122 protein-coding genes and 1 pseudogene (1 of these 123 running past the window's edge) are annotated in these 107117 nt (G+C 73.9%); 60 read left to right on the top strand and 63 right to left on the bottom strand.

The window, feature by feature from the left end; translation table 11 throughout:
* From ACZ51D_RS26405 to ACZ51D_RS26390, 4 genes are all read right to left on the bottom strand, one after another.
* Positions 1-570, bottom strand: the 5' portion of a protein-coding gene (locus ACZ51D_RS26405) for a hypothetical protein (protein ID WP_465663699.1). 300 nt of this gene lie to the left of the window's left edge; the window shows 570 of its 870 coding nt (coding positions 1-570); it begins with the start codon at positions 568-570; the stop codon falls past the left edge of the window.
* A gap of 71 nt (positions 571-641) precedes the next feature.
* Positions 642-1556, bottom strand: a complete 915-nt coding sequence (locus ACZ51D_RS26400) for a hypothetical protein (protein WP_465663698.1) — start codon at positions 1554-1556, stop codon at positions 642-644.
* Positions 1557-1750: 194 nt separating this feature from the next.
* Positions 1751-2242 (bottom strand): RNA-guided endonuclease InsQ/TnpB family protein, encoded by a 492-nt coding sequence (locus tag ACZ51D_RS26395; RefSeq protein WP_465663697.1) that lies wholly within the window; start codon positions 2240-2242, stop codon positions 1751-1753.
* A gap of 440 nt (positions 2243-2682) precedes the next feature.
* Positions 2683-3675 carry a helix-turn-helix domain-containing protein gene (locus ACZ51D_RS26390; RefSeq protein WP_465615077.1) on the bottom strand — a complete coding sequence of 331 codons (993 nt, stop codon included), beginning with the start codon at positions 3673-3675 and terminating at the stop codon, positions 2683-2685.
* Between the two features lie 71 nt (positions 3676-3746).
* Between ACZ51D_RS26390 and ACZ51D_RS26385 the strand changes: the two genes are divergently transcribed.
* The 3 genes from ACZ51D_RS26385 to ACZ51D_RS26375 all read left to right on the top strand — a co-directional run bounded on the left by ACZ51D_RS26385 (position 3747) and on the right by ACZ51D_RS26375 (position 7746).
* On the top strand, positions 3747-4073 hold the full coding sequence (locus ACZ51D_RS26385) for a cupin domain-containing protein (protein ID WP_465615076.1): 327 nt from the start codon (positions 3747-3749) through the stop codon (positions 4071-4073).
* A 166-nt stretch (positions 4074-4239) separates the two neighbouring features.
* A complete protein-coding gene (locus ACZ51D_RS26380; RefSeq protein ID WP_465663696.1) occupies positions 4240-4893 on the top strand; it encodes a hypothetical protein in 654 nt (217 codons plus the stop codon).
* Between the two features lie 81 nt (positions 4894-4974).
* Entirely contained in the window at positions 4975-7746 is a 2772-nt protein-coding gene (locus ACZ51D_RS26375; protein WP_465663695.1) for a M4 family metallopeptidase, read from the top strand.
* A gap of 140 nt (positions 7747-7886) precedes the next feature.
* Here the strand turns inward: ACZ51D_RS26375 and ACZ51D_RS26370 are convergent, their stop codons facing one another.
* Complete coding sequence (locus ACZ51D_RS26370) at positions 7887-8870, bottom strand: hypothetical protein (RefSeq protein WP_465663694.1); 984 nt, start codon at positions 8868-8870, stop codon at positions 7887-7889.
* A gap of 254 nt (positions 8871-9124) precedes the next feature.
* On the opposite strand from ACZ51D_RS26370, the gene ACZ51D_RS26365 reads away from it, so the two are divergent.
* Both ACZ51D_RS26365 and ACZ51D_RS26360 read left to right on the top strand, forming a co-directional pair.
* Positions 9125-10291 carry an alpha/beta hydrolase gene (locus tag ACZ51D_RS26365; protein WP_465663693.1) on the top strand — a complete coding sequence of 389 codons (1167 nt, stop codon included), beginning with the start codon at positions 9125-9127 and terminating at the stop codon, positions 10289-10291.
* A gap of 54 nt (positions 10292-10345) precedes the next feature.
* The gene (locus ACZ51D_RS26360) at positions 10346-11452 is read left to right on the top strand and encodes an RICIN domain-containing protein (RefSeq protein WP_465663692.1); all 1107 of its coding nucleotides are present in this window, start codon (positions 10346-10348) and stop codon (positions 11450-11452) included.
* 10 nt (positions 11453-11462) lie between these two features.
* Here ACZ51D_RS26360 and ACZ51D_RS26355 read toward each other — a convergent pair whose 3' ends face one another.
* Positions 11463-11900, bottom strand: coding sequence for a hypothetical protein (locus ACZ51D_RS26355; protein WP_465615070.1), 438 nt, complete (start codon positions 11898-11900; stop codon positions 11463-11465).
* 22 nt (positions 11901-11922) lie between these two features.
* On the bottom strand, positions 11923-12444 hold the full coding sequence (locus tag ACZ51D_RS26350; RefSeq protein WP_360497583.1) for a peptidylprolyl isomerase: 522 nt from the start codon (positions 12442-12444) through the stop codon (positions 11923-11925).
* Between the two features lie 208 nt (positions 12445-12652).
* Here ACZ51D_RS26350 and ACZ51D_RS26345 point away from each other — a divergent pair, with 208 nt between their 5' ends.
* The 3 genes from ACZ51D_RS26345 (at position 12653) to ACZ51D_RS26335 (ending at position 14231) form a co-directional block, all read left to right on the top strand.
* On the top strand, positions 12653-12853 hold the full coding sequence (locus ACZ51D_RS26345) for a hypothetical protein (RefSeq protein ID WP_465663691.1): 201 nt from the start codon (positions 12653-12655) through the stop codon (positions 12851-12853).
* Positions 12846-13142: a hypothetical protein gene (locus tag ACZ51D_RS26340; protein ID WP_465615069.1), complete on the top strand. Its 297-nt coding sequence runs from the start codon at positions 12846-12848 to the stop codon at positions 13140-13142. The genes ACZ51D_RS26345 and ACZ51D_RS26340 overlap by 8 nt, the downstream gene beginning before the upstream one ends.
* A gap of 99 nt (positions 13143-13241) precedes the next feature.
* Positions 13242-14231 (top strand): NAD-dependent epimerase/dehydratase family protein, encoded by a 990-nt coding sequence (locus ACZ51D_RS26335; RefSeq protein ID WP_465663690.1) that lies wholly within the window; start codon positions 13242-13244, stop codon positions 14229-14231.
* Between the two features lie 7 nt (positions 14232-14238).
* Here ACZ51D_RS26335 and ACZ51D_RS26330 read toward each other — a convergent pair whose 3' ends face one another.
* A complete protein-coding gene (locus ACZ51D_RS26330; protein WP_465663689.1) occupies positions 14239-14568 on the bottom strand; it encodes a DUF1330 domain-containing protein in 330 nt (109 codons plus the stop codon).
* 274 nt (positions 14569-14842) lie between these two features.
* Here ACZ51D_RS26330 and ACZ51D_RS26325 point away from each other — a divergent pair, with 274 nt between their 5' ends.
* Positions 14843-16720: a glycoside hydrolase family 35 protein gene (locus ACZ51D_RS26325; RefSeq protein WP_465663688.1), complete on the top strand. Its 1878-nt coding sequence runs from the start codon at positions 14843-14845 to the stop codon at positions 16718-16720.
* Positions 16721-16753: 33 nt separating this feature from the next.
* Here ACZ51D_RS26325 and ACZ51D_RS26320 read toward each other — a convergent pair whose 3' ends face one another.
* The 3 genes from ACZ51D_RS26320 to ACZ51D_RS26310 all read right to left on the bottom strand — a co-directional run bounded on the left by ACZ51D_RS26320 (position 16754) and on the right by ACZ51D_RS26310 (position 19393).
* Positions 16754-17641 carry a DUF4253 domain-containing protein gene (locus tag ACZ51D_RS26320; protein WP_465663687.1) on the bottom strand — a complete coding sequence of 296 codons (888 nt, stop codon included), beginning with the start codon at positions 17639-17641 and terminating at the stop codon, positions 16754-16756.
* Positions 17642-17789: 148 nt separating this feature from the next.
* Positions 17790-18770: an aldo/keto reductase gene (locus tag ACZ51D_RS26315; protein WP_465615064.1), complete on the bottom strand. Its 981-nt coding sequence runs from the start codon at positions 18768-18770 to the stop codon at positions 17790-17792.
* 74 nt (positions 18771-18844) lie between these two features.
* Positions 18845-19393, bottom strand: coding sequence for a hypothetical protein (locus ACZ51D_RS26310; RefSeq protein WP_465663686.1), 549 nt, complete (start codon positions 19391-19393; stop codon positions 18845-18847).
* Between the two features lie 426 nt (positions 19394-19819).
* Here ACZ51D_RS26310 and ACZ51D_RS26305 point away from each other — a divergent pair, with 426 nt between their 5' ends.
* Both ACZ51D_RS26305 and ACZ51D_RS26300 read left to right on the top strand, forming a co-directional pair.
* The gene (locus ACZ51D_RS26305) at positions 19820-20677 is read left to right on the top strand and encodes a hypothetical protein (RefSeq protein ID WP_465663685.1); all 858 of its coding nucleotides are present in this window, start codon (positions 19820-19822) and stop codon (positions 20675-20677) included.
* Positions 20678-20896: 219 nt separating this feature from the next.
* The gene (locus tag ACZ51D_RS26300; RefSeq protein ID WP_465663684.1) at positions 20897-21394 is read left to right on the top strand and encodes a hypothetical protein; all 498 of its coding nucleotides are present in this window, start codon (positions 20897-20899) and stop codon (positions 21392-21394) included.
* Positions 21395-21584: 190 nt separating this feature from the next.
* Here the strand turns inward: ACZ51D_RS26300 and ACZ51D_RS26295 are convergent, their stop codons facing one another.
* From ACZ51D_RS26295 to ACZ51D_RS26285, 3 genes are all read right to left on the bottom strand, one after another.
* Entirely contained in the window at positions 21585-21662 is a 78-nt protein-coding gene (locus ACZ51D_RS26295; protein ID WP_464336931.1) for a hypothetical protein, read from the bottom strand.
* A 99-nt stretch (positions 21663-21761) separates the two neighbouring features.
* Positions 21762-22292 carry a cupin domain-containing protein gene (locus ACZ51D_RS26290; RefSeq protein ID WP_465663683.1) on the bottom strand — a complete coding sequence of 177 codons (531 nt, stop codon included), beginning with the start codon at positions 22290-22292 and terminating at the stop codon, positions 21762-21764.
* A 113-nt stretch (positions 22293-22405) separates the two neighbouring features.
* Positions 22406-22573 carry a hypothetical protein gene (locus tag ACZ51D_RS26285; RefSeq protein ID WP_360497621.1) on the bottom strand — a complete coding sequence of 56 codons (168 nt, stop codon included), beginning with the start codon at positions 22571-22573 and terminating at the stop codon, positions 22406-22408.
* 158 nt (positions 22574-22731) lie between these two features.
* Here ACZ51D_RS26285 and ACZ51D_RS26280 point away from each other — a divergent pair, with 158 nt between their 5' ends.
* Positions 22732-23580 (top strand): HNH endonuclease, encoded by an 849-nt coding sequence (locus ACZ51D_RS26280; RefSeq protein WP_465663682.1) that lies wholly within the window; start codon positions 22732-22734, stop codon positions 23578-23580.
* A 110-nt stretch (positions 23581-23690) separates the two neighbouring features.
* Here the strand turns inward: ACZ51D_RS26280 and ACZ51D_RS26275 are convergent, their stop codons facing one another.
* On the bottom strand, positions 23691-24599 hold the full coding sequence (locus tag ACZ51D_RS26275) for a LysR family transcriptional regulator (protein ID WP_465615058.1): 909 nt from the start codon (positions 24597-24599) through the stop codon (positions 23691-23693).
* Positions 24600-24664: 65 nt separating this feature from the next.
* On the opposite strand from ACZ51D_RS26275, the gene ACZ51D_RS26270 reads away from it, so the two are divergent.
* Together ACZ51D_RS26270 and ACZ51D_RS26265 are read left to right on the top strand one after the other, a co-directional pair.
* Positions 24665-25474, top strand: a complete 810-nt coding sequence (locus tag ACZ51D_RS26270) for an NAD(P)-dependent oxidoreductase (protein WP_465663681.1) — start codon at positions 24665-24667, stop codon at positions 25472-25474.
* Positions 25475-25708: 234 nt separating this feature from the next.
* A complete protein-coding gene (locus ACZ51D_RS26265; RefSeq protein ID WP_465663680.1) occupies positions 25709-27007 on the top strand; it encodes a hypothetical protein in 1299 nt (432 codons plus the stop codon).
* A 42-nt stretch (positions 27008-27049) separates the two neighbouring features.
* On the opposite strand, the gene ACZ51D_RS26260 is transcribed toward ACZ51D_RS26265, so the two are convergent.
* On the bottom strand, positions 27050-27460 hold the full coding sequence (locus ACZ51D_RS26260; RefSeq protein WP_465615055.1) for a RidA family protein: 411 nt from the start codon (positions 27458-27460) through the stop codon (positions 27050-27052).
* A gap of 266 nt (positions 27461-27726) precedes the next feature.
* On the opposite strand from ACZ51D_RS26260, the gene ACZ51D_RS26255 reads away from it, so the two are divergent.
* The 3 genes from ACZ51D_RS26255 (at position 27727) to ACZ51D_RS26245 (ending at position 30037) form a co-directional block, all read left to right on the top strand.
* Positions 27727-28962 (top strand): FAD-dependent monooxygenase, encoded by a 1236-nt coding sequence (locus tag ACZ51D_RS26255; protein ID WP_465615054.1) that lies wholly within the window; start codon positions 27727-27729, stop codon positions 28960-28962.
* Positions 28963-29057: 95 nt separating this feature from the next.
* Positions 29058-29831 carry a MerR family transcriptional regulator gene (locus ACZ51D_RS26250; protein WP_465615053.1) on the top strand — a complete coding sequence of 258 codons (774 nt, stop codon included), beginning with the start codon at positions 29058-29060 and terminating at the stop codon, positions 29829-29831.
* Positions 29828-30037 (top strand): hypothetical protein, encoded by a 210-nt coding sequence (locus ACZ51D_RS26245; RefSeq protein ID WP_465663679.1) that lies wholly within the window; start codon positions 29828-29830, stop codon positions 30035-30037. Before ACZ51D_RS26250 ends, ACZ51D_RS26245 begins: the two co-directional genes overlap by 4 nt.
* A gap of 99 nt (positions 30038-30136) precedes the next feature.
* On the opposite strand, the gene ACZ51D_RS26240 is transcribed toward ACZ51D_RS26245, so the two are convergent.
* Both ACZ51D_RS26240 and ACZ51D_RS26235 read right to left on the bottom strand, forming a co-directional pair.
* Positions 30137-30553 carry a VOC family protein gene (locus ACZ51D_RS26240; protein ID WP_360497648.1) on the bottom strand — a complete coding sequence of 139 codons (417 nt, stop codon included), beginning with the start codon at positions 30551-30553 and terminating at the stop codon, positions 30137-30139.
* Positions 30554-30558: 5 nt separating this feature from the next.
* A complete protein-coding gene (locus ACZ51D_RS26235) occupies positions 30559-30984 on the bottom strand; it encodes a helix-turn-helix transcriptional regulator (protein ID WP_360497804.1) in 426 nt (141 codons plus the stop codon).
* A 116-nt stretch (positions 30985-31100) separates the two neighbouring features.
* Here ACZ51D_RS26235 and ACZ51D_RS26230 point away from each other — a divergent pair, with 116 nt between their 5' ends.
* Positions 31101-32321 carry a PP2C family protein-serine/threonine phosphatase gene (locus ACZ51D_RS26230; protein ID WP_465663678.1) on the top strand — a complete coding sequence of 407 codons (1221 nt, stop codon included), beginning with the start codon at positions 31101-31103 and terminating at the stop codon, positions 32319-32321.
* A gap of 142 nt (positions 32322-32463) precedes the next feature.
* On the opposite strand, the gene ACZ51D_RS26225 is transcribed toward ACZ51D_RS26230, so the two are convergent.
* Positions 32464-33771: a cryptochrome/photolyase family protein gene (locus tag ACZ51D_RS26225; protein ID WP_465663747.1), complete on the bottom strand. Its 1308-nt coding sequence runs from the start codon at positions 33769-33771 to the stop codon at positions 32464-32466.
* Positions 33772-34031: 260 nt separating this feature from the next.
* Here ACZ51D_RS26225 and ACZ51D_RS26220 point away from each other — a divergent pair, with 260 nt between their 5' ends.
* Both ACZ51D_RS26220 and ACZ51D_RS26215 read left to right on the top strand, forming a co-directional pair.
* Positions 34032-34607 (top strand): carbonic anhydrase, encoded by a 576-nt coding sequence (locus ACZ51D_RS26220; RefSeq protein ID WP_465663746.1) that lies wholly within the window; start codon positions 34032-34034, stop codon positions 34605-34607.
* A gap of 122 nt (positions 34608-34729) precedes the next feature.
* Positions 34730-35377: a flavin reductase family protein gene (locus ACZ51D_RS26215; protein ID WP_465615049.1), complete on the top strand. Its 648-nt coding sequence runs from the start codon at positions 34730-34732 to the stop codon at positions 35375-35377.
* Positions 35378-35463: 86 nt separating this feature from the next.
* On the opposite strand, the gene ACZ51D_RS26210 is transcribed toward ACZ51D_RS26215, so the two are convergent.
* Together ACZ51D_RS26210 and ACZ51D_RS26205 are read right to left on the bottom strand one after the other, a co-directional pair.
* Complete coding sequence (locus ACZ51D_RS26210; protein WP_465663677.1) at positions 35464-36108, bottom strand: hypothetical protein; 645 nt, start codon at positions 36106-36108, stop codon at positions 35464-35466.
* Between the two features lie 286 nt (positions 36109-36394).
* Positions 36395-36835, bottom strand: coding sequence for a nuclear transport factor 2 family protein (locus ACZ51D_RS26205; protein ID WP_465615047.1), 441 nt, complete (start codon positions 36833-36835; stop codon positions 36395-36397).
* 120 nt (positions 36836-36955) lie between these two features.
* Between ACZ51D_RS26205 and ACZ51D_RS26200 the strand changes: the two genes are divergently transcribed.
* Complete coding sequence (locus tag ACZ51D_RS26200; protein ID WP_465663676.1) at positions 36956-37579, top strand: TetR/AcrR family transcriptional regulator; 624 nt, start codon at positions 36956-36958, stop codon at positions 37577-37579.
* Positions 37580-37668: 89 nt separating this feature from the next.
* Here the strand turns inward: ACZ51D_RS26200 and ACZ51D_RS26195 are convergent, their stop codons facing one another.
* The 3 genes and pseudogenes from ACZ51D_RS26195 to ACZ51D_RS26185 form a co-directional block, all read right to left on the bottom strand.
* On the bottom strand, positions 37669-38448 hold the full coding sequence (locus ACZ51D_RS26195) for an SDR family NAD(P)-dependent oxidoreductase (RefSeq protein WP_465663675.1): 780 nt from the start codon (positions 38446-38448) through the stop codon (positions 37669-37671).
* 191 nt (positions 38449-38639) lie between these two features.
* Positions 38640-38911 (bottom strand): annotated as a pseudogene (locus tag ACZ51D_RS26190) (DUF4287 domain-containing protein).
* A 113-nt stretch (positions 38912-39024) separates the two neighbouring features.
* Positions 39025-43014, bottom strand: coding sequence for a Pls/PosA family non-ribosomal peptide synthetase (locus ACZ51D_RS26185; RefSeq protein ID WP_465663674.1), 3990 nt, complete (start codon positions 43012-43014; stop codon positions 39025-39027).
* Between the two features lie 542 nt (positions 43015-43556).
* On the opposite strand from ACZ51D_RS26185, the gene ACZ51D_RS26180 reads away from it, so the two are divergent.
* Entirely contained in the window at positions 43557-44150 is a 594-nt protein-coding gene (locus tag ACZ51D_RS26180) for a histone deacetylase (protein ID WP_465615042.1), read from the top strand.
* Positions 44151-44228: 78 nt separating this feature from the next.
* Here the strand turns inward: ACZ51D_RS26180 and ACZ51D_RS26175 are convergent, their stop codons facing one another.
* The 3 genes from ACZ51D_RS26175 to ACZ51D_RS26165 all read right to left on the bottom strand — a co-directional run bounded on the left by ACZ51D_RS26175 (position 44229) and on the right by ACZ51D_RS26165 (position 45878).
* Complete coding sequence (locus tag ACZ51D_RS26175; RefSeq protein ID WP_465615041.1) at positions 44229-44747, bottom strand: SixA phosphatase family protein; 519 nt, start codon at positions 44745-44747, stop codon at positions 44229-44231.
* A 201-nt stretch (positions 44748-44948) separates the two neighbouring features.
* On the bottom strand, positions 44949-45335 hold the full coding sequence (locus ACZ51D_RS26170) for a DoxX family protein (RefSeq protein ID WP_465615040.1): 387 nt from the start codon (positions 45333-45335) through the stop codon (positions 44949-44951).
* A 63-nt stretch (positions 45336-45398) separates the two neighbouring features.
* Complete coding sequence (locus ACZ51D_RS26165) at positions 45399-45878, bottom strand: carboxymuconolactone decarboxylase family protein (protein ID WP_465615039.1); 480 nt, start codon at positions 45876-45878, stop codon at positions 45399-45401.
* Between the two features lie 226 nt (positions 45879-46104).
* Between ACZ51D_RS26165 and sigJ the strand changes: the two genes are divergently transcribed.
* Positions 46105-47025, top strand: a complete 921-nt coding sequence (sigJ, locus tag ACZ51D_RS26160; protein ID WP_465663673.1) for an RNA polymerase sigma factor SigJ — start codon at positions 46105-46107, stop codon at positions 47023-47025.
* A 268-nt stretch (positions 47026-47293) separates the two neighbouring features.
* Here sigJ and ACZ51D_RS26155 read toward each other — a convergent pair whose 3' ends face one another.
* Positions 47294-47740: an anthrone oxygenase family protein gene (locus ACZ51D_RS26155; protein WP_465615037.1), complete on the bottom strand. Its 447-nt coding sequence runs from the start codon at positions 47738-47740 to the stop codon at positions 47294-47296.
* Between the two features lie 90 nt (positions 47741-47830).
* Between ACZ51D_RS26155 and ACZ51D_RS26150 the strand changes: the two genes are divergently transcribed.
* Positions 47831-48409 carry a TetR/AcrR family transcriptional regulator gene (locus tag ACZ51D_RS26150; RefSeq protein ID WP_465663672.1) on the top strand — a complete coding sequence of 193 codons (579 nt, stop codon included), beginning with the start codon at positions 47831-47833 and terminating at the stop codon, positions 48407-48409.
* Between the two features lie 105 nt (positions 48410-48514).
* Here ACZ51D_RS26150 and ACZ51D_RS26145 read toward each other — a convergent pair whose 3' ends face one another.
* The 3 genes from ACZ51D_RS26145 to ACZ51D_RS26135 all read right to left on the bottom strand — a co-directional run bounded on the left by ACZ51D_RS26145 (position 48515) and on the right by ACZ51D_RS26135 (position 49509).
* Positions 48515-48982, bottom strand: coding sequence for an NUDIX hydrolase (locus ACZ51D_RS26145; RefSeq protein WP_360497689.1), 468 nt, complete (start codon positions 48980-48982; stop codon positions 48515-48517).
* A 75-nt stretch (positions 48983-49057) separates the two neighbouring features.
* Complete coding sequence (locus ACZ51D_RS26140; protein ID WP_360497692.1) at positions 49058-49306, bottom strand: hypothetical protein; 249 nt, start codon at positions 49304-49306, stop codon at positions 49058-49060.
* Positions 49303-49509, bottom strand: coding sequence for a hypothetical protein (locus tag ACZ51D_RS26135; protein WP_465663671.1), 207 nt, complete (start codon positions 49507-49509; stop codon positions 49303-49305). The genes ACZ51D_RS26140 and ACZ51D_RS26135 overlap by 4 nt, the downstream gene beginning before the upstream one ends.
* A gap of 118 nt (positions 49510-49627) precedes the next feature.
* Here ACZ51D_RS26135 and ACZ51D_RS26130 point away from each other — a divergent pair, with 118 nt between their 5' ends.
* From ACZ51D_RS26130 to ACZ51D_RS26115, 4 genes are all read left to right on the top strand, one after another.
* Positions 49628-50467: a helix-turn-helix domain-containing protein gene (locus ACZ51D_RS26130; protein WP_465663670.1), complete on the top strand. Its 840-nt coding sequence runs from the start codon at positions 49628-49630 to the stop codon at positions 50465-50467.
* Positions 50452-50661, top strand: coding sequence for a DUF397 domain-containing protein (locus tag ACZ51D_RS26125; RefSeq protein ID WP_465663669.1), 210 nt, complete (start codon positions 50452-50454; stop codon positions 50659-50661). Before ACZ51D_RS26130 ends, ACZ51D_RS26125 begins: the two co-directional genes overlap by 16 nt.
* Before the next feature lie 94 nt (positions 50662-50755).
* On the top strand, positions 50756-51136 hold the full coding sequence (locus ACZ51D_RS26120) for a nuclear transport factor 2 family protein (protein WP_465615032.1): 381 nt from the start codon (positions 50756-50758) through the stop codon (positions 51134-51136).
* An 18-nt stretch (positions 51137-51154) separates the two neighbouring features.
* The gene (locus ACZ51D_RS26115; protein WP_465663668.1) at positions 51155-51589 is read left to right on the top strand and encodes a GNAT family N-acetyltransferase; all 435 of its coding nucleotides are present in this window, start codon (positions 51155-51157) and stop codon (positions 51587-51589) included.
* A gap of 14 nt (positions 51590-51603) precedes the next feature.
* Here ACZ51D_RS26115 and ACZ51D_RS26110 read toward each other — a convergent pair whose 3' ends face one another.
* A complete protein-coding gene (locus ACZ51D_RS26110) occupies positions 51604-52038 on the bottom strand; it encodes a hypothetical protein (protein WP_465663667.1) in 435 nt (144 codons plus the stop codon).
* 231 nt (positions 52039-52269) lie between these two features.
* On the opposite strand from ACZ51D_RS26110, the gene ACZ51D_RS26105 reads away from it, so the two are divergent.
* Positions 52270-52524, top strand: coding sequence for a hypothetical protein (locus tag ACZ51D_RS26105; protein ID WP_465663666.1), 255 nt, complete (start codon positions 52270-52272; stop codon positions 52522-52524).
* A gap of 95 nt (positions 52525-52619) precedes the next feature.
* Here ACZ51D_RS26105 and ACZ51D_RS26100 read toward each other — a convergent pair whose 3' ends face one another.
* From ACZ51D_RS26100 to ACZ51D_RS26090, 3 genes are all read right to left on the bottom strand, one after another.
* On the bottom strand, positions 52620-52748 hold the full coding sequence (locus ACZ51D_RS26100; protein WP_465615028.1) for a hypothetical protein: 129 nt from the start codon (positions 52746-52748) through the stop codon (positions 52620-52622).
* Between the two features lie 74 nt (positions 52749-52822).
* The gene (locus ACZ51D_RS26095; RefSeq protein WP_465663665.1) at positions 52823-53362 is read right to left on the bottom strand and encodes a GNAT family N-acetyltransferase; all 540 of its coding nucleotides are present in this window, start codon (positions 53360-53362) and stop codon (positions 52823-52825) included.
* A 363-nt stretch (positions 53363-53725) separates the two neighbouring features.
* Entirely contained in the window at positions 53726-54688 is a 963-nt protein-coding gene (locus ACZ51D_RS26090; RefSeq protein WP_465663664.1) for an ArsR/SmtB family transcription factor, read from the bottom strand.
* A 169-nt stretch (positions 54689-54857) separates the two neighbouring features.
* On the opposite strand from ACZ51D_RS26090, the gene ACZ51D_RS26085 reads away from it, so the two are divergent.
* A complete protein-coding gene (locus ACZ51D_RS26085) occupies positions 54858-55280 on the top strand; it encodes a hypothetical protein (protein WP_465663663.1) in 423 nt (140 codons plus the stop codon).
* A gap of 336 nt (positions 55281-55616) precedes the next feature.
* Here ACZ51D_RS26085 and ACZ51D_RS26080 read toward each other — a convergent pair whose 3' ends face one another.
* Positions 55617-56099, bottom strand: coding sequence for a hypothetical protein (locus ACZ51D_RS26080; protein WP_465663662.1), 483 nt, complete (start codon positions 56097-56099; stop codon positions 55617-55619).
* A gap of 343 nt (positions 56100-56442) precedes the next feature.
* Between ACZ51D_RS26080 and ACZ51D_RS26075 the strand changes: the two genes are divergently transcribed.
* Both ACZ51D_RS26075 and ACZ51D_RS26070 read left to right on the top strand, forming a co-directional pair.
* A complete protein-coding gene (locus ACZ51D_RS26075; protein ID WP_465615023.1) occupies positions 56443-56571 on the top strand; it encodes a hypothetical protein in 129 nt (42 codons plus the stop codon).
* Between the two features lie 88 nt (positions 56572-56659).
* Positions 56660-57865 (top strand): PQQ-binding-like beta-propeller repeat protein, encoded by a 1206-nt coding sequence (locus ACZ51D_RS26070; RefSeq protein ID WP_465663661.1) that lies wholly within the window; start codon positions 56660-56662, stop codon positions 57863-57865.
* A gap of 111 nt (positions 57866-57976) precedes the next feature.
* Here the strand turns inward: ACZ51D_RS26070 and ACZ51D_RS26065 are convergent, their stop codons facing one another.
* Positions 57977-58585, bottom strand: coding sequence for a putative glycolipid-binding domain-containing protein (locus tag ACZ51D_RS26065; protein ID WP_465615021.1), 609 nt, complete (start codon positions 58583-58585; stop codon positions 57977-57979).
* Between the two features lie 187 nt (positions 58586-58772).
* On the opposite strand from ACZ51D_RS26065, the gene ACZ51D_RS26060 reads away from it, so the two are divergent.
* From ACZ51D_RS26060 to ACZ51D_RS26035, 6 genes are all read left to right on the top strand, one after another.
* A complete protein-coding gene (locus tag ACZ51D_RS26060; RefSeq protein ID WP_465663660.1) occupies positions 58773-60053 on the top strand; it encodes a cytochrome P450 family protein in 1281 nt (426 codons plus the stop codon).
* Between the two features lie 208 nt (positions 60054-60261).
* Complete coding sequence (locus ACZ51D_RS26055) at positions 60262-61215, top strand: DUF4331 family protein (protein WP_360497715.1); 954 nt, start codon at positions 60262-60264, stop codon at positions 61213-61215.
* A gap of 199 nt (positions 61216-61414) precedes the next feature.
* Entirely contained in the window at positions 61415-61780 is a 366-nt protein-coding gene (locus ACZ51D_RS26050; protein ID WP_465615018.1) for a hypothetical protein, read from the top strand.
* A gap of 224 nt (positions 61781-62004) precedes the next feature.
* Positions 62005-63102: a sugar ABC transporter substrate-binding protein gene (locus ACZ51D_RS26045; protein WP_360497721.1), complete on the top strand. Its 1098-nt coding sequence runs from the start codon at positions 62005-62007 to the stop codon at positions 63100-63102.
* A 173-nt stretch (positions 63103-63275) separates the two neighbouring features.
* The gene (locus ACZ51D_RS26040) at positions 63276-64061 is read left to right on the top strand and encodes an ATP-binding cassette domain-containing protein (RefSeq protein ID WP_360497724.1); all 786 of its coding nucleotides are present in this window, start codon (positions 63276-63278) and stop codon (positions 64059-64061) included.
* Positions 64058-65344: a sugar ABC transporter permease gene (locus ACZ51D_RS26035; RefSeq protein WP_465663659.1), complete on the top strand. Its 1287-nt coding sequence runs from the start codon at positions 64058-64060 to the stop codon at positions 65342-65344. Before ACZ51D_RS26040 ends, ACZ51D_RS26035 begins: the two co-directional genes overlap by 4 nt.
* A 168-nt stretch (positions 65345-65512) precedes the next feature.
* Here the strand turns inward: ACZ51D_RS26035 and ACZ51D_RS26030 are convergent, their stop codons facing one another.
* Positions 65513-66073: a TetR/AcrR family transcriptional regulator gene (locus ACZ51D_RS26030; RefSeq protein ID WP_465615014.1), complete on the bottom strand. Its 561-nt coding sequence runs from the start codon at positions 66071-66073 to the stop codon at positions 65513-65515.
* Positions 66074-66214: 141 nt separating this feature from the next.
* Here ACZ51D_RS26030 and ACZ51D_RS26025 point away from each other — a divergent pair, with 141 nt between their 5' ends.
* Positions 66215-67048, top strand: coding sequence for a patatin-like phospholipase family protein (locus ACZ51D_RS26025; protein WP_465663658.1), 834 nt, complete (start codon positions 66215-66217; stop codon positions 67046-67048).
* Between the two features lie 198 nt (positions 67049-67246).
* Here the strand turns inward: ACZ51D_RS26025 and ACZ51D_RS26020 are convergent, their stop codons facing one another.
* Entirely contained in the window at positions 67247-68083 is an 837-nt protein-coding gene (locus tag ACZ51D_RS26020) for a helix-turn-helix transcriptional regulator (protein WP_465663745.1), read from the bottom strand.
* 145 nt (positions 68084-68228) lie between these two features.
* On the opposite strand from ACZ51D_RS26020, the gene ACZ51D_RS26015 reads away from it, so the two are divergent.
* Positions 68229-68483, top strand: a complete 255-nt coding sequence (locus ACZ51D_RS26015) for a hypothetical protein (protein ID WP_465663657.1) — start codon at positions 68229-68231, stop codon at positions 68481-68483.
* Here ACZ51D_RS26015 and ACZ51D_RS26010 read toward each other — a convergent pair.
* Positions 68442-69641: an RNA-guided endonuclease InsQ/TnpB family protein gene (locus ACZ51D_RS26010; protein ID WP_465615011.1), complete on the bottom strand. Its 1200-nt coding sequence runs from the start codon at positions 69639-69641 to the stop codon at positions 68442-68444. The two genes, ACZ51D_RS26015 and ACZ51D_RS26010, sit on opposite strands and share 42 nt — an antisense overlap.
* A gap of 301 nt (positions 69642-69942) precedes the next feature.
* Between ACZ51D_RS26010 and ACZ51D_RS26005 the strand changes: the two genes are divergently transcribed.
* Complete coding sequence (locus ACZ51D_RS26005; protein WP_465615010.1) at positions 69943-70800, top strand: NAD-dependent epimerase/dehydratase family protein; 858 nt, start codon at positions 69943-69945, stop codon at positions 70798-70800.
* Between the two features lie 78 nt (positions 70801-70878).
* Here ACZ51D_RS26005 and fusA read toward each other — a convergent pair whose 3' ends face one another.
* The 3 genes from fusA to ACZ51D_RS25990 form a co-directional block, all read right to left on the bottom strand.
* Complete coding sequence (gene fusA, locus ACZ51D_RS26000) at positions 70879-72942, bottom strand: elongation factor G (protein ID WP_465663656.1); 2064 nt, start codon at positions 72940-72942, stop codon at positions 70879-70881.
* 405 nt (positions 72943-73347) lie between these two features.
* Entirely contained in the window at positions 73348-73872 is a 525-nt protein-coding gene (locus ACZ51D_RS25995) for a hemerythrin domain-containing protein (RefSeq protein WP_465663655.1), read from the bottom strand.
* A gap of 77 nt (positions 73873-73949) precedes the next feature.
* Positions 73950-74882, bottom strand: a complete 933-nt coding sequence (locus ACZ51D_RS25990; protein ID WP_465615007.1) for a DMT family transporter — start codon at positions 74880-74882, stop codon at positions 73950-73952.
* A gap of 49 nt (positions 74883-74931) precedes the next feature.
* Here ACZ51D_RS25990 and ACZ51D_RS25985 point away from each other — a divergent pair, with 49 nt between their 5' ends.
* From ACZ51D_RS25985 to ACZ51D_RS25975, 3 genes are all read left to right on the top strand, one after another.
* Complete coding sequence (locus tag ACZ51D_RS25985; protein WP_465615006.1) at positions 74932-75492, top strand: MarR family winged helix-turn-helix transcriptional regulator; 561 nt, start codon at positions 74932-74934, stop codon at positions 75490-75492.
* Between the two features lie 93 nt (positions 75493-75585).
* Positions 75586-76107, top strand: a complete 522-nt coding sequence (locus ACZ51D_RS25980) for a DUF6328 family protein (protein WP_465615005.1) — start codon at positions 75586-75588, stop codon at positions 76105-76107.
* Positions 76108-76349: 242 nt separating this feature from the next.
* Positions 76350-76988: an AAA family ATPase gene (locus ACZ51D_RS25975; RefSeq protein ID WP_465615004.1), complete on the top strand. Its 639-nt coding sequence runs from the start codon at positions 76350-76352 to the stop codon at positions 76986-76988.
* A gap of 115 nt (positions 76989-77103) precedes the next feature.
* On the opposite strand, the gene ACZ51D_RS25970 is transcribed toward ACZ51D_RS25975, so the two are convergent.
* From ACZ51D_RS25970 to ACZ51D_RS25960, 3 genes are all read right to left on the bottom strand, one after another.
* Positions 77104-77343, bottom strand: a complete 240-nt coding sequence (locus ACZ51D_RS25970; protein ID WP_465615003.1) for a hypothetical protein — start codon at positions 77341-77343, stop codon at positions 77104-77106.
* Positions 77344-77488: 145 nt separating this feature from the next.
* Positions 77489-77983, bottom strand: coding sequence for an EF-hand domain-containing protein (locus ACZ51D_RS25965; protein WP_465615002.1), 495 nt, complete (start codon positions 77981-77983; stop codon positions 77489-77491).
* Positions 77984-78106: 123 nt separating this feature from the next.
* Positions 78107-78508 carry a winged helix-turn-helix transcriptional regulator gene (locus tag ACZ51D_RS25960; RefSeq protein ID WP_465615288.1) on the bottom strand — a complete coding sequence of 134 codons (402 nt, stop codon included), beginning with the start codon at positions 78506-78508 and terminating at the stop codon, positions 78107-78109.
* A 143-nt stretch (positions 78509-78651) separates the two neighbouring features.
* Here ACZ51D_RS25960 and ACZ51D_RS25955 point away from each other — a divergent pair, with 143 nt between their 5' ends.
* The gene (locus ACZ51D_RS25955) at positions 78652-79590 is read left to right on the top strand and encodes an NADP-dependent oxidoreductase (protein WP_465615286.1); all 939 of its coding nucleotides are present in this window, start codon (positions 78652-78654) and stop codon (positions 79588-79590) included.
* A 2-nt stretch (positions 79591-79592) separates the two neighbouring features.
* Here the strand turns inward: ACZ51D_RS25955 and ACZ51D_RS25950 are convergent, their stop codons facing one another.
* From ACZ51D_RS25950 to ACZ51D_RS25940, 3 genes are all read right to left on the bottom strand, one after another.
* Positions 79593-80060 (bottom strand): NUDIX domain-containing protein, encoded by a 468-nt coding sequence (locus tag ACZ51D_RS25950; protein ID WP_465615001.1) that lies wholly within the window; start codon positions 80058-80060, stop codon positions 79593-79595.
* Between the two features lie 75 nt (positions 80061-80135).
* Positions 80136-80384: a hypothetical protein gene (locus ACZ51D_RS25945; RefSeq protein WP_465615000.1), complete on the bottom strand. Its 249-nt coding sequence runs from the start codon at positions 80382-80384 to the stop codon at positions 80136-80138.
* Positions 80384-80584: a hypothetical protein gene (locus tag ACZ51D_RS25940; RefSeq protein ID WP_465614999.1), complete on the bottom strand. Its 201-nt coding sequence runs from the start codon at positions 80582-80584 to the stop codon at positions 80384-80386. The genes ACZ51D_RS25945 and ACZ51D_RS25940 overlap by 1 nt, the downstream gene beginning before the upstream one ends.
* Before the next feature lie 115 nt (positions 80585-80699).
* Here ACZ51D_RS25940 and ACZ51D_RS25935 point away from each other — a divergent pair, with 115 nt between their 5' ends.
* The 4 genes from ACZ51D_RS25935 to ACZ51D_RS25920 all read left to right on the top strand — a co-directional run bounded on the left by ACZ51D_RS25935 (position 80700) and on the right by ACZ51D_RS25920 (position 82362).
* Positions 80700-81539 (top strand): helix-turn-helix domain-containing protein, encoded by an 840-nt coding sequence (locus ACZ51D_RS25935; RefSeq protein ID WP_465614998.1) that lies wholly within the window; start codon positions 80700-80702, stop codon positions 81537-81539.
* A complete protein-coding gene (locus ACZ51D_RS25930) occupies positions 81523-81732 on the top strand; it encodes a DUF397 domain-containing protein (protein WP_465614997.1) in 210 nt (69 codons plus the stop codon). The genes ACZ51D_RS25935 and ACZ51D_RS25930 overlap by 17 nt, the downstream gene beginning before the upstream one ends.
* An 81-nt stretch (positions 81733-81813) precedes the next feature.
* Positions 81814-82017, top strand: coding sequence for a DUF397 domain-containing protein (locus ACZ51D_RS25925; protein ID WP_465614996.1), 204 nt, complete (start codon positions 81814-81816; stop codon positions 82015-82017).
* Positions 82018-82158: 141 nt separating this feature from the next.
* Positions 82159-82362, top strand: coding sequence for a DUF397 domain-containing protein (locus ACZ51D_RS25920; RefSeq protein ID WP_465614995.1), 204 nt, complete (start codon positions 82159-82161; stop codon positions 82360-82362).
* A gap of 345 nt (positions 82363-82707) precedes the next feature.
* Here the strand turns inward: ACZ51D_RS25920 and ACZ51D_RS25915 are convergent, their stop codons facing one another.
* Together ACZ51D_RS25915 and ACZ51D_RS25910 are read right to left on the bottom strand one after the other, a co-directional pair.
* Positions 82708-83112: a MarR family winged helix-turn-helix transcriptional regulator gene (locus tag ACZ51D_RS25915; protein ID WP_465614994.1), complete on the bottom strand. Its 405-nt coding sequence runs from the start codon at positions 83110-83112 to the stop codon at positions 82708-82710.
* A gap of 64 nt (positions 83113-83176) precedes the next feature.
* Positions 83177-84019, bottom strand: coding sequence for an SDR family oxidoreductase (locus ACZ51D_RS25910; RefSeq protein WP_465614993.1), 843 nt, complete (start codon positions 84017-84019; stop codon positions 83177-83179).
* Positions 84020-84130: 111 nt separating this feature from the next.
* Here ACZ51D_RS25910 and ACZ51D_RS25905 point away from each other — a divergent pair, with 111 nt between their 5' ends.
* Positions 84131-84628, top strand: coding sequence for a MarR family winged helix-turn-helix transcriptional regulator (locus ACZ51D_RS25905; protein WP_465614992.1), 498 nt, complete (start codon positions 84131-84133; stop codon positions 84626-84628).
* A 195-nt stretch (positions 84629-84823) separates the two neighbouring features.
* On the opposite strand, the gene ACZ51D_RS25900 is transcribed toward ACZ51D_RS25905, so the two are convergent.
* Both ACZ51D_RS25900 and ACZ51D_RS25895 read right to left on the bottom strand, forming a co-directional pair.
* The gene (locus ACZ51D_RS25900) at positions 84824-85258 is read right to left on the bottom strand and encodes a VOC family protein (protein WP_465614991.1); all 435 of its coding nucleotides are present in this window, start codon (positions 85256-85258) and stop codon (positions 84824-84826) included.
* Between the two features lie 343 nt (positions 85259-85601).
* Entirely contained in the window at positions 85602-86846 is a 1245-nt protein-coding gene (locus ACZ51D_RS25895; protein WP_465614990.1) for an RNA-guided endonuclease InsQ/TnpB family protein, read from the bottom strand.
* Between the two features lie 152 nt (positions 86847-86998).
* Here ACZ51D_RS25895 and ACZ51D_RS25890 point away from each other — a divergent pair, with 152 nt between their 5' ends.
* Entirely contained in the window at positions 86999-87436 is a 438-nt protein-coding gene (locus tag ACZ51D_RS25890; RefSeq protein ID WP_465614989.1) for a glutaredoxin domain-containing protein, read from the top strand.
* Between the two features lie 37 nt (positions 87437-87473).
* On the opposite strand, the gene ACZ51D_RS25885 is transcribed toward ACZ51D_RS25890, so the two are convergent.
* On the bottom strand, positions 87474-88022 hold the full coding sequence (locus ACZ51D_RS25885; protein ID WP_465614988.1) for a cysteine hydrolase family protein: 549 nt from the start codon (positions 88020-88022) through the stop codon (positions 87474-87476).
* Complete coding sequence (locus ACZ51D_RS25880) at positions 88019-88549, bottom strand: MarR family winged helix-turn-helix transcriptional regulator (RefSeq protein WP_465614987.1); 531 nt, start codon at positions 88547-88549, stop codon at positions 88019-88021. Before ACZ51D_RS25880 ends, ACZ51D_RS25885 begins: the two co-directional genes overlap by 4 nt.
* Positions 88550-88710: 161 nt before the next feature.
* On the opposite strand from ACZ51D_RS25880, the gene ACZ51D_RS25875 reads away from it, so the two are divergent.
* On the top strand, positions 88711-89502 hold the full coding sequence (locus ACZ51D_RS25875) for a hypothetical protein (RefSeq protein ID WP_465614986.1): 792 nt from the start codon (positions 88711-88713) through the stop codon (positions 89500-89502).
* Positions 89503-89598: 96 nt separating this feature from the next.
* On the opposite strand, the gene ACZ51D_RS25870 is transcribed toward ACZ51D_RS25875, so the two are convergent.
* Entirely contained in the window at positions 89599-90339 is a 741-nt protein-coding gene (locus tag ACZ51D_RS25870; RefSeq protein WP_396290370.1) for a helix-turn-helix domain-containing protein, read from the bottom strand.
* Positions 90340-90921: 582 nt separating this feature from the next.
* On the opposite strand from ACZ51D_RS25870, the gene ACZ51D_RS25865 reads away from it, so the two are divergent.
* Positions 90922-92151, top strand: a complete 1230-nt coding sequence (locus ACZ51D_RS25865; RefSeq protein WP_465614985.1) for a serine hydrolase domain-containing protein — start codon at positions 90922-90924, stop codon at positions 92149-92151.
* A gap of 108 nt (positions 92152-92259) precedes the next feature.
* Here the strand turns inward: ACZ51D_RS25865 and ACZ51D_RS25860 are convergent, their stop codons facing one another.
* The 3 genes from ACZ51D_RS25860 to ACZ51D_RS25850 form a co-directional block, all read right to left on the bottom strand.
* Entirely contained in the window at positions 92260-93411 is a 1152-nt protein-coding gene (locus ACZ51D_RS25860) for an acyltransferase family protein (protein ID WP_465614984.1), read from the bottom strand.
* 153 nt (positions 93412-93564) lie between these two features.
* Entirely contained in the window at positions 93565-94299 is a 735-nt protein-coding gene (locus tag ACZ51D_RS25855) for an HAD family hydrolase (RefSeq protein ID WP_465614983.1), read from the bottom strand.
* A gap of 119 nt (positions 94300-94418) precedes the next feature.
* Positions 94419-94829 (bottom strand): ester cyclase, encoded by a 411-nt coding sequence (locus tag ACZ51D_RS25850; RefSeq protein ID WP_360509408.1) that lies wholly within the window; start codon positions 94827-94829, stop codon positions 94419-94421.
* A 192-nt stretch (positions 94830-95021) separates the two neighbouring features.
* On the opposite strand from ACZ51D_RS25850, the gene ACZ51D_RS25845 reads away from it, so the two are divergent.
* Positions 95022-95645, top strand: coding sequence for a TetR/AcrR family transcriptional regulator (locus ACZ51D_RS25845; protein WP_465663654.1), 624 nt, complete (start codon positions 95022-95024; stop codon positions 95643-95645).
* A gap of 258 nt (positions 95646-95903) precedes the next feature.
* On the opposite strand, the gene ACZ51D_RS25840 is transcribed toward ACZ51D_RS25845, so the two are convergent.
* On the bottom strand, positions 95904-96278 hold the full coding sequence (locus tag ACZ51D_RS25840) for an ArsR/SmtB family transcription factor (RefSeq protein WP_465663653.1): 375 nt from the start codon (positions 96276-96278) through the stop codon (positions 95904-95906).
* Positions 96279-96412: 134 nt separating this feature from the next.
* Between ACZ51D_RS25840 and ACZ51D_RS25835 the strand changes: the two genes are divergently transcribed.
* Positions 96413-97591, top strand: a complete 1179-nt coding sequence (locus ACZ51D_RS25835; RefSeq protein WP_360509402.1) for an MFS transporter — start codon at positions 96413-96415, stop codon at positions 97589-97591.
* 91 nt (positions 97592-97682) lie between these two features.
* Here ACZ51D_RS25835 and pgm read toward each other — a convergent pair whose 3' ends face one another.
* Complete coding sequence (pgm, locus tag ACZ51D_RS25830; protein WP_465663652.1) at positions 97683-99323, bottom strand: phosphoglucomutase (alpha-D-glucose-1,6-bisphosphate-dependent); 1641 nt, start codon at positions 99321-99323, stop codon at positions 97683-97685.
* 138 nt (positions 99324-99461) lie between these two features.
* Entirely contained in the window at positions 99462-99761 is a 300-nt protein-coding gene (locus ACZ51D_RS25825) for a YciI family protein (RefSeq protein ID WP_465614979.1), read from the bottom strand.
* Between the two features lie 303 nt (positions 99762-100064).
* On the opposite strand from ACZ51D_RS25825, the gene ACZ51D_RS25820 reads away from it, so the two are divergent.
* Positions 100065-100412: a hypothetical protein gene (locus ACZ51D_RS25820; RefSeq protein WP_465614978.1), complete on the top strand. Its 348-nt coding sequence runs from the start codon at positions 100065-100067 to the stop codon at positions 100410-100412.
* Positions 100413-100475: 63 nt separating this feature from the next.
* A complete protein-coding gene (locus tag ACZ51D_RS25815) occupies positions 100476-101978 on the top strand; it encodes an FAD-binding protein (RefSeq protein ID WP_465663651.1) in 1503 nt (500 codons plus the stop codon).
* A 99-nt stretch (positions 101979-102077) separates the two neighbouring features.
* Here ACZ51D_RS25815 and ACZ51D_RS25810 read toward each other — a convergent pair whose 3' ends face one another.
* A complete protein-coding gene (locus tag ACZ51D_RS25810) occupies positions 102078-103619 on the bottom strand; it encodes a multicopper oxidase family protein (RefSeq protein ID WP_465614976.1) in 1542 nt (513 codons plus the stop codon).
* Between the two features lie 450 nt (positions 103620-104069).
* Here ACZ51D_RS25810 and ACZ51D_RS25805 point away from each other — a divergent pair, with 450 nt between their 5' ends.
* Genes ACZ51D_RS25805 through ACZ51D_RS25795 form a run of 3 tightly spaced genes read left to right on the top strand, consistent with a single transcriptional unit; the run spans position 104070 to position 106938 of the window.
* Positions 104070-105590 carry a pyridoxal phosphate-dependent decarboxylase family protein gene (locus tag ACZ51D_RS25805; protein ID WP_465614975.1) on the top strand — a complete coding sequence of 507 codons (1521 nt, stop codon included), beginning with the start codon at positions 104070-104072 and terminating at the stop codon, positions 105588-105590.
* Positions 105587-106261, top strand: a complete 675-nt coding sequence (locus ACZ51D_RS25800) for a hypothetical protein (RefSeq protein ID WP_465614974.1) — start codon at positions 105587-105589, stop codon at positions 106259-106261. Before ACZ51D_RS25805 ends, ACZ51D_RS25800 begins: the two co-directional genes overlap by 4 nt.
* Positions 106258-106938, top strand: coding sequence for a DUF6875 domain-containing protein (locus tag ACZ51D_RS25795; RefSeq protein ID WP_465614973.1), 681 nt, complete (start codon positions 106258-106260; stop codon positions 106936-106938). Before ACZ51D_RS25800 ends, ACZ51D_RS25795 begins: the two co-directional genes overlap by 4 nt.
* The last annotated feature ends 179 nt before the right edge of the window (positions 106939-107117 follow it).

The following is a 107117-nucleotide window of genomic DNA, read 5'->3' as shown; positions in this document are numbered from 1 at the left end:
GGCCGCGCGCCGGAAGCCGCGCGAGGCGAGGTCCCGGAACGCGAAGGCCGCGTTGCCGCTCTGCTCGGCGACCTCGCCGATCGAGATCCAGCTGGGCTTGTCCGGGTTCTCGCTCCAGGGAGTGCTGCCCTCGGGGGCGGTGATCAGCAGCTTGGTCAGGTCGCCGTCGATGGCAAGCGGCGCGGGCTGCTCGGCGGCGAGGGCGGCCGGGTCGACCACCTCGGCCGGGTAGGACGGGCGCGCGGCCTGCAGCGGCGGCAGCGGCGTGGGCGGGCGCTGGGCCTGCACGGCGTAGCCGACGCCGCCGCCGGCCAGGGCGCCCAACACCAGGGCGCAGGCGGCCAGCAGCACCGGGCGGGGGCGGCGCGGGACGCGGGGGGCTCGCTCGGGGCCGGCCTCCAGCAGGTCGCCCGGCTCGGTGGCGAACGGGTCGGCGGCGGGCGGCTCGGTGGCGGGCGGCTCGGTGGCGTACGGCGCGGCGGCGGGCGGCTCGGTGGCGGGCGGCGGTGGAACGGCGGGTGCGGGCGGCGCGGCGGGCGCGGGTACCGGCTCCGCGGGTTCGGTGGTCACGGAAGTGGCTCCAGAGGAGGAAGGAAGGGGTGGCGTCGGAGGGCGGGCGGCGGCGCGCGTGGGCGCGGGGCTCAGCCGCCCGAGGCGAGCCAGTCGCGCTGGCGCTTCATCAGCTCGCTCAGCAGCGCCTTGTCCGGCGTGCCCTTCACATCGACGTCGATCGTGTACTGGACGTCGCCCTGGCTGGCGATGCCGGTCATCGAGCCGGTGTACGCCTGCTGCTTGGGCTTCTTGAGGTAGCCGCGGGCGTCGGGGAGGCCGTCGATGTCGACCGGGTCCAGCGACTTGATCTTGTAGCCCTTGACGAAGTCGGTCGCCATCGCGGCGGAGCCGAAGTGCAGCAGGGTGACGGTCACCTCGGCCTTGCCGTCGGCCGTCCGGTACATCCGGGTCGCGCCCTCCTTGTAGCCGTAGGAGGCGAGGATGTCCTTGATGCCGTCCTGCTTGCCGAAGAGGTCGGCGACGTCCTCGTCGGTCATCGTCATCCCGTCCGCGGGCCCGTACGACTCGCCGCCGGCGGGGATCGGGAGCAGGAAGTAGCGCAGGTCGCCCTCGTGCTTGCTGCCGCTGACCGTGCCCTTGACGGTGCTGACCGGGGCGGGCTCGGCCGGGACGGCAGTCGGCGCCGGGACGGGCTCGGGGGTGGGCGAGGCGCTCGCGGTGGCGCTCGCGCTCGCCTTCGGGGCGGCGGTGACGGCGGGTGCGGCGGCGGCCGGGTGGGCGTCGGGCTTGCCGACGGCGACGGTCACCGCGGCGCTGGCCGCCGTGACGGCGAGCAGGCCGGCGGTGGCCAGCGCGACGCCGACGGCGCGCGGCAGGCGGCGCGCGGACGGAGCCTGCGCGGGCTGCGGCTCCGGCTCCGGCTCCAGCTCCGGCTGCGGCTGCGGCTGCGGCTGCGACGTCACGGTCTCGCCGGCAGCGGGCTCCCCGGCCGGAGCGGAGGCCGCCGGCGGAACCGGCGCGGTGGCCGGAGCGGGAACAGGCACGGGAACAGGCACGGGTGGCTGGGCCGGTGCCGGCGGTTCGGCGGCGGCGCTCTCGTTCTCGGGCTCGGGCTCGGGCAAGGGACTCCCCCAGGGAAAGAATGCGGAATCTCACGCGCCGGGGCCCTCGCGGGACCCACTCCCCCAGCAGGTCCTCCGGACCGTCCGTCACGCGTGTCAGCAGGAATTTTGGCATCCTACCCGCGCTGACGCACGGGGATTCCGGCCGCGCCTGCCGCACGGGGCTTGCGCCCGGTGCGGCCGGTGTTCCGGTGGGTTCCTGTTTCAACGGGCCGTGCCTGGCGTGGGATCGCCACGCCGGGGCTTACCGGCCCTCCGCAGGCGTTTAGCCTGTCCGCCCGCCCGGCGGCCAGGATGTTCCGAGCAGCATTGAGGTCACGATCGTGGAAGGTACCGCATGCACCGCACGTCCACGTGCGGACGTCCAGCGGCTTGGGCCTGTCCAGCACGCCGCAGGTGGAGCACACCTGCGACGTGGGTTCGTACCGGCCGATCACGCCGACGTGCCGTCCGTACCGCGTGGCCTTCTCCTCAAGGAGCCGGCGGAAGGTGGCCCATCCGGCGTCGTGGACGGACTTGGCCAGGCGGGTGCGGGCGAGGCCGCGCACGTTCAGGTGCAGCCAGTCCATGCGGGTGTCGGCCACCTTGGCGTGCGCCTTGGCGAGCAATAGGAGTACCTGAGATACACGGGACCAACCTACCGGCAGGCACTGACAACCACCTGCGGCCACCTGCACGGCGGTCCGCCATAACGGCGGAACGCCGCCTCCGAACCCACTCCGCAGACAGTCCATTTCTCCCCCGCAAGCGGGAGGTACCCCCACCCCCGGCCAAAGCCGGGGGTGTCCACGGAGGTCCCCGATGAGAGTCCGCTGACAGGGCTTCCAACAAATCAATCACCGCACATTCGCCCAATAGTTGACGAACCGGACACGTCGTGATCCAACCGCAATCGGGCGCCGCCCGGTGTCAGTACGCGGCCGCGGCGGTGCGGGCGGCCGCGGCCGAGGCCTGGGGGGCCGGCTTCGTCGGTGAGCCGGGCCAGGTGGCCGTCGGGGCGGACCAGGGCGGCGGTGACGGTGTGCCGGGCGGGGCGACGCAGGACCGGCTAGCCGCCGCCGAAGGTGCGGCGGTAGGCGCCGGGGGTGGTGCCGAGGGCGGTACGGAAGCGGCGGCGCAGGTTGACGGCGGAGGCGAGGCCGACCCGGTCGGCGACGGCCTCCACCGGCAGGTCGGTGCGCTCCAGCAGGGCCCGGGCGGCGTCGATGCGCCGGGCCAGCAGCCACTGGCCGGGGCTGGTGCCCAGCTGCTCGGCGAAGCGGCGGGCCAGGGTGCGCCCGGACACCCCGGCGCGGGCGGCCAGTTCGTCCACCGCCAGCCGCTCCCCCAGGCGCTGTCCGGCCCACTCCAGCAGCGGCGCCAGCGACTCGTCCGCCCGGGCCGGCTCCGGGGCGGCGGCGTACTGCAGCTGGCTGCCCTCGCGGTGCGGGGGCAGCACCATGTGCCGGGCGACCTGGGCGGCGTAGGCCGCGCCGTGGTCGCGGCGCAGCAGGTGCAGGCACAGGTCGATGCCGGCGCCGGACCCGGCGCTGGTGGCGACGTCGCCGTGGTCGACGTACAGGACGTCCCGGTCCACCCGCAACGCCGGGTATTCGGAGGCGAGTTGGGCGGTGCGGCCCCAGTGGGTGGTGGCGCTGCGGCCGTCCAGTAGTCCGGCCCGGGCGAGGACGAAGGCGCCGGTGCAGATGGAGACGATCCGGGCGCCGCGCGCGTGGGCGGCGCGCAGCGCGGCGAGGACGTCGGCCGGGACGGGGGAGCCGGGCGGCTGCCAGCCGGGGATGACGACGGTGTCGGCCTCCTCCAGTGCCGTCAGGCCGTCCTCGACCAGCAGCGGGACGCCGAGGGTGGTGGGCACCGGGCCGGGGGTGCGGGTGCACAGCCGGAAGTCGTAGTGGGCGGCCAGGCCGGGCCGCTCGGTGCCGAAGACCTCGGCGGCGCAGGCGAGTTCGAAGGGCGACTGGGGTGCGCCGAGCAGGGCCACCACCCGGTGGCGGCGCGCGGCGGTGGCGGGGGCGGGGGTCTTCAGGACTGCGACGCTCATGGCAGGAATGTACCTGAGGATGTCTTTTCGGACTCTGGGGCGGCGGGTGCGGGGGCGGCCACAGTGGGGGCATGGACGACAAGGACACGGAACTCAAGACATCGCTGCTGGTGGACGAGGTGGAGCCGATGGAGGTCGCGCCGGGGATCGTGCGGCGCAGGCTGACGGCCACCGGGTACGCGCGCGGCTGGCTGATCGACTTCGCGCCGGGCAGCCGGTGGCCGGAGGTCGACGTGCACGGCACCGAGGAGCGGTACTTCGTGCTGAGCGGGGAGGTGATCGAGGGCGAGGAGCGCCACCCGGCGGGCAGCTACGTGGTGTTCGCGCCGGGCAGCAGCCACCGGCCGCGCACCGAGACCGGCGCGCGGATGCTCGGGGTCACCGTAATGAAGGCCTGAACACCTGGATGCCTGGACACCTGAACGCCCCGCCTCCGGAGAGCCCGTGACGATGTCGCGGCCCCGTCACCGCTCGGCACGGATCCCGGCCCGGGGGTGTGGGCGGCCCCCCGGGCGGTAGGAGGATCGGCGGGAGGGCCGGACGACGGGGGGGAATGGCGGCGACGTGGGCGACCTGACGGGCGGGGGGCGCGGGCGGGGGTGGACGGCACCGGCCGCGGTGGCGCTGGCGGTGCCGGCCGTCGCGGGCGCGTCGGCGGTGTGGGCGTGGTCGCAGGACCGGCCGGTGGGCGGGGCGTGGCTGTGGGTGTGCGCCGTCGCGCTGGCGGTGGCCGTCGCCGCCTGCGTCCCGCTGAGCCGCCGGGCGGCGGGCCGGGGCTTCGCGCCGGTCGCCTCCTTCGCGGTGCTGCTCCTGCTGGCCCTCTGGGGCACGGCGTTCGCGGCGGCCCAGGCCGCCGACACCGTCCGCACCCGGGTGCACGAGCCGCCCAGTGTGTGGGCCGTGGTGACGCACTGCCGGGTGACCGGCCAGGTGCCGGTGGAGGGCGGCGGGCTGGGCGACCGGACGTACGGCTGCACCTACCGCTGGAGCGTGGACGGACGGTGGTTCAGCGAGGAGCGCCCGGTCGACAAGCCCTTCCCGGACAACCACGAGGTCAAGGTCTGGCTGGAGGACGGCGGGCGGATGGCCACCGGCCGGCCGAGCCTGCCGGCGATCCCGTTCTGGATCGTCCTGGCCCTGGCCGGCCTGGCCGCCGCGGCGGCCTGCGCCGTCCACCTGGCCGGGTGGGCCCGGGACGCGGGCCTGCGCGGACCTTGATGGGCAGCCAGTCGACATATGTCGGCGGTCTGCCTATTGTGGTCGGTGCGGTGAGCCGTCGTGCCGCCGCACCCTTGACCCATGCACGAGAGGACCGCCGTGCCCCGACTCCCCCGTACCGCAAGCACATTCACCCTTGGCGCCGCAGCCGTCGTGACGCTGGCGCTGGCCGTACCGCCCGCCCTGGCCGTACCGGCGGCGGGCGCGCCCGCGCCGGACGCGGACCCGGTGCCGGCCCTGGTGGCCGGCCGCGACACCGCCGCCCCGCAGCTGGTGACCGGCCTGTCCGAACCCGCCCAGGGCGACCCGGCCCCGGCCGCCCTGGCCCACCTCGCCGCGCACCCCGACCGCTACCACATCGACACCGGCGAGCTGGCCGAACTCGGCTCCACGCAGGGCCCCGACGGCCGGCGCACCGTCAGGTTCGAGCAGCGCCACGGCGGGATCCCGGTGCTCGGCGGCCAGTACCTGGTGCACCTGTCCGGCCAGGGCGCCGGGCAGAAGGTGGAATCGGCGGGCGGGCGCTACTTCACCGGCCTGAGCGCCCCCACCGCCCCCACCGTCCCGGCCGAGACCCTGCGGCAGGCGGCGCTCACCGCGCCGACCGGCCCCCAGGCCGCCGCACCCGCAAGCCCGCAGACCACCGCCACCGCCACCGCCGAGGACCGCGGCGCGGTGATCCTGCCCGACGGCGGCGGCCGCCTGACCGAGCACTACACCGTGCGCGACAAGGCCGCGGCCGGCGTCCGGGAGGTGTACGTCGACGCCACCACCGGCGCGGTCGCCCTCGCCCACGACGCCGGCGCGCCCCACCCGGCGACCGGGGCGGCGACCGCCCCGGCCCCCGCCGCCGCCGACAGCCTGCAGCCCGCCACCGGCACCGCCCCCGACGCCCACGGACGCACCGCCGCCGTGAACATCGCCAAGCGGGCGGACGGCACCTACCAGCTCACCGACCTCACCCGCCCCGCCACCATCACCACCTACGACGCCGACGGCCGCGACGCGGGCGACTTCGACCACGTGCCCGTCCCCGCCGACGCCGTCCCCGCCTCCTCCCCCACCCCCGACTTCCCCGCCGCCACCGGCGAGCACGGCGCCACCGACGCCCACGTCAACGCCGGTATCGTGTACGACTTCTACCGCGACCGGCTCGGCCGCGACGGCCTGGACGGCAAGGGCGGGGCGATCGTCTCCGTGGTGAACGCGAGCGACGGCGGCAAGCCGTTCCCGAACGCGTTCTGGGACGGCTCCAAGATGGTCTACGGCTCCGGCCCCGGCTACTACCCGTTCTCCGTCGCCTTGGACGTGGCCGCGCACGAGATGACCCACGGCGTCGTCGAGCACACCGCCGACCTCTTCGCCCTCGGCCAGCCCGGCGCCATGAACGAGGGGATCTCCGACTACTTCGGCAACGCCATCGAGGCCACCGCCCGCGGCCTGTCCATGGACGACCCAGCCGCCGCACTGCTCGGCGAGGGCCTGTGCCGCGGCGGCACCCCGCAGGCCTGCGCCCAGCGCCGCCTGGACGACCACCGCACCACGGAGGCCGACTACCTGGGCACCCGCTACGAAATCGACCAGGGCGGAGCGCACTACAACTCCACCATCTTCAGCGGGGCGCTGTGGGACATCCGGCGCACCCTCGACCCGCTCACCGCCGACCGGGTCGTCTACCACGCGCTCGCCGACTACCTCACCCCGCTGGACGACTTCACCGCCGGCCGCGACGCGGTCCTCTCGGCCGGCCGCGACCTGGGCCTCACCAAGCGTCAACTGCGCTCCGTCGCGGCCGCGTTCGACGCGCACGGGATCCGCCCCGGCTGGCAGAAGCGGCTCGGCACCGACAGCCGCACCCTGCTGCCGAACATCTCCAACGGCATGGCCACCCCGGCCGTCGCCCGCGGCCACTGGCTGATCCTCGGCGACGGTCCCGCCGGCACCGGCCTGTACACCGGCACCGTCGACGGACACGGCACCCCGGTACGCCTGAGCCCCGAGGACGGCCGCATCCACAGCTGGGCCACCACCGACGGCACCAACGCCGTCTGGGCGGCCATGGGCGGCCCCCAGGGCGCGAGCCAGGAAGTGCTGACCGCCCCGCTGAGCGGTGCCGGCCCCGTACGCAGCGTCTTCCGCTCCACCAGCACCGCCCAGCAGCTCGGCAACGCCCGGATCTCCGGCACCGACATCGCCTTCACCCTCACCGAGAACGGCCACACCCGGCCGTACCTGAGCCACGACGGCGGCGCGCCGGTCGCACTCCCGGTGCCCGAGGGGCACAACGCGTCCGAACTCGCCCTCAAGGACGGCCTCCTCGCCTGGAACGAGACCTGGCGCGACGGCGACGGCCCGCTGGTGACCGTACCGACGCTCTACTCCGTCGCCGCCGGGAAGGTCACCGCCCGGTACGCCGAACACGCCCCGGCCGGAACCGGGCCCAGCAGCGCCGCCTCCCTCACCCTGGCGGGCGGACGCCTGCTGTGGCTGGACTTCCCCGCCGACCACACCCGGCGCGCCACCATCCGCTCCGCGGCCCTGGACGGCTCGGGCATCGTCGACCTGCTGAGCGGCGACTCCCCGAACGCCCCGCGCTCCACCGTCCTCACCGCCTCCGACCAGGCCGTCACCTACCGGGTCGAGAGCGACAAGCCCGCCGGCGGCTGGACCAACGCCGCGCTGCCCAAGCTGTGGCAGGTCCCGCTCGCCGGCGGCACCCCGCAGCGCCTCTCCTGCGACCGCGGCGGCCAGTACGAGGCCGCCGCCGACCAGGGCACCCGGGTGATCTGGCTGGACGCGACCGCCGGCCGAACCGACCTGGTGGTCCGCGACCGCCCGGCGGGCGCCTGCTGAGAACGCGTCACGGACGGCAGGACGACAGGAGGGCGGGACAGCAGGACGGCAGGATGGCGGGGCCGCGGGGCGAACTGCCCTGCGGCCCCGCCGCCGTGCTGCGGCCCCGCGCTACGGCATCCCGGGCTGCGGCCCCCGGTTCAGAGCCATCCCCGGCGGGCTGCCTGGACGCCGGCCTGGAAGCGGGTGGTGGCGCCCAGGTGGGCGAGGAGGACCGAGACGCGGCGTACCACGGTGCGCCGGCCCAGGCCGAGGCGGCGGGCGATGGCGTCGTCGGTGGCGCCGCCGGCCATCAGGGTGAGAATGCGCCGGTCGCGTTCGTCGACGCGCAGGTCGACGCCGACCACGGTGGCCGGGACCGCCAGGCGCCACAGGGTCTCGAAGACGCCGGTCATGGCCTGCAGCAGGCCGGAGGGGCGGATCAGCAGGGAGACGACGCCGGGGCGGTCGTCGGCGGGCAGGGTGACGATGGCGAGGTCGTCGTCGCCGATGGCGAGTTTGAGCGGCGGCTCGTCCAGGGTGCGGGCCTGCTCCCCCGCCTCGACCATGCGGGCCATGTTGGGCCCGGCCACCGGGTCCTCGAACGCGCAGCCCTGGTAGATCGCGCGGTAGACGACGCCCGCGGCCATCCGGCGGCGCTGCAGGACCTCCTGGTCGGCGTAGTGGGCGTGGCTGCCGGAGTACGGGGGCACGTCGATGACCCGTACCTGGTGACGGGCCATCAGCTGCAGGCGGCGGCTGGCCGCGAGCACCTCGGCGGGGTCCTCGACCACCTCCAGGGCGCCGTAGCTGCCGGCGTCGCGCCGGGCGAAGCGGTAGAGGCGTTCCAGTTCGGCCCCGGCCCGGCGGGCGGTGGCCTGGCGCAGCGCGTCGCGTTGCAGCACCGTCTCGACGACCCGGCCCGGTGGCAGCGCCTCCCAGTCGTGGTCGCGGTCGTCGGCGCTGCCGGTGCTGTCGATGGCCACGGCGACGCCCTCGTCCGCGAGGTCGCGCAGGACGGCCAGCACGGTGTCCTCGTCCAGGCCCGCGCCGTGTGCCAGGTCGGCCGGGCGGGCGCGTGGCCGTCCGACCAGGCCGCGGTAGACGCGGCCGCGTTCGGAGTCCGGATCCAAGACGTCGTGCACGACACCCCCCGGTCATCGTGTCCCCTGCCGCCCGGCCGTACCGGGTGGCCGGAGGAGCCTACCCGGGCGGGTGGCTCACATGCGCCAGTGGCCCAGGTGCGCCGCCGGGCGCTCTGGCGCGGAGCGGGTGATGTGACGAGAGTTGTCGATGTTCAGACAGGAGAGGTGAGACCGATCATCAGGACCGATCGTCAGAACCGCCTGCCGGGACAGCCCGTCACCACCGCCCCGTCGAAGGCCGAGGACGACCACCCATGACCCCAGCCCGGCTCCTGCCCGCCCGGCTGCGGCGCGCCCGTACGGCCGTCGCCGCCCTGGCCGCCTGCCTGCTCCTGCTCGCCGCGCCCGCGGCCGCCGCCGTCCCCGCACAGGAGCCCGCTCCCGGGGAGTCTGCTTCCGGGGGGTCCGCTTCCGGGGGGTCCGCTTCCGGGGAGCCCGCCGGGCCGCCGCCGCTGGCGGACGGCTTCGGGCTGACCCAGGTCGGCACCGCCACCGGCAGCGCCACCAACTTCGTCATCACCGTCACCACCCCCCAGGTCGCCGGGCAGCACACCATCCGGATCCTGCTGCCCGCCGACTACGCGCAGCACCCCGACCAGCGCTACCCCGTGCTGTACTTCCTGCACGGCGCCTCGGACAACCCGAGCGACCCGGCGCTGGCCTACCCCGCGCTGGCCGCCGCGCAGTCGATGATCACGGTCATCCCGGACGGCGGCCTGCGCGGCTGGTACACCGACTGGCTCGACCAGGGCACCGCCGCCGGCGCGCAGAACTGGGAGACCTTCCACCTCAACCAGGTCCTCCCGTTCGTCGACGCCAACCTGCGCACCCGCACCGACCGCGCCCACCGGGCCGTCGGCGGCCTGTCCATGGGCGGCTTCGGCGCCCTGCACTACGCCCAGGACCGCCCCGAGCTGTTCGGCCAGGTCCTCACCATGTCCGGCGCCAACGACCTGTCCGCCGACCAGATGGTCCTGCGCGGCGCCGTCGTCGCCATGCTGACCAACGCCGGCACCGTGCTGTGCGGCCCCAGCGACGGCCGCCCCTGCGGCTTCGACTACGGGCCCACCGTCTCCAGCGACGCCCTCTTCGGCACCCCGTACCCGGTGTTCAACGCCGACTGGCGCTGGAACGCCGCCGACCCGGCCTCCCGGGCGGCCCTGCTCGCCCACACCGGCATCGCCGTCTACACCGGCAACGGCAACGGCAACCCCGCCGACATGGAGTTCTGGGCCGAGGGCACCGCCAAGCGCCTCAAGGAGCGCCTGGACGCCCTCCACCTGCCGTACCACTACGTCGACTACGGCGACGGCACCGGCTGGGGCGCCGACTGCCACGGCGGCCACACCGCGGGCTGCTGGGCGCAGGACCTCACGGACTACGTCCCGCGCCTGGAAGCGGCCTTCGCCGCCGCGCCCTGACGCCCTCCCCTCCTCTCCCCTCCCTGTTTCTCCCCTGACGAAAGGACACCCTCCTTGCCCGCCACCGAGAACCCCGGCCGTACGGCGCCCTGGCTGCGCCTGCTCGCGGCCTTCCTGGTGACCTGTTGCGCCGCTCTGGGCCTGAGCGCCGCGCCCGCCCACGCCGCCCCGGCCCCCGCGCCCGCCGCCGCTCCGGCCGCCACGTGCGCCACGCCGCAGCAGTGCCTGACCATCAAGTCGCTGAGCAACGGACGCCAACTCGACGTCCAGAACGGCAACACCGGCGACGGCGTCTACGTCGTCACCAACTCCGCGCCCGGCTACCACCAGTCCTGGCGGCTGAACGTCGACACCTCCGACTACACCTTCACCATCGTCAACAACGACACCGGCAAGTGCATCGACCTGGCCTCCTGGTTCGTCCCGGCCCTGCGCCAGCAGACCTGCGCCGGTCAGGCCAGCCAGCGCTGGTTCCTGCAGCCCGCGCCCGGCGGCGGCGACGCCTTCATGATCCGCCACGCCGGCGACAACACCTGCCTGGACCTGCTGGGCGGCGGCCAGTACGACGACGCCTGGACCGACCAGTACGCCTGCAACGGCACCGCCAACCAGCAGTGGGCCACCGGCTTCCCGCAGGCCGCCCGCACCCTGGCCGTCGACCACGCCGCCAAGCAGTGCCAGAAGGACGCCTCCACCTGCTCCTGGGCCGTCCAGAGCGAGGCCCCGGCCGCGCCGCTGCCCCGGATCTGCTCCTCCGCGGTCTGGTTCAACAACACCAGCGGCACCGTCCAGCAGAGCTTCGCGGTCACCGACACCAGCGGCTGGTCGACCTCCCTCGGCTCCGAGATCGGCAGCGAGATCTCCGCCGGCGCGCCGGGCGCCCTGAACGCGGCGGTCAAGGTCGGCCTGACCTTCACCAACGTCTGGAACGGCTCGCGCAGCGTCAACAACGCCGTCACCGTCTCCGTCCCGCAACAGCAGTACGGCTGGGTGACGCTGGCCGCGGTCGCCCGCAAGGTCACCGGCACCTGGACCTTCGATGCCCACGGCATCCCGTGGACCGCCGACGACACCATCACCATCCCGGTGACCTCCGACCCCAACGCCGGGCCGACCCTCTACGTCGCCAACACCAGCCCGACGTTCACCAGCTGCACCTGACGGTCCGCCGTCAGCTCTCCGGCCGCCGCCCGCTTTCCACCGGGCGGCGGCCGTCCGCGTCCTCCCCGGGACCGCCGCCCTCCCGGGCCAGGGCCTCGCGCGCGGCCAGCCGTCCGGCCACCCGGAAGGAGTGCTCGCGCGAGTCCAACTCGTGCACGACGGTGAAGTGCACCACCACCGCCAGCGCCACCGCCCGTCCCGGCGCCCGCTCGGCCAGCTCCTCGCGCACCCCCTCGGCCAGCGCCGCGTGGAACAGCGCCAGGTAGTGCGGGTCGGAGTCGCCGCGCACCGTGGCGTCCGGCGCCACCTCCAGGTGCACGCCCTCCTCCCACGGCTCGAAGTCCACGGTGACGATCGCCACGTCGCAGGGGCAGCCGCTCTGGCGGACGTAACGCGCCTGCACCCCGCGGATCGGGTGCGACGGGAAGCTCTGCGGTGCGACGCTCATCGGGTCCTCGGAATCCTCGGGCTCAGGAGTAGGTGATCTCGACGGACTCGATCACCACGTCCGTCACCGGGCGCTCGTCCTCGGTGGGGGCGGTGGCGATCGCGTCGACCACGGCCTTGGAGGCCGCGTCGGCGACCTGGCCGAAGATGGTGTGCCTGCGGTTGAGGTGGGCCGGAGTGCCCACCGTGATGAAGAACTGCGAACCGTTGGTACCCGGGCCGGAGTTGGCCATCGCGAGCAGGTACGGCTTGGTGAAGAACAGCTCCGGGTGGAACTCGTCCGCGAAGGCGTAGCCCGGGCCGCCGGTGCCGGTGCCGGTCGGGTCACCGCCCTGGATCATGAAGCCCGCGATCACCCGGTGGAACAGCGTGCCGTCGTAGTACGGGCCGCTGCCCGGCTCACCGGTGCGCGGGTCCGTGTACTCGCGGGTGCCCTCGGCGAGTTCGACGAAGTTGCGGACCGTCTTCGGCGCGTGGAACGGGAACAGCTCCAGGCGGATCGGGCCCGCCGTGGTGTGCAGGGTGGCGAAGCGGGCAGTGGCCACGGGGACTCTCCTCGGGATACGGCTTGTACGGCTTGTACGGCCGGCGCTTGTGCGGCTGGCGTGCCTGGTGCGCCTGGTGCGGTGATCAGGAAGATCGGCTACGGCATCCTGGCACAGCCTCGGGGTTCACGGCCGAACCGGGTGGAAGGATCCGCACGTGACACGTAGTACGTCGTCGTTTTAGTCGTAGGTCGTAGCGGAAGGGCCGGTGGCCGTGGTGGTCGGTGCGGTGCTGATCGGGGTGCTGGTACTCGTCGTCGCCGGGTGCGGATGCGTGGTGTGGGCCGACCGGGGCGGGCCGCCCTGGACCCGCGTGGTCGCGGCCCTCACGGTCCGCACCGGGGAGGTGCTGCGCAGCGCCCTGCGCAGCCGGCGGCGCCGGAACACGAACAGCGGCAGCGGTGACTGAGGGCGGCGCGGTGGAGCGGGACCGGCTGCGGGCCGTCTTCGAGTCGGTCCTGGCCGGGACCCTGGCCGGGCGCGGGGTGCCGAGCTGCCTGGGCCTGGACATGGAGACCGACGAGGCGCTGTGGGCGATCGAGTTGGCCCGCCCCGACGTGTCGCCGGACCTGGTCGAGGCGGCGCGCCGTGCCTTCGCCGGGCAGCTGGACGGCAGCAATGCGGCCCGTCAGCACGCATGGCAGGCAGGCAGGTTCGCCGGCCGGGCGGCTGGCGCGAGGCCCCGGCGGCTGACGTGAGGCCGGGGCGTCCGACGCGGGACCTCGACGGCTGACGCCGGGGCCTCGGTGCCTGACGCGCCGCGTCGCCCCGGTCGGGACGTGGATAGGGTGGGGCGGGTGAGCTTCCATCTCGTCGTCGGATACGGGCCCGCCGGGGCCGCCACCGCCCGTCTGCTGGCCGAACAGGGCCACCAGGTCCGGGTCGTCACCCGATCCGGACGCCCCGCGCACCAGCCTGCCGAGGGCGCCGAGGGCGCTGACGGCGTCGAGGGCGTCGAGGGCGTCGAGCACCTCGCCGTCGACGCGAGCGACCCCACGGCGCTGGCGCAGGCCGCGCGCGGCGCCGTCGCGATCCACGGCTGCGCCGCGCCGCCGCTGCCGCAGTGGGCCCAGCGCTGGCCGGCCCTGTCCGCCTCGCTGTGCGCGGCGGCCGAGGAGAGCGGCGCGGTGCTGGTCATGCTCGGCAACCTGTACGGCTACGGGCCACTGGCCGACCCCGCCCGCCCCATCACCGAGGACCTGCCGCTCGCCGCGACCGGACCCAAGGGGCGGGTGCGGGCGGCCGCGTGGGAGCAGGCGCGGGCGCTGCACGAGGCCGGGCGGATCCGGGCGGTGGAGGTCCGTGCCTCCGACTTCTTCGGCCCCGGCGTCACCGACGGCGGCCACCTGGCGGCGCGCGCGATGCCGGGCGTGCTCAAGGGCGGCTCCGTCGCCGTCCTCGGTGACCCGGACGCCCCGCACAGCTGGACCTACCTGCCGGACGTGGCACGGGCGTTGGTCGAGGTCGCGGGCGAGGAGCGGGCCTGGGGCCGGGCCTGGCACGTGCCCGCCGTCCCCGCCGAGCCGGTGCGCGCGATGGTCGATCGCCTGGCCGCCGAGGCCGGCACCGCGCCGGTCGCGGTGCGCCGTCTGTCCCCCGTCCTGCTGGGCGCGGCCGGGCTGTTCTCCCCGCTGCTGCGCGAACTGCGCGAGACCCGTTACCAGTTCGACCGGCCGTTCGTCGTGGACTCCTCCGCGTACGAGAAGGCGTTCACGGTGCGGGCGACGCCGCTGGAGGAGCAGGTCGCGGCGACGGTCGCGTGGTGGCGCGAGCGGGTGCGGCCGTAGCACCGGCTCAGTGCGCGAGCGCGTCCGCCCCGCGGTAGCCGGGCGTCGGCACGCCCTCGACGAGGATGATGTCGGCGTTCATGTGCCGGGTGCGCAGCGGCAGGATCTCCCGGTAGGCGGGCGAGTGCCACCAGGCGCGGGCCCGCTCGACGTCGGGGAACTCGATGACGATCGTGCCGCCGGCGCCCCAGCGGCCCTCCACCGTCTCGGACGGGCCGCCGTGGACGAGGAAGCGGCCGCCGAAGGGGTCGAGGGTGGCGTCGATGCGCTCCAGGTACTCGACGATGTCGGGGCCGAAGTCGACCGAGTGGACCTGGGCGATCGCGTAGGCGGTCATGGGGTGCTCCTGGGGTTCGTCGCGGTGGTCGGTGGTTCCTGCTGACGTCCCCGACGGTAGGGCGCGGGGGTGGCGGGCGAATCCGTCACGTATAGGTAGGGGTGACGTGCCTGCCGGTCAAATATCTCCATGTGCGGAAGGCCACATCCACAAGTCGGCGATAACTCGGAGAGTGGGGAACCGGTCACCCGGAGTCAGCACCCCGGGGTGGTTCCGGCCGGCCCGGCTAGGCTCGGGCGGGACGGGTTCTCCAGACCGGAAGGCGGGTGTGCGCATGCTCGGGTACGACGCGGACGGGTTCGTGCGGGACGGGGTGGCGCACCGGGTGGTGGCCGGGGCGGTGCACTACTTCCGGATCCACCCGGAGCTGTGGGAGGACCGGCTGCGGCGGGTGCGGGCGCTTGGGGTGAACACGGTGGACACGTACGTGCCGTGGAACTTCCACGAACTGCCGGACGGCCGGGTCGACTTCACCGGCTGGCGGGACGTGGCCCGGTTCGTGCGGCTGGCCGGGGAGATGGGCCTGGACGTGGTGCTGCGGCCCGGCCCGTACATCTGCGCGGAGTGGGAGTTCGGCGGGCTGCCGGCCCGGCTGCTGGCCGTGGACGGGCTGCGGCTGCGCTGCGCGGACCCGGCGTACCTGGCCGAGGTGGACGGCTGGTTCGACGCGCTGGTGCCCGAGGTGCTGCCGCTGCTGGCGAGCCGGGGCGGGCCGGTGGTGGCGGTGCAGGTGGAGAACGAGTACGGCAGTTACGGCGACGACACGGCCTACCTGCGGCACCTGCGCGACGGGCTGGAGCGGCGCGGCGTGGACTGCCTGCTGTTCACCACCGACGGCGCGCACGACACCATGCAGCAGGGCGGCGCCCTGCCCGGGCACCTGGCCACCGCGACCTTCGGCTCGCGCGCCCCCGAGCGGCTGGCGGTGCTGCGCCGCCACCAGCCCGAAGGGCCGCTGACCGCCATGGAGTTCTGGATCGGCTGGTTCGACCAGTGGGGCCTGCCCCACCACGTGCGCGACGCCAAGGAGACCGCCGCGTCCCTGGACGAGCTGCTGGCCACCGGCGCCTCCGTCAGCCTCTACATGGCGCACGGCGGCACCAACTTCGGCCTGTGGGCCGGCGCCAACCACTTCGGTGCGCACCCGCTGGACGGCGGGTACGAGCCGACCGTCACCAGCTACGACTACGACGCGCCGATCGGCGAGGCCGGCGAGCTGACCGACAAGTTCCACGCGCTGCGGGAGGTCATCGGCCGGTACCTGCCCCTGCCGGAGGGCGAACTGCCCGCCCCCCTGCCCCGGGTGGCGCCGCAGCGCCTGCGGGCGGACGGGCGGGCCGCGCTGCTGGAGAGCCTGGACGCGCTGTCGCAGCCGGTGGAGCGGGCCGCGCCACTGCCCATGGAGCAGCTCGGGCAGTCCCTGGGCCTGATCCACTACCGCACCCGCGTTCCCGGCCCCCGCCCCGAACTGCCGCTGCGCATCGAAGGGTTGGCCGACCGGGCGCAGGTGTTCGCGGACGGGCGCCCGCTCGGGGTGCTGGAGCGCAACTCCCCCGGTGCGACGCTGGACCTGGCCACCGGCGCCGACGGGGTCACCCTGGACATCCTGGTCGAGGCGCTGGGGCGGGTGAACTACGGCTCGAACATGGACGACCGCAAGGGCATCACGCGCGGCGTCTCGCACGGCGGGCAGCGGCTGTTCGGCTGGCAGATCCGGCCGCTGCCGCTGACGGACCTGTCCGCGCTGCGCTTCACCCCGGGCACCCCAGGCACCCCGGGCACGCCGGGTACGGCGGGTACGCCTGGTGCGGCGGGCACGGCGGGCAGGCCTGGGGTGACGGGCAGGCCGGGCACGCCGGTCCGGGACGGGGAGCCGGTGTTCCACCGTTTCACCGCCCGACTCCCCTCCCCCGCCGACGCGTTCGTCGCCCTGCCCGGCTGGGGGCGCGGACTGCTGTGGCTCAACGGCTTCCTGCTCGGCCGCTACTGCGCCGCCGGCCCCCAGCGCACCCTCTACGCCCCCGCGCCGCTGTGGCGCCCGGGCGGCAATGAGCTGGTCGTGCTGGAGCTCGAACGGCACGGCGAGGCAGTGGAGTTGCGCGACCAGCCGGACCTCGGGCCGACCACGGCGGCGCCGAGCTCCGAGTACTGACGCGCCCGGCCGGCCCCCGGCCGCTTTCCCGGGTCAGTCCCACCAGAAGAACCACTGGCGGGCGCCCACCAGCTGCTCGGCGTACTCGGTGAGGCGGCCGGCGCCCTGGAAGACCAGGTCGGGGCAGAGGGCGGTGTGCTCGGCGGCCAGCGGGAGCGCCTCGGCGAGCGTGGCGGGCGGCACGGGGACGCTCAACCGGAGGGTGTCGAAGCCGACTTCGACGACCTGGGCGCCGAAGCGGCGTTCCCAGTCGGCGAGCACGGCGGCGATCTTGGCGATGTCGTTCTCGTGGTTGACCGGTCCGCTCCACCCGCACACCGCCAGCGCCTCGGCGCCGCTGCCGGCCCGGACGAGGCCGAGGCGGGCGTCCTGCACGGACTGCAGCACGTCGGCCAGTTCGCGGGCCTCGGCGCCGGCCGCGCCGTCGGGCACGTCGGCGGCCGGGGCGGGGCCGGGCCAGGTGCGGCCGTAGGGGGCCAGGGCCTCGGCGAGTTCGTCCTCGTCCCCGTCGTCGTGGCCGACCCCGCCGTCGTCGTGGCCGGCCTCTTCCTCGCCGTCGCCGTCCGCCTCCCACCAGCGGTGCAGCAGGGCGGCCGGGTCGTACCGGTCGGGAGCACAGGCCTGGCTCGGGTACAGCTCGCCGGACAGCCAGGGCCGGTAGTCGGGGCCGTCGCCCAGGGGGCTGAGCAGCAGCGGCCACAGGCCGGTCTGCGGGTGCGCGCGGTGCAGTCGCGCCCACAGGCCGGTGGGGGCGGGGGCGTCGCTGATCCACAGCAGCGGCTCCCGCCCGTCCCCGCCGTTCCCTTCGCCTCCTTCGCCTCCTTCGCCTCCTTCGTCTGCGGCGACGAGGCGGCCGGGCGGCAGAGCCACGGGCAGGGCGGAGAGGGCGGCGGCGAGGTCGAGGTCCGGTGGCTGTGTCATGGCGCCCACCGTAGGAGCGGGCACCGACAACGGGGCGGGTGCGCCCGGGTGCCCTGGTGCCCGGTGACGCCCGACGTCCGCCGCCGCCGACGACGGCCGATCAGGTATCCGATCAGGCGTTCGTTCGGGTGTCCGCTCAGGCGTCCGCTCAGGCCCAGGGCAGCTGCGAGCGCGTGTGCCAGTACGCCTCGGCGGGCTCGGCCATGGCGGCGAGGGCGGCGAGGTCCTGCGGGGTCGGATGGGCCTCGGCCGCGGTCAGGTTGGAGGCGAGCTGGTCGAGGGTGGCGGCGCCGGACAGGACGACGTCGGCCCAGGGCTGGGCGGCGGCCGCGGCCAGGGCGAGGGCGTCGGGGGTGGTGCCGGTGCGGGCGGCGAGGGTGCGCAGGGCGGCGGTGTCGGGGCCGGTGGCGTTGCGGCCGGCCAGGCGGCCGTTGGCCATGCCCTCCTTGACCACGACGAGCCAGCCGGCCGCGTGGACCTCGGCGAGGGCGGGCGCGGCGGAGGTCTCCAGCAGGTTCCAGGTGGCCTGGACGGCGGTGAACAGCGGGCGGCCGGCCACGGTGACGGCGAGGGCCTCGCGGATGGTGTCGGCCTGGGCGGGGCCACTGGTGGACAGGCCCACCCGCACGCCCTCGGCGGCGAGGGCGGCCAGGCGCTCGTGCAGGGCGGGGTCGGTGAGGGCGGGACTGCCGGGCACGACGGAGTGGACGAGGTAGACGTCGAGGCGGTCGCCGAGCAGGGCGCGGGTCTCGCGGATCTGGCGGTCGAACACCGCCGTCGAGTGCTCCTTGACCTCGTGCGCGGCGACCCCGTTCGCCTGCCAGCCCGCCGTGTAGGTGTAGCCCCACTTGCTGCCGACCGTCACCTCGGCCGCCGCCTCGGGGTGTTCGTCCAGCCAGCGGGCGAGGAACTCCTCGGCGCGGCCGTAGGAGCGGGCGGTGTCGAGGTAGCGCACCCCGGCGGCGTACGCGGCGTCGAGGAGGGCGTGGGTGCGCTCGCGCAGCGCCTCGACGGTGCGTTCGGCGGGCAGGTCCGCGTCGCGCCCCAGGGTGATGTAGCCGGGCCGGCCGACGGCTGCGGTGCCCAGTCCCAGACGCGCGGGCTCCGGACGGGCGGGGTCGGTCGGCATGGCGTGGTCTCCTCGGGCGCGACGGGTGCTCACCTGGGACTTTAGCCGTGCCGGCCCCGGCGAGCGCCGGCCGGCTACCAGGCGGCCCGGCGCGCGGTCTCCCCCGGCCGGGTCGCGGGGGCGGCGGTCTCCCCCGGCCGGGCCGCGGGGGCGGCGGTGTGCCCGGGCCGGGCCGCGGGGGCGGCGGTGTGCCCGGGCTCGGACCAGTCCGAGGACGAGGTGCGGACGGCCTGGAGGGGCGCGTCGATCGGCACTTCGGTCAGACGGACGGCGCGCACCGGCGCAGGGGTCGTGGCGAGGACCTGGTCCAGGCGCAGCACGAAGTTGACGTAGTCCAGCGCCTTGCCCGGCCAGTGGCAGTCGTTGCTGGTGAGCAACTGGCTGCGGACACCGTCGCGTTCGGTGACCGGCCCGGGGGTGGTGCGTAGGTTCGGCTGCCAGCTGCGCCCCCACAGGTGGTGTTCCAGGGACAGCGTCCAGCTCTCCTCGTTGACCTCCAGCGCCGCGCCGACCCGCCCGGCCAGCACCCGGCTGCCGTACGGTCCGCGCACGACCGCCCGCTGGTCGAAGTCGGCGCTGCGCCCGATCACCGTGATCCGCCACGCGCCGTGATACCTGAGCATGCCCGCCTCCTGACGCCCCGGCGCCCCCTCCGACCGGCGGCGCCCCTTCCACGTCTACGGCCGAACGCCGCCCGGCGGCTCAACCCGCCCCCGGGACGGGGCCGCCGGGTCGGGGTGGCGTCGGATCGTCGGGGACGGGGAGTTGCCGGTGCGGGCGTGGCGATTCCCCGGGCGCGGGAATCTGACGGATGGTCACTTCGGGGCCGGGTACGGCCGGGTACGGCAGGGTCCAGGGGCGGCAGGGCCCGGGGGCGGGGGCGGGGTGTACGGCGCGCGTGGGTGGTGTGGCGGATCTACGCTGGTGGCGTGACCGCCTACGTGACCGCCTAGCGGGCGGCTCCGGAACGGGATCCCTCGCGGGCGGCTCCGGAACGGGATCGGTGACCCGCCGTGGCCGCTCGGACCTTTTCGCCCTGGAGGTGGGGTATGCGTGGCACGCGTGGCACGGCCGCCGGGCGCCGGACGGGGGCGCGGCGGGTGCGGGCGGGAGTCCTGGTCGCGGCGGCGGTGCTCGCGGGCGGCGGCCAGTTCGCGTACGGGGCGTGGCCTGCCGCGGCCGCCGGTACGGCGCCGGTGCGGGCGTGTCCGGCCGAGGCGCTCGCTCCGGGCCTGCCGCCGCTCGCGGCCGCGCCGTCCTCGGTGGCGGTGCCGGACGGCGTCGCGCTGCCGTCCTCGGCCGCGGTGTTCGCCGCCCGGTACCCGGGCGAGGTCCAGTACCTCGTCGCGCCGGGTGACTGGACCTGTGACGTGGTCTTCTTCAGCGGCGACGGCGGAGAGCAGGCGTTCGTCCACCCCGGCGCTCCTGCCGCCAACCCGGCCGGCACCCGGTTCGCCTCGGTGGTGCAGGCCGTCTTCGTCAGCGGCGGCACGCAGACGAACATCGACCTGGCCTGCCCGTTCGTGCCCCAGGCCGCGGCCGCGCCGAACATCTGCAACTCCCCGCCGCGCCAGGGCGCCGACCGCCTGCACGCCCTCCCGGTCCACGCCCCGGGCGTGTTCCTCACCGCCGTCGGCGTCCCGGCGGGCACCCGCGAGCCGAACCTTCCCGCGAGCGGAGGGCCGGACCGCACGGTCGCCCTGGTGGCGTTCCAGACCCCCGGCGGCCCCGGGCAGGAGATCAGCTGCACCGTGCCGACGGCCGCCTCCCCCGTACCGACCTGCCAGGCCGCCCTCGGCTTCTTCCTCGCCACCAGCACCGCCGGCAGGCAACTGGCCCCCACCGACCTGGCCTCCGCCCTCGCCGACCTGGACGCCTTCGTCGCCTCCTACCTCGCCCAGCCCTGACGACCCGGCCCGCTGCGCGGGAAGTCGGCCCCTCCGACTTCCCGCGCAGCCGCAGGCCGCCCGGGGTGGCGGGGGTCGCGGGGGTCGGGGGGGTGGGCGCGCTCGGCAACCGTGGGGCCACGGTGGGGAATTGAGTACGGGAGCGGATTGCGGTCCGGGGCGCGGGCGGGGCAGGGTGTGGGCGCAGAGGCGTGCGCGACCCGAGAGGACCTCCGGCCGGTGGAAAGCATCCTGTACCTCCTCCTCTATCCGCTGTCCCGGCTTTGGGAGGCTTTCCGAGCGCTGCGCGCACACTGGCCCACCGACCGGCGGATGGTCGCCCTGATCCACTCGCCGCGGGCGCGGGCGGCGAGGGCGGCGGAACGGGAGCGGATCCGGGAACTGGTGGGCGCACTGGGGGCGGTGGAGGGCGTCGAGCACGTGCTGACCCAGGTCAGGGACTTCTCCGTCCGCCCGGACGGCCTTGCCGTGCTCCACAGTCTCTCCGACGCCGATGCGCTACTGCTCTGCCGGATCTCCGCACGGGCCTACTTCGTGGTCCGGGAGGACATCACCGACGTGCTGCCCAGGATCGAGGCGGCGGACGTGGCCGAGTGGTGCGCCCGGGGCCGGAGGCCGAGCGCGGGCGGGACCGTCGAGCACGCGCTGCGCTGGTACCGCAACGGCGGCATCAACCAGGAGGGCCTGCCGATGGACTCCCCCGACCTGGGCGACTGATCTGACCTCAGCGGCCTCGATCTCAGGCGCGTTTGGGGAACCTGGAGGCACGGGGGAGCACCGCCCGCGCCGTCGAGTGACGGGCGGGCGGTGCCGAACGCGGACGGGCGCGGCTGTCAGCCGTCAGCTGTCGGCCGTCGGCGGGATGCCGCCGACGGCCGCGCGGTCAGCCGCTCAGCTGCTCAGCCGTTCAGCACTGGGGGCGGCGGCCGTGGTTGGCCCCGCGCCTGGCCCGGGCCTTCTTCTTGCGGCGGCGCTTCGACGACATGGCCTCTCCTCTCGCAACCGGGACACCCTGGTCTTCCACCGTTCCACACCCGGGCCGTCCCGGCCCGTCGAGCCGCCGGCGGCCGGGGAGCCCCGCCGCTCAGGCGCGGCTCGCCAGGGCCTCGCGCCAGGCGGGGCTGTCGACGTAGTGGTTGTCGAAGCGCTCGGAGGAGGCGGCGATCGCCGCCGGCGCGGTCTCGCCGCGCATGACGCTGCCCAGCAGGCGCAGGTAGTCGAAGCGCTCCATGCCGGGGGTGAACATGAACAGCACGTCGGCCTCGGCCCCCTGCGCGGCCGCGAAGGCGTGCGGGGTGTGCGGGGGCACGGCGAGGAAGTCGCCCGCGCCCAGGACGGTGACCTCCTCTCCGACCAGTACCTCCAGCGAGCCGCTGATCACGAAGAACAGCTCCCAGGCCCGGGTGTGGAAGTGCGAGGGGGCCCCGGCGGCGCCCTCGGCGAAGGTGGAGCGGTAGACGGTGAAGCCGCCCGCACCCGGGTCCGTCTCGGCGAGGAGGGTCATGGTGGCGCTGGGGTCGGCGCAGGTCTCGGCCTCGGCGCAGCGGGTCAGGACGGGGGTCGCGACAGGAGCGGCAGCGGTGGCGGTGGCGGGGATGTTCTTCGTCGTCGTCATGTGATCAATCTACGGCCGAATAGACCCATGGTCATGTGGCAATCAGAGGCCGTTTTCATGGGTCAATTCCCCTCCGGCCTCCGGGCATCCCGCCATGGCGCAGGAGTCGGCGGTCAGTCGGGGAGGTTCCCGTTGCCGCCCAGGTTCGCCACCATGCGGCGCAGCATGTTGATGGCGGTGCCGCCGGAAAGGGGGCAGCAGCGGGCGATACAGGCGATACGGCCGAACGGCAGGTTGCCCGGGAGTACGCTTACCCCGACAGAGCCGAATGCTTTGTCCATCACCAAGCCGGGCGCCGGTCGGGGGTATCGTGGGGATTTCGGCCAAGGACAGGAAGATGCTCTGGGGGCGCTCAGGCAACGAGTGCGCCTTCCCTGAGTGTCCCAGAGAACTGGTGGCGGATCTCGGGGGATATACGGAGGACGGCTCGGGAGTCGGTGTGACACTGGGCGAGGAAGCACACATCGTCGCCGAAAACGACGGCGGCCCCAGGGCCGACCCCCGCATGCCCAAGCCCGAACGCGACTCATACGCCAACATGATCCTGCTGTGCGAAGAGCATCACAAAGTGATCGACTCCGCCAACGGGAAATTCTTCTCGGTCGACCAATTGCTCGTGATGAAATCCGAGCACGAGGAGCGGGTGAAGCGGCAACGCGATCGCCATTCGCAAGAACGCCAAGCCAAGGACGAGAATATGGCGGCACTCCTGAGCGAGTGGGAGCGTCAGGTTCTGCTTGATGACTGGGATGCCTGGACATCGTGGCTGCTCTCTCCGCACCCACACATGACATCGGAACGGTTCAGCCACCTCCAGAATTCCCATATCTGGGTGAAGAGTCGCTTCTTTCCGCCTGGCGACTACCGGCAGCTCGCGAGGGCATTCAAGAATTTCTCGCTCGCCTGGGGCGACCTCATGCAGTTCCTGGACATCCATTTCAAGAACGCCCGATGGGATCCTCGCCAGCTGGAGCTGCATGCCAAGTACAAGGAGATTCCCTGGGATCCGCCACTGTACGAAAGACTGGGGAAGGAGTTCGACGACAACTGCGATATCGTACACCTGCTCACGATGCAGACTTCAGCGGCGGCGAACTTCCTCCTGAGCGCCGTGCGAGAGTCTTTCGATCCGGTTTACCGCTTTGACATCGGGTTCATTACAGTCACCCGCGGTCCGGACGAGATGCTGCGGTTCCAGCATTACCGTCCGGAGTACTCGGCGGACGATCTCAAGCGGGAGTTCCCGTATCTCGGCATGGATAAGCTTGTCGAAGGCTTGCGTGACTGACGTACCACGCTCTCCCTCGTGGATCTCCCCGCAAATGCACCGGCCCCACAAGTGGCACGTTCCACCGAGGAGCCGGCCCCGGTCCGATGGGGCGCGGACCCGCGTGCCCCCTACTCCCCCGCCCCCGCGCCCGCGTCCGCTGCCTCCCGCAGGAAGTCCGTGAAGCCCTTCACCGCCGGCGGTACTCGCCGGCCCCTGCGGGTCGCCGTGTAGACGTGCCGGACCGGGGTGTCGTCGGGGTGCAGGGGGATGAGGGCGAGGTCGGGGCGGGCGGCGCGGGCGGCCAGGGAGGGGATGAGGGTGGGGCCCAAGCCGGCTGCCACCAGGCCGAGTTTGGCGGTCCAGGCGGAGACGGCGTATTCGATGCGGGGTTGGAAGCCGCTGCGCAGGCAGGCCGCGAGGAGGGTGGTTTCGGCGTGGCGGCGGGCGGCGATCCAGGGTTCGTCGGCGAGTTCGGCCAGTCGCAGGCGTCGTCGGCCGGCGAGGCGGTGGCCGGGTGGCAGGGCGACCAGCACGGGGTCGTCCAGGAGTGGCCGAAGGTCGAACTGTTCGGCCTCGTCCGTGAGTTCGCCGTACGAGGCGACCACGGCGAGGTCGATCGCACCGTTGCCGAGCAGCTCGAGCAGGTGGGCCGAGAGGCCTTCGGTGAGGCTGATCGCCACCTGCGGGTGTGCGGTGCGGAAGGCGGCGAGCGCGCCGGGGACCAGGGCCGCGTTGGCGCTGTCGAAGGCGCCCACCCGCAGCTGTCCGGCGGTGAGTTCGGTGAGTGCGGCGAGGTCGCGCCGGGTGGTGTCGAGGCGTTCCAGCATGGCTTCGGCGTGTGGCAGCAGTGCCCGGCCGTGCTCGGTCAGTCGCACTCCGCGGGCCAGGCGGTCGAACAGTGGGGTTCCCAACTCGCCTTCCAGGGTGGCGATCTGGCGGGAGATGGCGGACTGGGTGAAGCCCAGCCGTTCTCCGGCGGCGGTGAAGGAGCCGAGGTGTGCGACGGTGCGGAAGACGTCCAGCCAAGCCATGTCCATTCCGCATGCCTACCATGCGAGACATTCGCTTGTCGCCTGGGTTGTGGCTGCCTAGCGTTGCGGCCATGGAAAAGATCGCATTTCTGGGACTGGGCCGGATGGGCCTGCCGATGGCCCGTCGCCTCGCCGCCACCGGCCACCCGTTGACCGTCTGGAACCGCTCCCCCGGCCGTATCGACACCCTCGCCGACGGCCTCACCGACGGCCTCACCGAGGCCGCGACCCCGGCGCAGGCAGTGCGGGGCGCGGACGTCGTCGTCACCATGCTGTCCGACCCGGCGGCCGTCGCCGAGGTGGCCGGGCGGTTCACGGCGGAGCTGGCGCCGGGCACGCTGTGGATCGACATGTCCTCGATCGGCCCGCGCGCCACCGCCGGGCTGCGCGCGCAACTCCCGGACGGCGTCGGCCTGGTGGACGCCCCGGTGGTCGGCAGCGTGGGACCGGCGGCGACCGGCGACCTGCTGGTCTTCGCGGGCGGCGAGGACGCCGACCTGGACCGCGCGCAGCCCGTCCTGGAGCGTCTGGGCCGGGTGCGGCGCTGCGGCGGCCCGGGGTCGGGCGCGGCACTGAAGGTGGTGGTGATCGGCGCGATCGTGGCCTCGGTCACGGTGGTCGGCGAAGTACTGGCGGTGGCCGAGGAGTTGGGCGTGCCGCAGGAGCTGGCGCGGGAGGTGCTGTCGGCCGGGCCGCTCGCGGGGGTGGTGGCCCGGGCGCACAGCACCGAGTCGGACTTCCCGGTCCGCCTGGCCGCCAAGGACCTCGCCCTGGCGGGCGGCGGCCCGGTCCTGTCGGCGGCCCGCGAGGTGCTGCTGGCGGACCCGTCGATCGCCGAGGAGGACCTGTCGGCGGTGGTGAGGGCCCTGCGGCGGGGCTAGGCCGTTTCCTGCGGATCATCTGAGGTCCACATCGGACGGCCTTGTAGGCCGCTTCGAAGCGCAGGAAGTCGACGGAGTCGACTTCCTGCGCGGCGCGGCGCGGCGCCGTGACGGCACCGCTCGGCGAGGGCACGGCTCTCGGCGAGTGAGGCCGGAACTTCCCTCCACGTCCGGCCAACGGCCCCTGTATAAACGGAGACGAGGGGGACCGTAAGGGACCGAGGGGGTTTCAGCATGCACGCGAGGCAGCAGCCGGAGAAGGCCGGGCGTCCTCATCGCGACGCGGGCCCGGCCCGACGGCCCGGCACCGGTGCACGATCCGACGCCGGAACGGTGCCCCCGCAGGCCGGCGCGGCCCTGCAACGCACCGTCGGCAACGCGGCAGCGTCCCGCATGATCGCCAGGCGCCGGGACGGCTCCGGCTCGGCGGACCGTCAGACGGTGCCGGTACTCCAGCGCGTGGTGCGCGAACAGCTGGACCCGAACAACGTGCTGAGGGTCTGCGAGGCCGCCATGTACAAGGAGGGGACTGTCACACCCGGCGGGCGGGCGTCCGAGCTCCGGAACATCGTGTGGGAGAACCACTGGGCCGCCATCGCGGAGGTGTGCCGGAAGCACAAGTACACCATCGCCGTCCGCGAGACCGGGGAGCATTCCATCCGGCGCATCGCGGAGGGCGCCAAGCCCAAGCCGCACACCATCCTGGAGAAGTCCATCAAGCCCTCGTCCGTCCGTCGCAAGTACGGCACCGGGCCCGGGCAGGCGCAGGGCGACCCGGCGACCGTGCTGCGCTGGCTGAAGGACCACGACCTGAGCGGCTTCGTCGGCCACTGGAGCGACCAGGGCCTGATCGGCGTCCGGATCGACCACCCGCCCCAGCAGGTCCTGGACCTGGGGATCGTACGGACCGGCGCCAGGGGCGAGCAGTACGTGCCGCTCGACATGGCGGCGCAGGACGGCGGCCCGGAGCTGGCCCAGCTGAAGGCCGACCCGCAGTGGAAGCACTACCTCTACACCGGGGACTACGACCTGCACGAGGTGTACTCCGCGCAGGGCGGCACGGGCGGCGGCCAGATCCCCGAAGCCACCCCCGAGAAGGCCAAGCTGCTCAACCGGCTCAACGGGGGGATCGCACTCGACGCCCAGGAAGAGGTCGTGCGCAGCGGCACGGTGGCCACGGAGAACGGCAGGCTGCACATGGCGGGCGGCTCCGAGTACGCCATGTTCCAGCACGGTGACCAGGCCACGTACCGGATGAACCAGTACTTGGAGGCGCAGGACGCCGCCGAGGCGCAGGACGGGCTGGAGGGTCAGGTGGCCCGGCAGGCGGCGCAGTTGGTGCGGGCGGTGGCGACGGAGGCCGACGAGCCGCTGGCGTGGTGCCGCATGGGGCAGTGGTTCGTGACGAGGGACCGTGCGGAGCACGCGGTCCTGCGGGCCCGCTGGAAGCTGGCCGTGCCGCACACCTGGGGCGCCGAGGAGGTGGAGCGCACGGCCCGCGGCGGTTACCGCACGGCCCGCTACACGGACTGACCCGCGCCGTCGGGCCGGCCGACCGCCTGGCCGCTGATCACGCTATTCGCGCTCACCGAGCTGGTCGAGGACCGCGTCGACCTCGACCTCGACCAGCCACCGCTCGTCGATGAAGCGCGACACCTCCATGAACGTGCACGCCGGTCGGATCGTCGCGAAGCGTTCGCCGTGGGCGCGCGCGGCCTCCTTCCACCGCGTGATGTCGGTGAGCATGACGCGGGTGCGCACGACGTCCTTGAGCGAGGCGCCGGCCTCCTTCAGGGCTGCCTCGGCGACGTCCAGGCAGTGGACGGTCTGGGCGTGGACGTCGCCCTGGGCCACCGCCGTGCCGCTCTCGCCGATGGGGGCGGTCCCTGCGACCGCGACGTACGGGCCCTTGCGTACGGCCCGGGAGAAGCCGATCCGCGGTTCGAGGGGTGAGCCGGAGCTCACCAGCTGTCGAGTGTTCTCCATGCCGCCATCGTCCCGCACTAGTGCACCCGTCGCCGTCCGCCCCGCCCGCCTCCCGCCTGCGCGAAAGCCCTCGACCGGGCACCGGGAGCGCGGCCTCGAGCACCCTGGCGCACTAGTACACCGTCCCCAAATCCCTGCAGTACATGGCTTGTTGAGCCGATGCGTACGGCGTACATTCATCAGCGTCGAACACCCCGGACACCCCGGACACCCCGAACGCGCCGGGACACCCCGGACACGCCGGACACACGGACGGAGCGAACCCCGTGAGCAGCATTGACCACCCCAGCGACATCCTCGTCTCCGGCGGCGGCATCGCCGGTCCCGCCCTCGCCCACTGGCTGCGCCGCCACGGCTTCAACCCCACCGTCGTCGAGCGCGCCCCCGGCCCGCGCCCCGGCGGGCAGGCCGTCGACCTGCGCGGCGCCGGGCGCACCGTCGTCGAGCGGATGGGCCTGATGGAGCGGGCCCGCGCGCTCTGCGTCGAGCAGCGCGGCATCGCCCTGGTCGACCGGCGCGGACGGATGAGCGCCCGGATGCCCGTCGAACTGTTCGGGGGCGAGGGCATCGTCTCCGAGATCGAGATCCTGCGCGGCGACCTCGCCGACCTGCTCCGGGAGTCCACCGACGGCGTCGAGTACCTCTGGGACGACACCGTCACCGCGCTCGCCCAGGACGCCGACGGCGTCACCGTCACCTTCGAGAACGCCCCCGCCCGCCGCTTCGCCCTGGTCATCGGCGCGGACGGGCCGCACTCCGCCGTCCGCCGCCTCGCCTTCGGCCCCGAGGAGGGCCACTACCGCCCCCTCGGCGGCTACCACGCCTGGTTCACCGTCCACGACGCCGCGCTCGCCCGCGACCTCGACAGCTGGTTCCTGATGTACAACGCCCCCGGCGGGCTGGTCGCCGGCGCCCGCCCCGGCCGGCTGCCCGGCGAGGTCAAGGCCTCCCTGGGCTTCCGCTCCGCGCCCCTGACGTACGAGCGCCGCGACACCGCCGCCCTCAAGCGCCTGCTCGCCGACCGCTTCGCCGGCGCCGGCTGGGAGGTGGACCGGCTGCTCGCCGGGATGCGCACCGCCGAGGACTTCGCCTTCGACTCCTTCGGCCAGATCCGCCTCGACCACTACAGCCGCGGCCGGGTCGCCCTGCTCGGCGACGCCGGCTACAGCCCCAGCCCCCTCACCGGCCTCGGCACCAGCCTCGCCCTCGTCGGCGCCTACCTGCTCGCCGGTGAACTCGCCGCTGCCCAAGGCGACTTCGGCACCGCCTTCGCCCGCTACGAGGAGCTGATGCGGCCCTACGTCACCCAGGCCCAGGAGCTGCCGCCCGGCGGCCTGCCCGGCTACGCCCCCGACAGCGCCCTGATGATCCGCCTGCGCGCCGCCTCCATGCGCTGGATGGGCCGCCGGCCGCTGCGCAACCTGCTCGCCGCCCAGTTCGCCAAGGCCGACGCCATCGACCTGCCCGACTACCCGCTGCCCGCCCGGCCCGGCCACCCCTGAACCCGCACCCGAAGCCGACCCCGACCCCGACCCCGAACAACCCGACCCCGAACCGGGCTTGCACCTCACCCGACGTCAGGAGGAATGCTCGTGCCATGCCCACCGAACAGACCTGGAAGGTCGGCCCGCTCGCCGAGGCCAGCGGCCTGACCGTACGAACGCTGCACCACTGGGACCGGATCGGCCTGCTCGCCCCCTCCCGGCGCACCGCCTCCGGCCACCGCGCCTACACCGAGCAGGACGTCGTCCGCCTCTACCAGATCCTCGCCCTGCGCCGCCTGGGCCTGGGCCTGGACACCATCGCCACCTGCCTGGACGCCGGCATCGACCCCGTGCGCCTGGTGCGCGAGCACCTGGCCGCCACCGAGGCCTCCCTCACCTCCCTGCAGGCGCTGCGCGAGCGCCTCGCCCACGTGCACACCGAACTCAGCGCCGAACGCGCCCCCTCCACCACCGACCTGCTGCGCCTGGTCCAGGCCGTCGGCGCCACCGGCCCGACCGGCCCCGCCGCCCGGGAGGCCCTGCACCGCCACCTCGACGACGACCAGATCCACGCCCTCGCCGACCACGCCGCCGCCCTCGGCCCCGCCGCCCACTACCTGCTGGAGGTCGAATGGCCCCAGCTCTACCGCAGCGCCGAGGCCCTGCGCACCGCCGGGGCCGGGCCCACCGACCCCCGGGTCCGCCGCATCGCCGAACGCCTCGACGAACTCGGGCGCCTCTTCAGCGGCGGCGACACCACCCTGTCGACCGCCGTGCGCACCGCCTGGCGCGAGGACCCCGCCGCGATGTCCGGCGACCCCGACGCCCCGGCCGACGCCTGGGCCGAGCTGCGCGCCTTCCTCGACCGGGCCCGCCAGGCCTCATGACCGCCACCGCCCCCGAAGGCCCCCGGCTCCCCCACCGCCGGCCCCACCACCTGCGGCTGCGCCTCGCCCTGGCGGCCACCCTCCCCGTCCTCACCCCGGCCACCCTCGCCGCCGCGGCGGGCCTCCTGCCCTGGACGGTGCTGCCCGCCGTCACCGCCGCCGAGGCCCTCCAGGCCTACCGGCACTACCACCGCCTCGCCCGCTGACCCCGGACGGGCCCCGGGCCCCGTGCCCCGGGACGAGCCCTGACCCCGGACGAGCTCCGGCCCGGTCCCACGGGGGTGGACCGGGCTGCGCCTCGCCCGCTACCGCGTGCGGGGCTGGTTGAAGCGGAGCATGTTGCCCGAGGGGTCGCGGAAGGCGCAGTCGCGGACGCCGTAGGGCTGGTCCATGGGTTCCTGGAGGACTTCGGCGCCGGCGGCGCGGATGCGTTCGAAGGTGGCGTCGCAGTCGTCGGTGCGGAAGATGACGCCGCGCAGCAGGCCCTTGGCGAGGAGTTCGGCGGCGGCGTGGCGGTCGTCCTCGGAGGCGTGCGGGTCGGCCAGCGGGGGTTCCAGGACGATCTCGACGTCGGGCTGGTCGGGTGAGCCGACGGTGACCCAGCGCATGCCCTCGAAGCCGACGTCGTTGCGTACCTCGAAGCCGAGGACGTCGCGGTAGAAGGCGAGGGCCTTGTCGTGGTCGTCGACGGCGATGAAGCACTGGGCGAGTTCGATGCTCATGCCGGTCACGCTACGGGAGTGGTCCCGCCCTTCGCTTCGGTTCGCCGGACCGGGCGGGTGCGGATCTTGGCGATGCAGGCGGGGATCGGGGCACCGTCCTCGTGGTCGCGGGCACGGTAGGCGCTGGGGCTTTCGCCGACGAGTTCGGTGAAGCGGGTGCTGAAGGAGCCCAGCGAGGTACAGCCGACGGCCATGCACACGTCGGTGACGCTCAGGTCCCCGCGCCGCAGCAGCGCCTTGGCCCGTTCGATGCGGCGGGTCATGAGGTAGCTGTACGGGGTCTCGCCGTAGGCGGTGCGGAAGCTGCGCGAGAAGTGGCCGGGGGACATCAGGGCGGTGCGGGCGAGCGCGGGCACGTCCAGGGGCTGGTCGTAGTCGCGGTCCATCCGGTCGCGGGCCTGGCGCAGCCGGACGAGGTCGGCCAGGGGCACCCGGCCCGTACGGGCCGGGCTGCTCGCTCGGGCCGCACTGCTCGGGCTGCTCTCACGGGGCGCACCGCTCGTACGGGGTTCTGGGGAGGACACACCTGCCACCGTACCGACCGCCGGTGACAAGCGGCTTCCCCCGTCCGGCGCGGCCCGTTGGCGCCCGCGCCGCCGGGCCGACCACCCTGGGGGGACGGTCGGGCGAGGACCGGGGCGCGGCGGACGGCGGAGAGGGCGGCGGGGTGGAGACCAACGGCACCGTCCCGCGGGCACCCGGCCACCGGGCGGTGGTGCTGGGGGTGCTGGCGGCGACGGCGGTCGTGCTGCTGGCGCAGGCGGCCAGTGGTACCAGTGCCCGGCTGGTGCTGCTGCTGGTGTTCCTGCCCGCGCTGCTGGCGGGGCTGGGCACGGTCGCGCAGACGGTGGCCGTCTCGGTGTGGGTGGCGGGTGTGGTGGTGGTCAGCACGGTGCTGTGGCCGCCGGTGTCCGTGGAGGCGCGGGTGGGCACCCTGGTGGCGGTGGTCGGTGCCGAGGCCGCCGTGGTCGGGCTGTGCGCGCGGCGGGTGCGGCGGGAGCGGCAGCTGTCGCGGATGCGGCAGAGCGCGGTGGCGCTGCAGCGCCAGTTGCTGCGTCCGCTGCCGGTGACCACCGCGGACGTGCGCCTGGACGGGCTGTACCGACCGGTGGAGGAGGACGCCCTGGTGGGCGGTGACCTGTACGACATCGCCGAGACCCTGCACGGCACCCGGGTGCTGGTGGGCGACGTGCAGGGCAAGGGCCTGCCCGCGATCGGTACGGGCTTCGCGGTGCTGAGCGCCTTCCGGGAGGCGGCGTTTCGCGAGGCGGAGCTGACCGCCGTCGCCGACGCCCTGGAGGCGGCGGTGGAGCGGCACAACGCGTACGCGGTGCAGAGCGGCGAGCAGGAGCGTTTCGTCACTGCGACCGTGCTGGGCCTGCGCGGCGCCGAGGACGTGCGGGCCGTCAACTGCGGCCACCTCGCCCCGTACCTGCTGCGCGCCGACGGCCGGGTGGAGCCCGTCGCGCTGCCCGCCGGGATCCCGCTGGGCCTGGCGTCGCTGGCCGAACTGACCGGCGGGGCGCGGCCGCGCACGGTCCGGCGTTTCGCGCTGCCCGCCGACGGGGTGCTGGTGCTGCTCACCGACGGCATCACCGAGGCGCAGGACGCCTCCGGCGTGTTCTACCCGGTCGAGCGGGGTCTGGCCGAGCTCGCCGCGACGGCCGCCGACGCCCTGCCCGAGGCCCTCGACCGGCGGGCCCGGCGCTGGAGCGGCGGGCGCAGCCGCGACGACGTCACGGTCCTGGCCCTGCGCCGCGCTTCGTAGGGCGCGGCGCTCGCGGTGGGCCGGGTGGCGCCCGGGGCTCGGGCCCGCCCGTCAGCCGGTGGCGTGCATGCGGGCCGTCGGGCATGCGGGCCGTCAGGCATGCGGGCCGTCAGGCATGCGGGCGGTCAGGGCATGCGGGCGGTCAGGGCATGCGGGCGGTCAGGGCGTCCGGGGGCACCAGGGGGGCGGGGTAGTCGAGGGGTTCGTCCAGGGTCCAGGGGCGGTGGACGGTACGGCCGGGGAGGTGGGCGAGTTCGGGCAGCCAGCGGCGCACGTAGGCGCCGTCGGGGTCGTAGCGCTCGGCCTGGCGCAGGGGGTTGAGGACCCGGTTGGGGCGGGTGTCGTTGCCGGTGCCGGCGATCCACTGCCAGTTGAGCTGGTTGTTGGCGAGGTCGCCGTCGACGAGGAGGTGGAGGAAGTGGGCGGCGCCGGGGCGCCAGTCGTGGCGCAGGGTCTTGGTGAGGAAGGAGGCGGTGAGCAGGCGGGCGCGGTTGTGCATCCAGCCTTCGTGGGCGAGCTGGCGCATGCCCGCGTCGACGATCGGGTAGCCGGTGCGGCCCCCGTGCCAGGCCCGCAGTTCCTCCTCGTCGTGGTGCCACCGGGTGCCGCGGGGGCGGTAGTCGGCGTGGGCGGCGTCGGGGCGGGCGGCCAGGACCTGGTGGTGGAAGTCGCGCCAGGCGAGCTGGCGGACCAGGGCGTCGGCGCCGGGTCCGCCGTGTTCGGCGGCGCGGTGGGCGAGTTCGGCGGCGGACAGGCAGCCGAAGTGCAGGTAGGGCGAGAGGCGGGAGGTGGCGTCGGCGGCGAGGTCGTCGTGCAGGCGGTCGTAGTCGCCCGGGTTCCAGGCGCGCAGCCGGCGGCGGGCGGCGCGTTCGCCGCCGGGCGGCAGGCCCGGGGAGGTGCCGGCGGGGGCGGCGGGCAGCGGGTCGCCGTGCGGGCCGTCGGGGGTGGCGAGGGTGCGCGGGGCGGGCAGCAGCGGGCGGCGCGGGGCCTGCTGCCAGGCGCGCAGGTACGGGGTGAAGACCGCGTAGTGGTCGCGTCCGGCCGGGGTGAGGGCGCCGGCGGGGACGACGGTGAGCCCGTCGTGCAGGTGCAGCCTGTCGCCCAGCGCGCGGCGCAGCGCGGCTTCGCGGCGGGTGGCGAAGGCGGAGACGCCGGCGGCGGTGTGGACGGCGCCGGCGCCGCATTCGGCGGCGACGCGGGCGGCCTGTTCGGCGGGGTCGCCGTGGCGCAGGACCAGCCGGGAGCCGGCCGCGCGCAGGGCCCGGTCGAGGTCGGCGAGGCTGTCGGCGAGGAAGGCCCGCCGGTTGGGCGCGGCGAAGCCGGCCCGCTCGACGGCGGGGTCGAGGACGAACAGTGGCAGGACCTGGTCGGCGCCGGTGCGGGCGGCGTGCAGGGCGGGGTTGTCGTGCAGGCGCAGGTCCTGGGTGAACAGGACGACGGCGGTGCTCATCGGGGCCGTGGGCATGGGTCGACTATGGCGGGGGCCGCCGTCCGGCGCCCGGGACACGCCGTGCCCGCGGGGGTGCGACGTCAACCCCCCGGCTGCGGGGCCCACCTGCGGCGTTCTAGGGTGCTGGCATGATCCCCACACCGATATCCGACCCCACGCCGGTGTCCGGCGCCACGCCGGTGTCCGCCTCCGTCCCGGTCTCCGTCCCCGACCCGACGGCCGACCCGGTGACCGACCCCCGCCAGGCGCTGCGGGTGCTGATGGAGGGCAACGCCCGGTTCGTCGCGGGCAGCCCCCAGCACCCCAACCAGGACGCCGGGCGCCGGGCCGCGCTCGCCCCGGCGCAGCGGCCCTTCGCGGTGCTGTTCGGCTGTTCGGACTCCCGGCTGGCCGCCGAGATCATCTTCGACCAGGGCCTGGGCGACCTGTTCGTGGTGCGCACCGCCGGGCACGTCACCGGGGCGGAGGCGCTGGGCAGCATCGAGTACGGGGTGAGCGTGCTGGAGTGCCCGCTGGTGGTGGTGCTGGGGCACGACTCCTGCGGTGCGGTGGCGGCGGCGCTGGACTCCCTGGAGCAGGGGCAGCTGCCGGGCGGCTTCGTGCGTGACGTGGTGGAGCGGGTGACCCCGAGCGTGCTGTCCGCCAAGGCGGCGGGCATCGAGGACCGGGACGCGATCGTGGACGAGCACATCCGCCAGACCGTGGACCTGCTGGTGGAGCGTTCCCAGGCGCTCGCCACCAGGGTCGCCGAGGGCACGGTGGCCGTGGTGGGCCTGTCCTACCGGCTGCGGGACGGCCAGGCCCGTCAGGTCGCCGCCCGGGGGCCGGTGGACTGACGGGCCCGGGGCGGGCGGCGGGAACTGGATGTCCGATCGCCGCCAGCGCCCCCGTCCGGGCGAGGCCAGAGTCGGTGGCCGACAGCGGTTCCCTCCCTCCCTCTTCCAAGGACGGCAATCCCGTGCACAAGGTCACCGACCTCAAGGTCCTGTACTTCGGCACCCCGGTGGTGCTGATCGGCTCGCGCAACGAGGACGGCAGTGCCAACCTCGCGCCGATGTCCTCGGCGTGGTGGCTGGGGCAGTCCTGCGTGCTGGGCCTGGGCAACAGTTCCCAGACCTCCGTCAACCTGCGGCGCGAGGGCGAGTGCGTGCTCAACCTGCCCTCCTCGGCGCAGGTGGACGCCGTGGACGCCCTCGCGCTGCTGACGGCCAACCCGCACATCAGCGAGATGCGGCGGGAGCAGGGCTACCGCCACGAGCGGGGCAAGTTCGCGGCGGCCGGGATGACCGAGCTGGCGGGCGAGCTGGTCCGGGCGCCGCGCGCCGCCGAGTGCCCGGTGCAGCTGGAGTGCCGGCTGGAGGCGGCGACGCCGCTGGCGGGCAACGACCGGTGCACCGCCTTCGAGGTGACGGTCGTGCGCGCCCACGTCGAGGAGAGCCTGATCGTGCCCGGCAGCGACCACTACGTCGACCCGCTCGGCTGGGACCCGCTGATCATGAAGTTCTGCGAGTTCTTCGGCGACGGCAAGCGGCTGTCCCCCTCCCGCCTCGCCGAGGGCTGGCGGATGCCCGGACGCCTGCCCGCCGCCGCCACCGCCGCCGTGTGACGGCCGCCCGCCGCAGCCGCTCACGGTCACGGCCGCGGGCCACGGCCGCAGGTCACGGCCACGGGTCACGGGTCACGGGTCACGGGTCACGGTGCGATGGTCGCCCCGCAGGAGTCGCACACCCGCGTCGCCGGCAGTTCCAGGAAGCAGGTCGGGCAGATCGCCGGCGGGCGCGGCACGGCCGCGGCGGCGGCGGCCGGCTTGACGGCCGCCTTGGCGCCCGGCTTGACGGCCGGCTTGGCCGCCTTGCGCTCCACCGACGCCTGCAGGCGCGGGGCGAGGGCGGGCGTGCCGCCGTCGGCGGGCAGGTCGGCGCCGAAGTGCCGGTAGCAGGCCAGGCGGGCGGCGGCCGCGTGCTGCTCGCGGTCCATCTCCGCGGTCACCGGCGGCTGCCCGGCCACCGCCAGCACCTCCTGGTAGCCGGCGCCGACCTTGCCGTCCGCCGCGTTCACCACCAGTGCCGTCAGCGGCGGGTCCCCGCGCCGGTGCGCCTCCAGGATCACCAGGGACAGCACCTTGCCGATCCAGTGCCGCTGCTGGACCCGGGTGCGCACCCCGGAGGCCTCCTGGACCGCCTCGGCCAGCTCCGCGTAGGTGATCACCGCGTGGTAGTGGCGCGCCACCTCCACCAGGGCCGGGTAGGCCGCCCGGGTCCACACGATGTGCGCCTGGGTGGCGCCGACCGCCGAATCGTCCGACACCCGCCAGTAGCCGCGCTGCTGCTCCGTCATCCGCCCGCCCCTGTTCGTCGTCTGTGCACGGCCCAGCAGGCCCTCGCCGTGAGCGAGGCTACCGGGCTGCGGAGCGCCGCGGGCTGGCGGGGCGGGCCGTCGCGGGGCGGGGCCGGGGCCCAGGACTTGACTTCAAGTCCTGTTGAAGTTGTCGAATGGCACCCGACCGCAGCCGTACGGGCATCCGCGGTCGATGCCCCGCCCGTACGGAAACCGTACCCGGGGCCGGGGCCGCCTTCATCCGATCGCGCCGTCGGCGGCCCCGGCCCCCGGGTCCACCGTTGCGCTACTTCCCTTCCAGGGCCGCCACCAGCTGGGGCAGGTTGCCGCCGGCGACGGCGAGGGCCAGGTGGTCGTGGTAGTCCCGACTGTGGACGATCAGGCCGTCGCGGACCCGCAGCACCAGGACGTTGGCGACCTCGAAGTCCCGCCCGGTGTCCCGGTGGTGCGCCTGGTAGTCGAACTGCGCGACGACCACCTCCGGATCCTCGGTCTCCCGGACCACGACGTTCTTCGCCCGCAGGTCCAGCGTCAGGTGCGCGCCGACCTGCGCGAACCGCTCGGCGATGACGGCCCGCCCCGCGAAGACGCGCGGCTCGACCGGCGCGAAGACGGTCTCCACCACCGCGTCCTCGGCGTAGAGCCGGGCCAGCTCCGAGAACCTCCCCCCGGTGATGCCTGCCAGCAGTTCGAGGAAGACCTCGCGCGGAGACGGTGTTTCGGACATGATCAACCCCCAGGATCGCGCCGCTGGAATCGGACCAGCGACTCCGCTTGGAACGATACGGACTGACCACTCCGGTTGTCCATGGGTACATCCGCGATCGCCGCGGACGGAAGGAGACCGGTGCCGGCGGAACGGAAGGACACCGGTGCCCTGGGCGGTGTCAGCGGTGTCATGAGCGGCGCCCCGGAACGGCCCCTGCGCGCGGACGCCGCCCGCAACCGGGCCAGGCTCCTCGACGCCGCCACCGAGGTGTTCACCACCCGCGGCATCGGCGTGCCCACCGAGGAGATCGCCCGCGCCGCCGGCGTCGGCATCGGCACCCTCTTCCGCCACTTCCCCACCAAGGAAGCACTGCTGGAAGCCGTCATGGTCCGCCGGCTGCAGACGATCACCGACCACACCGCCCGGCTCGCCGCCGAGGCCGAACCCGCCGAGGCCTTCTTCGCCTGCTTCCGCCTGGTCGTCGAACAGTCCGCCGGCAAACAGGAGTTCACCCGAGCCCTCACCGAAGCCGGCATCGACGTGCACGCCTCCCTGCGGGAGTCCAGCGAGCTGATGCGGGCGCAGCTCGCCGGGATCCTCGCCGCGGCGCAGCGGGTGGGGGCCGTGCGCCCCGAGGTGGGCCTGCCGGAGCTGATCGCGCTGCTCGTCGGCGTCGGTACGGCGGCGGAGCAGCTCGCGGGCGATCCGGCGGCCCGGGAACGGGTCTTCGACGTGGTCTTCGCCGGGCTGCGGACGCACTGACCCGGCGCGGCCCGACCGCGAGCTGCCGGCCTCCTACTTCCGGGGTCCGTCCCGCATCGCGAGGAGGGAGGCCCCGGGTTCCGGGTGGATCACCCGCCCGTGATCGGGCCGAGGTAGGTGCCGCCGGAGACGTCGATGACCTGGCCGGTCACCCAGCGCCCCTGGGGGCCCGCCAGGAAGCCCACCACGTCCGCGACGTCCTCCGGCCGGCCGATCCGCCCGAGCGCGGTGATCGACTCGAGTCCGGCCACCGCCTCGGGAGCGACGGTCCACCCGGCGGTCATGTCGGTCAGCACCACCCCGGGTTCGACCGTGTTCACCGTGATCCCGCGCCGGCCCAGTTCGTTGGCGAGCGAGGGGCCGAGGGCGGCGAGCGCCGCCTTGGTGACGGTGTAGCCGATCTGGAAGGGATTGGCGATCCGGGTGGCCGCCGAGCCCACGTTGACGATCCGTCCGCCGTCCCGCAGCAGCGGCAGCGCCCGCTGGACCACGAAGACGGGCGCGCTCACGTTGACCGCCAGGAGCCGTTCCCACTTCTCCTCGGTGAGCTGCCCGATCGAAGCGACCGCGTGGATGCCCGCGTTGTTGACCAGGATGTCCAGACCGTCCGCGCCGTGGTCCGCCAGCCCGGCGGTGAGCCCCTCGAACAGCGAGTCCACCGCACCGCTCTCGCCGAACCTGGCCGGTACCGCGAACGCCCGGCCCCCTGCCTCGCCGATCAGCGCCACGGTCTGCGCGGCGGCCGCTTCGTTGCCGCCGTAGTGGACCGCGACCAGCGCCCCCTCGGCCGCGAGCCGCACGGCGACCGCGCGCCCGATCCCGCGCGAGCCGCCTGTCACCAGAGCGGTCCTGCCGTCCAGTTCCCCCACGATCGTCTCTCCCTTCGTGCCGCCCCGGCCGAGTCCGGGACCGATCTCCAGTACAACCCGAAGTTCCGCGCCGTCAAAGGGCCGAAGGCGTCCGGGATCAGTCTCGGTACTGCCGCAGGGCCGGCCACAGTGCGGGCCGCGGCCCGGACGGGACCGGGGCGGCGAAAGGCCGGGGACGGCTCAGGGACGGCTCAGGGACGGGTCTGCTCGGCGAGGGTGTGGGCGACGAGGGCGTTGGCGTGGCCGTGGCCCAGGCCGTGGTCGGTCTTGAGCCAGGCGACGAGTTCCATGTGCTTGGTGAGGGGGAGGTGCGGATGAGGTCCTTCCACTCCTCGATGGGGCGGCCGTGCTTCTTCTCGATGGAGGGGAAGTAGGAGGCGGGGCCGCCCTTCGCGGCGGCGGGCTTGGCGGCGGGCTCGGCGACGGGCTTGGCGGCGGCGGTCTTCACGGGGGTGGCGGTCATGAGCGTGGTTCCTCTCGGTCGGGCAACGAAGTCGGGCATCGAAAAAGCGGTGCGGTCACGGGTTATGACCGTGACCGCACCGCGAACTCATCGGCCGGCGGAAGTGACCTGCCTCACGCCGCCGCCGGGGCCCGCCGTCTGCCGCGTCCGGCCCGGCGCCCGGCGGGCGGGGTGGGGTCGGTGTTCCACGCGGCGACGGGGTTGCCGAGCCAGCGGGTGGCGCCGGGGACGTTCTCGCCGCGCATGACGAGGGAGGCGGGTCCGACGGTGGTGTTGGCGCCGAGGGAGGAGTTGAGCAGGACGATGGTGTGCGGGCCGGTGGTGGAGCCGGCGCCGAGGTGGACGGGGCCCAGGCGCATGACGCGGTCGTGGAAGAGGTGGGTCTGCAGGACGGTGCCGCGGTTGACGCTGGCGCCGGCGTCGACGGTGACGAGGTCGCTTTCGGGCAGCCAGTGGGTCTCGCACCACACCCCGCGTCCGATGCGGGCGCCGAGGCTGCGCAGCCACACGTTCAGGTAGGGGGTGCCGGTGATGGTGGAGCCGCCGAAGGGCATGGCGAGTTCCTCGACGAAGGTGTCGTAGAGCTCGTTGCGCCACACGAAGGAGGACCACAGGGGGTGTTCGGCGACGCGGAAGCGTCCGACGAGCAGCCATTTGGCGGCGGTGGTGACGGCGCAGGCGATGACGGCGGCGCCGGTCAGGACGAGTCCGGCGCCGGCGAGGGCGGTGCCCAGCCCGTAGGCGTCGCGCAGTTCCTGCAGGACGGCGAGGACGAGGTCGCCGAGCAGGGCGGCGAGGACGACGGGCAGCAGGCGGCAGACTTCGACGCCGGCGCGGGCCCACATCAGGCGCCGGGGCGGGTCGTAGGTGCGGCCTTCGGTGCCGGTGTCGGCGACGCGGGGCAGGGCGAAGGCGGGGCGGCCGAGCCAGGAGGTGCCTTCGGGGGCGTGGGCGGGGGTGTCGGACAGGACGCCGACGAGGGAGTTGTCGGGCAGGTGGCGGTCGGGGCCGACGATGCCGGAGTTGCCGACGAAGGAGCGGCGTCCGACGCGGGAGGGGCCGAGGTGGAGCCAGCCGCCGCGCAGTTCGTAGGGGGCGATGAGGGTGTCGTCGGCGAGGAAGGCGCCGTCGTCGACGCGCATCAGGCCGGGCAGGGCGAGCACGGTGGAGGCTTCGACGCGGCGCCCGACGCGGGCGCCGAGCAGGCGCAGCCACACGGGGGTGAAGAGGCTGGCGTAGAAGGGGAAGAGGGTGCGGCGGGCGGTGTCGCTGAGGCGGGTGACGGCCCAGGCGCAGAAGGCGACGCGGCCGCCGGCGGGGTGGAAGCCGGGGCGTAGCGGCAGGGACAGGACCCGGACGAGCAGCGCCATGAGGGCGGCGTGGCACAGGAGGGTGAGGGCGGCGAGGGGGACGGTGGCGGGCAGGAGTTGGACGAGGGCGGCGGTCAGGGTGCGGTCGGTGTCGATCATCGGGTAGACGATGAGCAGCGCGGGCAGCGCGGAGATGATCGGGACGAGGCCGAGGAGGGTGAAGCCGGCGCCGTAGGCGAGGTTCCAGGGGTTCCAGGCGCGGCGGGCCGGGGTTGCGGCGGGGGGCCAGTCGGCGAGGGGTTCGGTGGTGGGGCGGGCCGGGGAGCCGTGCCAGTGTTCGCCGGGCGGGACGGTGCCGGTGACGCAGGAGCCGGGGGCGATCTCGGCGCGGGCGCCGACGCGGGCGCCGGGCATGAGGGTGGCGCGGTGGCCGACGCGGGCGCCTTCGCCGACGTCGATGCGGCCGAGGTGGAGGGTGTCGCCGTCGAGCCACCAGCCGGCGAGGTCGGCTTCGGGTTCGAGGGAGCTGTGGGCGCCGAGGCGGGCGAGGCCGGTGACGGGGGGCAGGGTGTGCAGGCGTACGCCGCGGCCGACGCGGCAGCCGAGGGCGCGGGCGTAGCGCGCGGCCCAGGGGGTGCCGGCGAGGGCGGCGGTGGCGAACATGGCGGTGTAGCGTTCGGCGGCCCACAGCCGCAGGTGGACGTGGCCGCCGCGGGGGTGGCTGCCGGGGCGGATGCCGGCGGTGAGGGCGCGGGCGCCGGTGGCGGCGAGCAGGGTGCGTCCGGGGGCGCTGTAGAGGAGGACGAGGCCGGCGGCGACGGGCCACCAGGAGGTGTGCGGGGCCCAGGCGAGGTGCTTGCCGGTGAGGTTGTCGAGGGCGATCAGGACGAGGATCCAGCGCAGTCCGGCGAGGGTGAACATGGCGAGGAGCACAAGGGTCTGCCACAGGGCGGCGCTGCGGGGGGTGCGGCGTACGGTGCGCCGGTTGTCCGCGGCGGCGGGGGTGGCGTTCTCGGGTGCTGCCGTGAGGGAGTCCAGGTAGGCGGCGAGGTCGCCGAGGACGGGGTGGGCGTACAGGTCGGCGACGGAGACGCCGCCGTGGCGGATGCGCAGGTCGGAGACGAGGCGGGCGGCGGTGAGGCTGGAGCCGCCGAGGGCGAAGAAGTCGTCGGCGCGGCCGGGGGCGGTGCCGAGCAGGCGTTCCCAGTGTCCGGCGAGCCAGCCGGCGGTGCCGTCGAGGGTCTCGGCGGGGCGGTCGGCGGTGCCGGTGGTGGTGGCGAGGGGCCAGGGCAGGGCGCCTCGGTCGACCTTGCCGGAGGTGCGGGTGGGCAGGGAGTCGACGAGTGCGAGGACGGGCACCAGCGGGGCGGGCAGGCGTTCGAGGAGCTGGCGGCGGGCGGCGGCGAGGTCGGGGGTGGTGCCGGGTTGGGCGACGAGGTAGCCGACGAGCAGGTCGGCGCCGGCCGGGGTCTTGCGGACGGCGGCGGCCGCGGCCCTGATGCCCGGCAGGGCCTGCAGGGCGGCGTCGATCTCGCCGAGTTCGATGCGGCGGCCGCCGAGTTTGACCTGGTCGTCGGCGCGGCCGAGGAAGACCAGGCCTTCGGGGTCGTTGCGGACCAGGTCGCCGCTGCGGTAGACGCGGGGTGAGGCGAGGGCGGGGTGGGCGCTGAACTTCTCGGCGTCCTTGGCGGGGTCGAGGTAGCGGGCGGTGCCGACGCCGGTGATGAGCAGTTCGCCGGTCCCGTACCAGGGCACGGGGTGGCCGGCCCGGTCGACGACGGCGATCTCCCAGCCGTCCAGGGGCGCGCCGATGCGTACGGGCTCGCCGGGCAGCATGCGGGCGGCGGTGGCGACGACGGTGGTCTCGGTGGGGCCGTAGGTGTTCCAGAACTCGCGGCCGTCGGTGGCGAGGCGCTCGACGAGTTCGGCGGGGCAGGCCTCGCCGCCGACGATGATCAGGCGCACGCCGTCCAGGCACTCCTGCGGCCACAGGGCGAGCAGGGTGGGGACGGTGGAGATCGCGGTGATGCGGCGCTCCACGAGCCAGGGGCCGAGGTCGGTGCCGGCCTTGACCAGGGAGCGGGGGGCGGGGACCAGGCAGGCGCCGTGGCGCCAGGCCAGCCACATCTCCTCGCAGGAGGCGTCGAAGGCCACCGAGAGGCCGGCGAGGACGCGGTCGCCGGGGCCCAGGGGCCGGGCCTGCAGGAAGAGGCGGGCCTCGGCGTCGGCGAAGGCGGCGGCGCTGCGGTGGGTGACGGCCACGCCCTTGGGGCGGCCGGTGGTGCCGGAGGTGAAGATGATCCAGGCGTCGTCGGCCGGCGTGGGCCAGGCGGGGCGGCCGCCGGGCCGGGCGGCGGGCCCGGCGTACAGGCGGGCGTCGGCGCCGATGACGGCGCAGACGGCGGCGTCCTGCCAGATCATCTCGGCGCGTTCGTCGGGGTCGTCGGCGTCCACCGGCACGTAGGCGGCGCCGCAGCGCAGCACGGCGAGGATGGCGACGTACAGGTCGGCGGTGCCGGAGGGGATGCGCACGCCGACCCGGTCGCCCTGGCCGATGCCGTGGCCGGCCAGCTGCCCGGCGAGGGCGTCGACCTCGTGCAGCAGGGCGCGGTAGCCGAGGACGGTGTCGCCGGTGTCGAGCGCGGGCGCCTCGGGGTGGGCGTCGGCGGTGGCGGCGATGACGTCGAGCAGGCTGCGGGGGTGGGCGGGCTGGGCCACCGGCCAGCCGGACGCGGGGCCCGGGTGCGGGCGGTGCAGCGTGCCGGGGCCGACCGGGTCGTGGCGTGCGTCCATGGGGGTTTGTTTCCTCGGCTCCGTGGTTCTGAGGGCGCGTTCGGGCTGTCGGGGCTGTGTCGGGGGTGACGGGAGGTGACACTGAGGTCACCGGCGGGCGCGCCCACTCACCATGACTCGGCCGGGAGTCCGCTGGATGCAGTGATGGTGCGGTCAAAGGAAATTCTCATCATCGATGCCGCGCGGGGCCGGCAGCGTATGAATCGAATGTCGTTCGGTGCTTTTCGGGCGTTTTCGCTGGTGAAGGGTAGCCGCCGGACGGTGGCGGCGGCGCAACGGGAGAGGACGGAGTGACGAACACCATGGCGTTCGGCACGGTACCGGTAGCGAGCTACCGAATCGGGGGGATTTGGTCGGATCATCATCCTTTTCACCCGATTCACACGTCCGCGCGGAAGGCTTCCACCGCCGTCACAGCGGGCCCGCCCGGTGAGCGAGCCGTGAGCGGGGCCGCCAACGGGGCCGGAAGCGGGCGCGGGGCCGAAAGCGGGCGCGGGGCCGGGCAGGCTCCCGGCCTGAACGGCACAGGCCTCGTCTGGTACGTGGCCTACGGCTCGAACCTGCACGCCGCCCGCCTCACCTGCTACCTGCGCGGAGGCCGCCCGAACGGCGGAACGCGCACCTACCCCGGCTGCCGCGACCACAGCCCCGCACGCCGGTCGGTCGCGACCGCACTGACGGGCACGCTGTACTTCGCCGGGCGGTCACCGACCTGGGGCGGCGGATCGGCCTTCTACGACCCCTCAGTACGCGGCGAAGTCCCGTGCCGGGCCTACCTGTTGACGGCCGGGCAGTTCAGTGACATCGCTGCCCAGGAGATGCGCCGCTCCCCCGGCACCGACCTCGACCTCGACCGGGTACTCGCCCACGGACGCGCCGAACTGGGCCCGGGCCGGTACGAGACCCTGCTGCACGTCGGCCAACTCGACGGGCACCCGCTGCTCACCTTCACCGCCCCCTGGGGCGTGGCCGGCGCCGAACTGGCCGCCCCCGCCGCCGCCTACCTGCGCACCCTCGGCGCGGGGCTGGCCGAGTCCCACACCTGGGGCCCCTGGCGCACCGCCGGCTACCTCGCCACCCGCCCCGGCGCGCAGGGGCACTGGACACCGGGGGCGGTGGCGGCACTGCTGGGGTGACAGGAACCCGGGTGTCAGGCCCGGGCCTCGGGCGTGGCTCTCAGGCGTGGCCTCGGGCGCGGCTCTCAGGCGTGGCTCTCAGGCGTGGGGCGCCCAGAAGGCGACCAACCGGGCGACACCATGCTCGACGCTCTTCCAGTCGCCCTGGAACGTCAGCACCGCGGCGGCGGCCGTCGGAAAGCCGGAGCGGTTCATCCGGGCCGGCAGATCGCCGTCGGCCTCGCCGGCCAGGGCATCGGCCAGCGCGTGGACGCCGGGGTTGTGGCCGACGACGACCAGGTCCTGGACCTCGTCGGAGACCTCGTTGAGGATCGCGATCATCTCCCCGAGGCTCGCCTCGTAAAGGCGGTCCTCGAAGACGCTCCTCGGCCTGACCGGCAGTTCGGCGGAGGCGAGCTTCCAGGTCTCCCGGGTCCGCGTGGCGGTCGAGACGAGCGCGAGGTCGGGGGTGACACCGGTGCCGGCGAGCCAGCGGCCCAGCACCGGCGCGTCCTTGCGGCCCCGCTCGGCGAGGGGACGCTCGTGGTCGTCCGTATCGGACCACTCGGCCTTGGCGTGACGGACCAGGACGATGCGGCGCGGCATTTCCTCGGACATGGGTTCCTCCCTCTCCCCCGCACGGGCCTCCCGTACGGACGCGACAGCCAAGATCGTGGCAGCCCGACCGCGCAACCACCCCGTACCGACCGCCCGTTGGCCGGGACACACCGGCAGGGTTCACCCGTGCGGGTGACGGAGCGCCGGATCCCGGCCAAACCGGTCCGGCCATACGCCTCCGGTCCGGCCGTACGCCCCGGCTCAGTTGAGGAACGGCGCCGGCCCGAAGCGCCCCCACGCCACGAACGCGGCCAGCAGGATGTAGACCGCGTCCACCACCACGAGCCTGTACTCCCGGCGCCGCGCCCGCACCACCGCCGCCCCGGCCATCAGCAGCACCAGCCCGACGGCCGCCAGCGGCACGAACACCGGCGCGACGCCGAGCACGGCGGGCAGGACCAGCCCCACCGCAGCCAGCACCTCCACCGCGCCGATGGCCTTCACACCGCCCGCACTGAAGTCCTCGACCCACCTGCCGCTGCGCCCCGCGGCGGCGATCTTGGCCTTGGGTGCGGCCAGCTTGAAGGCGCCGCCCGCCAGGTAGACGGCGGCCAGCAGTCCGGCGACGATCCACAGTGCGACGTTCACGACGTTCGTTCTCCTTGCCTGCGTACGGGGTTGCGACGGGAGCGGGGCCGGGGCCCGTCCGGGTCAGAGGCGGTGGTGCATGCCGGGCTGGTAGCCGCCGGCGGGCTGGCGGGTCATGACGTTGCCTCGGTTGAAGGCGTTGATCACCGCGATGAGGCTGACCAGCGCGGCGAGCTGCTCCTCGTCGTAGTGCTTGGCGGCGTTCTCCCACACCTCGTCGCCGACCCCGCCCGCCGCGTCGGCGAGCCGGGTGCCCTCCTCCGCCAGCTCCAGGGCGGCCCGCTCGGCGTCGGTGAACACGGTGGCCTCGCGCCACGCCGCCACCAGGTTCAGCCGGGTCGCTTCCTCCCCGGCGTGCACGGCGTCCTTGAAGTGCATGTCGACGCAGTAGCCGCAGCCGTTGATCTGGCTGGCGCGCAGCTTCACCAGCTCCTGGGTGGCGACCGGAAGGGTGGACTCCAGCAGTGCCTGGTTCGCGGCGACGAGATGCTTGAAGACCTTGCCCATGACCGGGCTGGCGAAGGGGTTCAGGCGGGCTTCCATGGTGTGGCTCCTCGGTACGTTGTCCGCTGGTGCCCTTTGAGACAGGGCACCCGGGCGGTCTGTGACACGGCCCGGATGTGACGTGCGCCACCCCGGTGCGGGGCGGTGCCGGGGAGGGAGGGGTTCCATGGCGGGATCGGCGGGATCGGCGGGATCGGCGGGTTCGGCGGGATCAGTGGGTTCGGCAGGATCGGCGGGATCGGCAGGATCGGCGGGTTCGGCGGGCGTGGCGGAGGCGGCCGGATACCGGCCGCTGCTGTTCTCCATCGCCTACGGGATGACGGGCTCGGTCGGCGACGCCGAGGACCTCGTCCAGGACACCTTCCTCGGCCTGACCCGCGCCGACCGGGCCGGCACCGCGGTCGCCGACCCGAAGGCGTACCTGGCCACCACGGTCACCCGCCTGGGCATCAACCACCTGAAGTCGGCCCGGGTGCGGCGCGAGACCTACGTCGGCGAATGGCTGCCCGAGCCGGTGGTCGCCTTCGCGGAGCGCCCCGGCGGCCCGGCCGAGCACGCCGAGCTGGCCGACACCCTGTCGATGGCCTTCCTGCTGATGCTGGAGGCCCTCTCCCCCGTCGAGCGGGCGGTGTTCCTGCTGCGCGAGGCCTTCGGGTACGGCTACCCGGAGGTCGCGGAGATGACCGGCAAGTCCGAGGCGAACTGCCGTCAGATCTTCGCCCGGGCCCGCAAGCACCTGGCACCGGGCGCCGACACCCGGCCCGCCCCGGCGCCCGCCCCGGAGCGGCGCGCGGAGGGCGACGAACTCGCCCGCCGCTTCTTCCAGGTCGCCGAGGGCGGCGACCTGGAAGCGCTGCTGGACCTGCTCGCACCCGACGTCGTCTTCCACGGTGACGGCGGCGGCAAGACCCGGGCGGTCGGCAAGTCGGTCAGCGGCCTGGAGCGCGTCGCCCGCCTGCTGCTGTTCGGCTTCGACCGCAACCGTCAACGCGGCGTCTCCGTGCGGCCCGCGTGGGTCAACGGCCGCCCCGGCGCGGTCATGTTCGACGCCGAGGAGCGCATCACCAGCGTCATCGAGCTCGACATCGCCGACGGCGCGATCCGGGCGCTGCACTCGGTGTCCAACCCCGACAAGCTCGCCCACCTCGGGCCGGTGTCGGACCTCGGCCTGCTGTCGAAGCAGTAGCCGGGCCCGGGAGCAGGAAGTCGGACCGGCCGACTTCCTGCTCCCACTGCTCTCTCCGGTCGGCGTCGGGGCCGATCCCCGGGAAGGATCCCCCCGAAGACCATCATTTTCCTTACCGGAAACGGCAGTTGGCGCCTTGTGCGACCTCCCGGAGCCGCCGTCGCAAGACCATCCCCCCATCGCCCCTGGGGTGAAGCCGAGCACGCGCTGTGCGCGGGCGGTTATGGCCGGCTGACGGCCCGGCGGCTTCCCCCGGCTTCCCGCGGGTTCAGGTGAGGGCGGCGACCAGCAGGGTGAAGGCGGCGATGAGGACGGCGACGCGGGCGTAGTGGAAGCGGTCCCAGCGGTTCATCTGCTCCTTCCAGTCGGCGGGCCGGTTCTCGGGGGTCCACGTCTTGCCCCGGTTGTTGATCGGGACGAGCAGCAGGATCGACATGATCACGCTGAGGACCAGCAGGGCGCCGGCGGTGACGACGAGGCCGGTGCCGTGGTGGTGCCATCCGGCGACGGCCCAGACCGCGACGAGGACGAGCGAGGTGATGTACCAGACCGGCATCACGGCGCCGAGCATCCGACCCCCGTGGGCGCGGCCGAGTTGGCCGCTGTCCTCCGGGAGGGCGTTGAGGATCCGGTTGATGACGAAGGCGACGGAGAACTCCACCCCCACCATCACGCCGACGCCCACGGTGGTGAAGACCTCGAGTGCGTTGAGCATGATGACCCTCCTGCGATCTAGCATTGATAGCTGATGTGGCAACGCTAGTCCTTCTGCCGCTCTCTTGTCTAGCGGTGCTAGGATCGAGCCATGTCGGTACAGGAACGAAAGCAGCGCGAACGGGCGGAGCGCGAACGCCTCATCGTGGCCACGGCCCGCGAACTCGCCGAGCAGCAGGGCTGGGACGCGGTCACCACCCGCCGGCTCGCCGAGCGCATCGAATACAGCCAGCCCGTCCTCTACAGCCACTTCCGCGGCAAGCGCGAAATCATCGGCGCCGTCGCCCTCGAAGGGGCCGCCGACATGGCCGCGGCGGTGCGGGCCGCGGCCCGCGCCGCGGACGGCCCGCGCGCCCGGGTCACCGCCCTCGCCCGCGCCTACCTCGACTTCGCCGCACGCAACCCGGCGGTCTACGACGCCATGTTCCAGCTCGACGGCGGCCTGGCGTTCGCGCAGGAGGACACGCCGGAGCCGCTGAAGGACGCCTTCGCCGCCCTGCTGGAGAGCCTCGGCGAGGTCGCCGGGGACGGCGTCCACCCGGGGCTGTTCACCGAGGCGTTCTGGGCGGCCCTGCACGGGCTGGCGACCCTGACCAGGGCGGGACGGCTGCCGCCGGAGGAGACCGAGCGCAGGACGCAACTACTGGTGGAACGGCTCGCCGTGCTCTGACGCACCGCCCCGGCGGGCACACGGCCGGGCGGGCGGGCGGCAGCGCAGGAAGTCGGCCGGGCCGACTTCCTGCGCGCTGCGGTGCGGTGCGGTGCGCTGCGGGGTTCAGTCGGCGCGCTGGCCGTGGAGGAGGACGGGCAGGGACCGGTTGACGAGGGCCTCGGCGGCGCGGGCGGCCTGGGAGGGGGCCATGAAGTCCGGCAGGTCGTTCGCGGGGACGAAGCGCGCGCCGAGCAGGCCGCTCTTGTTCTGCGGCGGGACGGTCAGGCGCACGCCGTCGGAGACGGTGCCGCCGTCGAAGACCAGGTTGAGACGCTCCAGGTGGCGGTCGGCGGGCGTGAAGTCGACCGCGACGAGAGCGGTGAGACGGACGATCAGGCCGGTCTCGGCGTGCAGGTGCCGGGCGGCGGCCAGATGCGGGGGCTCGTTGGGACGGGCGGCGCCGCCGGGCAGGATCATGCCGTCCATGTAGTCCGGGTCCACCAGCAGGACTTCACCGCGCTGGTTGCGGACGAGGACGAGGCAGCCGAGCCGGCACACGGGCGGCTTGGCGAGCAGACGGGGGTCACGCATCAGGGAGTCCACTTTCTCAAGGCGGCGAGAAGCACGAGAGAGAAGCACGCCCACCACGCGAGGCGGGCGAGGAGTTCAGTCGTCATACGTGAGGCGCTCGTAGCGCAGCCCCTTGCGCAGCAGGTCGAGCAGGCGCAGCAGGTCGAGCGGGCGGGCGACACCGAGGTCGATCAGGTAGGTGCCGGTGAGGCGGCCGTACTCCCAGTCCACCTCGATCGAGGGCCACTTCACCCCGCCGAGGGCGAGGACGGTGGTCAGGTCGTCCAGGACGGCGGCAGCCTGCCGGCGCTGCTCGGCGGTCGCGCGGGAGAGGGCGGAGGTCATCGCGCCGGCTCCCCCGGGCGCGGGTGGACCTCGAAGGCGCGCCACGCGTCGTAGGCGTCGGTGAAGAAGGTGAACCCGGCGAGCTCACCGGTGGGCTGGCGAAGCCACTCGCCGGTCATCTCGTTGCGGACCCGGTAGAGCTGGGTGGCGGGGTCGAAGCGGACGCCGTAGCCGTGGAGGCGGGGGGACTTGTCGTCGGGCATGGCAGGGGAACCCTCTGCGATCGGAGTTTCACGTTCTGTGCATATGGTGGCGCAGCGTCGCCTACGATCGGAAGCGGCTTGCTACTTGCCTTCGGCCTGCCAGAAGTTGAGGACTGCCATGAACAAGAAGAAGGTTGACCCGGAGTCCAGCCCCTGGGCGCCCTTCGGGATCCAGCTCCGCAAGTTCCGAGAGGCAAAGGGCCTCCTCCAAGAGGACCTGGCTCCGCTCCTGGAGTGCTCCCCCTCGCACCTCTCGTACATCGAACTTGCGCACCGACCCCCGAGTCGCAGGCTCGCCGAACTCGCCGACCTCGCGCTCGACACGGACGGCACCCTCCTGCTGATGTGGTTCCAGCTGAAGAGCGCCGCGATCCTGGAGGGCTTCCCGGAGTACGCCCGCTACGAGGGCCTCGCGGATCAGATCAGGATCTTCGAGAACGACTTCGTCAACGGACTTCTGCAGACCCGGGCCTATGCGACCGCGCTCCAGAGGGGCTCTGTCAGGCAAGGTGTTTCGACCGAGAAACTGGCCGAGGAACGCATCGCATTCAGGCTTGCCCGGCAGCAAGTCCTGGAGCGAACCCCTCCTCCCGTCGTGCACGTGGTGTTGGACGAGAGTTGCATCAGGCGGGTCATCGGCGGACGCGACGTCATGGTCGAACAACTTCTCCACCTTGAGCAGCTGTCCACTCGCCCCGACGTGATCATCCAGGTGGCGCCGTTTTCCCTGGGCGAGCACCGGCCGTTCACACACATGGTGGCCCTCCTTACCATGCCAAACCGCAAAGTTCTCGCTTACGGCGAGGTTGAGCAGCGCGGCTACATCGATCGCGACACCAAGTCGGTTGCCGCAGTGGTCAAGAGCTACGATCGACTCGCCATCGACTCCCTTGGCCGGGCCGAGTCGCTAGCTTTCATCCGTGCGGCAAGAAGGGATCTGGAGTGGATGTCGACCTGACGGACGCTTGCTGGCGGAGGAGTTCGTACAGCGGCGCGAACGGCGGCCAGTGCATTGAGGTCGCCGACGGCTTCGTCGGCGCCATGCCCGTCCGTGACTCCAAGGACCCTTCCGGCCCGGCCCTCGTCTTCTCGTCCTCCGGCTGGCAGTCCTTCGTCACCGCCGTCCGCACCGGCGAGTTCGACGCCCGCTGATCGCGCCTACCACATCAGCGACTTGGGCACGCCAACTACGACCCAGTACGAGTGCGGACCGTGATCGGACTGCTACGTTCCGTCCATGGATTTCATGAGCGTTGCGAACGCGTTCGTCCAGCACTACTACACGTCCTTCGACGGCGGTGACGCCGCCCGCAAGGGCCTGGCGGGCCTCTACCGCCCCGAGTCGATGCTGACCTGGGAGGGTGCCCAGGTCCAGGGGCAGCAGAACATCATCGCCACGATCGCCAAGCCCGAACTGACCAATGTCAAGCACAACATCACCACCACCGACTCCCAGCCCTCCCCGGGCGCTGGCGTCCTGGTCGCGGTGACCGGCACCGTCATCGTCGACAACGCCGGTGACAAGCCCCTGCAGTTCGCCGAGACCTTCCACTTGCAGCCGATCCCCGGCCAGCCTGGCGGCTTCTTCATCTACAACCAGGTCTTCCGCCTCCTCCTCGGGCTCTGACACGCCGACCCCGGTCCGGTGTTGCGGCTGCGTGAACTGGTCGACGGTGACGCCGAGTCCGTGCGCCGCGTCTACAACGGCGGCTCCGTCACGGACATGTGGTTCGGCCCGATGACCGGCGACCAGGCCCTCGCCTACGTCCACGAGGCCGCGACCGTCCCTGCCCTCCTCGTGCGCGGCATCGACGTGGGCAGGGACCTGCTCGGCATCGTCCGGCTCCGACTCGACGCCGACCGCAGCACCGGCCGGCTCAGCTACCTGGTACGCGAGGACGCCCGGGGCAACGGCTACGCCACCGCCGCCGTACGGCAGTTCCTCACCGGCGGCATTCCCCCGCACGTGCTCGCCGAGCACCGGACGGCCAACCCCGCCTCCGGGCGGGTCCTCGCCAAGGCCGGGTTCGTCGTCACCTGCGCGACCGCCGACCTCGTCCACTGCGAACTGCGCCGCTGAACCGGCCCCCGGCCCTACCAGGCGGCGCGCCGGTCCTGACGCTCGGTGGAGAACCCGGCCGGAATCGCCGTCCCCTCGTGCCACAGCAGGCCGGGGCTGGGCGGGAACTCCTCGGTGGCGGGCGTCGGCGGGTGGAGGCGCCGGTGTCCGGGCAGCGGCACCTCCCGCAGTTCGCCGTCGCGCATCATCCACAGCCCCCAGCAGTCGTCCTCCTCATCGTGGATCAGCACCTGCACGCTCGCCGGGTACGGCCACGCCAGCGATTCGAGGTGCCGCAGCAGCCCCGTCCGCGGGCGCATCCGGTTGAACTCGATGACCCACGCTTCGGAGAACAGGCCGAGCTGTTCGAAGCAGCCGTCCCACGTGCGGGAGTCGTCCGGCTGCGTCAGCGGCCCCATCACGTCCTCCGCGTGCACTGCCAGGACGATGACCTGCGCGATTCTGCTCATGCAGCAGTATCGGCGCGGTCCCTATGCCGACGGCAAGGGGATTTCCCTCTGTTCGACAATGCCCCGGACCCGTCCGCCACCGTTCGGATGATCTTCGGCGAGGCGCCTTGTAGCGGCGCTCGGCCGCGCGGACTGCCGGCCGGGTGGCGGGCCGGCTCGCGTTGATCGGACGTCTACCCCCGACGGCTCTACTACGGGCACCGATTCAACCGAGACCCGTGAAGGACCATCGTGATCAAGCGTGTAGTAGTCGGCGTGGCGGCAGCCGCGCTGTTCGGCCTCGGCACCGGTGTGGCGCTCGCCAACACGGGCGCGGACAGCACCGCACAGCCGACCGCCCTAGCCACCCAAGTCGTCCCGGCGGCGCAGGACACCGAGGACTCCTGGTCCTGGGTCAATGCGAGCGCCTGGATCGGCCACTCCGGGCACGAGCAGCTGGTGACCGCAGCGGGCTGGCTCGACAAGCCCCGTGAGCACGACATGTAGTCACAACACGGCGTTCAGCACGGATTTCAGCACACATGCCCCGCCGGCACTGCGTTGCCGGCGGGGCATCGTCGTCGCCTCGGACGGTCCGAGGGCTACGCCTCGGTCTGCTCCGAGTCGCCCGGCTCATCGGCGGGCCGGCTCGGGGTGTCCACGGAGTCGATGTCGGGCTCGACCTCGTCGACCGGTGCGACACGGGTTGAAACGCGGCCTGGATCCACCATGGTGGTCCTCCTGTGGTGATCGCGCGTGAGTGCGCTGGGTGTTCGCCGTGGAACCCGGTTGGTTCCCGGCGGGTTCATGAGGGGCGGCGCAGCTGCCCGCTCGACATCCCGAACAGCAGGAGGTCGGCGTGGGTGCCGCGCTGCTCCACGTACTGGTGCTCCCGGCCCCGCTGTTGGAAGCCGACGCGTCGCAGGAGCTTCGCGGACGCCGTGTTGCGGACGTCGCAGGCGGCCGTGATCCGTTGCACGCCGGTGGCGAAGAGGCGGTCCGCCACGGCGGTCATCGCTTCGGTCGCGTAGCCCCGGTGGTGCATGTCCGGGGCCAGGGTGATGCCCATGACGGCCTGGTCGCGGCCGGTCTCGATCGCGACGGCGAGGTCGCCGATCAGGCCGGGGCGCCGGGCCAGCTCGATCGCGTACTGGAAGCGGCCGGGACCGTCGGGGCTCTCCGTGAGGTAGCCGGCGACGATCTCCTGCGCCTGCGCCTGATCGATCGGCGAACGCCAGGTCTGGTAGCGGGCGATGCGGGGATCGGAGCGGTAGCGGGCCAGGGTCGGCGCGTCGTCACGGCTGAACCGCCGTAGCCGCAGGCGACGCGTCACGAGGTCGGTCATCCGTCCTTTCCCTCGCGGGTCGGTTCTCGAAAACCGGTACCCCGGCCGGTACTGCGGCCGGCACTGCGGCCCGTCATGTGCAGCTGACAGGGCTGCCGGCGCAGGCCTCGGGGGCCGCCGGGCCGGCGGCTTCCACCGCGACGCGCGGGGCCGCACCTGCGGAGGCCGGCGTGCCCGCGACACCGAGCACCACGACCGCCGCCACACCGACCACTGCTCGAACTACCCGCCTGATCACGAGGATCCTCCCGACCGCGAACGGAACACTGACCCCCTCAGTGGGCCAGCCGCCGGTAGACAGCCGATCAACAGCCGGTGGGCACAGCGGCCGTCGGATCCTCTTCCCGGTGCCGGGTCGCGGGGTCAGGCCGGGGCGCCGCCGAGCCCAGGGCCCCGGCCCGGGCTCGCTCCGAGCCGCTGGTACAGGACGTGGTGGGAGTGGCGCCGGCGGGTGACGAGCCCGGCCCGGTGCAGGATCTGCAGGTGGTAGGAGACGGTCGCCGGGCTCAGGTACAGCCGCCGGGCGAGTTCCGCGGTGGAGCGGGGCGCGCCGAGTTCGGCGAGGATCCTCGCCCTGGTCGCGCCGATGAGCCGGTGTTCGCCCGACGGGGCGAGGCAGGCGGCCGGGGCCGCGGGATAGACGATCAGCGGAGTGCGCGGGGCGGGTGCGCCCGGTGGTTCCCCGGCGCAGAAGATGGCCTGGTCGGCGAAGACGCTGGGCACCAGGATCACGGCGTCGGCGTCCAGCGTCAGGCCGTGGGGGCTGCCGGGGCGCAGGCCGACGGTCAGTTCGCCGTCGCGCCACTGCAGGTTCGGGGCCAGGTGGTTCAGGGTGTCGGCGAGCCCGTGGTGGGCGACGGCGGTGGCGCGGGCGCTGACGTCCGCCTCCAGCCGGGCTCGGATGCCGGGCCATGACGGTGCCAGTGCCGTGTGCCAGAACTGTGCCATCTCGTCGGCGAGATGGTGCGCGAAGTGCTGTTCTCCGCGTTCGAGGGCCCGTCGGAGCGGTCGGGTGGAGCGCTGGTCCGGGTCGGGGTCCCACGGGTGGCCGTGGATGGCCAACGCCAGCTCGTAGCCGATCCGTTCCGCCGGGGTGGTGGCGACGTCGTGCAGCGCCACGTCGAGGCCTGTCTGGAAGCCCTGCGACTCGGGCCGCAGGAAGTCCGGGGCGTAGCCGCAGGGGCCGCCGCCGCCCACCGCGCCCAGCAGCCCGAGCCGCTGGTGTGACAGCGCCTGCCTGGTCCGGGCCCGCCACTCGGCGCTGAGCGTGTGCGGGGTCCGTCGGAGGGCGTAGAGCAGGTCCTTCGCGGAGTCCAGCGGAGACACCGCGAACCTGACAGCCCCCAGGCCGCCGACACCGAGCCGGACGCGTATCACGGGCAGCCCCCTCCCCCACCGGGAATCGAAATCCATCGAATCATTCGACCGGCCCGACCGGTCCGGGATTTCCTGGATCCACCGCGCAAACCCGTGGCTGTCGAAGGGACTCACGAACGTGATCGCTCGCAGGACACTCGCAGCGGCGGCCGTCGCCGCCGCCACCCTCTCCACCCTCGCGCTCGGCGCCGGCAGCGCCAACGCCGTCACCTCCGGCACGTACTGCGGCGCGACCCAGCAGGTCGCCGGGGACGTCTACGCCCAGGCGTGCATCAATGTCAGCGGCTACTCGGTCTACCCGTCGCTGCACGTCACCAACCACGGCAACCACACGATCACCGGCGTGGTCTGGGTCAACCACAACGGCGGCTACGAGGACTACGCCACCTGTTACGGCATGACCGCGAGCGACCCGGGCTCCTGGTGCGGCGCGGGCTGGGACGGGATCGGCGCGGGCGGCTACGCCCAGGCCCAGGGCCAGCTGGTCATCGACGGCAACTGGTCCGGCAAGGTCTTCTCTCCCTCCGAGTACATCGGCTGATCAGTTGATCGGCTGACCGGCTGGTCGGCCCGGTACCCGGCGCCGCAGACCCGATCACGTGGTGGGGCGAGGCCCGCCCTACCGGTGACGAGGCGGCTCGACCCGACCGAGGAGCAGCGGGCGCAACCGAAAGCCGCTGTTGCCTGTCCCCCACACGGTCGGGGCGGCCGTCGGCGTGGGCGGCCGTCCGCGTGGGCGGCTCGGCTCCCCCGGCCCGCCGTACGCCGGCGGGCCTTGGCACGCCGCGTCGACCGGGGGCACCCCTGGGTGAGGATCCGCTGATGGCACGTCGGACGAGGGGCTGGGGGCGGCCAGGGGTTCGGCGGGGCGCGGCTGTCATCCCCGTGCGGGGTCGCCCAGGCGGCGGTGCCACCAGTATTCGGCGCGCCAGAGGCGCCGGTGGGCGAAGGGGTCGGGCAGGGTGCGGCGGTGGAGCGCCACGTCCAGGGGCCTGACGAGGCGGGCGAGTTCGGTGCGGGGGCGGGGCGGCAGTCGTTCCAGGACGGCGTCCAGCACGTCGCGGGCGTGCCGGACGTCGTCGAAGGCGCAGCCCGGGCACGAGGGGCACATCGACTCCTGCGGGTAGAGCGGGCGCCGGCCCGGTGGGTGCAGGAATGTGCGGTAGCGCCGTAGTGCCCGGTCGGTGGCGCCGGGGTGGAGGTAGAAGCTGTCGCAGCGCTCCTCGAGGCGGTGGACGGCCAGGCTGGTGCGGGTGGAGAGTCCGTGGATGCGCGGCGGTGGGGCGCAGTCCCGGGAGCGGGGGGACGGGCCTCGGGTTGTTCCTTCGGCGCGCAGGGCGCGCGGCCGGTTACGCGGCATGGGCCTTTCGGCAGGTGGTCATGGGGGTCATGGGGGTCATGATGCCAGGCCGGGGTGTCCGGTCGCACGCGTTTGGGCTTGGGCCGGTTGAGTGGGAAGTCGGCCCGGCCGACTTCCCGCTCCCCTTCCCCTCTGGCATGCGCATGGTGAACCGGAGTGCAGGGAGGGGCCGTTGAGCGGATGGGGGTGCGCGTCGCGTCCCCTGCCGTTCCACGACCTCCGGAGGATCCCGTGTCCGCTGCCCCCGTTCCGTCCGGGCGACCGGCCTGCTGCTGGCCGCCGGCCTGATCTCCGCCGTCGGCCTCACCGCCGCCACCACCAGCGCCTCCAGAGCAACGAGAAGGTGACGCTGTTCGGGATCCGCCCGAACGGCCACGAGTTCAAGATCGCCACCGACTCCTTCGACGACGCCGACGGCGAGCACGTCCGGACCCTCGGCACCCCCGACCGCAACGACTGGACCGCCTCCTAGTCGCCCCTCCGCACAACCGCACAACTGCCCGACCGCCCGACCGCCCGACCGCCCGGCCTGCGGGAACCGCAGGTCCGTACCCGAAGTCATGATCGATGTGAAGACCGACGCCATGCAGAACGAACCGTCCCCGTCCGCGACTCCTCCCCGGATCGACCGCAGGAGGCTGCTGCTCAGCGCCGCCGGAGGCCTCGGCGCGCTCGCCGTCGCCGGCGGGATCGGCTGGTGGGCGCGCCGGGACGACGCGCGCGGCCCGCGGCTGTGGAGCTCGCCCGGCATGGGCGGGCGGGTCGTGCTGCCCGCCGGGGAGCAGCAGGGGCTGTTCGCCTCGGGGTACGACGGCAGTGTGCGCTCGCTCGATCCGCGGACCGACGCGGTGCGCTGGAGCCGGGTGGTCGGGGCGGCCGCGCCCGTCGACCACTTGGGCGTCTGGCAGTTGGACACCTCGGGCGGGTGGCGGCTGGCCGCGGGGGACGGCGTGGTGTGCGTGGTCTCCACGAGCGGTGTGCACGTGCTCGACGCGGCGTCGGGCGAGTTGCGCTGGGAGGCGGCGCTGCCGGACTGGGCCGAGGACGCGTGGGACCAGGATCCGGTGGTCGGCGGCGGCCGGGTGTTCGCGGCCCACGGGTCCTCGCTGCGCTGCTACGACGCGGCCACCGGCGCGGTGCGCTGGAGCAGTGACCCGGGCGCGTCGGGGGTCCTGGCGCTGGCCGGGGACACCGTGTACGCGGCGGGCCGGTACGGCGGGCTGCTCGCGTTCGACGCGGGCACCGGTGAGCGGCGCTGGGCGCAGGACGCGGTCGGTGGCCTAGGTGACCGTCCGGTCGTCGACCGGGGCGCCGTCTACGTCAAGCAGAACGGTCCGGCGCAGAATTCCGCGGCCGTCTTCGCGCTGGACGCGGCGACCGGTCAGGTGCGGTGGCAGCGCGGGCGGCTGCCCGTGGCGGGCCCGCTGTCGGTCGCCGACCGGACGGTCTGCCTGCTCGGCGGGAACCGGCTGACGGTGCTGGACGCGGACACCGGCGACACCCGCTGGACGGCCGGCGTGCCCGTGGGCCTGGGGCGCGGGATGAGTTCGATGACCGCCGCCGACGGCACCGCCTACGTGGGGACGAACGACGACCGGCTGTTCGCGTTCGACCTCGCGACGGGGCGGCCGCGCTGGCGGGACGAGCCGGAGCGGCTCAAGGGGGACACCGAGTACACCAGGGTGTTCCTGGCCGCGGCCGGTTCGGCGGTCTTCCGGGGCAGCCGCACCGGCCTGCACGCCCTGGGGGCGCTGCCGTCGGCCTGACGGCCCGGGCGCTTGGGGCGCAGGCGCAGGCGCGGGGGCGGAGGGGGCGCAGGTGCGGGGAGTGGGAAGTCGGCCGGGCCGACTTCCCGCGTCCGGTGGGGGCGGCCGGCGTCAGGCGATGCGGTGGGCCAGGCCCGGGTAGTCGACGACGAGGCCGTCCGGGTCCAGCAGCAGGTCGGCGTGGTAGTCGCCTGACGTGTAGCGGACGGTGGCGCCACCGTCCTCGTGGCGGCGCAGGTGGGTGTAGGTCTGGTGGGAGGGGAGGACCGCGAGGTCCGGTACGCGGATCCAGGCCATCAGGAGGCTCTGCTCGCCCGGGCCCCGGTGGAGGGCGTGGCGCAGGACGGGCGGGGTGTTGGTGAGCGGGGACAGGCCCAGGTCGCAGTCGAGGGCGCCGGCGAGGTCGGGGCGTTGGCGCCCGTCGACGCTCCAGCGGCCGGTGGCCTCCTCGCGGCGCAGGTCGAGGGTGCGCACGGCGCCGGACGTGTGGGCGGTGACGTGCATGCGGCGGGTGGTGAAGTCCTCGCCGGTCTCGAGTTCGTAGGTGAGCCAGTACGGCGCGGGCTCGGCGGCGGCGACGCGCCCGCGGGCGGTCAGGGCGGTGGGGCCGAGGTCGACCCAGGCGGTCTCCAGGCCCGCGCTCTCGACGACCCGCCAGGTGGGCGTCGCGGCACGGCTGTCGGTACGGCTGTCGGCGGGGGCGTCGGTGCGGCTGTCCATTCGTGCACGGTACGCCGGGCCGGCGGCCGCTGCCGCCCTGGGCCTGCGTCACCTCTCGCGTCGCGCAGGCCCTCTCGACGCGGGCGCGCCCGGGGCCGCATCCTCGTCCGGGGGCGCGGCCGCGCGGCCACGCGTCGTCACCGCACCCGTCACCGCACCCGTCACCGCACCCGTGGAGGAGCCCCCCGTGGACCGTCTCGTCCTGGACCCGACCGGCCGTGACCGCGACGCCGAGACCGCCGAGCTGCACGCGCGCGGTCCGGCCACGCCCGTCGACATCCTGGGGGTGCGGGCCTGGGCGGTGGCCGACCCGGCCCTGCTGGAGGAGCTGCTCAAGGACCCCCGGGTCTCCAAGGACCCCCTGCTGCACTGGCCGGCCTTCGCCGAGGTGGTCCCCACCTGGCCGCTGGCGCTGTGGGTGAGCGCCCGCAACATGTTCACCGCGCACGGCGCGGACCACCGCCGCCTGCGCCGCCTGGTGGGCACCGCGTTCACCGCCCGCCGGATCAGCGCCATGACCGCACGCGTCGGGCAGCTGACGGACGCCCTGCTGGACGACCTTGCGACGGCCGGCCCGGACACCGTGGTGGACCTGCGCGAACGCCTCGCCTACCCGCTGCCCATCCGGGTCATCGCCGAACTCCTCGGCCTGCCCGACGACTTGAAGGACCGGTTCCGCACCACCGTCGACCGGGTCTTCGACACCACCCTCACTCCCGAGGAGTCCGGGGCCAACACGGTGGCGTTCTACACCATGCTGGACGAGCTGATCGCCGCCAAGCGCCGCGAGCCGGGCGAGGACATGACCTCCCTGCTGATCGCCGCCCGCGACACCGACAGCGAGAACGGCGACAGCGGGAACGGCGAGAGCGGCGGCGAGGGCGGCGAGGGCGACGGCAGTGCCCTGACCGAGGAGGAACTGCGCGACACCCTGCTGCTGGTCGTCTCGGCCGGCTACGAGACCACCGTCAACCTCATCGACAACGGCATCGCCGCCCTGCTCACCCACCCCGAGCAGCTCGCCCTGGTCCGCGCGGGCAAGGCCGGCTGGGGCGACGTCGTCGAGGAGGCGCTGCGCCGCGACGCCCCCGTGGCGCACCTGCCGCTGCGCTACGCCGTGGAGGACATCGAGCTGCCCGGCGGGACGACCATCCCCCGGGGCGAGGCGATCCTCGCCTCCTACGCCGCCGCCGGACGCCACCCCGCCCGCTACGGCGACAGCGGCGCGGACTTCGACGTCACCCGCCCGGCCAAGGACCACCTCGCCTTCGGCCACGGCCCGCACTTCTGCATCGGCGCCCCGCTGGCCCGCGTGGAGGGGCAGACCGCGCTGCGCAAGCTCTTCGAACGCTTCCCCGACCTCGCCCTCGCGCCGGGCACCGAGCTGCGGCCCGTCGAGTCGATGATCTCCAACGGGCACCACGCCCTGCCGGTCCTGCTCGGCGAGCAGGCACCGCCGGCCCTCTAGAACGGCCCTCCGGAGCGGCCCTCCGGAGCGGCCGTCCGGGGCTGCGCTAGTCCGCGCGGAGCAGCGGGCGGGCCGGGGGCGGGCGGGCGTGTTAGCAATGGCCGCAGGGGTGGGGCCATCCGTACGAAGCACCCGACGCACGCACGTACACACGCCAGCACGCACACGCGTTCACGCGCACGTGCGCAGTCGAAGCGGGAGACCCGTCTTGTCGCACCATCTCAGCGGACCGAACCTGCGCTCGCCCGACGGCGACGCGCGCCTGGACCTGACCGACCTGTTCGCCTTCGCCTCGCCGCAGGCGGGCCGGACCGTGCTGATCATGAACGTCAACCCGGTCGCGCCGACCGGCGGGCAGGCCTTCCACCCGGAGGCGGTGTACCGGATCAACATCGACACCGACGGCGACAACCGGGCCGATCTCGCCTTCAGCTTCACCTTCTCCGAACCGGTCGGCGGTGCGCAGACCATGACGGTGCGGCGCGCCACCGGCGAGGGGGCGCGCGGGCACGAGGCGACGGGCGAGCCGCTGGTGTCGGGTGCGCCGGTGAGCTTCACGGACACCCCGGCGGTGGTGGAGGCGGGCCCGTACCGGGTGAGCGCGGGGCTGCGCAGCGACCCGTTCTTCGCGGACCTGGACGGCATCGTGCACGAGTTCCGGTGGACGGGGGTGGACTGGGGCGCGGACAAGAACGTGTTCGGGATCGTGTTGGAGGCGCCCGAGGCGGAGTTCGGCGACGCGCCGCAGATCGGGGTGTGGGCGCGGGTGAGCGTGCGCAAGGACGGGCGGCTGGTGTCGGTGGACCGGGGGGCGCACCCGTCGCTGACGGCGTACTTCAACGAGGAGGACGTCAAGGACGCGTACAACGCGGGTGAGCCCGCCGAGGACTGGCAGACCTACCGTGCGCCGTGGACGGCCAAGCTGCAGCACTTCGGCGGGTACACCACGGAGGCGGCCGAGGCGCAGCTGCGGCTCGTGCTGCCGGACATCCTGCGCTACGACCGCACCCGTGCGGCCGGCTATCCGAACGGGCGCACGCTGAGCGACGACGTCACCTCGGCGCGGCTGTCGATGCTCACCGACGGCACGGTGCCCACCGATCACATCGGCCCGCACACCGACCTGCTGCCCGCGTTCCCGTACCTGGGCCACCCGCACTGACGCACCCCGCGCTGACGTACCCCGCGCTGACGCACCTCGCGCTGTGCAGGCGTCGCCGAGTACGCCGGTCAGGGGCGTGTGGCAAGGCGGCGCGCCCCTGTCAGATGTCAGGGACCGCCGCGGCCGGTGCGTTCCTAGGCTGACGGGCACCGGTCCGGTCGATCGCCGGGCCCCGCACCAGCCAAGGGAGAACCACCCCATGCGCAGGATCACCCACGCCCTGGCCGCCCTCGGTCTCGCCACCGCCGCCCTGACCGCGATGGGCACCGGCAGCGCCGGCGCCGCGGACGGCTCCTGGGCGAACTGCCCGTCCGGCGCGGTCTGCGTCTACCCGCAGAACCAGGACCCGGCCGTCTCCCCCACCGACGTGTACTGGAGCTACGGCGCCCACAACCTGAGCAACCAGTACGGCAACCACTGGGTGCTGAACAACCAGACCGGCGGCGCGCACGCGCACCTGTGCCGCGGTTCGGGCGGCGGGGACTGCGTCTACGACATCGCGGCCCAGCGGGGCGTCTACTACGACCTGGGTCCGATCAACTCGATCACTCTCGACCGCCCCTGACGGGCGGTCATCCGAGCGTCACCGCAAGCCGGGGGTGCCCGCCGCACGGGGGAGCGGCGGGCACCCCCATTTTCCCGTGTCTTCACCGGGGCGTGTTCATGAAGATGACGAGTCGAGGTGGATTCCGGGCAGTTTGGTTTTACTTATTGACGTCATGTACGCGCTCAGGTTGACTCCCCCCACCCCGCCGCAGAGTCGCGGCGACCCCAGGGAGAGGCACCCGTATGAATGTCGTACTGCGTCGCGCCCTCGTCTCCACCACCGGCCTCGCGCTGGCCCTGTCCATGACCGCCGCCTGCGGGAAGGCCGGCGGCACCAAGAGCGACGCCACCTCCGCCGGCGACTCCGGCACCATCGGCCTGCTGCTGCCCGAGAACGCCTCCTCCGTCCGCTACGAGTCCTTCGACAAGCCCTTCATCGAGGCCAAGGTCAAGTCCCTGTGCGGGCAGTGCAAGGTGCTCTACAACAACGCCGAGGGCAGCGCGGCCAAGCAGAAGCAGCAGTTCGACACCCTGCTCACCCAGGGCGTCAAGGTGATCATCCTCGACCCCTACGACGCCAAGTCCACCGAGGGCTGGGTCCAGGAGGCCGCCGCCAAGGGCGTCAAGGTCCTCGCCTACGACCGCCTCGCCGGCGGACCGATCGCCGCCTACACCTCCTTCGACAACGAGAAGGTCGGCGAACTCCAGGGCCAGGCCCTGCTCGACGCGCTGGGCGCGCAGGCAGCCGACGCCAACATCGTCATGATCGACGGCGACGAGGCCGACCCCAACTCCGCCCAGTTCAAGTCCGGCGCCCACAAGGTCCTCGACGGCAAGGTCAAGAAGGTCGTCTACGAGCAGTCCGGCCAGTGGAGCCCCACCGTCGCCGGCCAGAAGATCTCCGCCGCCGTCACCGAGCTCGGCAAGAACGGCTTCCAGGCCGTCTACTCCGCCAACGACGGCATGGCCGGCGCCATCATCACCCAGCTCAAGGGCGCCGGCATCAAGGTCCCCGTCGGCGGCCAGGACGCCGGCCTCGACGCCGTCCAGCGCCTCGTCAACGGCGACCAGGCCTACACCATCTACAAGGCCTACAAGCCGCTCGCCGAGACCGCCGCCGAACTGGCCGTCGACCTCCTGCAGGGCAAGGACGTCAAGACCGTCGCCACCGCGAGCGTCGACAGCGCCACCGCCAAGAACATCCCGGCCAAGCTGCTGGACCCCAAGGTCGTCACCAAGGACAACATCGCCGCCACCGTCCTGGCCGACGGCCTCTACAAGGCCTCCGACATCTGCACCGCCGACTACGCCGCCGCCTGCGCCGCCGCGGGCCTCAAGTAGCCCCGGCCCCTTCAGGAACGCCTCCTCGGGAACGCCTTCTCAGGGACGCCTTCTCAGGGACGCCTCCTCGGGGACGCCTCCTCGGGGACGCCTCCTCGGGGACGCCTTCTCGGGAACGCCTCCTCGGGAACCCGAGCAGCCCCTGCCCCAGCCCACTCCAAGGTGGTTCACACGTGACAGGCGCACCCGTCCTCCAGCTGCGCTCGGTCTCCAAGCGCTTCGGTGCCGTCCAGGCCCTCACCGACGTCGACCTCACCGTCCACGCCGGCGAGGTCCTCGCCCTCGTCGGCGACAACGGCGCCGGCAAGTCCACCCTCGTCAAGACCATCGCCGGCGTCCACCCCGTCGACGGGGGCACCGTCACCTGGCACGGCGAGCCCGTACGCCTGGCCCGCCCGCAGGACGCCGCCGCCCTCGGCATCGCGACCGTCTACCAGGACCTCGCGCTGTGCGACAACCTCGACGTCATCGCCAACCTGTTCCTGGGCCGCGAGAAACGCCGCCGCGGCCTGCTCGACGAAGTCGACATGGAGCAGCACGCCCGCCGCCTCCTGGACACCCTCGCCATCCGCATCCCCGACGTGCGCACCCCCGTGGCCGCCCTGTCCGGCGGGCAGCGCCAGGTCGTCGCCATCGCCCGCGCCCTGGTCGGCGAGCCGTCCCTGGTCATCCTGGACGAGCCCACCGCCGCCCTCGGCGTCGAGCAGACCGCCCAGGTCCTCGACCTGGTGGAACGGCTGCGCGAGCGCGGCCTGGCCGTCGTGCTGGTCAGCCACAACATGGCCGACGTGCGGGCCGTCGCCGACACCGTCGCCGTACTGCGCCTGGGCCGCAACAACGGCGTCTTCCCCGTCGCCGACACCACCCAGGAACAGATCGTCGCCGCCATCACCGGCGCGAGCGACAACGCCCACGCCCGCCGCAAGGCCCGCCGCAGCGAGGAGGCCGACGCCGCATGACCACCCCCGAAGCACCCGTCCCCACCACCGCCTCCCCCGCGCCCACGGCTTCCCCCGCGCCGGGCGCGCCCGACCCGCGGCTGCACGCGCCCGCGCAGGGATGGGCCGGGCACCTGGAGGCCGTCCGGCGCCGCCTGGCCACCGGCGAACTCGGCTCACTGCCCGTCGTGGTCGGCCTCGTCGTGATCGCCGTGGTCTTCCAGTCCGTCACCCACCACTTCCTGCAGGCCGACAACCTCACCAACATCAGCCGCTTCATCGCCGGCCCCGGCCTGATCGCGGTGGGCGTCGTGTTCGTCCTCATCCTCGGCGAGATCGACCTGTCACTCGGCTCCGTCGCCGGCGCGAGCGCCGCGATGGCGGCGGTGCTGACCGTACGCCAGGGCCTCAACGAATGGGTCGCGATCCTCCTCGCCCTGGCCGCGGCCTGCGTCATGGGCCTGCTGCACGGCCTCTTCTTCGCCCGCGTCGGCGTGCCGGCCTTCGTCGTCACCCTGGCCGGCATGCTCGCCTGGAGCGGCCTGCAGGAGTACGTCCTCGGCGACGGCGGCACCGCCAACAACCGCCACGACGGCGTCATCGCGAGCCTGGACACCACCTTCCTCGGCGACGGCGACATCGCCTACGCCTGGGCCCTGGCCGTCCTCGCCCCCGCCCTCTACCTGCTCGCCCACCTGTACACCGCCCGCCGCCGCCGCGCCGCCGGCCTCACCGCCCGCACCGGCGCCGACACCGCTGTACGCGCCGGAGCGCTCACCGTCCTCACCCTGGCCACCGCCTACGCCCTCAACCAGGACCGCGGCCTGCCGCTGTCCCTGGTCGTACTGCTCGGCACCGTCCTCGCCACCGACTTCGTACTGCGCCGCACCCGCTACGGGCGGCAGGTCTTCGCGGTCGGCGGCGGCGTCGAGGCGGCCCGGCGCGCCGGCGTCGACGTCGCCCGGGTACGGATCTCGGTGTTCGTGCTCTCCGCGTTCCTGGCCGGCCTCGGCGGCCTCTTCTACGCCTCCCAGCAGGGCTCCGCCGACAAGCAACTCGGCAGCGGCAACGTGCTGATGAGCGCCATCGCGGCCGCCGTCATCGGCGGCACCAGCCTCTTCGGCGGCCGCGGCAAGACCTGGTCGGCGCTGCTGGGCATCCTGGTCATCCAGTCCATCACCACCGGACTGGACATGGTCCACGCCGCCCAGGCCATCCAGTACATGATCACCGGCGCCGTCCTGCTCGCCGCCGTCGTCCTCGACTCCCTCACCCGCCGCACCCGCGCCACCACCCGAAGGTAGGTCAGCCGGCCGCGCCGCGTGCCGGGCCCCGCCGCCCCACCGAGGCGGCGGGGCCCGGCACGTGCGTCTCCGGCACGTGCGTCTCCGGCACGTGCGTCTCCGGCACGTGCGTCTCCGGCGGGACGCCGGGCGGGACGGACGCCGTATGGCACCCGCGCGATGGGCGGGTCACGACCCCAGCAGGTCGGCGAAGCGTTCCAGGGCCCGGTCGGCGCGCTCGCGGTCCCCGGTGGTGGTGAGGTCGAACAGCAGGCCCCGCAGGACCGCCATGACCAGGGTGGGGGTGGCGGTGTCGCCCTCGCCGTCGGCGACGTCGCGAAAGGCGGCGCCCAGGGTGTCGAACCAGTCGGTGACGGCCCGGGCGCGGTCCGGGTAGTGCTCGGGGTGGGCCAGCCCGTCGGCGTGGACTTCGAAGAACAGCCGGACCAACGGGGCGCGTTCGGGCGCGCTGAGCCACGCCCAGATGCCGCGCAGCCGCTGCGCGGGCGTGCCCGCCCCCAACGGGGGGCATCCGGCCAGGCGCGCCGCGCCACGGCGGCGGGCCTCGGCGAGGACGGCGGCCACCAGTTCCTGCTTGCTGCCGAAGTCGTAGAGCAGCATGCGCGGGCTGGTGTCGAGGGCGGCGGCCAAGGGGCGCAGGCTCAGTCCGGCCAGCCCGTGGGCCAGGACGTGGTCGGTCGCCCCGGCCAGGGTGCGCTCGCGGCGGGCGGGGTCGGCGGGTCGTCCCACGGCGGTCGGTCCTTTCTCCGGGGCCCGGTGACGGCTGGTCGGCACCGGGTGGGCACTGCCGGACGAGTTTATGGTACGACTGTTTCAAGAACGGCGGGGGTCGCCGTGACGAAGGGGGAAGCCATGGGGAACGGGGTCGCTGTGACGGACGGTCACGGCCTCGGGCGGGCGCTGGTGCTCGGGCCCGGGGGCCGGCTGGGCATGGCGTGGACGGCCGGGCTGGTGAACGGGCTGCGCGAGGCCGGAGTGGACCTGGGCGCGGCGGAGCTGACGGTCGGCACCTCGGCCGGGGCGATCGTGGCCGCGCTGCTGGCCACCGGACAGGACCCGGGCCGCATCGTGGACCCGCAGCACCGGTCCCAGGGCCCGGCCCGCCGGCCCGATCCGGCCGTCACGGGCGAGGTGTTCGCCGTGCTCGGCCGGGGCCTGGATCCGGCCGAGGCGCGCCGCCAGGTCGGGCGGATCGCGCTGGCGAGCGCCGGCGCCGAGGCCGAAAGCGACCTGCTGGCCCGCCGCGAGGCCCTGATCGGCGCGCCCGACTGGCCTCGCCGACGGCGCCTGCTGGTCACCGCCGTGGACGCGGACAGCGGCGAGGAGCTGGTGTGGACGGGTGCCGACGGTGTGCCGCTGCTGCGCGCGGTCGCCGCCTCCAGCGCGTTCCCGGGGGTGGAGGTGCCCGTCACCCTGCCCGGCGGCCGCCACGGCATGGACGGCGCGCTGCGCGCGGGCACCAACGCCGACCTCGCCGCCGGGGCCCGCGCGCTGGTCGTGGTCGAGCCGCTGGCGCACCGCCACCCGCCCACCGACCTCACGCCCTGGCCGTCGGCCGTGGCGCTCGCCCCCGACGCCGGGGCGCGGGCGGTGCTGGACTCCGAACGGCCGGACTGGGACACCTGGGTCGGCGCCTACCGGGAGGGCGTGCGCCAGGGCGGCGAGGCTGCCGAACGGGCGGGCGCCGTCTGGGGATCCGTCTGACCGGGGCGCAGCGGACCGCGAGGCCGGCCATCGTCCCCGTGCGCCCTCGTCTCAGCGCACCTTCGCCGCGATGAGCCTGCGGGTCTTCGGTCGCCGCGATGAGCCTGCGGTCTTCGGTGCGGACAGCCGGAGCGTGGTGCCGCCCCTGCCGGACGACCCTCACCGGTGGCGGCGTCGCCATGGGAACCGGTCAGGGCCTCAGGCGGGGGCGGGGGCGCCGACGACGCGCAGCAGGTCCAGGCGGGAGGCGCAGTCGCTGCCGGGGGCGGCGGTGTGCACGAGCAGCAGTTGGTCCTCGCCGCCGGCGGCCAGCACCTCGCACTCCAGGTCCAGCTCCCCCACCACCGGGTGCAGCACCCGTTTGCGGCCGCTGCGCCGCCGGGCGACCTCGTGGCGCTCCCAGTGGGAGGTGAACTCGTCGCCGGTGGCGAGGAGTTGCTCCAGCAGTTCGGCGGCGCGCCGGTCCCCGGGGCGGGCGGTGCGGGCGGCGCGCAGGGCGGCGACGTGGGCGCGGGCCAGGTCCTCGTGGTCCTCGGGCGGGAACAGTGCCCGGGTGTGCGGTTCGGTGAACCAGCGCAGCAGCAGGTTGCGCCGCCCGGGCGGCAGGGCGCCGGTGTCGCCGAAGACGGCGGCGGCCATCGCGTTCTGCGCGAGGACGTCGCCGAGGTCGGAGACCACCTGGGCGGGCGTGTCGTGCAGCCGGTCCAGGATCAGCAGCAGCCCCGGCCGCACGTGCCCGAGCGGCCCGTGCCGGCGCGGCGGCTCGTGCCCGGCGAGGCGGAACAGGTGGTCGCGTTCGTCCTCGCTGAGCCGCAGCGCCCGCGCCAGGGCGGCCAGCAGCTGCGGCGAGGGCTGCGGCCCACGCCGCTGCTCCAGGCGCGCGTAGTAGTCCACCGACAGGCCCGCCACCTGCGCGACCTCCTCGCGCCGCAACCCGGGCGTGCGGCGCCGCGCCCCGGGCGGCAGCCCCAGGTCGGCGGGGGCGAGCCGGGCCCGGGTCCGGGTGAGGAAGTCGGCCAGCGCCGCGCGATCGATCATGCCCCCAGCATGGCGCGCCGGGCGGTATGTATCCAGGGACCGCCGATCCCTGGCCCGCCGGGCCGCGCCTCCCCTACGCCGACTCGCCCCACCGATAGCGTTCCGGTCGTAAAACTCCCTGCTACGAACGGATGGTGACGATATGTCGGACGAGGCGAAGCGGCGCATCTTCACGATGCTGGACAGCGACGGCGACGGCACGATCACCCGCGACGAGTACCTCGCCCGGGTCGACCGGGCCGCCTCGGCCTTCAGACGCGGCCCGCAGGACCCGCTGGTCGCCACGGCCCGCGCGACCCACCAGGAGGTCTTCCTGCAGGTGACTCCTCCTCCGGCGGGAGCCGGGGGCTTCTCGCTATACCGGTACGGCTTCGCGACGGGCCAGCCCGGCCCGTAGAACGTTGGTGGCTCCCACTGTGTCGGCGTGGGCCTTGTGGCCGCAGGCGACACAGTGGAAGGTCTCCTGGGTGGGCCGGTTCTCCACTGTGATGTGCCCGCATGTGGGACAAGTCCGGGAGGTGTTGCGGGGGTTCACGGCGATCACTTCCCGTCCGGCGCTTTCAGCCTTGGCGGTGAGGATCGTCAGGAACACCCCCCATCCGGCATCGTTGATCGACTTGTTCAGCCCGGCCTTCGCCGTCGCACCGTTGGGCAGGAAGCCGCCCGGCCGGTCGGGGTCGGGCCTTGGCGCGGGGGTGCGCACCATGTTGCGGACCTTGAGGTCTTCGTGCGCGATGAAGTCGTGCGCACGGACCAGGCCGAGGGCGGCCTTGTGGGCGTGGTCAAGCCGTTGACGGCGGACCTTGCGGTGCAGGTCGGCGACGCGCTGAACGGCCTTGCGGCGGCGGTTGCTCCGCTGCTTGCACCGGGACAGGGCATGCTGCGCGGCTTCGAGCTTCGAAGCGGCCTTCCGGCCATGGCGGGGGTTGGGCACGAACCCGCCATTGGAGTCGGCGAGGAAGTTTGCTATGCCCATGTCGATGCCGACCGCGCTGCCCGTCGCCGGCAGCGGCTCGGGCGCGGCCTGCTCGGCTGTCAGCACCACATACCAACGCTTGCCCTCGCGCTTGACGCTGACGGTCTTGACCCTGCCGACTACCGGACGGTGCCGGTTCACCCTGACGTGCCCCACGCCCTGGAACCGGACCCGGGTCACGGGGTCGCATGGGGTGGAGTCCCACCGGCAGCCGTCGCCGTCCTTGGGAAACTCCACAGTGTCGAACCAGCTCACACCCCGAAAGCGCGGGTAGCCGGGTGTGTCACCAGACTTGACCCGGCGGAAGAACGCGGCGAACGCCCTGTCCAGGCGGCGGAGCGTCGCCTGCTGCGAAGAGAACGACCAGCGGCCCTGCCGCTCCGCGTCGAACGCCCGGATCTCCTTGAGCTGCACGGACTGCATCCCGTACGTGACGCTTGCCTTCGACGGGTGCCGGTAGGCGCCGCGACGTTCCTGCAACGCCCCGTTGTACAGCGAGCAGTGATCCCGCAGCATCTCGCCGAGCGCCTGCGCCTGGCGCACGGTGGGCCGCAGGAGGAACTTGTACGCACGAATCATTCGGCCCACCCCCTTCGGTCGGTGCCATCAACATAACTCGCCCCACTGACAACACGCAGAATTCCGGCTCTCCGCGCCCCCGGCAATGAACTCGCTCCCCTCCCCAGCTGAATCCGGGGATACTCGCGCAAGATCAGGGATGGAGGAGTGGATGGCGGCTGGCTGACCACTCAGGCCCGATCGCCCGGGCCCCAGCCGGGGATCGGCGGTCCCTGGATCGGGAGGTCTCTGGCGGGCCTGCCGCGCCGCGGACAGGGTGGTGGGTGTCGGAGGACGGCAAATTCCCTGGAGGAGACGGGCGATGGCGACAATCCTGGTGACGGGCGCGACCGGTTCGGTCGGGAGCCGGCTGGTGCCGCGGCTGGTGCGGTGGGCCGGGGCGGACGGCTCGGCGGTGCGGGTGCTGGTACGCGACGCGGCGAAGGCGGCCGTACTGGCGGGGCCGGGCGTGGAGGTGGTGGTCGGCGACCTGTGCGAGGAGGCGGACCGGGCGCGGGCGCTGGACGGGGCCGAGGTGGTGCTGAACGTCGCGGCGGCGCTGCGCGGGGTGCCGGAGGAGACGGCGTGGGCGGTCAACCGGGACGCGGCGGTGGCGCTGGGCCGGGAGGCGGCGAAGGCGGGGGTGGCGCGGTTCGTCCACACCAGTACGAACCTGGTGTACGGGCGGGGGCTGGGACGCCCCGCGGTGGAGGACGACCGGCCGGCGCCGGATCCGGCGTGGGGGGTGTACGCGGCGTCCAAGGCGCAGGCGGAGGCCGGGCTGCGCGCACTGGGCGACGAACTTCCGCTGGTGGTGGCGCGGTTGGCGTTCGTGTACGGGGAGGGCGATCCGCATCTGGCGCAGTCGCTGCAGTGGGCCGCCGACTGGCCCGCGCACCAGCGCCTGGCGGTGGTGCACCACGCGGACGTGGCGCAGGCGCTGTGGCGGGCGGTGTCCGTGCCCGGGATCGAGGGGCGTACGTACAACGTGTGCGACGACGCGCCGCTGACGGCCTGGGACCTGCACGCGCTCAACGGCCTGACGCACCCGGGCGGTTCGCCGGATGCGCCGTTCGACCCGTGGGAGGGCCAGGTGTCGACGGCCGCGGCGCGCCGGGACCTGGGCTGGCGGCCGCTGTACCCGTCGGCGTGGGCGGCGGCCGAGGCCGGGGCGCTGTAGGGGCCGGGGCCCGGGCGCGTCGGTCGGGTGCGGGCCGGTGCCCGGCCCTCCCGGGGAGGGGAGGGCCGGGCACCGGGCTCAGCCGGCGCTCACGGGCGAGGGCGACGGCGCGGGCGCGTAGCCGGCCGGGCGGGTGGTGAAGGTGCCGCGGCCCTGGGTGCGCCCGCGCAGGCGGCTCGCGTAGCCGAACAGTTCGGCCAGCGGCACCAGCGCGCTCACCTGCGCGGTGCCGCCGCGTCCGGCCGTGGTGGCCCGGACGTGGCCGCGCCGGGCGGCGAGGTCGCCGAGGACGGTGCCCAGCGCGTCCTCGGGCACGGTGACCGTCACCTCCGCGACCGGCTCCAGCAGCCGCATCCGCGAGGCCCGCAGCGCCTCGCGCAGTCCGAGGCGGGCGGCGGTGCGGAAGGCGAGCTCGGAGGAGTCCTTGGGGTGGGTGGCCCCGTCGGTGAGGGTGACGGCGACGCCGGTGACCGGGTGGCCGCCGAGCGGGCCCTCGGCGAGGGCGTCACGGCAGCCGGCCTCGACGGCCTGCACGTACTCGCGCGGCACGCGCCCGCCGGTGACGGTGGAGGCGAACCCGAACTCCCCCTCGCTGCCGTCCGCGAGCGGGTGGACGTCGAGGACGAGGTGCGCGAACTGGCCCGCGCCGCCGTCCTGCTTGGCGTGCCGGTACACGAAGCCGCGCACGCCCTCGACCAGGGCCTCGCGCAGCGCGACCGTCGGCCGTCCGGTGACCGCCTCGATGCCGCTGTCGCGCCGCACCTTCTCCACCGCCACCTCCAGGTGCAGCTCGCCCAGCCCCGACAGGGTGCGCTGCCCGGTCTCGGGGTCGGTGGCCAGGCGCAGCGAGGGGTCCTCCTCGGCCAGGCGGGCCAGGGCGGCGGCGAGTTTGTCGGTGTCGGTGGCGCGGCGGGCCTCGACGGCGACGGTGACGACCGGTTCGGCGCTCACGGGTGCCTCCAGGAGGACGGGGTGGTCGGGGTCGCACAGGGTGGCGCCGACGCGGGCGGTCTTGGGGCCGATGACGGCGACGATGTCGCCGGCGCGGGCGTGGTCGGTCTCGGTGTGGCGGTCGGCCATGACGCGCAGGATGCGGGCGACGCGTTCGCGGCGTCCGGTGGCGGTGTCGAGCACGGTCGCTCCCTTGTGCAGGGTGCCGGCGTACAGGCGCAGGTAGGTGAGGCGGCCGGTGGGGGCCGCGACGACCTTGAACGCCAGGGCGGTCAGGGGCTGTTCGGGGTCGGCGGTGCGCTGCTGCGCGCCGTCGGCCGAGCGGACGGGCGGGACGTCGAGCGGGGAGGGCAGGTAGGCGACGGCGGCGTCCAGGAGGGGTTCGATGCCGCGGTTGCGGTAGGCGGAGCCGCACAGCACGACCACGGCCTCGCCGGTGCGGGTGAGTTCGCGCAGGGCGGTGGCGAGGGTGGCGGCGGTGACGGCGCCGTGGGCGCAGAACTCCTCCAGGGCTTCGGGGTTCAGTTCGGCGACGGCCTCCTCCAGGGCGCGGCGCCGTTGGGCGGCCTGGTCGGCGAGGTGGGCGGGCACCGGGCCCTCGGCGGCCGGGGTGCCGTCGTCGTGCCAGGTGTGGGCGCGCAGGTGCAGCAGGTCGACGACGCCGGTGAACGACTCCTCGGTGCCGATGGGCAGTTGGACGGCGAGCGGGCGCGGGTGCAGGCGTTCGCGGATGGAGGCGACGGCGGTGTCCAGGTCGGCGCCGGCGCGGTCGAGTTTGTTGACGAAGGCGATGCGGGGCACGCCGTGGCGTTCGGCCTGGCGCCAGACGGACTCGCTCTGCGGCTCGACGCCGGCGACCGCGTCGAACACCGCCACCGCGCCGTCCAGGACGCGCAGCGAGCGTTCGACCTCGTCGGCGAAGTCGACGTGGCCGGGGGTGTCGATGAGGTTGATCCGGTGTCCGGCCCAGGCGCAGCTGACGGCGGCGGCGAAGATGGTGATGCCGCGGTCGCGTTCCTGGGGGTCGAAGTCGGTGACGGTGGTGCCGTCGTGGACTTCGCCGCGCTTGTGGGTGGTGCCGGTGAGGTAGAGGATCCGCTCGGTGACGGTGGTCTTGCCGGCGTCGACGTGGGCGAGGATGCCGAGGTTGCGGACGGCGGCAATGGCGGAGGCGGTGGTGTCGGTGCGCATGGCCCGGGTGCCTTTCGAGGCGTTTTCCTGCGGGTGGGCGCGCGATTCGGCGGTGCTGACGACACGTCAGGTGCGTTTTCCTGGCGGGCCCGTGCGGGCCGTGGATGCCGGGGTTCAGACGGTGGCGGCACTGCTCCGGTGCCGGCCGCGCAGCGGGCACCGGGAGGACGGGGACACCAGGATCACCTCGTACCGCGACGCGGGAGAGGGGGCGGCGGCGCTCTGCTTCGGCACGGCCGCTCGCCCCCTCTCTCGTCTCGTCCGTCGGCACGGTCGGCCGCACGGCGTGGCGCGGCGCGGCTGCGTGGCGAGTGTAGGGAAGGCGGGCCGGGCGGGGCGACGGGTTTTACGACGGCGGTTTACCGGCAACGGTTTTCCCGGCAGCGGTTTTCCGGCAGCGGGGATTTACGACGGCGGGTTCTGCGGCGGCGGGTTCTGCGGGGCCGCGAAGCGCAGCACCGGCGCGGACCAGCCGTCGTCGGGCACCCCGGCGTCGAGGGCGGCACCGATGGCGCGTTCCTCGTAGCCGAAGTGGGAGTCCATGATGGCGGCCAGGCCGTCGAGTTCGCGTCCGATCGCTTCCAGGTGGGCCGGGTCGGCATCGGACAGGTGGGCGGCCTGTTCGGCGAGGTCGCGGACGCGGGCGAGGATGGCGGGGATGAACCCGTGGTCCTCGACGAGTTTGGCGACGGTCGGCGCCAAGTCGGGGCGTTCGTGCAGGAGTTGGGTGAAGAGGCCGCTGTCCTCGCCCTGGTGGTGGTTGGTCAGGGCGGTACAGAAGGCCAGGCAGTGGGTGAGGAGCGTGTCGCCGTCCGGGCGGGGCCGGCCGAGGTTCGAGCGGACGTCGGCGAGGCGGCGGCGCAAGTCCTGGTGCGCGCGGGAGAGTTGAAGACTGAGGGCGGCCGTACGGCCGCCGGCGGGGGAGGCCACGGGTGGCGGTCCCTTCGGTTCCGCACCTCCATGCCTGACGCAGTCCGTCACCGGCACGCGATGCTGGCGCCAGCAGATCACGCGACCCGATCATCGGGCAAGCGCGCGCCGGCGGAAGGCTCGGCGGCGGCCTCGGCCGACGAGGGCTGCGCCGACCGCCCGCGCGGCCGTCCGAGGAGGATCCCGACCGCCACCAGCACCAGTCCCGCCCCCTGCCGCACCCCGAACGGGTCCCCGTCCAGCGCGGTGCCCAGCAGCACCCCGGCCAGCGGGTTGAGCAGCCCGAGCAGCCCCACCGTCCCGGCCGGCAGGTGGCGCAGTCCGGCGAACCAGCAGGTGAAGGCGAGGGCGGTGGCGATCAGGGTGGTGTAGGCGAAGGCGAGCAGGGTGGAGGTGTCCATCGCCGGGGGCGCGCCCTCGGTGGCGGCGGCCAGCGGCAGCAGCATCAGGCCGCCGGCGGTCAGCTGCCAGGAGGTGGCGGCCAGCGGGTCGGCGCCCTCTCGCCAGCGGGCGGCGAGCACGTAGCCGACGGAGGAGACGAGCATGGCCGCCGCCGAGGCGGCCAGCCCGGCCCAGCCGATGGCGCCGCCGGTGCCGAGTCCCCCGAACAGGGCCAGCGCGACTCCGGCCAGGCCCACCACGGCGCCCGCCAGGTGGGCGCGGCGCGGGCGCTGGCCGGCCAGCACCCAGGCGGTGAGCAGCATCGCCAACGGGGAGGCGGCCATGACGGTGGCGGCGGCGCTGGTGGGCAGCAGTTGGGAGGCGAGGTAGAGCAGGACGAAGAAGACGGCGGTGTTGAGCAGTCCGAGCAGGGCGCTGCGCCACCACCACGGGCCGTGCGGGCGGCGGCGGGCGAGGGCGAGCAGGAGCAGGCCGGCGGGCAGGGCGCGCAGGACGGCGCCCCACAGCGGGCGGTCGGCGGGCAGGTAGGCGTGGGTGACGTAGTAGTTGGCGCCCCAGGTGAGGGGGGCGAGGGCGGTCGGCAGCACCCACCGCACATTGGCTTCCATGGAAGACAATATAGCTTCTCGGGAAGCTATCCGCGCTACACTGGCTGCCATGGAGACCGACCACGCCGACCACGCCGCCCACGCCGCCCCCCGCGACCCCGGCGACCACGTCGCGCAGATCCAGGCCGAGTGGCGGCGCGAACGCCCCGACCTCGACGTCTCCCCGCAGGCCGTCATCGGCCGCCTGCACCGCCTCGCCGCCCGCCTGACCGCCGAGCTCGCCCTCGTCTACCAGCGCTACGGCCTCGGCGAGGGCGAGTTCGACGTGCTCGCCGCACTGCGCCGCGTCGGCGCCCCGTACGAACGGGCCCCCGGCGAACTCGCCGCCCACACGATGGTGACCACCGGCGCGATGACCAAGCGCATCGACCGCCTGGAACGCGCCGGACTGGTCACCCGCCGCCCCGCCGAGGACGACCGGCGCGGACGCGTCGTCGCCCTCACCGACGCCGGCCGGCGCCTGATCGACGAGGCGTTCACCGCCCACATGCGCAACGAGCACCGCCTGCTCGCCCACCTGGACCCCGAGGAGGCCGCCGCCCTGCAGACCCTGCTCACCGCCTGGCAGGCCCGCCTGGACGGCACCGGGCAGGCGGCCCACGACCGGTGACCGCGCCGGGCCCGCGCGCCCGCCACCGCCACCGCCACCGGCCACCCCCCGGCCTCCCGCGACCGGCCGCTACCTCCGTCGACAATGTGGTCCATGACCAGCACGCCGCCCCCGCCGGACTCCCCTTCGCCCTCCGCCCCTCCCCCGCCCGGCTGGGAGAACCCCGCCGTCCGGGCCGACCGGCGCCTGGTGGAACTGCTGCAGGAACTGCGGGTGCTGCAGACCGGCGTGCAGATCGTCTTCGCCTTCCTCCTCGGCGTCGCCTTCACCCCGCGCTTCGCCGAACTCACCGACGCCCAGCAGGACATCTACGTCGCCACCCTGCTGCTGGCCGTCGTCGCCGCGGCCGTCCTCGCCACCCCCGTCGCCCTGCACCGCGGCCTGTACCGCCACCCCGGCAAGGAACGGATCGTCACCGTCTCCGCCCGCATCGCCCAGGCCGGCCTGCTGCTGCTCGCCTGCGCACTGACCGGCGCCGTCCTGCTCGTCCTCGACGTCATCCTCGGCGCGGCGGTGGCCGTGCCGATCACCTGCGTCATCGCGCTGATCTTCGCCACCCTGTGGTTCGTCCTGCCCTGGGCCGTACGCCGCGCCACCACCCACGACCGCGCCTGACCGCACCTGACCGCGCCGGCCGCCGCCTCCGCTGCCCGCTTCCGGCGTCCGCTCGCCACCCGCTTCCGCCGCCCGTTTCCGCCGCCGCTTCCGCCACCCGCACGACGGGGTGCGGGCGGCGGACCACGGACCGGGCCATGGGCCGGCTGTCGGGCGCCGGGGGCCGGGCCGGGAAGGCGCGCCCCGGCCGCCTCCCCCACCCCACCGAGCCCACCCCACCCCGAACCGCTTACCGTGCCCGTATGCACACCGACGAAAGCCCGTGGGACGTCCTGCTGATCGGCGGCGCCTCCGGGATCGGCAAGAGCCGCGCCGCCGCCCGACTCGCCGCCCGGCACGGGGCGTTCACGGTGGAGTTCGACGACATCGTCGCCGCCCTGCAGGCCGCCACCACCCCGGCCACCCACCCCGGCCTGCACCACTTCTCCGCCCCCGACTTCTCCGACCCCGACTTCTCGGCCCCCGACGAGGCCCCCGACGAGGCCAGGAGCGCCGAGCGCGTCCTCCAGTCGCAGATCGCCACCGCCCACGCCCTGGACGACGCCCTGCTCGGCGTCGTGCGCAACCGGCTCACCGTCGACGTGCCCGCCATCGTCGAGGGCGACTACCTCACCCCGGACGCCGCCGCCCGCGCCGCCGCCGAGGCCGCCGGGCAGGGACGGCGGGTACGGGCGGTCTTCCTCCACGAGGGCGACCCGCAGCGCATCGCCGCCAACTACGCCGAGCGCGAGCCCGGTTGCGGCCCGCAACGCGAGCGCGCCGCCGTCAGCGCCCGCTACTCCGCCTGGCTCGCCGACCGGGCCGCCGCCCACGCCCTGCCCGTGGTCGACTGCCGCCCGTACGCCACCCTGCCCGAACGCCTGGCCGCCGCCCTGACCTGACCGGCCCGCCCGGGCCTGCAGCACCTGCGGCAGGGCCAAGTCGGAGCGCCCGCCCCGCACGTGCGTTGGCCCGCCGGCACAGGAAGCCGGCGGGCCAACGGGAACAACGTGCGGACTAGACCAGGAACTTGGCGATCGTCTCCGCCTTGCGCTGCAGCTTCTCGGGGCTCACCGAGGCCAGTTCGGCGGTGATCTTGTCGGCGTGCATCTTCAGCTGCTTCACCACCGTGGTGTCGGTGTCGCCGCCACCCGCCGTGCCCACCTCGGCGAGGCGGGCAGCCTGGATACAGGTCTGCGTCTGCGGCTCCAGGATGGTCAGCAGGGCGTAGAACTTGGCAAGTTCCTCAGTGGTCATGATGGGCTCCCAAGCCTCGAGGTGCACGAATCACCACCCACCGTATCCATGCGAATCCTCTCCGTCACGGAGGCGCGGCCGCGAGCAGACCAGGGCAGCTGACGCGCCGTCCCGCAGGGGGGCCCGGGTGTCCTACGGGGCTGCCCTACGGGGCGGTGTAGGGCTCCTTGACGTGCTGGGCGCACTCATCGCGGGTGAGGAAACCGTCGCCGTCGGCGTCGATCTGCTGGAACTCCTGGAGGGCTTCGACCTGGGAGAGGCCCTTGTCGCCCTGCCAGGACAGCCACTCCGCCAGCGAGATCCTGCCGTCGCCGTCGGCATCGGCCGCCTCCAGGACGGCGAGCTCGAACGGGATGGCGACCTGGTCGAGGAACTCCGGACGGCGGTAGGCGGCGACGAACTCGCGGGCGGTGACCCTCCCGTCCCCGTCCGCGTCGGCACCGCTTCGCAGCGTCTGCCACATCCTGTTGCTCAAGCCGGTCACCCGACGCCAGGTCGCGGACCCCGGGACGGCGCCGGCCCGCGCCAGCACGCCCTGGGTCAACTGGTCGATGTCGACCTGCTCGATCACACCGTCACCGTCGACGTCGACCTTCCTGAACATCGCCTGGAAGCGGTCGCGCTCCGTCCGAGTCACCACGAGCCCACCTGTGCCTTTCCTCATGTGCGGGAGTACCGTTCGCCAACGTGCCACACACCTCCGTCCACAGGCGGGCATCGCGCCCGTCGATCACCCGAAAGAAGCCGTCACGGGCACCGCGGCTCACACCGGCGTGCCGCGCCCGTCGTCGTACGCGGCGCGGGCCTGCAGCACCTGCGGCATGTGGGACTCCGCCCACGTCTTGATCGACTGCATCAGCGGAAGCAAGTCCCGGCCGAGCGAGGTGAGTTCGTAGTCGACGCGGGCCGGGACGCCGCCGGTGACGGTGCGGGTGAGCAGGCCGTCGCGTTCCAGCGCGCGCAGGGTCTGGGTGAGCATCTTCTCGCTCACCCCGGCCAGGCGCCGGCGCAGGTCGCTGTAGCGCTGCGGGCCGCCGGCGAGGGCGTTGACGGCCAGGCTGGTCCACTTGTCCCCGATCCGGTCGAGGAGTTGGCGGGCCGGGCACTGGGCGAGGTAGGCGTCGAAGCCGGCCGCTGCGGCGGCGCGGCGCTGGGCGGCGGTCATGGTGGGCGACACGGGCTCTCTCCTTGCCGTGCGGTACGCACCTCGGGGTGCGTGCTTCCCCGTGGAGAGTAGCTCTCCTTAGGTTGGGCGGTGTTGGACGGCATGGGGCGGTGTTCCCCCCTGATCTCGAGGAGTGTGGTGTGGTGCGTGCCGTGGTGGTACGGGAGTTCGGCGGCCCCGGGGCGCTGGAGCTGGTCGAGGTGGCGCTGCCGCAGCCGGGGCGCGGGCAGGTGCGGGTGCGGGTCGCGGCGGCCGGGGTCAACCCGGTGGACGCGGTCACCCGCGCCGGCGTCCTCGCCGAGGCCGGGCTGATGGCGCCCCGCGCGGTGACGGGCATCGGCTGGGACCTGGCGGGGACGGTCGACGCGGTCGGGCCGGACGTCGCCGGCTTCGCGCCCGGGCAGCGGGTGGCGGGGCTGCGCGACCGCCTGGACGTGGACCTCGGCGCCTACGCCGACCACGCCGTCCTGGACGCCGACGCCCTCGCCGCCATCCCGGCGAACGTCACGTTCGAGCAGGCGGCGACACTGCCGCTCAACGGCCTCACCGCGCTGCAGGCCCTCGACCTGCTGGACCTGCCCGCCGGGTCGACGCTGCTGGTCACGGGCGCGGCGGGCGCCGTCGGCGGCTTCGCCGTCGAACTGGCCGCGCTGCGGGGCCTGCGGGTGGTGGCGCAGGCCGGGGCGGGGGACGAATCACTGGTACGCGGACTGGGCGCGCAGTGGTTCGTGCCGCGCACGGCAGGCGATGTGGCGGCGGCCGTACGGGAGTTGGTGCCCGGCGGGGTCGACGGCGCGATCGACGCGGCACTGCTGGGCGTACGGGCGCTGGGCGCGGTACGCGGACGCGGCGCGTTCGTCGCGGTCGCGGGCGCCAGCGCACCGGTGGGGCTACGCGGGATCCGGGTCGCGAACGTGTGGATCACCGCCGACGGGCCCGCCCTGGGCCGGCTCGCCGCACTCGCGGGCGAGGGCCGCCTGACCCTGCGAGTGGCGGACACGCTGCCGCTGGAGCGGGCCGGGCAGGCGCACGAGCGCCTGGCGGCGGGCGGGCTGCGGGGGCGGCTGGTGCTGGCGCCCTGACCTCAGGCGGCGCGTTGGCCGTGGAGGAGGACGGGCAGCGTGCGGTTGGCCAACGCCTCCATGGCGCGGGCGCATTGCGAGGGCGCCATGCGGCTGGGCAGCTCCCGGACGGGGACGAAGCGGGCGCCGAGCAGGCCGCTGCGATGTTGCGGCGGGACGGTCAGGCGGGTGTCGTCGCGGACCGTGCCGCCGTCGAACACCAGGTTGAGGCGCTCCAGGTGGCGGTCGGCCGGGGTGAAGTCGACGGCGACGAGGTCGCTCAGGCGCAGGTGCAGACCGGTCTCGGCATGCAGGTGCCGGGCGGCCGCCACGTTCGGCGGCTCGTTCGGCTTCGCGGAGCCACCGGGCAGGATCATGCCGTCCATGTAGTCCGGGTCGACGAGCAGGACCTCCCCGCGCCGGTTACGGACGAGAACGAGACAGCCGAGCCGGCACACCGGCGGCTTGGCGAGGAGGCGGGGGTCACGCATGGGACAGTTCACTTTCTGACGGCGGCGAAGAGGACGAGAGAGAAGCCCGCCCACCACAGCAGGCGGGCCAGGAGTTCAGTCGTCATACGTGAGGCGCTCGTAGCGCAGCCCCTTGCGCAGCAGGTCGAGGATGCGCAGGAGTTCCAGCGGACCGGCGGAACCGAGCCGGACGAGGTAGTTGCCCGTCCTGCGCCCGTACTCCCAGTCCACGGCGATGGACGGCAACTTCACCCCGCCCAGGGCAAGCACGGACACGAGGTCTTCGACGACGGACGCGACCTGCCGCCGCTGCTCGGCGGTCACACGGGCGAGCGGGGAAGGCATCACCTCTCCCCCGGCCGCTTGTGCACCTCGAAGACCTGCCAGGCACTGTAGGCGTCACCGAAGAAGGTGAAGGACGCCAACTCACCGGAATCCTGACGCATCCACTCCCCCGTGATCTCGTTACGGACCCGGTAGCGCTGCACCTCGGGGTCAAAGCGCACCCCGTACCCGTGGGTGCGGGGAACCTGATCTTGAGCCATGGAAGAACCCTCCGCGATCGGCGTTTCACGTTCTGTGCACATGGTGGCCCGGCGTCACCTAGCATCGGAAGCGGCAAACGACTTGACCTCGTGGGCGCGTTGTTTTGGAGCAGCCATGGTGAACATCAAGGAAATCGACCCGGCGTCCGGCCCCTGGGCCCCTTTCGCGGTCCAACTCCGCAACTCACGCAGGGCGAAGGGCCTCAAGCAGTTCCAGCTCGCCCGCAAGTGCGGAGTCAGCGCCTCGTACGTCTCGTTCGTTGAACTTGCACGTCGACCCCCGAGTGAAAAGTTTGCTACCAAGGCCGATGAAGTCCTGGAAACGGGCGGGACTTTGATGCTGATGTGGTGGCAGCACAAGCACACAGCCTTGGTGCCAGGCTTCCCCGAGTACGCCAACTACGAGAACCGGGCCGCAGAGGTGCGACTGTTCTCAATCGACATCGTGTCCGGACTACTGCAAACCCAGGCCTACGCCGGCGCCTGGGAAGCCGCCAACGTCAGGCGCGGAACCGCAACCTCCGAACAGGCGGAGGAGCGGGTCAACTTCCTCATGACTCGCCAGCAGCTTATGGCCCGCACACCGGCGCCGCTGCTTCACGCAGTTCTCGACGAGAGCTGTCTGCGTAGGCCCGTTGGCGGGACCGAGGTCATGATCGAGCAGCTGCTGCACCTTGAGCAGTTCGCCATGTCTCCGAACGTCCTTCTCCAGGTAGCCCCGTTCTCCCTGGGCGAGGACCGCCCGTTCACCCTTCCCGTGATTCTCCTGACCATGCCCGACCGCAAAGTACTCGGATACACAGAAACCGAGCTGCGCGGGTACCTCGACCGCGATATCAACACTGTCCTTCCGCTTGCCAGGGGCTACGATCGGCTGCAGATCGAGGCACTGAACCAGGCCGCATCGATGGAGATGATCCGAGCGGTACGGAAGGACTATGAGGATGCACGTTGACCTGACCAACGCTGGCTGGCGAAAGAGCACTTACAGCGGCGGGTCGAACGGCTGTGTAGAGGTCGCTGACGGCTTCCCTGGCGCCATGCCCGTGCGCGACTCCAAGGACCCCAACGGCCCGGCCCTGCTCTTCTCCGCCACCGCCTGGCAGTCCTTCGTCACCGCTGTCCGCGCTGGCGAATTCGGCGCCTGACAGGCCTACTTCACTCCGGAGTGGGAAGTCGTCCCCATCGACTTCCCACTCCGTTCGCACAGCCTGACCAGGAGGCCCGCCATGGACCCCGCCCACATCACCACCTGGCGCAAGAGCACCCACAGCGGACAAGGCGGCCAGTGCGTCGAGGTGGCAGACGGCTTCACCGGCATCGTCCCGGTCCGCGACTCCAAGGACCCGAGCGGCCCGGCCCTCGTCTTCCCCTCCCCCGCCTGGCAGTCCTTCGTCACCGCCATCCGCACCGGCGAATTCGACGCCGAGTGATCCCGCCTGTGCGCCGCAGCCAGGCGACAGACGGGCCAACCTTGCGGTGATGCCGGCGAGGTGGTGGTCATACCCCACCCCGCGCAGGAAGTCGGCTCTGCCGACTTCCCACTCCACCCACTCGATCAGGAGGGACCCGCAATGGACAGCAACTCCCCCACCACCTGGCGCAAGAGCACCCACAGCGGCGGCGGCGGCGAGTGCGTCGAAGTGGCAGACGGCTTCACCGGCATCGTCCCGGTCCGCGACTCCAAGGACCCGAGCGGCCCGGCCCTCGTCTTCCCCTCCCCCGCCTGGCAGTCCTTCGTCACCGCCGTCCGCGCGGGCGAATTCGGTACCGGCTGACGGTGCTCGCAGGCCGCCACCCCGGCCGGTGCGCACGGTGTCCACGGGTGGCCACGTCTGCGCGGCTGTCCGGGTGTTGGAGCGCCCCCGGGGCGGCCGGCGGCACGATGGTTGCTCGCTGCCGGGTCTGGTGCGGGGTCCTGTGGCCGGAGGCCGTCTTCGTCCGCTGGTTGGTGCTCGGCGGCGGTCAGCTTGACGGGCACGGCGGAGGCGAGGGGCACGGGAGGAAAGCGGCCGCCCCTTCGGGGGCAGCGGGGGTGCGGGCCGGCACCAGGGCGCACCCGTCCCCCCGGTTTTGGTGGCGGTTCCGCACGCTGGCCGTTGACGCCCGGTCGACGATCGTGATCAGCGGGTTTCGAGGTTGTGCGTCATGCGTTCGAGGACGCTGACGGCGGTGTGGTACTCCTGCGCGGTGATGCCGGTCATGGACAGTTCGCGGAAGGCGCTGATCCGGTCCTCGACGGCGGCGAGGCGCCGGCGGCCGTTCTCGGTGAGCACCAGCCGGCCGGGTGCGGGGCGGGTGGCCCAGTCGTCGGTGAGAGCGGTGTCGATGGCGGCGGTCAGGGTGGGGAGGTCGGCGTTGGGTGCGAGGGCCGTGTGGACGTCGGTGTCGGCGGCGTCGGGCGTGTCGCGGATGACGTTGAGGACCTGCCAGGCGGTCCGGGTGAGGCCGAACTCGTCGAGCATGCCGTTCATGGAGCGGGTGAGGGCCTTGTCGGTGCGATTGAGCCAGTAGCCGATGGGCTTCACGGTGATGGTCCTTCAGTGAGGTCGGGATCGCGCGGGGCGGGGCGGGGCGCGGGAGCGGCGGCGGTCAGCGCGTGGTGAACGCGGCGGCGTTGTCGGTCGCCCATTGCCGGAAGGTGCGCGCGGGCGTGCCGAGCAGGGTTCGGGTGGTGTCGGCGATGGGGGCGGGGCCTGCGGACGCGGCAGCCCACAGGGCGAGCAGGGAGGAGACCATCGGGGCCGGCATGAAGCGGCTCATCTGCTGCTCGGCCTGCTCGTGGGTGATCGTGTCGACGCGGATGTCGCGGCCGAGGACCTCGGCCAGGACGGCGATCTGCTCGCGGAAGGTGAGGGATTCGCCGCCGGTGAGGGTGAGCGCGCGCCCGCGGCGGGCGGTGTCGGTCAGGGCTGCGACGGCGATGTCGGCGATGTCCTCGGGGTGGATGGGCGCGATGTGCGCCTCGGGGTAGGCGAGCTGGATCGGCAGGCCGTGCCCGATGAAGTGGGACCAGCCGAGGGCGTTGCTGGCGAAGGCGTCCGGGCGCAGGAAGGTGCACGGCAGGCCGCTGGCGGTCAGGGCGCGCTCGACGAGGAGGCTGTGCGAGGCCAGCGGGTCGGTCTCGGCGTCGGGGGCCAGAACCGAGGAGGAGGACAGCAGTACGACGTGCTCGACGCCGGCGGCCCGTGCGGTCTCGGCGAAGGCGTCGATGCCCTCGGGCTGGGGGTAGAGGAAGACCTGGCGCACGCCGTCGAGCGCGGCCGGGAAGGTCTCGGGCCGGCTGAGGTCGACTTCGGCGACCTCGACGCCGGTCGGGACGGCCAGCTCGGCGGGCTTGGCGCTGGCGGCGCGGACAGGAAGGCCGGCGGTGTGCAGGCGGTTGATGACGGCCTGGCCGACCTTGCCACGGGCGCCGGTGATGAGGATGGTCATGAAAACTCCCGGAGGCTCACGAAGCTTGCTCGAAGACATATGCATGATTGCATGCACGTAATTTCACGTCAACACATGCCTTCCAAAGCTCACGGACATTACGATGGGTGCATGACGACGAACGAGCCGCAGACGGCCGAGGAACTGCTGAACGCCGTGGGCCCCGCGTTCTCCAAACTGCGCCGCACCTCGCTGCTGGAGGTCGAGAACCCCGTCTCGGCCAAGGACCTGAGCCGCACCCTGGTCCTGAACATCGTCCTGGAGCACACCCGGGACTCCGACAAGGAGATCACCGTCGGAGCGGTGGCCGAACTCCTCGGCGTCGACCCCTCGGTCGCCAGCCGGATGGTCACCGACAACATCAAGGCCGGCTACCTGACCCGTGCCGCCTCCCAGCAGGACGGCCGCCGCACCGTCCTCCTGCTCAGCCCCGAAGGCGCCGACCTCATGGCGCGCTTCCGGCGCCACCAGCGTGCGGCGTTCGAGTACATCACCGCCGACTGGGCCGAGCACGACCGCCTGGAGTTCGCCCGCCTGATGCTCAAGTACGTCGGCTCCCTCGCCCAGTTGAACGATCGCCGCCCGGCCGAGGACGCCAAGGGATCCTGACGATCGCAGGCCCGGCCCTCGTCTCCCCCTCCCCCGCCCGGCACTCCTTCGTCACCGCCGTCCGCACCGGGGAGTTCGACACCCGGGAGTTCGGCACCGGGGAATCGGCACCGGGAAGCTGAGGGTGCTCGCACGCCGCCACCCCCGACCGGGGCGGCGGTGTGGCGGCGTGGCGGCTGCGGCAGGGAAGGCGGCTCAGTCGAGGCAGAACTCGTTGCCCTCGACGTCCTGCATCACCAGGCACGACTCGTTCTCGTCATCGGCGGTCAGCAGTTGCACGCGTACCGCGCCGAGTGCGACCAGTCGGGCGCATTCGGCCTCGAGTACGGCCACGCGCTCCTCGCCCACGAGTCCGGTGCCGACCCGTACGTCGAGGTGCACCCGGTTCTTGACGACCTTGCCTTCGGGAACGCGCTGGAAGTACATGCGCGGGCCCACCCCCGTGGGGTCACTGCACGCGAACCACGCACCCCGCTTCTCCGGCGGCAGTGAGAGGTTGAAATCGTCCCAGGTGGCAAACCCGTCCGGCGGCGTCGGTGCTACGTAGCCCAACACCTCGCACCAGAAACGGGCGACGCGTTCGGGGTCCGCGCAGTCGAAGGTGACCTGGAGTTGCTTGACCGATGACATCGGGTCACCCTAACAGGGGGGTTCGGGGCTCTTCCGCTCAATTTCCGGTGGGGTTCCCCGGGTTGGCGGGCGAAGCCGCGCCCCGGGCCCCACCAGCTCCCTTCACTGTCGCGTGACGGTCACCCACACGGCGTCCTGCCCGGTCACGGCACCCCGCCGGACGGCGACGGGGGCGGCGGCGGTGCGCGCGGTGACGCTAGTGGTCGGCTTCCTGCAGCGCGGATTCCCCCTGATGGCCGGTCAGCGCAGGCGAGGGCCCGGTGCGGGGCCGGCGCCGCACGGCCACGTCCAGTAGCCTGCGCACTCTTGACTTCCTCCCCCTCGTGAACGAGGGGGATTCCCCTCAGCCTCGCGGCTGAGCCGCTGCGAGTGTGCGCTGCGGTGGGACGACTTCCTGCTTCACCGACGACCGCCCGCCCGGAGTGCTCCGTTGAGGTCTTACAGCGTCTCCACAGGCGGCAACCGCCAGCCCGGCGGCCAGGATGTTCTTCGCCGCGTTCACGTCCCGGTCGTGGGTCGTCCCGCAGTCACACGTCCACTCACGGACGTTGAGCGGCATCCTGCCTCGCAAGATACCGCAGGCACTGCACAGCTTGGAGGAGGGAAACCAGCGGTCGATCACCACGAGCTCCCGCCCGTACCAGACCGCTTTGTACTCCAGCATGCTCCGCAGTTCCGACCACGACGCATCGGCGATCGCGCGAGCCAGAGTACGGTTCCTCAGCATGTTCCGCACGGTCAGGTCCTCGATCACGAGCGTTTGGTTCTCACGCACGAGAGCGGTGGTGACCGTGTGTAGGAAGTCCCTGCGACGGTCGGCGATCCGGACATGCGCCCGGCCGACCTTCAACCGGGCCTTGTCCCGGTTCTTCGATCCCTTGGCCTTGCGCGCAAGATCCCGCTGAGCCTTCGCGAGGCGCTGCCGGTCATTCCGCTCATGCCTCGGGTTGCGGATCTTCCCGCGCCCGTCCGTCAGACCTTCGATCGGTCTGGACAGGACGAGCAGCGACGCTATGCCCGCATCGATACCGACAGCGGCGTTCGTCACCGGCATCGGCGCCGGGCGGTCGTCGCACAGCACCGACACGAACCAGCGTCCGGCCGAGTCCTGCGACACGGTGACCATGGTCGGTGTACTGCCCTCGGGCAGAGGCCGGGACCACACGATGCGCAGAGGCTCGGCCATCTTCGCCAGCGTCAGCCGACCGTCCCGCCACCGAAACGCGGAGGACGTGTACTCGGCGGACTTGCAGGACTTCTTCCGGGACTTGAAACGCGGGTACTTCCCCCGTTTCCCCCAGAAGTTGACGAACGCACCCTGCAAGTGCCGCAGCGCCTGCTGCAATGGAACGGAGGAAACCTCGCAGAGGTAGGCCAGTTCCTCGGTCTTCTTCCATGCCGTCAGCATCGCACTGGTGGCGTTGTAGTTGACGCGCTCCTGCCGCTGCTGCCACGCGTCCGTACGCGCCTGCAGCGCCAGGTTGTAGACCTTCCGCACGCACCCGAACGTGCGCGACAGCTCAGCCGCCTGCGCATCGGTCGGATAGAAACGGAACTTGAACGCCCGCTTCACGGAAGTGGTCCGCACGAATCACACGATACATCATCAGATTGTGACCATTTGCTGGCGGTTGGTAACCGGCGGTCCGTCTCTACGACGACCCGCCGTCCCCTGCCCCGCTACGCGGGCGGTCCGTTTCCTCCCCCGGCTGAAGCCGGGGGTATCCCCGGAGACATCCGATGACGCGCCCTTGGATCATGCCGGTACTGCTCCTGCTGTGCGGCTCGGTCGTCGCGGCCGGGCTGGCCTCCCGGGGCAGCCTCGGGCCGGCGGCGGCCTTCCTGCTGGTGTTCGTGCTGTGCGCGCTCGTGAACTCGCCGCTGGTCTTCCCGCGTTCGGTGAGCGTGGCGCAGGCGCAGCGGCGCAGCGCGGCCGACGGGCGGCCGGTGGTCCTGTGGCGGCCGGGCTGCAGGTACTGCCTGCGGTTGCGGTTGCGGCTGGGCCGCGATGCGCGCCGGGTGCACTGGGTGGACATCTGGCGCGATCCCGAGGGGGCGGCGGCCGCGCGGGCGGTGAACGAGGGCAACGAGACGGTGCCGACGGTCTTCGTGGCGGGGCGGGCGCACACCAATCCCCCGGTGGAGTGGGTGCGCGCGCAGCTGTCCGCGCGCGGGTGAGCGGAGCCGGCGGGGGGTCCGCGCCCTCGGTGTCTCGTCAGGCCTGCGTGGCGAGGAGGGTGTCGGTGGCGGTGACGGTGGCGCCCAGGTCGCGGAAGGTGTGGAGGGCGGCGGTGTGGGCGGGGGCGGACAGGGCGGTGACGGCGTCCTCGGCGACGGTGGTGGGGTAGCCGAGGGTGACGGCGGTGCGGACGGTCTCGCCGACGCCGTACTCGGTGGTGATGCCCGCGACGACGAGGGCGGTGGCGCCGAGGCGGCGCAGGCGGTCGGCGAGGTCGGTGCCCTCGAAGGCGTCGATGCCGTACTTGGTGACGACCTCGTTGCCGGGGCGGGCGTCCACCTCGGGCGCGAAGCGGTTGGCGTGGGAGTCGGGGCCGCCGTCGCTGCCGTCGATGCGGGCGTAGCGGACCAGGACGACGGGCAGGCCGGCCGTTTCGAAGGCGGTTTTCAGGCGGGCGGCGGAGCGGACCACGGCGGTGCCGGTCAGTGGGGCGGATGGGCGGTTGACGATCCAGTGCTGGAGGTCGACCAGGACCAGGACGGTGCCGGGGGCGAGGGCGGCGGGGCTGTCGGGGGTGTCGGTCATCGGGGTTCCTCGGGGTGGCGGGCGGCGCGGGCCGGGGTTGGGTCGGTGTCGCGCAGGGCGGCGGTGGAGCGTTCCAGGAGGTCGCGCAGCTGGGCCTGTTCGGTGGTGTCGAGGGCGTCGGCGAGGCGCTGTTCGACGGCGCGGGCCAGGGTGTCGGCCTTCCTGGTCAGGGTGCGGCCGGAGCGGGTGAGCGTGGCCACGAGGACCTTCCGGTGGACGCTGGAGGTCTCGCGGGTGATGAGGCCCTTGTGTTCCAGGTTGGCGAGGACCGTCGTCATGGTCTGCGGCGTGACCATGCACGCGCGGGCGAGCTGGGCGCCGGACAGGCCGGTGGTGGACTGCTGCAGGACGAGCAGGGCGACGTACTGGGGGACCGTCAGGTCGACGGTGCGCAGCACGCGGGTCTTCTCGCCGATGAGTGCCTGCTCGGCCCGTTTGATGGCGTGGCCCAGGCGGTCGTGGAGGTCGGGCGGGGCCTGGGCCGGGCCGTCGGTGCCGCTGCCGCTGCTGGTGTCAGTGTCGGTCATGGTGATCGCATCCCTGGCCGCTCCCCGGTCCTAGGCTGTTCGGGCTTTACGTTATATCAGTGGCCTGACACTGTGCCAGATGGGGAGTCGGCGGGTACGTCCCGTGGGCCGGGGTGCGAATCCGGTGGCATCGGCGGCTCGTGGGCGGGGAGACTGCGGGGATGGAGACTCCTGTTCCGGACCTGCGCGTGCGCAGCGTCGTGCCCGACTACGCGGGCATGCATCCCCTGGTCGCCGAGCTGGTGCTACCCGAGGGCGCGTCGATGTCCGTCATGAGCGCGCTGGAGACCTCCCGCGAGCTGATCCGGCATTCCTTCTACCGGTACGAGTTCGCCACCGTGGCCGTCACCCACTCCCTGTCGGCCCTGGAGCAGGTCCTGGCGGGGCGGCTGGCCGACGAGGACGCCCCGTTGCGGGAGCTGGTCCGGCGGGCCGGCGACGCGGGGCTCGTCCCGGCGTACCTGGCCGGGGAGTTGGAGCGCGCGGTGCGGCTGCGTGAGCGGATCGCGCGGGGTGCCGTGAGCAGCGGCGTCGTGAACCCGCTCAGGGCCGTCGATCTGCTGCGCGCCGTGTTCGACACGGTCGCCCTGCTGCTGGGCCCGCCGTCGCAGGCGGGGCCGGCTGCTGGGGAGCCCGGTCCGGGCGAGCCGCAGGAGCGCCTGGCCCGTCTGTGGGAGGAGCACCGGCAGGCCCCGTTCCCGGAGAGCTTTCGCGGCGTGGACATCGACGGCGCGGACCTGATCCAACTGGACGCCGACGTGGCCGGCCTCGTCCGGCGGGAGCTGGGCGGCGGACTCGACGCCGACGGCGTCGCCGTCCTGTGGGCGTGCATCGCCGGCCTCGGCAGGGCCGTGCCCGTGCTCGACGAGGAGTACTGCGCCGCCTACTTCACCCGGCTGCGCACCATGGCCGATCTCGTGGCGGCCCGCCACCTGCCCCCGGCGGCCGCCTGACGCCCGGCACCCGGCACCCGACGCCTGACGCCTGACGCCTGACGCCTGACGCCTGACGCCTGACGCCTGAGTGGGCGTACACGCCCGGACGGGGTCTCAGGACGGCGAGGACGTGCCGCCGGGCGCGGCGGGCTTGGTGTGCAGGACCTCGCGGGCCTGTTCGGCGGCGCGCAGGATGCTCTCGCTGATGAAGTCGAGGAAGCGGGCGACGTTCTCCAGGCGGTGGGCGGCGGGGGTGCCGGCGCCGAGGACGGCGACGCCTTCGCGGGCGGTGGCGACGAGTTGGTCGTTGGCGCGGGCGCTGGCGATGGTCGCCTGGTAGAAGAGTTCGTCGTCGACGATGTAGCGGTCGCGGCGGCGTTCGTCGCGTTCGCGGCGCACCAGGCTCTGGCTCTCCAGGAAGGCGATCGCCTTGGAGATGGAGGCCGGGCTGACCTGGAGGCGGTGGGCGAGGTCGGAGGCGGTGAGGCTGCCCGCGTCGGTGACGAACAGGCAGGTCAGCACCCGGGCCGTCATCTTGGACAGGCCCGTGCCCATCATGACGGTGGTGAGCGTCTCCTCGTAGTCGGCCACGGCCTCGGCGTCGCGGCCGTGGGCGTGGGGGGCCGGCTGCGGCCCGCGGGCGGCGGCGGGTCCGCGCCGGTGGGCGCGGCGTTCGGTGGCACGGTGGGCCAGGTCGGCGCGGTAGGCGGTGGGGCCTCCGTTGCGCATCACCTCGCGGGTGACGGTGGAGGTGGGGCGTTCCAGGCGCCGGGCGATCTCGGCGTAGGGGAGGCTGTCGGCCAGTCCCAGCGCGATCTGCTGGCGTTCCTGCTGGGTGAGTCGGCCTCCCGGCATCGCGGTCTCCTCGGTGGTGCCTCGTGGTGGTCCTTGATCCCCACGATAGCGTTCACCTCTCATCCATTGCAATGAACAAGTCTCATGCCGTTGCGCTACTGACAGAACCGTTGCAACACTTTCCCGCATCCCACCTGCAGATATGGCCGTCTGACGCAACGAACATGTTGTCGCTACCTGGAAAGCAACGTAGCGTTTCCGGTGTCAGAAAGATCGCCCGACCGGCCGGCCGAAGCACTGGCCGGCCGAGACACCGCCGGCCGAGACACCGGAGAACACCGTGCAGAAGTTCGACACCCCCGCCGCGATCACTGCCGTCCTGGACATCCGCGCCACCACCCCGCACGGCGACATCACCGCCCGCAGCCTCTGAGCCCCCGAGCCCGACCGCCGCCCGCCCGGGGAACCGACGGCACGCCCGCACCGGGACCGACCGCGTGGCGGCACGGGGCCGCATGGGCCAGGCGCGGGCTCCGTACGGGTGGATTCGCCAGGACGCGTCCCGCGCGGGGGCGTACCCGGCCGGTCGGGCTGGTGATGCTGGCGTGGGTCCGCTCCCCCGACCCGAAAAGGCGCCCCGACGTGCGACGCACCCACCACCGCAGACTGTTCGCCGCCGCCCTGGTCGTGGCATCCGTGCTGGCCCCGATCACGGCGGCCCCCGCCACCGCGACCGCCCGCCCCGCGGGAGTCCACCCCACGGGCAACCACCGGTACGACACCCGCCACGGCGGGGACGACTGCCCGCCCGACGGGCTCGACCCCGACCTGACCGCCCGCCTGGACACCGCCATCGAGTCCGTGCGCCGCCAGGCCGCCATCCCCGGCGTCGTCGTCGGCCTGTGGATGCCCGGCCGGGGGTGCTACGTGCGCGCCACCGGCGTCGCCGACACCGCCACCGGCGCGCCGATGCGCACCGACTCCTACGTCCGCATCGGCAGCGAGACCAAGACCTTCACCGTCACCGCGCTGCTCGAACTCGTCGACGAACACCGCGTCGGCCTGGACGACCCGATCTCCGCCTACGTCGACGGCGTGCCGAACGGCGACTGCATCACGCTGCGCCAGCTCGCCGAGATGCGCAGCGGCCTGTTCCCGTACACCTCCGACCCGGACTTCATCCACGACCTGCTGAGCGACCCGCAGCGCTCCTTCACCCCGCAGCAGGCGCTCGCCTACGGCTTCAGGCACGACAACACCTTCGACCCGGGCCAGGAGTTCCAGTACTCCAACACCAACCTCGTCCTGCTCGGCCTGGTGGTCGAGAAGGCCGGCGGGCGCCCGCTCGCCGAGTTCCTGCGCGAGCGGGTGCTGCGCCCCTCCCGGCTGCACCGCACCCTGCTGCCGCAGGGCCCCGAGTTCCCGCAGCCGCACCCGCGCGGCTACACCGACCAGACGCTCAGCGGCGCCACCGCCGACGCCACCGACTGGAACCCCAGCTGGGCCTGGGCGGCCGGGGCGATGATCTCCGACCTGCACGACCTGCGGCACTGGGCCGAGGTCCTCGCCACCGGGCGGCTGCTCAGCCCCGGGACCCAGGCGCAGCGCCTCACCACCCTGCCCACCGGCTTCCCCGGGACGAGCTACGGCCTGGGCATCTTCGACGCCAACGGGTGGATCGGGCACAACGGCTCCATCCCGGGGTACGAGACCGTCACCGTCTACCTGCCCGCGCAGCAGGCCACGCTGGTCATCGAGATCAACACCGACTCCACGGTCCAGGGCCAGGAGCCGTCCACGCTCCTGGCCCGGGCGATCACCGGGATCGTCACGCCGGACAACGTCTACGACGGGGCGGTGGTCACGCGGTAGGCGCACCGGCCCGGCGGCCCGGCGCCGCCCCGGCCCGCACGGGCGCCGCGGCCGGGGCCCGACGTGCGCTCCGCCAGGGGCCTTCAACGCGGCGGGGGCGGGCGCCGCTCAGCCCGCCCATCCCCTCCCCCGCGCCGCCGTGCCCGCCCGCGCCAGGTGCCGCACCGCGGGCCGTTCCACCACCGCGTACGTCAGCGCCCCCGCCCCCAGCGTCACCGCGAACGCCGCCAGCGTGAGAGCGGCCGCGACCGGGGCGGGGTAGGTGCGCTCGCCCAGGAGCAGCGGGCGGCCGTGGAAGAGGACGACGCCCTGGCAGAGGTAGAAGCCGAAGGAGACGCCCCCGAGCCACTGCGCGAACGGGCGGGCGGGGGCGGGGTGGTGGAGGTCGCGGTGGGCGGCGGCGCAGACGAGCAGGGCCAGCGGCACCAGCATGGGCAGGGTGAAGTCGTACGGGGCGGGGACCGCGAGGGTGAGCGCGTAGGCGGGCGCGACGAGGAGGGCGGCGGGGGTGAGGCCGGGGCGTGGGGCGAGGCCGGCGGCGACGGCCCGGGCGAGGAGCATGCCGAGGACGAACTCCGGCAGGCGGGCCGGCGGGAAGAGGTAGCCGAACCACAACTGGTCGAGGGATACCGGTAGTTGGGGGATCCGGGGTCGGTCGGGCAGCAGGGCGTCGTCGGCGGCGGCCACGGCCGCGGCGGCCGTCAGGGCCAGGGCGATGGCCGGCCGCAGGCCCCGGTCGGGCAGGCGGCGCAGCGCGCGGTGCAGGAGCGGGAAGAGCAGGTAGAACAGCAGCTCGCAGCAGAGCGACCAACTGGGCATGTTCATACCCGAGTTGATGTTGGGGTCGGGTGATTCGGCGTGCACGAGCAGGAGGTTGGGCAGCCAGGTGCGCACCGGTGCGGTCTGGGCGAACAGCAGGAGCGCGGCCGCCCACATCACCAGGTGGGTGGGGTAGATCCGGGCCAGGCGCCGGCGCCAGAAGGCGCCCGGCTTCTCCCCCTCCCGGGCCGACCGGGTCAGGACGAAGCCGCTGAGGACGAAGAAGAAGGACACTCCGGCGTACCCGGCCTTGGAGGTGGCGTGGGCGAGCGCGCCGGCGAGGGGACGGTCGGCGAAGAAGGTGAGGGGTGCCTGCGGGCGCAGCGGGTCGGCGGTGAGGAAGGCGTGGAAGAGGAAGACGGCGAGGGCGGCGGCGAAGCGCAGGGCGGTGAGGGTGGGCAGATGTCCCCCGGACCTGCCGTGATCGCTGTGTGCGCGCATGATCTGACTGTAGGTCACGGACGCGTGGGGGCCTGCCCGGGGCAGCTCGCTCCCCCGGCCCCGGGGAAGCCCCGGGGCCGGGCGGGTGCGGCCCCGGCGAACGGACGCCCGGCGGACGGCGGACGGCGGACGGCGGACGGCGGAACGGGACCGTCAGCCCCCGCTCGGGGCCGCGCCCAGGGCGGCGGGCAGGGCCTCGAGGGAGTGCAGGACGTGCACGCCGTCCGCCACCGGGGCGCCGTCGGCGGACCGGTCGAGCCAGAAGGCGTGCAGGCCCGCGTCGCGGGCGCCGAGCGCGTCGAGGTCGTACTTGTCCCCCACGTAGGCGACCTCGTGCGGGGCCAGGCCCAGGCGCGCGCAGCCGGCCCGGAAGATGCCCGGGGCGGGCTTGGCCTCGCCGTGCTCGTCGGAGCAGACCAGCACGGCGTCGTCGAAGTGGCCCAGCAGGCCGACGGCCCGCAGCTTGCCGCGCTGGTGGCCGGCCGAGGAGTTGGAGACGATCCCGAGCCGGTAGGCGGGCGCGAGCGCGGCCAGCACCGGCGCGGCGTCCGGGAACGCGGCCCAGGCCGCGTCGCGGTGCGCCGCGTACCCGGCGAACCAGGCGGCGGCCCGCTCGTCGGACAGGTGCTCGGCGTCGTCCTCGCCCAGGCGGGCGAGGAACTGCCGGGTGCGCTCGTACTGCTGGCCCGCGAAGGTCAGCTCGCCGGCCAGGAACCGCGCGTACTGCTCCTCCATGACGCCGCGCCACAGCGCCACCGCCGCCGCGGGCGCCGGGAAGCGGCCCAGCAGGCCCAGGTCCCGCAGGTGGGCGAGGATGCCGGTCTCCTCCGACCCCGAGTAGTCGAACAAGGTGTCGTCGACGTCGAAGAGCACGCCCCTGATCGGCACGATCCGTCCTTCCCGCTGTCCCCCGGCGCCCCGGGTGCGCCCGGAGCCGTACGGAGCCGTACCCTACGCGAGGTCCGGGCGCCGGGCCCTGGGCGGCAGCCGGGGCGCCCGGCCCCGGGTCACTCGCCCTTGAGCTGCTGCACCAGGCCGAGCCGGTCGATGACGGCGTGCCGCTCGCTGATGCGGTCGCCGACGAAGCGGAACAGGGCGAAGGCCTCCGTGCTGACGCGCTTGCCGGTGGCCGGCAGGCCCATCAGCGGGCCGGTGTGGGTGGCCGTCATCCGCCAGCGCACGACGACGTCCTCGCCCTCGCCGAGCAGGTCGAGGATCTCGAACGACGGGTCGCTGTGGGTGGCGTGCACCTCGCGGATGGCGTCCTTGAAGCCCTGCGGGCCGCGGACGTTCTGGTGCAGGCCCTCGCTGGTGACGAAGTCGGCGGTGAACAGCTCGTCGGCGACGTCCACGTCCCCGGCCTCAAGTGCCTTGTAGAGGCGGCGGACGGCGTTCTTGCGGTACTCGACGGTGGTCATGGGGGTCCCCTCCCGAGGCGGATGCCAGGCGAACTGCCAGGCGAATTGCCGAAACGGACTGCCGAAACGGATTGCCACATGCGGTGGCAAGCGGATCGCCGAGCGACTTACTGAGCGATCCATCAGTAAGTTAACCTCTTACTGAGCGATTACTCAAGTAGTCGGGACGGCATGGAGAAACGGAGGCCGGGCATGGCCCAGGCGCGAAGCGGTCGGCCCTCGACCGGGGTACGGGAGGCGGTGCTCAAGGCGACCGAGGAGGTGCTCGGGGAGGCCGGACTGGCGCTGTCCACCAAGGAGATCGCGCGCCGGGCGGGCGTCGCGGAGTCGAGCATCTTCTACCACTTCGGCGACCGGCTGGGCCTGCTCCAGGCCGTCATCGGGCTGCACCTGCCGGCCTTCGCCGACGCGACGGCCATCCTCGGCACACCGGAGGCCGAACCCGAGGCCGACGCTCCCGAAGCCGACCTGGAGGCCGACCTCGCCGCCCTGCTCACCCGCCTCGAACAGTTCTACCGCCGGATCATGCCGATCCTCGGCGCCGTCCAGTCCGACGCCGGGCTGCGCGGGCTGCTCGCCGAGCGCGACGGCGAACTCGGCCCGCACCTCGCCCTCGGGGCGGTCGCCGGCGCCGTCCGCGCCCGCCAGGGCGCCGGCCGGCTCCCCGCCGCGCTCGACCCGTCGGCCGCGGCCCTCCTGCTCGTCGGCGCCGCCCACCAGCGCGCCCTGCACACCCATCTGCTGGGCGAGGCCGCAGCCCGCTTCCTCCCCCCGGTGGCGGCCCTCGCCCGCACCCTCGCCCCGGCCTTCCGGTAACCCGCCCTCCGGTAACCCGCCCTCCGGCAACGCGCCTTCGGACGACAGCAACCCCCGGCACGGCCCGCAGGACGGCGATGACGACGCCGGGCGCGCGCCGGCCGCGCGCCCGGCCTCGCCGCGGAACCAGGCGCCATGAGCCGGGCCACGGCCCCGGCAGCGGGGTTGCCGCGCACTGGAGTTGCGCGTGCGCCCGGGCGGCCCCCCGGCGCCTCATCCGGCGCCTCCTCCGGCGCGCCAGGGTGCGATTCCGGCTGCTCAGGCGGGAGTCGCGGCCGCCGCGAGGAGGGCGTCGAGCAGGCCGGGGAAGCGGGTGTCGAGGTCCGCACGGCGCAGGCGCACGAAGCGGTTGCGGCCGGCGACGCGGGTGGTGGTGACGCCGGCTTCGCGCAGGACGCGCATGTGGTGGGAGACGGTCGACTTGTGCAGGCGTTCCAGGCCGAGGCCGCGGGGGTCGCAGGAGTGCTCGGCGTCGTCGGCGTAGCTGAGCAGCAGGGTGAGGCGGACCGGGTCGCCGAGGGCGTGCAGGACGGTGACGAGGTCGATGTCGGCGGTGGCGGGCTGGGGAAGCCGCTCGTCCCCGCCCGTGACACTCGTGGCGCTCGTGACAGTCGTGGCGCTCGTGACGCTCATGGCGCTCAGCCTCCGGGCCGCTGGGAATGACGGGGAATGAATGGTTTGACAATCATCCACCCATCCCCGAGTGTTTGACGAGCTTCAAACTGTTGCACGTCCATCCAACAATCTGTCATCGGGGGGGCTCACCCGTGCCCGTACGTCTGCTCCTGCTCGCCCTCGGCACCTTCGCCATGGGCACCGACTCGATGGTCGTCGCCGGCATCCTCGGCCCGATCTCCGCCGACCTGGGGGTGTCGGTGCCGGCCGCCGGCCAGCTGGTCACCGTCTTCGCGCTCGGCTACGCGCTGCTGGCCCCGGTCCTGGCCGCGCTCACCGCCCGCTGGCCGCGCCGGCGCCTGCTGCTGAGCGCGCTCGCGGTGTTCAGCGCGGCCAACGCGCTCAGCGCGCTCGCCCCCACCTACGGCCTGCTGCTGGCCACCCGGGTGCTGGCGGCCGCCGGCGCCGCCCTCTACACGCCGACCGCCAACGCGGTGGCCACCACCCTGGTCGCCCCCGAACGGCGCGGACGGGCGCTGGCGACCGTGCTCGGCGGGATGACGGTGGCCACCGCCCTCGGCGTGCCGCTGGGTACCTGGGTGGGGCGCGCCGACTGGCGGCTGACGATGTGGCTGGTCACCGCCCTGGGCGTGGCCGCGCTGGCCGGCCTGGCGGTGCTGCTGCGCGACCTGCCCGCCCCCGCCGCCGCCCCCACCCTCGCCGCCCGCCTGGCGCCGCTGGCCCAGCGCCGGGTGCTGGGCGCGGCCGCCACCACGCTGGTGTTCTTCCTCGCCTTCCAGAGCGTCTACATCTACCTGGCCACCGCCGTCTCGGGTGCCACCGGCGGCGACGCCAACCGGCTGAGCCTCGTCCTGCTGACCTGCGGCGTGATGTCGGTGGCCGGCAGCTGGCTGGGCGGGCGCCTGGTGGACCGGGCGGGGGTGCGGCGGGTACTGCTGGCCGGCTCGGCCGTGGCGGCGGGCGCGTTCGCCGCACTGCCGTGGCTGGGGCGCAGCATGCCGGGGGCGCTGGTGTACGCGATGGTGGTGCCGCTGGCGGGGTGGGCGGTGTCGGTGGCGCTGCCGCACCGGTTGGCGTCGATCGATCCGGCGAGCGCGCCGCTGCTGATCTCGCTGAACAGCAGTGCGCTGTACCTGGGGACGGCGGCCGGGGGTGCGGTGGGGTCGGCGGCGGTCGCGGTGCTGGGCGGGCGGTGGTTCCCGCTGGCGGCGGCGGTGCTGGCGGTGGCGGCGTGCGCGGTGGCGGCGGCGACCACGCGCGACGAGCGCCGGGCCGGGCCCGTGGTGGCGGCGGTGCCGGTACGGCCCTGAGCGGCCGGGTACGGCTGAGCGGCCGGGTGCGGTGCCGGGCGGTCGTGCGGTGCCCCGGGCCGGTGTCGGCCGGCCCGGGGCTGGGGCGGGTTCAGTTCCCGAGGACCTCGCCGACCAGGGCGCGGGCCTCGTCCTGGACCCGGGCGAGGTGGTCGGGGCCGTGGAAGGACTCGGCGTAGATCTTGTAGACGTCCTCGGTGCCGGAGGGGCGGGCGGCGAACCAGGCGTTGTCGGTGCAGACCTTGATGCCGCCGATGGCGGCGCCGTTGCCGGGGGCGTTGGCGAGGACGGCGGTGATCTTCTCCCCGGCGAGTTCGCCGGCGCCGACCCGTTCGGGGGACAGGCGGGCCAGGCGGGCCTTCTGCTCGCGGTCGGCGGGGGCGTCGACGCGGGCGTAGGCGGGGGCGCCGTGGCGCTTGGTCAGTTCGCGGTAGCGGGCGCTGGGGGTGGTGCCGGTGACGGCGGTGATCTCGGAGGCGAGCAGGGCCAGCAGGATGCCGTCCTTGTCGGTGGTCCACACCCCGCCGTCGCGGCGCAGGAAGGAGGCGCCGGCGCTCTCCTCGCCGCCGAAGCCGATCGAGCCCTCCAGCAGGCCGTCGACGAACCACTTGAAGCCGACCGGGACTTCGACCAGGGTGCGGCCGAGGTCGGCGGCGACGCGGTCGAGCATCGAGGAGGAGACCAGGGTCTTGCCGATGCCGGCGTCGGCGGGCCAGTCGGCGCGGTGGCGGTAGAGGTAGTCGACGGCCACCGCGAGGTAGTGGTTGGGGTTCATCAGGCCGCCGTCGGGGGTGACGATGCCGTGCCGGTCGGCGTCGGCGTCGTTGCCGGTGGCGATGGCGTACTGGTCGCGGCGGGTGATGAGGGAGGCCATCGCGGACGGCGAGGAGCAGTCCATGCGGATCTTGCCGTCCCAGTCCAGGGTCATGAACCGCCAGGTCGGGTCGGTGAGCGGGTTGACGACGGTCAGGTCCAGGCGGTGGGTCTCGGCGATGCGCGCCCAGTAGGCCACCGACGCGCCGCCCAGCGGGTCCGCGCCGATGCGCAGGCCCGCCGCCCGCACCGCGTCCAGGTCCAGGACGGAGGGCAGGTCCTGGACGTAGGTGCCCAGGTAGTCGTGGCGGGCGGTGGTGGCCGCGTTCAGGGCCCGCGCGTAGGGGACCTTCCTCACCCCGCGCAGGCCCTCGCGGATCAGCTCGTTGGCGCGGTCCTGGATCCGCCCGGTGGCCTCGGATCCGGCCGGGCCCCCGCTGGGCGGGTTGTACTTGAAGCCGCCGTCGCGCGGCGGGTTGTGCGAGGGGGTGACCACGATGCCGTCGGCCAGCGCGCGGGGGCTGCGCCGGTTGTGGGCGAGGATCGCGTGGGAGACCGCCGGGGTGGGGGTGTAGCCGTCGGCGGCGTCGATCAGCACGTGCACGCCGTTGGCGGCCAGCACCTCCAGGGCGGTGACCTTGGCCGGCTCCGAGAGGGCGTGGGTGTCCGCGCCCAGGAACAGCGGCCCGCCGACGCCCTGTTCGGCGCGGTACTCGCAGATCGCCTGCGTGGTCGCGGCGATGTGGTCCTCGTTGAACGCCGCGTCCAGCGACGAGCCCCGGTGCCCCGAGGTCCCGAACGCCACCCGCTGCCCGGGCTCCTGCGGATCCGGGTGCAGCGCGTAGTACGCCGTCACCAGCCGCGCCACGTCCACCAGGTCACCGGGCTGCGCCGGCTGCCCGGCCCGTGCGTGTGCCATCCGTCTACTCCCGCCGATTTGCGACTTGTGTGCCGTACCCGTCCTTGCCCGTGCTCACCGATCGTAGCCAGAACGCGACGGTGCCCCGAACCGCGGCAGGCGGTCCGGGGCACGGCGGCACAACTCTTTCCCGCGGGATCAGCCGGGCAGCTGCTGGCGGTAGTCGTCCAGGACGGGCGCGGTGGTGGTGGCGAGGAACTCCGTCACCGTGTACGCGGTCAGCCCGGCGACCACGAACGGGTCGGTGGCCACCAGCGCCTCGATCGCGGCCCGGTCCTCCCCCACCGCCAGGATGATCCCGCCCTCGCGCGGAACCTTGCGCCCCGAGGCGAGGAAGGTGCCCGCCGCGTAGTGCGCCTCCAGCCACGCGACGTGCTGCGCCAGCGCGGCGTCGATCTGCTCCAGCGGTGCGGTGTAGCTCAGCTCGAGAATGAACATGCGCCCAGGCTAGTCCGGCCGCCGCCAGGGCTTCCCGCCGGCGGCCCCTTCCCCGGGCCCCGGGAGGGTGCCGACCCCAATCCTGCCAGGTCAGGCAAGGTTTCGGTAGGACGCAGCGCACCCCGTTTTCGTCTTGCCGCGCGGTGGGCGCGGCCCGCAGACTCGTGCGACATCCCCTCCCCCTCTCCACGGCCTGACGTGCCGTCGCCCCGCTGCGGGCGGCCGGTGCGTGGCGCCGTCGTGCCCGCGGGCCGCGTGAGGAGGGGGCGGGGAGCGAGCGAAGCGACGAAGGGGGACAGACCCATGAGCGGGACGAACGTGCACGGGGACCTGGTGTTGAAGGCGCGCGTGCGGCTGCTGAGCCACAACGAGCGGGTGCTGCACGGCGAGGAGGGGCTGTGGGTGTACCGGACGCTGTTCGCGGTGAGCCCGCACGTGTACGCCTTCAAGCTGGCCCTGGTGCTGCGGGAGGCGGCCGAGGGCCCGCGGGTGGCGCACCTGCCCGAGGCGCGGGAGGCGCTGCTGGCGCAGGCCCGGGCGGCGGCGGCGAGCATCCCGGCCGGCGCGCCGGCGTACCAGGTGCGGATGTGGGAGCACACGGTGACGGACCTTCGGCTGACGGAGCAGCAGGCGGGGCGTGCGGGGCGGTAGGTGGCCGCGGGATGGTTGCGGTACGACAATCCCTTTGTGACGACTGATCGGAGAGATTCTTATATGAGCAGGTCAGGGCTGTCGCGGCGTGCGCTTCTCGCCGGTGCCGCCGCGGGTGCGGGCGGCGCCGTCGTCGGCTGGGACACCTCGGCGCGGGCGTGGGCCGCCGAGCCGGGCGCCGGTGTCGCGCGACTTCCCGCCCTGGACGGGGTGGTGACGCTGCAGGGGGCGGATCTGGAGCGGTTCTCCTCCGATTTCGGGCACCTGGTGTCCGCGGCGCCGCGGGCGGTGCTGCGGCCCGGCTCGGTGCGCGATGTGCAGCGGGTGGTGGCGTTCGCCGCCCGGCACCGGATCCCGGTGGCGGTCAACGGGCAGAGCGGGGACGTGGCGCAGGTCGGCGAGGCGGGGCTGGAGTCGCACTCCAGCTACGGGCAGGCCAACCCCCGCGGCGGGATCGCGATCGACGCGCGCGGCCTGTCGAAGGTCGTCTCGGTGCGGCCGGGGCGTGCGGTGGTGGAGGCCGGGGCGACCTGGGCGCAGGTGGTCGAGGCGGGGCTGGCGCAGGGCTGGGTGCCGCCGTGCCTGACGGACTATCTGCACCTGTCGGTGGGCGGGACGCTGAGCGTGGGCGGGATCGGCGGCGCGGTGCAGCACTACGGCCTGCAGGCGGACCGGGTGCTGGAGGTGGAGGTGGTGACCGGCACCGGGGAGCTGGTGACGGCGTCGCCCGCGCGCGAGCGGGAACTGTTCGAGGCGGTGCTGGCCGGCGGCGGGCAGGCCGGGATCATCGTGCGGGCGACGCTGGCGCTGGTGCCGGTGCGCGAGCGCGCCCACGTGTTCCAGCTGTTCTACGACGACCTGGACACCTACCTGGCCGACCAGGAGAAGGTGCTGGCCCAGGGCCGGTTCGACCTGCAGGTCGGCGACGTGGAGCGCAGCGCGGACGGGTCGCGGTGGCGGTACAAGGCGGAGCTGGTGGCGTTCGCGGACGCGGGGCAGGCGGTGGACCGGGAGGCGCTGCTGGCGGGGCTGTCGCCGGCGGCGGGCGGGGTGTCGGTGGTGGAGCAGGGCTGGCGCGAGTACGCGTTCCGGGTGGACGCGTTCGCGGGGTACCTGCGGGCGGCGGGGCTGTGGGGGCTGGCGAAGCCGTGGCTGAGCGTGTTCCTGCCCGCGTCGACGGCGCGGGTGTTCATGGCGGAGGCGGCCGAGGTGCTGACGGCGGCGGATCTGGGGGCGGGGCTGCTGCTGTTCTACCCGTACGCGCGGGAGCGGGTGCGGGCGCCGCTGGCGGTGCTGCCGCAGGAGGCGGTGGGCTGGCACTTCGACCTGCTGGCGTTCCCGGGGCCGGGGGCGGACACGGCGGCGATGCTGGAGCGCAACCGGCGGCTGTACGACCGGGCGGTCAAGCTGGGCGGCAAGCGGTACCTGATCGGGGCGGTGCCGGGGATGACGGGGGCGGACTGGCGGCGTCACTACGGGGGGCTGTGGGAGCGGGTGGTGCGGGCCAAGCGCCGTTTCGACCCGGCGGGGATCCTGGCCCCCGGGCAGGGCATCCACGCGTCCTGACGGGCCGTCGATCCGGCCCGCCGTACCGCCCGGGGCCCGGGGCCCGGGCGGTACGGCGGGCCGGTGTGCGTCAGCCGGGTGTGTGTCAGCCGGTGTGCGTCAGCTGATCTCCATCTGCGCCATCATCCCCATCGCCGAGTGGTCCAGCAGGTGGCAGTGGTACGGGTAGCGGCCGCGGTAGGAGTCGAAGGTGGCGTGCAGGCGCACGCTCTCGCCGGGCAGCAGGCGCACGGTGTCCTTGAGGCCGGCCTCTTCGGGGCCGGGTGCCGTGCCGTTGCGCTCGAGGACGCGGAACTGCACCAGGTGCAGGTGGAAGTTGTGCGGGACGTCGGTGTTGGCGTTGACGACGGTCCAGATCTCCGAGGTGCCGAAGGCCACCGCCGCGTCCACGCGCGCCGGGTCGTACACCTTGCCGTCGATCAGGCCGCGCGCGGCGCCCGGGGTCTCGTCGACCTTGAGCACGACGGTGCGTTCGCGGGCCGCCGCGCCGAGGGCGGGCAGGGTGCGCAGCCGGTCGGGGACGCTGCTGGGGTCGGGGGCGGAGCGCACGATGTCGAAGCGCATGACCTGGCCGACGTGTTCGGCGGGGCCCGGCGGCATGGAGTTGGTGAGGACCACGGAGGAGCCGATGGGGTAGCGGGAGAAGTCGATGACGACGTCGGCGCGCTCCCCGGGTGAGAGGTCGATCGTGTCGGTGGTGTGGGGGCGTTCCAGCAGGCCGCCGTCGGAGCCGATCTGGGTGATCGGGCCGCCGTCGGCCAGGCGCAGGGAGAAGAAGCGCAGGTTGGAGGAGTTGAGCAGGCGCAGCCGGTAGCGGCGGGCGGCGACCTCGGCCTTGGGCCAGGGGCGGCCGTTGGCGAGGATGGTGGTGCGGTTGAAGGGGTCGTCCATGCGGTAGACGAGGTGGCCGGAGGCGTCGAAGCGGGCGTCGCGCAGGGCGATGGGCAGGTCGTAGCGGCCGGCGGGCAGCGGCAGGGCGGTTTCGGTGGCGTCGGTGAGCAGGTAGGTGCCGGCCAGGCCCCGGTAGACGTGTTCGGATTCCGTGTGGTGGGCGTGGTCGTGGAACCACAGGCTCGCGTGGGGCTGGTCGTTGGGGTAGGTGTAGGTGCGGCTGGCGCCGGCGCCGAGCAGGTTCATCGGGCCGCCGTCGCTGGCGACGGGCACCTTGGAGCCGTGCAGGTGGACCGAGACGGCGTCGTCCAGCAGGTTGGTCTGGCGCACGACCACGGGCCGTCCGGAGCGGGCGCGGATGACGGGGCCGGGGAAGGCGCCGTTGTAGGTGAGGACCTCGGTGCGGTGCCCGGGCAGGATGCGGGCGAAGGAGCGGAGCATGGTGACGGTGTAGGTGTCGGCGCCGCCGTCGGTGGAGACGGGGCTGAGCACCGGGGGCAGCGGCAGCGTGGTGGTGAACTTCGGGGCCAGGGCGGGGCCGGTGTCCGGGCCCGGGTCGGGGGCGTCGGTGCCCGCGGGGTGGGTGTGGCCGGCCGCGGCCTGCGCGGCGGCGGTGTCCTGGCCGGCGGCGGCGTCCTGCGCGGACGCGGCGGGGGCGGCGGAGGCGGCCGGGCGTACCGCGGTGCGCACGAGCAGGACCCCTCCCCCGGTCGCCAGGGCGGCGCCGATCATCCTGCGTCTGGTCACCATCGCGCGTTCCTCCCGCATGCTGCTCCCCCGCGCGCCCGGCGGGTGCCGGGGCGGCCTGGTCCGGGGGTGATTGCAGCAGCGCCGCCTTGCGCGCGGCTGGGGTCCGGCTGGGGCGGGCGGGCGGTGCGGGAGTGCGCGGCAAGGCGGTGCGGGCGGGCGTGGCGCCGCGGTGGCCGGGGGTGGTTTCGGGGTGCGGCGGCGGTGAGCTGCGGGTGTTGCGGGCGGCTTGCGCGGCGCCACGACCGTGGCTCGGGACGCACTCGAGGAACGCTCGCGAGGCGGGGCAGCCCCGGGCCCGGTGGGCTCGCGGCACGCTCGGCTCGCACTCGGAGCACTCGGCTCGCGGAGCACTCGGCAAGCACTCACGGAGCACTCGGCTCACGGAGCACTCGGCTCGCGCAGCACTCGGCTCGCGGAGGACTCGAAGGACTCGAAGGGAAGGGCCCCAGCGTGGACCTGCGGTACTGGCTGCCGAGGGCGGCCGAGGTGGCCGAACGGTGGGGGGAGCGGTTCGGGCCTTTCGCCGCGCACCCCTCGCACCTGGTGGACGAGGCGGACTTCGCCGTCGCGTTCGAGCGCTTCGCCAAGCGCCTGGAGCACAACTACCCGTTCTTCCACCCGCGTTACGCCGGGCAGATGGTCAAGCCCCCGCACCCGGCGGCGCTGGTCGGCTACCTGACGGCGATGCGCTTCAACCCCAACAACCACGCCTACGAGGGCGGGCCGGCCACCAACGACATGGAACGCGAGTGCGTGGCCCAGCTCGCCGCGATGTTCGGCCTGCCCGCGCACGTGGGCCACCTGACCAGCAGCGGCACCATCGCCAACCTGGAGGCGCTGTACGTGGCGCGCCAGAGCCACCCCGGCCGGGGCGTCGCCTACAGCGCGCAGGCGCACTACACGCACAGCCGGATGTGCCACGTGCTGGGCGTCGACGGGTACGCGGTCGCCGCCGACGCCCAGGGGCGCATGGACGCGGGCGCGCTGGAGGAGCTGCTGCGCACCGGGCGGGTGGGCACGGTCGTCGTCACCTGCGGCACCACCGGGCTCGGCGCGGTCGACCCGGTGCACGAGGTGCTGGCGCTGGCGCGCCGGTACGGGGCGCGGGTGCACGTGGACGCCGCCTACGGCGGGTTCTTCGCGGTGCTGGCCGCCGACGACGCGCGGGCGGCGGAGCTTCGCATCGACCCGGCGCCGTGGCGGGCGATCGCCGGCTGCGACTCGGTGACCGTCGACCCGCACAAGCACGGCCTGCAGCCCTACGGCTGCGGCGCGGTGCTGTTCGCCGACCCCGCCATCGGCCGGCACTTCGCCCACGACTCCCCGTACACCTACTTCACCGACGCCGAACTGCACCTGGGCGAGATCAGCCTGGAGTGCTCGCGCGCCGGCGCCTCGGCCGCCGCCCTGTGGCTGACCCTGCAACTGCTGCCGCTCACCCCGGACGGACTGGGCGCCGGACTGGCCGCGGGCCGGCGCACCGCCCTGGCCTGGGCCGACCTGATCGAGGCCAGTGGCGAACTGACGCTGCACCAGCGGCCGCAGCTGGACATCGTCACCTACTTCCCCACCCCGAACGCCCCGCCCGCGCCGCCCGCCCCGCCCGCGCTGTCCGCGATCGACGCCGCGAGCGAGCGCGTCCTGCGCCGGGGCACGGCCGACGAGCACGACCCCGTGTACCTGAGCGTGCTGCGCGTGGACGCCGCCGACTTCACCCGCCGCCACCCGGACGTCACCGCCGACGCCGAGAGCGCCCGGGTGCTGCGCAGCGTGCTGATCAAGCCCGAGGCGGAGGCGTGGCTGCCGCGCCTGCACGCGCGCGTCGCCGCGCTGGCCGCCGAAGCCGCCGCCGAAGCCGTCGAACCGCCCGCCCCCTCGTACGCAGAACCGCCTGCCCGCCCGTCCGCCCCCACACCCGCCCCCACACCCGCCCCCTCGTCCGTCGCCTCGCCCGAGGAGAGTGTCCGTTGACCACCGCCACCGCCACCGCCACCGCCCGGCGGCCCGCCGTCCGCGCCGCCGTACGCCGGGCCCGCCCCGACGAGGCGACCGCCCTGGCCCGGCTGCTCGCCGACGCCTTCGCCGACGACGCGCTGATGCTCTGGGCCTTCCCCGACCCCGACCACCGCGCGCGGGTGCTGCCCGCCTTCTTCCGCGTCCACCTGGAGCAGTGCCTGGCCCACGACGGCGTCGTGGTCGCCCACGAGGACACCGCGTACGGGCGGCTGCTGGGGGCGCTGCTGTTCCTGCCCCCGGGCGTGTGGGAGGACCCGGGCCGCGCCGACGGCGCCGCCACCCGCGCCCTGACCGAGGCCATCGACGCCGGGCACCACGGCGAGTCCGCCCGGCGCCTGGCCGCCATCACCCACCTGCAGACGCGCCGCCACCCGCGCCACCGCCCCCACCACTACCTCGCGTTCGTCGGGGTGCGCCCCGACGCCCGCACCGCCGGCGCCGCCGAGGCGATGCTGAACGCCGTCCTGGCTCAGGTCGACGCCGACGGCCAGGCCGCCTACGCCGAGACCAGCTCCGTGGGCGGCGCCCACCTGTGCGCCACCCACGGCTTCACCCGCTTCGGCGAGGCCATCGCCCTGCCCGGCGGCGGGCCCCGCCTGGCCCCGATGTGGCGGGGGCCCCGGTGACCGCGCCCGCCACCGCCACCGCCGGCGCCCTGCGCCTGTTCAGCGCCGAGCGCATCGACGCGGGAGGGGCCGCGGCCCACCCCGAGGCCGTCGAGGTCCTCGCCTGGGCCCGCCGCTTCCTCACCACCGCCCACCCCGACCTCGGCCGCAGCGGCCCCGTCTGCCCCTACACCCAGCCCTCGCTGCGCCGCGGCCTGTTCCACATCGCCGTCCCCGACGGCAGCGACGGCGGCGACGGCGACAGCGGCGGCGACCTGCCGGCGCTGGTGGGTGAACTGCGCGCCCGCTACGAGGAGTTGCTCGCCGAGCTGAGCGAGGAGTCGGACCGCGAGCTGCTGACCGTGCTGCTGGTGCTGCCCGGCCTGGACCGGGCCTCCTGCGTGCTGGACGAGGCGCAGCGCAAGGCCAAGGACGAGTTCGTCGAACAGGGCCTGATGATCGGGCAGTTCCACCCGGGGTGTGAGGAGCCGGGCCTGTGGAACCGGTCGTTCCGGCCGCTGCGCGCGCCGGTGCCGCTGCTGGCGGTGCGCAAGCTGCTGGTCTTCGACCTGCCGTTCCTGACCGGTGACGAGGCCCATCTGAACCACTACCTGGCCCGTTTCGCGCCCGAGGTCCCGGCCCGGATCCGTGACCAGCTGGTCACCAGCGTCCGTGCCCACCAGCGGGCCGCCGCCTGACCCGCCCCCTCCCCCGGGGGGGGGGGGGGGGGGGGGGGGGGGGGGCGGCGCCCCGGGGGGGGGGGGGGGGGGGGGGGGGGGCCCCCGCCGGGGTGTCGTGGGCGGGGGCGACTGCGGACGGAGTGTACGTGGGGACGGTGGTCATGGCGGACCCTCCAGGGCAGCACGATCGGCGGTGC

Source organism: Kitasatospora sp. NPDC033851, from assembly GCF_055576085.1.
The sequence above is the reverse complement of the archived record's forward strand: the minus strand, read 5'-3'. Positions and strand labels throughout refer to the sequence as shown.

What these genes read in the sequence shown, in the direction of transcription:
- ACZ51D_RS26390 (WP_465615077.1), bottom strand. Translation starts at nt 3,675, where the DNA reads ATGAGCGTCGCAGTCCTGAAGACCCCCGCCCCCGCCACCGCCGCGCGC.
- ACZ51D_RS26385 (WP_465615076.1), top strand. Translation starts at nt 3,747, where the DNA reads ATGGACGACAAGGACACGGAACTCAAGACATCGCTGCTGGTGGACGAG.
- ACZ51D_RS26375 (WP_465663695.1), top strand. Translation starts at nt 4,975, where the DNA reads ATGCACGAGAGGACCGCCGTGCCCCGACTCCCCCGTACCGCAAGCACA.
- ACZ51D_RS26365 (WP_465663693.1), top strand. Translation starts at nt 9,125, where the DNA reads ATGACCCCAGCCCGGCTCCTGCCCGCCCGGCTGCGGCGCGCCCGTACG.
- ACZ51D_RS26355 (WP_465615070.1), bottom strand. Translation starts at nt 11,900, where the DNA reads ATGAGCGTCGCACCGCAGAGCTTCCCGTCGCACCCGATCCGCGGGGTG.
- ACZ51D_RS26330 (WP_465663689.1), bottom strand. Translation starts at nt 14,568, where the DNA reads ATGACCGCCTACGCGATCGCCCAGGTCCACTCGGTCGACTTCGGCCCC.
- ACZ51D_RS26325 (WP_465663688.1), top strand. Translation starts at nt 14,843, where the DNA reads ATGCTCGGGTACGACGCGGACGGGTTCGTGCGGGACGGGGTGGCGCAC.
- ACZ51D_RS26320 (WP_465663687.1), bottom strand. Translation starts at nt 17,641, where the DNA reads ATGACACAGCCACCGGACCTCGACCTCGCCGCCGCCCTCTCCGCCCTG.
- ACZ51D_RS26315 (WP_465615064.1), bottom strand. Translation starts at nt 18,770, where the DNA reads ATGCCGACCGACCCCGCCCGTCCGGAGCCCGCGCGTCTGGGACTGGGC.
- ACZ51D_RS26310 (WP_465663686.1), bottom strand. Translation starts at nt 19,393, where the DNA reads ATGCTCAGGTATCACGGCGCGTGGCGGATCACGGTGATCGGGCGCAGC.
- ACZ51D_RS26305 (WP_465663685.1), top strand. Translation starts at nt 19,820, where the DNA reads ATGCGTGGCACGCGTGGCACGGCCGCCGGGCGCCGGACGGGGGCGCGG.
- ACZ51D_RS26295 (WP_464336931.1), bottom strand. Translation starts at nt 21,662, where the DNA reads ATGTCGTCGAAGCGCCGCCGCAAGAAGAAGGCCCGGGCCAGGCGCGGG.
- ACZ51D_RS26290 (WP_465663683.1), bottom strand. Translation starts at nt 22,292, where the DNA reads ATGACGACGACGAAGAACATCCCCGCCACCGCCACCGCTGCCGCTCCT.
- ACZ51D_RS26285 (WP_360497621.1), bottom strand. Translation starts at nt 22,573, where the DNA reads ATGGACAAAGCATTCGGCTCTGTCGGGGTAAGCGTACTCCCGGGCAAC.
- ACZ51D_RS26275 (WP_465615058.1), bottom strand. Translation starts at nt 24,599, where the DNA reads ATGGACATGGCTTGGCTGGACGTCTTCCGCACCGTCGCACACCTCGGC.
- ACZ51D_RS26270 (WP_465663681.1), top strand. Translation starts at nt 24,665, where the DNA reads ATGGAAAAGATCGCATTTCTGGGACTGGGCCGGATGGGCCTGCCGATG.
- ACZ51D_RS26265 (WP_465663680.1), top strand. Translation starts at nt 25,709, where the DNA reads ATGCACGCGAGGCAGCAGCCGGAGAAGGCCGGGCGTCCTCATCGCGAC.
- ACZ51D_RS26260 (WP_465615055.1), bottom strand. Translation starts at nt 27,460, where the DNA reads ATGGAGAACACTCGACAGCTGGTGAGCTCCGGCTCACCCCTCGAACCG.
- ACZ51D_RS26250 (WP_465615053.1), top strand. Translation starts at nt 29,058, where the DNA reads ATGCCCACCGAACAGACCTGGAAGGTCGGCCCGCTCGCCGAGGCCAGC.
- ACZ51D_RS26245 (WP_465663679.1), top strand. Translation starts at nt 29,828, where the DNA reads ATGACCGCCACCGCCCCCGAAGGCCCCCGGCTCCCCCACCGCCGGCCC.
- ACZ51D_RS26240 (WP_360497648.1), bottom strand. Translation starts at nt 30,553, where the DNA reads ATGAGCATCGAACTCGCCCAGTGCTTCATCGCCGTCGACGACCACGAC.
- ACZ51D_RS26225 (WP_465663747.1), bottom strand. Translation starts at nt 33,771, where the DNA reads ATGAGCACCGCCGTCGTCCTGTTCACCCAGGACCTGCGCCTGCACGAC.
- ACZ51D_RS26220 (WP_465663746.1), top strand. Translation starts at nt 34,032, where the DNA reads ATGGAGGGCAACGCCCGGTTCGTCGCGGGCAGCCCCCAGCACCCCAAC.
- ACZ51D_RS26210 (WP_465663677.1), bottom strand. Translation starts at nt 36,108, where the DNA reads ATGACGGAGCAGCAGCGCGGCTACTGGCGGGTGTCGGACGATTCGGCG.
- ACZ51D_RS26205 (WP_465615047.1), bottom strand. Translation starts at nt 36,835, where the DNA reads ATGTCCGAAACACCGTCTCCGCGCGAGGTCTTCCTCGAACTGCTGGCA.
- ACZ51D_RS26185 (WP_465663674.1), bottom strand. Translation starts at nt 43,014, where the DNA reads ATGGACGCACGCCACGACCCGGTCGGCCCCGGCACGCTGCACCGCCCG.
- ACZ51D_RS26175 (WP_465615041.1), bottom strand. Translation starts at nt 44,747, where the DNA reads ATGTCCGAGGAAATGCCGCGCCGCATCGTCCTGGTCCGTCACGCCAAG.
- ACZ51D_RS26165 (WP_465615039.1), bottom strand. Translation starts at nt 45,878, where the DNA reads ATGGAAGCCCGCCTGAACCCCTTCGCCAGCCCGGTCATGGGCAAGGTC.
- ACZ51D_RS26155 (WP_465615037.1), bottom strand. Translation starts at nt 47,740, where the DNA reads ATGCTCAACGCACTCGAGGTCTTCACCACCGTGGGCGTCGGCGTGATG.
- ACZ51D_RS26150 (WP_465663672.1), top strand. Translation starts at nt 47,831, where the DNA reads ATGTCGGTACAGGAACGAAAGCAGCGCGAACGGGCGGAGCGCGAACGC.
- ACZ51D_RS26145 (WP_360497689.1), bottom strand. Translation starts at nt 48,982, where the DNA reads ATGCGTGACCCCCGTCTGCTCGCCAAGCCGCCCGTGTGCCGGCTCGGC.
- ACZ51D_RS26140 (WP_360497692.1), bottom strand. Translation starts at nt 49,306, where the DNA reads ATGACCTCCGCCCTCTCCCGCGCGACCGCCGAGCAGCGCCGGCAGGCT.
- ACZ51D_RS26135 (WP_465663671.1), bottom strand. Translation starts at nt 49,509, where the DNA reads ATGCCCGACGACAAGTCCCCCCGCCTCCACGGCTACGGCGTCCGCTTC.
- ACZ51D_RS26130 (WP_465663670.1), top strand. Translation starts at nt 49,628, where the DNA reads ATGAACAAGAAGAAGGTTGACCCGGAGTCCAGCCCCTGGGCGCCCTTC.
- ACZ51D_RS26120 (WP_465615032.1), top strand. Translation starts at nt 50,756, where the DNA reads ATGAGCGTTGCGAACGCGTTCGTCCAGCACTACTACACGTCCTTCGAC.
- ACZ51D_RS26110 (WP_465663667.1), bottom strand. Translation starts at nt 52,038, where the DNA reads ATGAGCAGAATCGCGCAGGTCATCGTCCTGGCAGTGCACGCGGAGGAC.
- ACZ51D_RS26100 (WP_465615028.1), bottom strand. Translation starts at nt 52,748, where the DNA reads ATGGTGGATCCAGGCCGCGTTTCAACCCGTGTCGCACCGGTCGACGAG.
- ACZ51D_RS26095 (WP_465663665.1), bottom strand. Translation starts at nt 53,362, where the DNA reads ATGACCGACCTCGTGACGCGTCGCCTGCGGCTACGGCGGTTCAGCCGT.
- ACZ51D_RS26080 (WP_465663662.1), bottom strand. Translation starts at nt 56,099, where the DNA reads ATGCCGCGTAACCGGCCGCGCGCCCTGCGCGCCGAAGGAACAACCCGA.
- ACZ51D_RS26070 (WP_465663661.1), top strand. Translation starts at nt 56,660, where the DNA reads ATGATCGATGTGAAGACCGACGCCATGCAGAACGAACCGTCCCCGTCC.
- ACZ51D_RS26065 (WP_465615021.1), bottom strand. Translation starts at nt 58,585, where the DNA reads ATGGACAGCCGCACCGACGCCCCCGCCGACAGCCGTACCGACAGCCGT.
- ACZ51D_RS26050 (WP_465615018.1), top strand. Translation starts at nt 61,415, where the DNA reads ATGCGCAGGATCACCCACGCCCTGGCCGCCCTCGGTCTCGCCACCGCC.
- ACZ51D_RS26045 (WP_360497721.1), top strand. Translation starts at nt 62,005, where the DNA reads ATGAATGTCGTACTGCGTCGCGCCCTCGTCTCCACCACCGGCCTCGCG.
- ACZ51D_RS26035 (WP_465663659.1), top strand. Translation starts at nt 64,058, where the DNA reads ATGACCACCCCCGAAGCACCCGTCCCCACCACCGCCTCCCCCGCGCCC.
- ACZ51D_RS26015 (WP_465663657.1), top strand. Translation starts at nt 68,229, where the DNA reads ATGTCGGACGAGGCGAAGCGGCGCATCTTCACGATGCTGGACAGCGAC.
- ACZ51D_RS26010 (WP_465615011.1), bottom strand. Translation starts at nt 69,641, where the DNA reads ATGATTCGTGCGTACAAGTTCCTCCTGCGGCCCACCGTGCGCCAGGCG.
- ACZ51D_RS26005 (WP_465615010.1), top strand. Translation starts at nt 69,943, where the DNA reads ATGGCGACAATCCTGGTGACGGGCGCGACCGGTTCGGTCGGGAGCCGG.
- fusA (WP_465663656.1), bottom strand. Translation starts at nt 72,942, where the DNA reads ATGCGCACCGACACCACCGCCTCCGCCATTGCCGCCGTCCGCAACCTC.
- ACZ51D_RS25990 (WP_465615007.1), bottom strand. Translation starts at nt 74,882, where the DNA reads ATGGAAGCCAATGTGCGGTGGGTGCTGCCGACCGCCCTCGCCCCCCTC.
- ACZ51D_RS25985 (WP_465615006.1), top strand. Translation starts at nt 74,932, where the DNA reads ATGGAGACCGACCACGCCGACCACGCCGCCCACGCCGCCCCCCGCGAC.
- ACZ51D_RS25980 (WP_465615005.1), top strand. Translation starts at nt 75,586, where the DNA reads ATGACCAGCACGCCGCCCCCGCCGGACTCCCCTTCGCCCTCCGCCCCT.
- ACZ51D_RS25975 (WP_465615004.1), top strand. Translation starts at nt 76,350, where the DNA reads ATGCACACCGACGAAAGCCCGTGGGACGTCCTGCTGATCGGCGGCGCC.
- ACZ51D_RS25970 (WP_465615003.1), bottom strand. Translation starts at nt 77,343, where the DNA reads ATGACCACTGAGGAACTTGCCAAGTTCTACGCCCTGCTGACCATCCTG.
- ACZ51D_RS25960 (WP_465615288.1), bottom strand. Translation starts at nt 78,508, where the DNA reads ATGACCGCCGCCCAGCGCCGCGCCGCCGCAGCGGCCGGCTTCGACGCC.
- ACZ51D_RS25950 (WP_465615001.1), bottom strand. Translation starts at nt 80,060, where the DNA reads ATGCGTGACCCCCGCCTCCTCGCCAAGCCGCCGGTGTGCCGGCTCGGC.
- ACZ51D_RS25945 (WP_465615000.1), bottom strand. Translation starts at nt 80,384, where the DNA reads ATGCCTTCCCCGCTCGCCCGTGTGACCGCCGAGCAGCGGCGGCAGGTC.
- ACZ51D_RS25940 (WP_465614999.1), bottom strand. Translation starts at nt 80,584, where the DNA reads ATGGCTCAAGATCAGGTTCCCCGCACCCACGGGTACGGGGTGCGCTTT.
- ACZ51D_RS25935 (WP_465614998.1), top strand. Translation starts at nt 80,700, where the DNA reads ATGGTGAACATCAAGGAAATCGACCCGGCGTCCGGCCCCTGGGCCCCT.
- ACZ51D_RS25930 (WP_465614997.1), top strand. Translation starts at nt 81,523, where the DNA reads ATGAGGATGCACGTTGACCTGACCAACGCTGGCTGGCGAAAGAGCACT.
- ACZ51D_RS25925 (WP_465614996.1), top strand. Translation starts at nt 81,814, where the DNA reads ATGGACCCCGCCCACATCACCACCTGGCGCAAGAGCACCCACAGCGGA.
- ACZ51D_RS25920 (WP_465614995.1), top strand. Translation starts at nt 82,159, where the DNA reads ATGGACAGCAACTCCCCCACCACCTGGCGCAAGAGCACCCACAGCGGC.
- ACZ51D_RS25910 (WP_465614993.1), bottom strand. Translation starts at nt 84,019, where the DNA reads ATGACCATCCTCATCACCGGCGCCCGTGGCAAGGTCGGCCAGGCCGTC.
- ACZ51D_RS25905 (WP_465614992.1), top strand. Translation starts at nt 84,131, where the DNA reads ATGACGACGAACGAGCCGCAGACGGCCGAGGAACTGCTGAACGCCGTG.
- ACZ51D_RS25900 (WP_465614991.1), bottom strand. Translation starts at nt 85,258, where the DNA reads ATGTCATCGGTCAAGCAACTCCAGGTCACCTTCGACTGCGCGGACCCC.
- ACZ51D_RS25890 (WP_465614989.1), top strand. Translation starts at nt 86,999, where the DNA reads ATGACGCGCCCTTGGATCATGCCGGTACTGCTCCTGCTGTGCGGCTCG.
- ACZ51D_RS25885 (WP_465614988.1), bottom strand. Translation starts at nt 88,022, where the DNA reads ATGACCGACACCCCCGACAGCCCCGCCGCCCTCGCCCCCGGCACCGTC.
- ACZ51D_RS25880 (WP_465614987.1), bottom strand. Translation starts at nt 88,549, where the DNA reads ATGACCGACACTGACACCAGCAGCGGCAGCGGCACCGACGGCCCGGCC.
- ACZ51D_RS25875 (WP_465614986.1), top strand. Translation starts at nt 88,711, where the DNA reads ATGGAGACTCCTGTTCCGGACCTGCGCGTGCGCAGCGTCGTGCCCGAC.
- ACZ51D_RS25870 (WP_396290370.1), bottom strand. Translation starts at nt 90,339, where the DNA reads ATGCCGGGAGGCCGACTCACCCAGCAGGAACGCCAGCAGATCGCGCTG.
- ACZ51D_RS25860 (WP_465614984.1), bottom strand. Translation starts at nt 93,411, where the DNA reads ATGCGCGCACACAGCGATCACGGCAGGTCCGGGGGACATCTGCCCACC.
- ACZ51D_RS25850 (WP_360509408.1), bottom strand. Translation starts at nt 94,829, where the DNA reads ATGACCACCGTCGAGTACCGCAAGAACGCCGTCCGCCGCCTCTACAAG.
- ACZ51D_RS25845 (WP_465663654.1), top strand. Translation starts at nt 95,022, where the DNA reads ATGGCCCAGGCGCGAAGCGGTCGGCCCTCGACCGGGGTACGGGAGGCG.
- ACZ51D_RS25840 (WP_465663653.1), bottom strand. Translation starts at nt 96,278, where the DNA reads ATGAGCGTCACGAGCGCCACGACTGTCACGAGCGCCACGAGTGTCACG.
- pgm (WP_465663652.1), bottom strand. Translation starts at nt 99,323, where the DNA reads ATGGCACACGCACGGGCCGGGCAGCCGGCGCAGCCCGGTGACCTGGTG.
- ACZ51D_RS25825 (WP_465614979.1), bottom strand. Translation starts at nt 99,761, where the DNA reads ATGTTCATTCTCGAGCTGAGCTACACCGCACCGCTGGAGCAGATCGAC.
- ACZ51D_RS25820 (WP_465614978.1), top strand. Translation starts at nt 100,065, where the DNA reads ATGAGCGGGACGAACGTGCACGGGGACCTGGTGTTGAAGGCGCGCGTG.
- ACZ51D_RS25815 (WP_465663651.1), top strand. Translation starts at nt 100,476, where the DNA reads ATGAGCAGGTCAGGGCTGTCGCGGCGTGCGCTTCTCGCCGGTGCCGCC.
- ACZ51D_RS25810 (WP_465614976.1), bottom strand. Translation starts at nt 103,619, where the DNA reads ATGGTGACCAGACGCAGGATGATCGGCGCCGCCCTGGCGACCGGGGGA.